Source organism: Bacillus sp. WMMC1349, from assembly GCF_013155385.1.
In the GTDB taxonomy this organism is placed as follows: domain Bacteria; phylum Bacillota; class Bacilli; order Bacillales; family Bacillaceae; genus Bacillus.
On sequence record NZ_JABJUQ010000007.1, the window covers coordinates 1,080,687 to 1,196,029 of the forward strand.

Here is a 115,343-nt window from a genome sequence, read left to right on the forward strand (position 1 = left end):
GTCTTGAACAGCAATATGTTCACTCAGAAGATTATTTGCAACTCTTAGCAGAGCAAATTCCGTATTGCGAAGAGCTCAAAGGTGCTGTTATATATGTTGATGGGTTTCATCGGTTCACACCGCAGGAGATGAACGTTCTTGAAAAGCTGATGGTTCATGCGCAAGAGATGACGTTTTCTTTAACAACGGACGAGCCTTTTACTGAACAAGTCCCCCATGAATTACACCTATTTCGGATGACGGGAAAGATGTATTTTGATCTTTATCAGAAAACGAAAGAACTTGGTCTTAACATATCAGTAAAACATTTGACAAATGTGAACCGTCATAAGCATGTTAAGGAGTTAAAACATTTGGAACGATATGTGACTGAAAGGCCGCTAAAAGTGTATAAGGATAGAGCTGAAGCCCTGTGCGTTATGCAAGCGGCAAACAGAAGAACAGAGATAGAAGGAATTGCAAGAGAAATTCAATCCCTCGTTCGGACTGGTTGCCTCCGCTTCAAAGACATTGCTGTCATTGCCCGCAATGTCGAAGACTATAAAGATACGATAAAAGAGGTATTTAAAGATTATGAGCTAGCTTTTTTTATAGATGGAAAGGAACCGATGCAGAACCATCCACTGATTGAGTTGATTCGTTCAACCCTAGATGTGATTAAAGGAAATTGGGGATATGAAGCAGTGTTTCGTTGCATAAAAACAGAACTGTTGTTTCCTCATGATGAACCGAAGAACCTCGTACGTGAACAGGTTGACCAGTTGGAGAACTACTGCATTGCACATGGAATAAAAGGAGACCGATGGACAAGAAAAGATCGCTTTATTTATAGAAGATATGCTTCTTTAGATGGAGACTTTGTACAGACAGACCGAGAAATAGAAATCGAAAATATGCTTAATGAGTTAAAAGACTGGATAGTGCCACCTGTTTACCGGTTGCAAAAACGTTTAAAAGAAGCGAGATCAGTCAAAGCAATGGCTGAAGCAGTGTATCTTTACCTTGAAGAGGCTGAAATTCCGCTGAAACTTGAAGAAGAAAGGCTGAATGCGGAAGAAAACGGCAAAATCATAGAATCGAGACAGCATGATCAAGTATGGAACGCTGTTATTCAATTGTTGGATGAGTTTGTCGAAATGATGGGAGATGAGGACATATCGTTTTCCTTGTTTAGACAAATGATGGAGACTGGTTTGGATTCGCTGAGGTTTGCCCTAATTCCACCAGCCCTTGATCAAGTATTTATCGGCAATATGGATCTTTCAAGAATGTACGATGTGAAATGTACGTTTATTATTGGGGTTAACGATGGCATTCTGCCAGCAAAGCCAGACGATGATGGAGTGTTGTCAGATGATGACAGGGAATGGTTGAAAAGAAACGGTGCGGAGCTTGCAGCAACGGGAAGGGAACAGTTATTAGATGAAAATTTTTTAATCTATATGGCTTTATCAAGTCCTTCTGAAAAGCTTTACGTTTCATACCCTATTGCAGATGCCGAGGGAAAAACATTGCTTTCTTCAACAGTTGTGAAACAGTTAGAAGAGCTTTTTCCTGGTCATGGTAAAAAGTTGTTGAGCAATGAACCTGAACAACTAAGTGATGAAGAACAACTTGAATTTCTTGTTAATAAAAGTACTGCTTTAAGTTATCTGGCAAGTCAGCTTAGTCTTTGGACAAGACAGTATATGATTAGTGATGTCTGGTGGAGTACATACAACTTTCTGATGAGAGGTCCGGACCGCTCCTTTTCTCAAAACATTCTCTCAAGTTTGTTTTTTAGAAATAAGGTTCACAACCTCAATCAGCATATGACACGTGAGTTGTATGGGGAAAATATTCAAGGAAGCGTATCACGAATGGAAACGTACAATGCCTGTCCATTTTCTCATTTTGCTTCACATGGATTAAAGCTGAAAGAGCGGCAATTTTTTAAACTTGAGGCTCCTGATATCGGTCAGTTGTTTCACTCTGCACTAAAGCTAATCGCAGACCGTCTCCATGAGTTAAAGCTTGATTGGCGTGATTTGACAAAAGAACAATGTGATAAATTATCTTTTGATGCGATTGAACGACTTGCACCCAAACTGCAAAAAGAGATCTTACTCAGTTCAAATCGGCATCATTATGTGAAACAAAAATTGCAGAAAATTATTGCTCGGGTATCAGGCATTTTAAGTGAGCATGCGAAAGCGAGCGGGTTTGCCCCAGTCGGTCTTGAGCTTGGATTCGGTGGCAATGGGCCGCTTCCACCGATGCGGTTTACCCTTCAAAACGGTTGCACCATGGAGCTTGTAGGTCGAATTGACCGGGTAGACAAAGCTGAAAGTTCAAAAGGATTGTTGCTTCGCATTGTTGATTATAAATCAAGTGATAAAGGGCTTGATTTAGCCGAAGTATATTATGGTCTTGCATTACAGATGCTGACCTACCTAGATTTATCCATCACATATTCAACTGATTGGCTCGGAATGAAAGCAACGCCTGCAGGTGTCCTATATTTTCATGTTCACGACCCGATGATTCAGGCTTCAGTTCCACTTGGACTTGATGAAATAGAAAAGGAAATTTTTAAGAAATTTAAAATGAAAGGTCTTCTTTTAGGTGATCAGGAAGTTGTCAAACTGATGGATACGACACTTGAACAAGGCAGATCTGACATCATCAGTGCTGGCTTAAAAAAAGACGGCTCACTCCGTTCAGATTCGGCTGTGATTAGTGAAGACCATTTTCACTTATTAAGGGATCACATCCGTCGAACTTTTCAAAAAGCCGGTGAGGAAATTACAAATGGTAAGGTATCTATTGAGCCATATAAACTAAAAGATCGAACACCATGTACATTTTGTTCTTACAAGTCATTCTGTCAGTTTGACGAATCACTCGAGGAGAATCAGTATCGAGTATTAAAACCGGAAAAAGACAATGTGATATTGGACTGGCTGAAAAAGGAGGATGAGACAAATGGAGATTGATAAGCCTAAAGATAGCATCTGGACTGATGATCAATGGAAAGCGATTGTCTCATCTGGTCGTGATATTTTAGTTGCTGCAGCTGCAGGCTCGGGAAAAACAGCCGTCTTGGTTGAACGAATCATTCGTAAAATTACCACAAAGGATGACCCAATTGATGTTGACAGACTCCTTGTTGTAACGTTTACAAATGCATCAGCAGCTGAGATGAAGCACCGTATTGGTGTGGCGCTTGAAAAGGAACTCGCCGACAATCCGGCTTCTCTACATTTGCGCAGACAACTTTCCTTATTGAATAAGGCCAATATATCAACATTACATTCATTTTGTCTTCAGGTTGCTCGCAAATACTATTATATGATCGACATTGATCCGGCTTTTCGCATTGCCGATCAGACAGAAGCTGAGCTTTTAAGTGATGAGGTGCTGGATGAACTATTTGAGGAACAATATAAAAAAGGAGATCCCGCATTTTTCGAGCTTGTCGACAGATATACGACAGACCGTCATGATCTGGATTTGCAATATTTAGTGAAGCGAGTCTATGAATATTCTCGTTCACATCCCAATCCAGAACAATGGCTTGAAACATTTGTCGATCTATATGATGTTGCATCAGATTCCAAGGTAGAGTCTCTTCCATTTTATACTGTTATTCAAGAAGATATTGCGCTTATTCTAGAAGGCGTGCGGAAAATGCTGATGCGTGCACTTGATGTAACAAAACAGCCGGGTGGCCCCGCTCCCCGCGCTGAAAATTTGCTCGATGATTTAGCGCAAATTGATCAGTTGATCAAAAATCAGGATGATTTTGAAGCACTGTATGAGCTTGTACCGACTGTTTCTTTTACAAGAGCCAAACCTTGTAAAGGGGACGAATTTGATCCGATTTTAATAGAAGAGGTGACAGAGCTTAGAGGTGGTGCAAAAAAACAGTTAGAAAAGTTAAAAAGTGATTATTTCATGTGGAGTCCTGACAAGCATCTCAAGAGTTTGAAGGAAATGAAGTCCGTCATTCAGACGCTTGTTCAACTTGTTATCGCTTATGGAAAGCGTTACATGGCTCAGAAAAAGGAAAAAGCAATTGTTGATTTCTCAGATCTTGAACATTATTGTCTTGCAGTTTTAACAAGGAAAAATGAAGCTGGGGAAACAGAACCGAGTGAAGCAGCTCAACACTACCAACATCAATTTCATGAAGTGCTGGTTGATGAATATCAGGATACAAACCTTGTTCAGGAAGCCATTTTAAAGCTTGTCGCCAAAAACGAACACGAAGGAAACCTATTTATGGTTGGGGATGTGAAGCAATCAATTTATCGCTTCCGTCTCGCTGAGCCCCTTTTATTTCTATCAAAATATAAACGATTCACAGAAGATGGTTCAGGTAGCGGTCAAAAAATTGATCTGAATCAAAATTTCAGAAGTCGGTCTGATATTCTGGATAGTACAAATTTTTTGTTTAAACAGTTGATGGGTGGAAAAGTTGGTGAAATTGACTATGATGAACAAGCTGAATTAAAACTCGGGGCAACATACCCTCCTCATGAAGCAACGAAAACTGAAGTCTTAATGATAGAAAATCAAGCTCAATTAAAGGATGAAGAAACTGAAGAACTTGAGACGGTCCAACTGGAAACAAGAGCAATCGCCAGTCAAATTAGACACTTAATTTCCGGTCAGTTCCAAGTTTATGACGGCAAAACAAAAACAACCCGAAATATCCAGTACAGGGATATCGTGGTTTTGCTGCGGTCAATGCCTTGGGCTCCACAGATGATGGATGAACTTAAACAACAGGGAATACCAGTTTATGCTAATCTGGCATCAGGGTATTTTGAAGCGACTGAAGTTTCAATCATTATTTCATTGCTCAAAGTCGTTGATAATACCTATCAAGATATTCCGCTTGCTTCTGTTCTTCGATCACCAATTGTTGGTCTTGAGGAAAATGAACTATCATTAATTAGAATTCAAGATCAAAAAGTGCCGTTTTATGAAGCGATGAAAGCATATCTAGCTGCTTCTGACAAGGATGACAAGCTTTATGAAAAGCTTTATCGTTTTGACCGGTTTCTTAAAAAGTGGCGGGTATTTGCGAAGAACCATTCAGTGGCAGAACTGATCTGGGATATTTATCGAGATACAAAGTATTTAGATTATGTCGGTGGAATGCCAGGTGGGAAACAACGTCAGGCCAATTTGCGCGTCCTTTATGATCGGGCCAGATCATATGAAGCGACATCGTTTCGCGGATTGTTCAGATTTTTAAGGTTTATTGAACGTATGCGAGAACGAGGCAATGATCTTGGAACGGCGAGAGCATTGAGTGAACAGGAAGACGTCGTCAGACTGATGACCATTCACTCAAGTAAAGGTCTAGAATTTCCAGTCGTGTTTACAGCAGGCCTCGGTCGGAGTTTTAATATGATGGATTTAAATAAACCTTATTTGCTTGATAAGGAACTGGGGTTCGGAACAAAATTTATCCATCCGAAGTGGCGGATTAGCTATCCAACACTGCCATTGATTGCAATGAAGAAAAAGATGCGCCGTGAACTTTTATCAGAAGAACTGCGTGTTTTGTATGTTGCACTTACTAGAGCAAAGGAAAAGCTTTATTTGATCGGTACAGTAAAAGATAAAGAAAAATCTTTAACAAAATGGCGTTCAGCCGCTTCACAGAAAGAATGGTTACTTCCTGATTTTGAACGTTTTCAGGCTAAATCCTTTATAGATTTCATTGGTCCTGCTTTAATGAGGCATAGAGATATGGAAGATGCCAGTCTTCATCCATTAAATGATGAAATTTCTCATCATCCGGCTTGTTTTGCTGTCAACTGGCTGTCTCCTTCAGAGCTTCAGGCTGAAGATCAGGTACAAACGGAAGTAGGAAAACAAGAGTTGCTTGCTCTGATCAAAAAAGGACAGCCTATCGATGGGACTTTTGCTTATCAAAACGAGGTGCAGACACGGCTGACATGGTCATATTCTCATCAGGATGCAACACAAGTTCGTACAAAACAGTCAGTATCAGAAATTAAACGACAAAAAGAATATGATGATGAATATGGAGATCGTTCATTGGTTCGCCAAGCTCCAAAGGTATCCATGTATAGCAGACCTGCCTTTATGATGACAAAAGGACTGACTCCTGCCGAACGAGGAACAGCGATGCATACAGTGATGCAACATCTTCCCTTAACACATGTATATGAAAAAGACGAACTTGGCTGTTTTCTAAACATGCTTGTCGAAAAAGAAATTTTAACAGGAGAACAGCGGGAGATCATTGACGAAGCTGACATCCTCGCATTTTTTGATACAGATGTTGGTGAAAAGCTGCAGAGTGCCGCTTGGGTCGAACGTGAAATTCCGTTCAGTATGACACTTCCGTCTGAGGAGATTTACCCCGATTTAAACACGGCTGATCCGATATTGATTCAGGGGATGATTGATTGTTTGTTTGAAACAGAAGAGGGTATTTATTTGCTCGACTATAAAACAGATCGAATCCACGATAAATTCCGAAATGGCTTTACTGAAGCTGAACCCATTTTAAGAAAGCGTTATGAAACACAGATTCAACTTTATGCACGAGCGGTTGAAACGATCATCAAGAGGCCACTTGCAGGTCGCATTCTTTATTTTTTTGATGGTGGATATGTAGTGAATATTTAACATGAAGTTGCTTTCCTTTGACCCAGTTTGGTCAAGGGGAAGCTTGATTAAAAGAGGAGTGAACAGTTTTGCGAATTTTACATACCGCTGACTGGCATTTAGGAAAAACACTTGAGGGCAGAAGCCGGTTAAAGGAACAGGAGGACTTTCTTGACGAACTCACAGAGATTGTAAAAGACGAGAAAATCGATGCCATTGTGATGGCCGGAGATGCTTTTGATACAGTGAATCCACCAGCTCATGCCGAACAGCTCTTTTATGAGAGTCTCTCCTCACTGTCTGACAAAGGAAAGCGTCCCGTCGTTGTTATTGCTGGAAATCATGACAACCCTGATCGTCTTTCCGCTGCGTCTCCGCTAACGGTGGACCAGGGTATCTACTTAATCGGGTACCCGAAAACAGAACCAATTGATATAGAAGTTACTTCTTCAGGAGAACTTCTTTCTATAGCAGCGCTAGCGTATCCTTCTGAATCAAGATTGAATGAAGTTCTTTCTGAGACATTTGCTGAAAAGTTGCTTCGCGATCAATATGACCTGAAAATTAGACAGACGTTCCAACATATGAGTCGTCAGTTCAGAAAAGATGCTGTACAAATCGCCGCTAGCCACATATATGTCGCAGGTGGTAGCCAGACTGATTCAGAACGGCCGATCGAAGTTGGGGGCGCATATACAGTGGCTGCAGAAAGTCTTCCTGAAAGTGCTGCTTATGTAGCACTCGGACATCTTCACCGACCACAAATGGTTAAACGTTCCAATACAGTTGCGAGATATTCCGGTTCTCCACTCGCTTACAGTTTTTCAGAAGCGGGCTATGCAAAATCTGTTACAGTTGTTGAGGCTTTCCCAGGTAAGCAAGCATCTTGGAAAGAGGTTTTCTTGACAAGCGGCAAACCGCTTATCAAATGGAAAGCAGAAGAAGGTGTTTCTCAAGTATACAGTTGGCTTGAAGAAGGGCGTGACAAACATGCTTGGATTGATCTGGAAATTCACTTGGAAGATCAGCTTTCAATTGAAGAGATTCATCACATTAGAAAAGCGCACCAAGGGATTGTTCATATTCGCCGGTTCTATCATGACAATCCAGCAACCCCAAAAACAGTTCAGTCGCAACACATCCCAATTGAAGAGAGGTTTAAAGTGTTCTATGAAAGGCAAACGAGCGGAGCAGTTCCTGATGATGAGACTGTTAAGCTGTTTTTAGAGCTCGCCTCTAGTACGGAGCAAGAAGAGGGGGATGAAACATGAAACCAATTTCCCTATCTATTAAAGGTTTACACAGTTTTAGGGAAGAACAAGTCATTCACTTTGAAAATCTTTGTGATGCTGGTGTATTTGGGATATTTGGTCCGACTGGAAGCGGAAAATCGACAATTCTTGATGCTATGACACTGGCTTTATATGGGAAAGTGGAGCGAGCCTCCAACAATACACAAGGTATTATTAATCATGCAGAAAATCAACTTGCTGTCTCATTCACATTTAAACTTCAAACCGGTCATGAGACAGCTTATCGCGTCGAGCGAGTTTTTAAGCGAACAGACGATGTGAAAGTGAAAACCTCTATTTGCCGCTTGCTTGAGATAAACGAAGAACGAACGGTGTTGGCGGATAAAGCAAATGAAGTTAGCCGCAAAGTTGAGGAATTGCTAGGCTTAACGATCGATGATTTTACAAGAGCGGTCGTTTTGCCACAAGGAAAATTTTCCGAATTTCTTTCATTAAAAGGAGCGGAACGAAGGCAAATGCTTCAGCGTCTTTTCAATCTTGAGCAGTATGGTGACCGATTGGTTAAAAAACTGAAAAACCAAGTGCAAAAAGCGGTTGCTAAGAAAAATGAAATGCTTGCTGAACAGTCAGGTCTTGGTGATGCTGGAAAAGATGCGCTACATCGGGCGGAACAACAGCTTGAAGCAACTGAAAAATCTTTAAAAACTAAGGAAGCTGAACGCGACAGGGTGCTGCAGCGATTTAACGAATTTCAGGAGATTTGGGAATTACAACAGGAACAACAAAGCTATCTTCATGATGCAGAAAGACTTACAAAGCAAAAAGAAACCATCAAGGAAAAAGAAGATCGGCTTCAGCTTGCTGAGACGGCAAATACATTAAAACCGTATGCAGATGGGTATCTTGAAGCTCGGAATACTGTTGCCTCTGCTGAACAAACAGAAAACAAGGTTCGGTCTGCATTGCGGAATCAACAAGCTGATTATGATAACATTCAGCAAAACTATGACAATTTTAAAAATGAAAAAAATAGAATAGAGCCACAGCTTCGTAAACAAGAGGAACAACTTACGGTGTTAAAAGAAATTGAAACAAAGCGGGCTGCTGTCGAAAAACAAGTGAAAGTCAAACAAACAGAAAAATTTAAAAAAGAAGAAGAGATCAAAAACACCGCTGACCAATTGGCTAAGGAGAAAGAATGGCTTGAACGTGGGACAAGCAAGCAAAATCAGCTAAAAGATAAGTTGAAATCTGTTCAAGTATCAAGCGAAGAACGAAAACAGTGTCACAAAGCGATCGAGCTTGCTCGTCAAATCAAGCAACGAAAACATGAACTCGAATTAGAACAAAAACAGGCTGAGAAGCATCAAATAGAGCTTTCTCAACTACTGCTACAACAAAAAAGCTTAGAAAAAGAAATGAAAACTGAAGAAGATCATATTGGTCATGTTTTTGTTACTGTTCAAAGGGTTTATGCGTTGATTTGTGAGACGGAGAGATCTCTTTCTGAAACTGTTCATCTTGCAACTGTTAAGCGTGAGAACTTGTTAGCAAAACGGGACCAAGCAAAATTTGATCAGCTGACAAAAGAGCTTTCCAAACAGCTCAAAAAAGGAGAACCTTGCCCTGTCTGTGGTTCTACACAACATGAAAAGTTGGTCCATACTGATGTAAAGAACATATCTTTCAAGGAGTCCGAACTAGATGAAGTGGAAAAATTTTTGAGTGAATCTACTGTATTAACTCAAGAATTTTTTACAGCAAAGGTGAAACTTGAACAACAGTCGGATTATTTAATGAATGAATGTCCTTTTCTCGAAAAGAGTGAATCTGCAGTAGAGGTTGCCGCATCAATTGAGGGCGACTCAATTTCTAAACGGTTCGAGCAAATTAGCTTTGAATGGAAGGGAATCAAACAAGATTTATCAGGAACAAAAAGTCGGGTCTCCAAGATTCTCACCGCTTACAAACAGGCTACTAAAAAACAAGAACAGCTTTGTGAACAGGTGAACTATAAAGCAAAAGAACAGGATCGCCTTCAAAAACGCTGTGATGAACTTACTGCTGCATTGACCGGTTTAGAGAACAATTTGAGCAACCAATTTGCTGGAATCTCTTCTGAACAGGCAGAAAAGTGGCAAGAGACAATTGAAGAAAAAGACCTTGACGCAGAAAAATGTGAAGAAGCTATAGAAAAAAGTGTTCATTTTTTAAAGGAAAAAGAACAGCTAAAAGAGAAACTGACCGAGCATCTTTATACACTTGAGAAAGAACATTTAGATCTTCACTATTCCCTTGAAAGTCTGAACAAAGAATTAAGTGAATATCAAAAAGAACTGAAAGGTTATCCTGATACAGCTGTAATTGACGAACAGCTTCAAGCCGCAAGGAGCAAATTGACAAAGTTGACTGAACAAGACCAAACACTTTATGATCAATTGAAGAAAACAGAGGCGAATGTCAATCAACTAAGCGGTCAGGCGAAAGCCTGTCAGTCAGCTTTACAGGAAGCCATATCAAGGCTTGAGAAGGTAAAAGAAACCTGGATAGAAAAATCGGGAGGTACCGTATTTGCAGATGTTGCAGATGTTCAAAACTATATCATTGGTCGTGCAGAGTTCAATCAACTAAAACAAGACATTGAAGTCTATTGGGATCAAATCAAGCAAAGTGAAGCTAATATAAGACGAATCACAGATAAACTCAATGGTCGCTCACTTACTGCAGAAGAATGGGAACAAGCTGCTCAACTCAGAAAACAAGCAGAGGAATCATTTACAGTTGCACTTGAGGAAAGGGGAGCGGCACGAAAAGCGTTGCTTGTCATTCGTGAGAATCATAGAAGATTTAAGGAGCTTGAAGTAGCTCTGAAAGATTGGCAGGCATATATTGACCGTCTTGATAAACTTCAAACTGTATTTAAAGGCAATGCTTTTGTTGAATATTTAGCAGAGGAACAGCTTGAAAGTGTAACAAGAGATGCTTCAGCCAGACTTGGTGAATTGACAAGACAACGATACGCGATTGAGGTTGATTCAGAAGGCGGGTTTGTGATGAGGGATGATGCCAATGGTGGAGTCAAACGTCCTGTTACTAGTTTATCAGGTGGTGAAACCTTTCTGACATCTTTGGCACTTGCATTAGCCCTGTCCACTCAAATCCAGCTTCGAGGGGAGTATCCGCTCCAATTTTTCTTTTTAGATGAAGGATTTGGAACATTGGATCAGGAGTTGCTTGATACAGTGATTACCGCTTTAGAAAACCTTCAATCTGACGATTTATCAGTTGGTGTTATCAGTCATGTTCAAGAGCTGCGGGCCAGACTTGCCAAAAAACTGATTGTACACCCAGCTGAGTCAAGCGGAAAAGGAACCGTCGTTTCTTTTGAAATGATATAAATGACCACCTAAAAAGCAGCTCCTCCAAGTGGAAGAGGCTGCTTCTTTTATGCATTACCAGCAATATTTTGGTCGCTTACATCAGGGTCTACATAGTTTGTTGCATTTAATCCACTGTTAACAACAAGGAAGTCTCCTGTATTACCAGCACCAGAACCGAGTGCAGATTTTGAAGAGCTTTTCGGAGAAAGGTAAAAAGAATCACCGAAATTTACCACTCCGCCTGATATTGTGTTAATTTTAATAGGTCCGACTATGGCTGGCATAATTGATCGACACCTTTTTTCGAAGTCTTAAAAATAGTATATGCCGCCGTGTTTTTATTGTGAGGCACTACGAGGAAGCTGTCTAATATGTTTAATTCTTATATCGCTATTTATCCGCTTGGTCGTGCCCACTTGAACAACCGAGGATGTAGCAATACCTCCAATTTTCACCGCTCTAACACGAATGACCGGGATTTCATGAAAAAATGAGGAATTCACTTTGGTTTCTGGTAGTAACTGGGGAATCGGCTGCTGAAAGAGCGGAAAATCATCCTGTTTAAATGATCCCTCATAACCGAAAAAGCGAGAGCGATATCTTTGAACAGCGAGAACTTTTGCTTTAAGCACAAGCTCTTGTGTATCACCAATTTGCAGGGCACTAGTTGTTCCGACAGTTTGTGCTTTTAAAAATTGTACTTTTGATGTTCTCATCATCTTGTTTCAGGTGCCAACGGTGTAAATGGTCCAATAATAAGAGATTCTGGAGGTGTATCGAAAATCGAGGATAGTGAAATGTCTTCAGTATCTCCAATTAAAAATACGGATGAACTAGAAACAGCCGTAATTCTAATGTTGCCTACATCAAAAGAGCGGTTCACAACGGTAAAGTTCATTCGGTTTCATTTCCTTTCATTTCTTTAGGTAATGATTTTAAAAAGTGTTCGATTGTCTTCGTAATATCTTGTTTTACATATTGAGCCAGCCGGTCAGCATGTTCTCTTGGAGAGGCCGATTCCTCCTGTTTTAAATGTTGGGCGTAATAGCGGATGCGGCTGTTTATTTGTTTGCGGATATCTTCAATCATATGGTGACGATTTGTATCATCCAGTTTACTGTCATATTGGTCTTCCAACTGTTCTAGAAGGAGTGGCATTTCTTCATTGAAGTAGGCATCAACCAGTTGTCTTGTTTGTTGTAGCAATTGGCTGTCAAGTTCTTGCTGGAGTTTTCCGAGTCCAGGTTGCTGCTGACTGATTTCAAAGTTTTCTAGACTATTAGGGTCTAAAGGATTGAGTCCTATGTTAAGCGTTCCCTCCAATTGTTCAATTTTTAATTGATCAAATTTATATTCAATTCGGTCGATTCGTGTCCCTGGCTGTTCCTTTATCCGGATTAACTCTTTTTGCAGAGCTGCGATTTGTCTTTCAAGCTGTTGCATTTTTGCAGTCTGCTGTTGGACATAGTCGTACCAGCTTTGTGTATATGAGGGATTATGATTCATTGATTCAATCTCCCTTTCATCAAATTGTAATCGCAGGAGCCGAGAGAGGAACAAGTGTAGGAGATGGCTCCTCTTCAAAAGTTTCTTCTATAAACTCGGTAGACACAGGTGGTGCAGCTTCTGTATAACTTCCAGTATTATAAAGGTTGGATAATGTTTTAATTGAACCGGCACTACCGATCTGTAAAACGGAGGAATTGCTGATTCCTTCTACTCGTAAATAGTTGATGTGGATTGTTTGATTGATATAGAAGTTCATTGTCACACCCACCCCTTACAAATTGCCGACAACTGGCTGATCAATTCGATCGTTATCATATGTGTTTGTAATGCTGTTTTGGTTGTATACGTTAACTCCATCACCGGTATTAAAGCTCCCGGCACCCGCAAATGTCTTGATTTCAGAATAAGGAGAAATCGTAATACAATCACCTACATGAATGACTCCACTTGTACCGACGGCATTTACTTTAAAAGCTCCGACAATGGCTGGCATAGAACAACACCCTTTTCATTGAAAATGGGCTATACACCATATCTTATGTATATGAGGCGCAGTTGTGATAAAAAATGTTGGGATAATCTCAGGCGAACGTCCAATCGTACCTGAGCGAATCTTGTTGAGGGTTTGTCATGGAATGTTGTTACTATTTGTTTGTTTTAATGGTACTTTCAAGTTTCTGCATTCTTTCATTCAGGAGGTTGTCCAATTCCTGACTACATTGAATCGCCTCTTTGGAGTTGATTCCAAATTTTTCAGCTGTTTCAATCAAATGTAATCTTTTTGCTTCAATTTTACTGTTCAACATGGCAGTCTCCAACTTTCGAAAGGGATTTTGAATATGCTACAGATAGTATACCCTAATTTGTGATAAAAGGATTTTTTTCGTCAATATGACAATAAATGTGACATTTTTTTTAACTGTTCTAGGAAAAATGGAGAGCTGTCTGGCTTACAGCCGAGAAAGCTCTAAAAGTAAAAAGCGTTTTCTTTTTTCAATGTAATCAAAAATCTGCTTTTGTTCATCTTCCAGGTGAGAAGTGGTGATATTTGTATAGGGATCATCTTCCAGGTAAGGACTGATCTCGGTATGCCAGTTCAGCAAATATGGAGATAGTTTTCTAATTGTGAAATCATGTTGCAACACGTTTCTCATCAGGAGAAAGTATTGAGCCTGGAAAGCTGGAATATCAAGAAGCCTTGCGGATAATGTATTATAGCCTGTTAACGGAATTCGATCATAATTCATCTTCTCCCCGTTAATATTCCGGCCCCAAGTAGCATCATAATCCCAAGGGATGATTTGAAATGTGTTTGTTTGTTCATTTAAATAAAGCGCATAATTATGAACAAATCCATCGAAGTTTTGTGTACAGACAACACCAATTAACCATAACAAATATTGTTTTACATTAAGATAGTTTTTAATATCTTTTTCAAAAATGTCATCTTTTGCGGTATTTACAAAATAGATGAATTCTTCTAAGTATCTGTCATGATCTGTCGAGCCAAGTTTTTTTTCATAGCCGAGCAGCAAATTTTGTTTAGCTTGTTTATCAATAGAACTCAACAGAGAAAAATTGGCATCATCATCAACTGCATAGTAAATGGCTCCGCTTTCTAAATTTCGTCTTTTTAAGAAATGATCATCAACAGATTCGATTTTTAAATATAGTCCCTGTTGTTTTTTGTTTAAATAAAGAAACACATGTGAAGTTTTTGGGGAAAGGACACCGATTTTCTCAAAAAAAAGAAAGGAAAGTCGATTGCGAATGTATGATGGGTCATTATACTCAGCGTTTAAGTGAAATTCAGTTTTTTTTCTCGTCTGTTTTCGATATTTAATTAAATAAGATTTTTTTGGTAATTTGCGAATGTGGTTCCCTCTAAAAGATACGACCACAGGAGCTGTTGCTGTATCTGACTTCAGTACACCTGGAACACCTTCATCATTCCAGACATCATGTTTAAGCTCATGCAGGTAACTGGGATGGATATGCATCCTGATCGTTGGGATCGCACTCATCATGATTTCCTCCTTTTTCAGCTAAATTATTATATGTGAAGAAATCTTGGGAGTGAATCGCCTAAGTTTCAGTAAAACAGTCATTTGCCTTAGTACACCTGTCTTTCCCCTCGCGTAAGATAAAACCAGGATATATATAAATTTAGATAGGAGGTTTACTTGTGAGTGATGTCCATGAACATGATATCAAAAAGGCTGTAAATCAGTTGAAAAGCGAGGGTAGAGATCAATATTTAGACCGCGAGCCTGACTCATCAAGCTCAAGCAAAAAGAGACAACATGACTTTTGGGATCTGTGGTGGGGGATAAAACCGCACCGGAGTGAGAAACATCACAAAAGCAAGTCCCATAGAAGTAAATCATATAAAAGCAAGTCTCACAAAAGCAAGAAACATGATGATTGCAAGAAGTCTCACAAAAGCAAGAAACATGATGATTGCAAGAAGTCTCACAAAAGCAAAAAACATGACGATTCCAAGAAGTCTCACAAAAGCAAAAAACATGACGATTGCAAGAAGTCTTACAAAAGCAAAAAACATGACGATTGCAAGAAGTCTTACAAAAGCAAAAAGAGCGGTCATAAGAAGCCAAAGCATCACCATGGCAAAAAAACACATCACCATAAAAAAGACAAAAGCGGCTTTCATAAATATACAAAGTGGTCTGATGGGAATTTAAAAGAAGTTAGATATATAAAACGCTAACATCTACGGCTTACAGATTGTGAGCCGTCATTTTTCTTTTTGGTGATAAGTGGGTCTTTAGAATTGGTTTCAGAAAGTGAAAAGGATTTTTGAAAGTTTTGCAGAAATATTTTTAGTAAGTAATAATGAAATGGAAAAAATAACTGCGGGGGATTCTCTAATGAAGTTTGTGACAGCCGAGTTGCACAGTCGGATATTTATAGGACTGGTGTTGGATGATAAAATAATGGATTTGCAGAAAGCGGAAAAAAAGCTATTTGAGTTTGAAACAATACCTGACACACTGATCAAGTGTGTTCGTGAGGGAGAAAAGTTTGTCCAACATATCAGCCAGCTTGTTGAATGGTACAAAAAGAAAGATAACATTGAAAGTGCCTCGTTTATTTATCCGCTGGCAGATGTCAAACTGCTTGCACCTATTCCTAAGCCGCAAAAAAATATTATCTGTATTGGGAAAAATTACCGAGAACATGCAATTGAAATGGGAAGTGAACAAGATATACCGGAGGAAATGATGGTCTTCACAAAAGCTCCAACAGCGGTGATTGGGCATCAGGAGGAAATAGACATCCATCAAAATGTGACAGCAGAGCTTGATTATGAAGGTGAACTTGCAGTTGTCATTGGGAAAGATGGCAGATCGATTTCAAAAGATCAAGCGTTTGATCATATATTCGGTTATACCATCATTAACGATGTGACAGCTCGGGATCTGCAGAAGGTACATAAACAGTTTTTCATCGGAAAAAGTTTAGATACATCATGTCCAATGGGACCGTTTCTTGTCCACCATTCAATGGTGAAAGATCTAGAACATTTAAAAGTGGAAACTCGTGTGAATGGAGAGCTTCGTCAATCAGGTTGTACAAAAGATATGCTGTTTTCAATTCCTGAAATCATTGAAACACTCTCAAGAGGAATGACCCTTGAGGCCGGAGATATCATTGCGACAGGAACACCATCTGGAGTCGGAAAGGGCATGAATCCACCGAGGTTTCTAAAGGAAGGCGATCAAATCGATATTACAATCGAACCAATTGGAACTCTTTCCAATCAGATGAAATTGTTGTAAGAGATTGATTTATCGTTTTCCGACAGAAGACTCCCACCTCAGTCGTGTGAAGGGCGAAGCCAAACGATAGGTAGGAGATGAATGTCGGTTCGGCGATAGCCTAAAGGCTATTTTGTTTACCAGTCTTATATAAGATAAAGGCTGATGTTACAATGAAATTAGACAGTAATAATCATTCAGTATTCTCAATGTATTATCAATATCGTAGAGAAGTCTTTGATGACAAAGTATCTGACTATGCTAAGGATATGTTTGTAAAGCTAGGTGAGAAATACAATATCTCTCTAGTTGAGTGGAATTATGATAAAGACCATGTTCACATCCTGTTCAAAGCACATCCTAACACTGAATTATCAAAGTTCATTAATGCTTATAAAAGTGCTAGTTCACAATTAATCAAAAAAGGTTTTCCGCAGGTTAGAAAAAAGCTGTGGAAAGAAATGTTTTGGTCAAAAAGTTTTGGCTTAAATATAGAACCGTAGGAATCTACGGGAATAGCTTGGTCAATAAGAGAAACCTCTGTCGGCAAAGAAATACGTCAACAAGTACGCTCTGTTCCCAAGAATCTCCCACTTCAATCAGATCGCAAGGTCGATAAGTGGGGGTAGTTCAAATAATATAAACGATAAATCTACGAAATGAGGGATGTGCGATGAAACATACTAGTGTAATTTTGGAGTGTCAATTGTTCAGAGCACAGCCCATGTAAAGTAAATGACTGGTTATCTTCAGATGATCTGGTGATATTCCATGGGCTGTCAATGCAGTTCATGGTTTTTATTTTGATGAAATCACCAGAAAATGAGGAGGAAACCTAATTGAATTTATCAGCATGGGGTGTCAACTATATCAGTAGAGGTTTAAAAGAAACAGAGCTTGTCCTAGGAAGGGTTGTCCTTGAGCATAAAAGATTGTACAGGGTGTGGACAGAACATGGAGAGTGGCTGGCTGAAGTTTCTGGCCGGTTTAAGTTTACAGCAGAACACCGCGATGATTATCCAGCTGTGGGAGATTGGGTGTATATGCGACCACGCTCCCATGAGAAAAAGGGGACGATCGTGGAGATTGTTCCCCGTTTTAGTAAGTTTTCTCGCAAGGTCGCCGGTAAACGAACAGAAGAGCAAATTATTGCTGCAAATATCAACACGATTTTTCTTGTGAATGCCCTTAATCAAGATTTTAATTTGAGAAGAATTGAGCGGTATTTATTGCTTGCGTGGGAAAGCGGGGCGAATCCCGTGATCGTCTTGACAAAGGCTGATATTGGCAGTCTGATAGAAGAAAAGGTTCGTCAGACAGAATCTGTTGCATTTGGTGTACCGATTCATATCGTCAGTGCTCACCAAGGCAGAGGGATGGCTGAATTGAAAACATATTTGAAAGAAGGGGAAACAGTCGCTCTTTTAGGCTCATCAGGTGTTGGAAAATCAACCATGATTAACTATTTTTTAAACGAAAAACGGCAAGCTGTTCAAAAGATACGGGAAGCTGATGACAAGGGCAGACATACAACAACGCATCGAGAACTGTTTTTATTACCTGAAGGCGGGCTTTTAATCGATACTCCTGGAATGAGAGCATTGGAACTTTGGGAGTCAGAAGCAGGGCTTGAGCAAAGTTTTGCTGATATTGATCAGCTTGCGCTTCATTGCAAGTTTACGGACTGTCGGCATGATCAAGATCCGGGTTGTGCTATACAATTGGCGATTTCGGAAGGGAAAATAGATCAACACCGATTCGAAAATTACCTAAAATTGAAAAAAGAGCTTGCATACCTTGCTAGAAAAACGGATAAGCTGGCCATGAAGCAGGAAAAGAACCGTTGGAAACAAATATCGAAAAGTGTGAAAAAGCATAAAAAAAGATAAGTCAAAAGGCGCTGAGTTGATGATCAGCGCCTTTATTACTAAAAACATACAATATTCACATCTTTTGTTTAATAGACCTTTTCATGCTAATATGAAAGCGATACATATGACGATATAGGGGGAAATTTGTATGACGACACATTGGCACATTACGGCATGGCTGATTACGCTTATTCTAGTAGTAGTTGTTTATGCACAGTATTCCGGAGGCGGCGGGAAAGGTGCAAAAATTACGCATATGATTCTTCGTTTACTTTATTTATTTGTGATCTTGACAGGGGTGGAACTGTTTTATAGGTTTACAATTTGGAACGGTGAATCAATTGCTAAGGTAGTTCTCGGTGTTCTTACTATTGGACTGATGGAAATGCTTTTAATCCGCAAGAAAAAAGCAAAATCAGTCACCGGGATGTGGGTCGGCTTTATTGTCGTCTTGCTTTTAACACTTGCACTTGGACTTCGTCTGCCTTTAGGTTTTAAAATTTTTTAAGTGGGAGGGCCTTCAGCTGAGATTGTTACAATCCGTTCTCCGTCTGAAGTTGTCCATTCAAATCTGTCTTTTTTCTTTTCTGCCCGTTCGTAGTGATGTTGTAAGGCACATTGCTTTACATCATTTGAAAACTGATAAAACGACACACCCTTTGTCATTTCAGGGTGAGCTGAAAAACTCAACCCGTTATATGCATAGACACAATCAAATACAGAAAATCCAAGACTGTTTAATTGATCCATTAAGGAATAAAATTGTCCATCTTCCAAATCGCTCAAAAAATCTGATAAGGCTTGTTTGACATTTTTTAAATAGCGTATGGATTCACCACCTGTTAATTGAATCTGTCCGAATCGTTCTGTGACGGCAAATGGAGCGATCAGTTCTGTTTTCAGCCATTCACCCTCTAGTTGAATATAGACACCAGGGCTTAGCAAACTTTCAATTAACAATAAGTCTCCTGCCTGATTTTCAATCAGGCAGATCCCCTCTTCAATGATAATCGTACCGTACATCCATTTTCTTTTTTCATTATAAATTCGTTGTTCTCGTTCACTGTCCATCTCATTGTGCTCCTTTCCTTCATTTTTCTTTCCAAAACAGGCTTGTCTCATACAAGTGTTGGTGGACAATTCAATTATCTGCAAATGACGCATAAAATAAAAAAAGGGAGGCTAAAAAGAGAAAGAATACAAGAATTGGAGCTGATCAACAATGTGTGGAATTACGGGGTGGGTGGACTTTCAAAAACCGCTTATCCGAGAGCAGCCGATTATGGAGAAGATGACTGAAACACTTGCAAAAAGAGGACCTGATGATACAAATACTTGGGGAAAGAACCATGTTTTATTCGGACATAAACGTTTGGCTGTTGTAGATTTAGAGGGTGGCAGACAGCCGATGACCCGTACACATCAAGAAATGGACTATACGATTTGTTATAATGGAGAATTATATAATACGGAAGATTTGCGAAAAGAATTGCAAGAACGCGGGCATCGCTTTAGAGGTCATTCTGATACAGAAGTATTGCTGCACTCATACATCGAATGGAAAGAAGAGTGTGTACACAGGCTGAATGGAATTTTTGCATTTGCCATATGGGATGAACAGCGGGATCATTTATTTGCTGCACGAGATCGGATTGGAGTAAAACCATTTTTCTATTCAGAGCAAGGGACATCATTTCTGTTCGGCTCAGAAATCAAAGCCATTCTTGCTCATCCAAGTATGAAAGCGAAACTTGACCGCAATGGTCTTGCGGAGATTTTCGGACTTGGCCCTTCAAGAACGCCGGGCAGTGGTGTTTTTAAAGGGATAAAAGAAATTCGTCCAGGGCATGCGATGATCTTTTCGAAAAATGGTTTGACCGTTTGGCGATATTGGAATGTGGAAAGTAAAAAACATACCGATCATTTTTCAGAAACGGTTTTCCAAGTCCGTTCCCTATTTGAAAATGCCGTGATTAGACAGCTTGTTTCAGATGTTCCGGTTTGTACGTTTCTCTCTGGAGGAGTCGATTCCAGTGCGATTACGGCGACAGCTGCAAAACATTTCGAAAAGGAAGGAAAAGCTCCGCTCCATACGTTTTCCATTGATTATGAGGACAATGACCGTTTCTTTTCAGCAAGCTCATTTCAACCGAATGCGGATGGTCCTTGGATCAACAAGATGGCAGATGCCTTTAAAACCAATCATCATCACTGCATTATTTCTCAAGAAGATTTGGCAAGCTATTTAGAAGAAGCTGTCATTGTTCGGGATTTGCCAGGAATGGCTGATATTGATTCTTCATTGCTTTGGTTTTGTAAAGAGATTAAAAAGGATTTTGTCGTCAGTCTTTCTGGAGAATGTGCAGACGAAATTTTTGGCGGATATCCTTGGTTTCATGCAACTGAGCAAGTCGAAGGCTTCCCATGGATGAGATCGATGGACGAACGGATTGGTCTTTTACAGGATACTTGGCAGAAAAAACTGAATCTTAAAGAATATGTGAATGCCAAGTATGAGGAAACAATTAAGGAAACACCGCTTTTAGATGGAGAAACAGGAATAGAGAAAAGAAGAAGACAATTGTTTTACTTAAATATGCTTTGGTTTATGACGACACTGCTTGATCGCAAGGACAGAATGAGTATGGGGGCAAGCCTTGAAGTCCGTGTGCCATTCGCTGATCATAGACTTGTTGAATATGTTTGGAATATTCCATGGGACATGAAAATGCATGGGAACAGAGAGAAAGGGATCTTCCGCAAAGCGTTGGAAGGGATTTTGCCAGATGATGTGTTATATCGGAAAAAAAGTCCGTATCCGAAAACACATCATCCCGACTATACAAAAGCCGTTAAACAATGGTTGGAACGTCTACTTCAGCAAAAAGATTCAGCTCTTCACAACTTTCTAGATCAGAAAAAACTGGCTGAGCTTATGGCGACAGATGGTGCGTCTTTTGAAATCCCTTGGTTTGGGCAATTGATGAAAGGACCGCAGCTTCTCGCTCACCTTGCGCAAATTCATACTTGGTTTGAGGCTTATCGGATTGATATTGAAGACTAAAAAAGTGGGTGTCCATCATGTCAATTTTTGACTATTGGACACCTGTTTAAATTAAATAAACACTGAAAAATCAGCAATCACAATTTGCTTTTTTCGGACAAGTTCTTTCTTAGTTTCTTATGATGATATACATTGTATAGGCAATGTAAGCAATTGCGAGTATCACCCCTTCTGATTTGGCAATTTTAGAATGCGATCTAGAGAAAATAAATAATACAATTGTTAAAATGATCATCAAGATTACATCAATAAACATTTTACTCTCTACGGCTAGAGGGGAAATGATAGAAGATGCACCAAGAACAAATAATATATTGAAAATATTACTTCCAACAATATTACCTAAAGCAATTTCACTTTGTTTCTTAATTGCAGCAGTAATAGATGTAATCAACTCAGGTAGTGATGTTCCCACCGCCACAATTGTTAAACCAACTAATGATTCACTCATACCAAGGGTTTTCGCAATTTTGATACTACTATCAACCACAAACTCTCCACCAACAATGATGGCAGCAAGACCAGCTAACGTAAAGAATATATATTTCCCCTGAGATCGTTTATCTGCTTTTGATTCATTTTGAAGATTGTCATCTCTACTGTTTCTCGCTACTTCAAAAATGTAATACATAAATACAGCAAAGATAAGTAAGAAGATTAATCCGTCGCTTCTTGTAATCAAGTTTTCTGAAAAATATTGAAGAGTCACATCACTCATCAAAACAAGCAATACGATACTTGCCAATAATGTAAAGGGGATTTCTTTTCTAATCGTATTACTTTCAACCTTTAAGGGATTAATTAATGCTGTTACCCCAATGACAAGGCTAATGTTAAAGATATTACTTCCTACGACATTACCGATTGCTACCCCTGGATTTCCTTCAATGGCAGCGAAGATACTAACAGTTGCCTCAGGAGAGCTTGTCCCAAATGCCACAATGGTTAGTCCAACCAATAGCGGAGGTATATGAAGTAGTGTTGCAATTTTAGAAGCACCATCAACAAAATAGTCCGCTCCCTTTATTAATAAAACAAAGCCCACTAACAGTAAAATATAGGTCATTCTATTAGTTCACCTCGCTACACTAACCTTTATTCGTTGTTTTATATTAGAATTATTTTATTTCTATAAAGGGGGTATGTCAGGAGTTAAATAAGGAATCGAGTCCATAAAGACTAAAAACCAACATTGAAAATTCTTTGTCATCTAAAACCCTCAACTCACCAGCTAAAACAGAGTAGAAACGATTACACACGTCATTTGTGTTTATTTGTCTAAATTTCAAGCTACAGACAATCCCAATGCTATCACTTTTTTATTCAATGAGGTAAAAGGGGAAGCAAAATTACAAAGTTAGACTCTATAAAAACACATGATAGCTTTAGTTTAAAGAGAACACCAGAAATTTATACATAAAAAAAGACGGATTGAGGAGGACACCGTCTTTTACACAAACATGTTAAGCAGCAAGCCCCTTTTCGATCCAAATTTTAGAGCGCCACCTTCTGTACATCAAAATACCTCTAACCCATTCATCAGCAATAAATGAAAACCAAATGCCTGCTAAACCGAGGTTTAGGTGAATACCAAAAATATAGGCGATGGGAAGTCCAATTCCCCACATTGAAATGATGGCCATATAGACTGGAAATTTAGCATCACCGGCAGCTCTGAGAGAGTTGATGATAATCACATTAAATGACCGGCCTGGTTCAAGAATAATCGTCATGAACATCAGCAGGCTAGCCGTTGCGATGATTTCCGAATTGCTACTAAAGATCCCGATTAGCGGTTTTGAAAAAACAGCTAACAGAAAAGAAGTCACTGTTGTAACTGCTAAAGCCCACCACAGGCTTTTTAAACATCTGCTGTAAGCGGCATTAAACTGTTTAGCACCTATATAATGTCCGATCAATATTTGTGTTCCTTGACTAATCGCGATTCCAAACAGCATGATCAGCATCATCAAGTTTTGGGTGTATACTTTTGTTGTTAGTGCTTGCGCACCTAATAATGTAATAAAATAAGTAATGATCATCTGTGACGCATTATATGACAGCTGTTCACCGGCTGAGGGAATTCCGATTTTTAACAGTTTTTTTAAATATTCTTTTTTAATATGAAAAAACTGTTTTGATAAAAATGTCATCCCAATTCGTTTTTTAACGAGGCAGATAATGACGCCTAGACCAAGAATCCGGGATATCGAAGTTGACAGAGCCACACCTGTAACACCTAAAACCGGTAAACCGAACGGTCCGAAAATGGCAAAGTAATTGCCGGTGATATTTAACATATTCATTCCGATCGTTACAGCCATCATATCTTTAGTAAAACCATAGCTTTTTAGAATGGCACTGAATGTCATAATAAGTGCTTGGATAAATGCCAGTCCGCCAACAATTTTTAAAAAGACTGCCGCCTCACTTAGCAACTTTTCTGAAAGTCCCATCATCAATAAAAGCGGCTCGGCAAACAAATAAATGGCGGTGCTAATGAATAGACTGATCAATAAATTGGTGCTAATCGATATATAACCAATTTTCATCGCTTTTGCTTTTTGCTTCGCACCTAAATATTGTGAGATAACGACCGTTGTACCAGTCGCGATAAAACCAAACATGACGATGATCAAATTCAGCATTTGGTTACTGACACCGACTGCTGCGACACTGTTATCTGAGTATTGACTGAGCATCAATGTATCAGCATTCCCCATCAACATATATAATGAAACCTCGATAAAAATGGGCCATGTTAAACTGAATAAAGAGAGGTTTTGCATGTTTGTTTTTTTCATAGATGGATCTCCTTTCTTTTCAAAAATCGTTTTATAGTTTACCCCACGTTTCTTATAATAGAAAGAGATAAAACCGATACTTTTTGAAGAAATCCGACCAAATCAAAAGGGAGGAAAACATGAACCATATCGTTTTTACAATACCGCCCCTCCCAGTTCTCATCACTTGTGGAGAAGGGATATTCAAACAGGGAGAGAAACATGTGAAACGCAAATATTCGGTCTTCGATCTTTTATATGTGGTCAAAGGAGCGATGTTTTTAACAGAAGACAGAGAGTCTCATCACATTCGTGAAGGGGAGTATATCATTCTTGTTCCGGGACTTGAACATTACGGACATAAAGGTTGTCAGGAAGATACGTATTACTACTGGCTTCATTTCCAAGAGAAATCATACGAACTTTCGCAAAAGGGAGGGGAGAACTGGTCCGAACTTAAACTTCAACAGGGGACATTTGAAATACCGCCTTCATATCATTTAAGACTGCCGAGGAAGGGCAAGATTGCACAAAAGGCCTTTATTGAAAAGCAGTTCAGCAATTTAATTGATTATTCAGGAGAGAATTCTGATTTACCGCTTTTTAAACAACTTCAATTTGAAGAATTGTTCATCCATTTGCAAAAAGAAGCATTTCATATTCCTTCTGCGAATGAGCGGGTTGCTTCTGAAGCGCAGCGTTATATCGAACGACATTATCAAGAAAAAATCAGCATGGAACAGCTTTCTTGCGCTCTTCACTATCATCAAGATTACATCACACGCTGTATGCAAAAAGTTTACAGTATGACACCAGGGCAATATGCCAATAAGGTGCGGATTTTGGAAGCAAAACGACTGTTGTCGGCTACAAATGACAAGATGTCAGCAATTGCAGAACAAGTCGGCATTGATGATGCACCTTATTTTTCAAAGCTTTTCAAACAAATTGAAGGACTTTCACCTATTGAATACCGAAAGATGATCAAGAGGAATATTGAGTAAGAAATGGGGGATAGCACTTGACCATTATCAATGGTAATAAGGTCACATTGAGATCGTTAACAGTTGATGATCTGCCTTTGTTATGGAGGATGATTTATGGGGTAAAACAACCAGAATGGAAACAGTGGGATGCCCCTTATTTCACGTTACAGCCTGAGCCATATCAATATTTTGCCGATTCAATTTTAGCGGCTTTAAAAGAGGATCCGCCTCGTTATGCGGCAATAGAGATCGAGGGCCAATTAAAGGGCACTGTTTCTTATTACTGGGAATGCAGACCGACTCACTGGCTTGAATGCGGTATTGTCATCTATGATCCATTCTATTGGAATGGAGGATATGGAACTGAGGCGATCATCTTATGGGTCGATTATTTGTTTGCTAAACTAAATATTCCAAGAATTGGGATGACGACTTGGTCAGGAAACAAGCGGATGATGAAATGTGCTGAAAAAGCGGGATTTACGATGGAAGGGCGTCTGCGGAAAGTTAGGTATTACAATGGGGTCTATTATGATTCAGTCAGGTACGGTGTGTTAAGAGAAGAATGGGAAAAACAAAATCCTGCCCGTTATAACTGACAGGCAGGATTTCTTATCAAGTTAGGGATCAGCCGTTTATTGAAAATTTCGTCTCTTTTTCCTGGATATAATGGGTTAAATTCGCAGTCAAATCAGATCTTAAAAACGGTGTGATCAGATAGATCCCATTAAACAGGTCACAGGCGGTATCAAGCAGAGAACGGGCAATAGCGAGCCCTTCTTCCGTCTGTTTTTGTTTATCACTGCCAGCGAGTGCCATTTTTTCACGAATGGTGTCTGATAGTTTGATACCGGGGATTTCATGGTGGATAAATTCGGCATTTCTACTGCTTGTTAACGGCATGACACCGATGTAGATCGGTGTATCAAGATGTTTTGTTTCGTTATGAATGTTGATGAGCTGTTGCTCTGAGTAGACGGGTTGAGAAATAAAATAATCAGCTCCGCAATTCACTTTTTTCTCAATCCGCTTGACTGCTTTATCAAGGTGCCTGACATTCGGATTAAAAGCAGCGGCAACAGAAAAATTTGTTTTTTTACCAAGGGGCTTTCCTGAATAAGACAAACCTTCATTAAACTGTTTAATTAGACTGATCAGATCAAATGAAGTGAGGTCATAAACAGACGTAGCTCCTGGAAAGTCACCGATTTTTGAAGGATCTCCGGTTATAGCTAATACATCACAAAGTCCGAGTGTATCAAGACCCATTAAATGGGACTGAAGACCGATTAGGTTTCTGTCTCTGCAAGTGATGTGAATCAGAGACCTTATATCAAGCTCCTGTTTTAAAAGGGTACCGCAGGCAACATTGCTAATTCGTGGTGTTGCCAGTGAATTGTCTGCCAATGTTAAAGCATCAATTCCGGCTAACTTTAATTGTTGGGCTGCATCCAGAAATTTCTGAAAGTTTAGTTGTTTAGGAGGATCCAATTCAACGATAATCGAGCGTTTTTCATTTGCAAGTTCATTTAAAGGAGGCTCTGTCCGATGATGTTCTATAGGGGCAACTGCCTGTTTTCTGATTTTTACCTGTTTCTCAGTTAGCGGCAGAAGTCCTTTGACTGCTTCAGCCATAGCCCTAATATGATTTGGTGTTGTTCCACAGCAACCGCCAATGACTCGGGCCCCTTGATTGCGGAATTCGATTGCGCTGTTTCTAAAGTATTCGTCATCTGTTTCATAAACGAGCCGTCCCTCGACAAGTGATGGGAGACTGCTGTTTGGGTAGACGGAAAGATAAGTATCTTTTAAAAGAGGCACTTCTTCAAGTGCATGAATCATATGATAAGGCCCGAGGCGGCAATTGATACCGACAACATCTGCTCCAAGATTGGCCAACAGCGTCAAGCCTTCACTGAGCGGGGTTCCGTCTTGAAGAACACCTTCTTCATGCATCGATACATTGAGAATGATTGGCAGTGCAGTCTCCTTTCTGGCGATTTTTAATACTTCACGGGCTTCTTCCAAATCATAATAGGTTTCCAAAAGAAGTCCGTCTGGTTCTTCATTTAGAAGAAGATAAAGCTGTTCGCGAAAACTTCTTTTAATGTCATGCAAAGAATAAGCGTTTTTATTAAAGGTGCGAATGCCGCCAATTGTTCCAAGAACATAGCGAGATCCAGCGGCAGCACGGGCGAGGCGAACCGCTTTTTCATTGATTTGTTTTGCCTCATCTTCAAGACCGTATCTGGACAGCTTAATAAAGTTAGCACCATATGTATTGGTTTGAATGATATCAGCACCTGCCTGCACATAGGCTTGATGGATACGCTGTACTTCATCAGGTTTTGAAATATTCAATTCCTCAAAACAGCGATCAATTCCATAAGAATACAGAAGTGTTCCCATCGCACCGTCAGCTATTAAAATTCTGTTTTTTAGATCTTCTAATATTCCCATATGAAATCCCCCTTCATGTTCATGAAAAATAAAAAAAGTCTTCTAAAGGAAGAAGACTTTTTAGTATCTGGTCTGTCTTCTCATCTTTCAAGCATCACGCTTGCTGGATTTAGCACCTTGGTCATACACCGGTTGCTGAGGCTTCACTGGGCCAGTCCCTCTGCCTCTCTTGATAAGAACTTATTTGGTTGCTTTTATTCAATTTACCGAAAAATAAAACAATAATCAACAGTAAATTTTGAATTTATCGAAAATTTATAAATTGAACATCAATGGGGAGATCGATTTCCTTCACCATAACGATGATTTGCTGAAGATCATCTTTATTTTTTCCGGTTACACGGATTTGATCATCCTGGACTTGAGATTTCACTTTAAGTCCAGATTTTTTGATCAGTGTATTGATTTTTTTGGCGTTTTCTTTATCGATTCCTTGAACAAGTTTCCCCCGTTGTCTGACTGTTCCCCCTGAAGCATTTTCCAGTTTAGAATAGTCAATGTTTTTTGTTGGAACACCTCGCTTAATCAGCTTGCTGATGAGAACGTCTTTTAATTGATTCATTTTAAATTCGTCATCAGATATGAGTACAAGTTCTTCCCCGTCAAGGGAAATGCTGCTTTTTGATCCTTTAAAATCGTAGCGGGTCCCAATTTCTTTTAGAGCAGTTTGAATTGCATTTTGCACTTCGGGTATTTCAATTTTTGATACGATATCAAATGAACTTTCTTTGGCCATCCTAAAAAAACCTCCATCCTTTTATCTTATGAGTTAATTATAGTAGAATAAGATGAAACTTCAAATCATGAGTCGTTTTGTCTAACTATCATATGGATATAATTAGAGTAATGGAAATAAGAAAGGAAGAGTAAGTATGAGACCGGGACAGCAATTAACATTAGAAATAGATCATAAAGTGGATTATGGATATTTTTTAACTGATGGAGAAAAAAACGTCCTTCTGCATCGCAGTGAAATAACTGAAGATATTGAAGACATGGAAGAAGTCACTGTCTTTTTATATGCGGATCATGAAGGGCGTCTGGCTGCAACGATGAAAGAACCCCTAATTAGTGCTGATGAATATGGATGGGTCGATGTTGTGGATGCCGTAAGTGATATGGGCGTTTTCGTAAATGTCGGACTTTCAAAAGATGCCTTAGTCGCTACAGAACATCTTCCACCATATGAATCGGTTTGGCCGCAAAGAGGTGACAGGCTATATTGTATGTTGAAGATCACAAGTCATGGAAGAATGTTTGCTAAACCGGCTCCAGAAGATAAAATCAGCGAACTGTTTAGCGAAGCGACACCTGATCTGATGAATAAAGAGCTGTCTGGAACCGTTTATCGTTTGACCGCTTCAGGCTCTTTTGTTATTTCTGATAGTGGCATTAGAGGGTTTATTCATCCATCGGAAAGAAAACAAGAACCTCGACTAGGAGAGAGGGTGACGGCAAGGGTCATTCAAGTAAAAGAAGACGGCTCTGTCAATTTATCGCTTCTCCCGAGAAAGCAAGATGCCATGTCAGTTGATGCTGAAGAAATCTTGGCATATATCAAATCGAGAAATGGTGCAATGCCATATTGGGATAAAAGTGATCCAGATGATATTAATGAGCGTTTTAGTATGAGCAAAGCGGCATTTAAAAGAGCGCTCGGCCGTCTCATGAAACAAGAGCGAATTTATCAGAAAGACGGCTGGACATACGAGAAAAAATAGACGTGACGGCGTCACATTGATGACGCCGCCATTTGTTTTATAAATGATGCGGTTTTTTTGAGTTCTGGTGTTTACCGGCTTGTCTGTTTTTTTCAGCAAGCCGGTTTTTTTGCTGATTGACAGCATTGTTGTCAACTGGTTTTTTATCATTATCTTTCATGACACATAACCTCCTCCTTTTAGATTGTCCATTCTAGCGCTTCCTATGTAAGCTATGTTTTTACCGCTAAGTTTAAGATTTCTTAAAAAAAGAGCATAAGTATAACTATGACCTGAAAAAAGGAGGCATGATATGAAACATTGTTGTTCTATTTGTATTGAGAATGTTGCGGACGGAGGAATTGTTAATTTTGGCGGGGCATATCAAATTACTCCAATCATGGTATCAAAAACGGTAGAAGGATCAGGAGGGAGTAATACTGGTTATACAGTTGAAAATCTTTTAGGTGATGGGATTTCTCCAATGATCACTGAATAAACGTGATAATGGGCCTGCTTATAACAAGCAGGCTCAGCTTTTTTTATTCCCAGGAAAGAAGATCGCCAATGTCCCTGGTCCAGAATGAGCGCCAATGGCCGAACCGATCATGTTGATGATGATTTCCTTCGGATGGAATTCAGCTTCAATCAGCATTTTAAATTCCTCAGCTGTTTCGATGTCATCTCCGTGGCTAATACCGATTGTCTGATTGCTTAAATCAAGACCTCTTTCCCTCATGAGTTCAATCATTCGTCTGCTTAGCTTCTTTTTCCCTCTAATTTTTTCCAATGGAATTAATTTACCGTCTTCAACGTGCAAAAGAGGCTTAATATTTAAAAGTCCTCCGACAAAAGCAGATGTTTTACTTATTCTGCCGCCTCTTGCCAAATAATCCAAGTCATTTACGGTAAAAATATGTTCAAGAGATTTGCAAAAATCCTTTACAGACGCTTCAATTTCTTGTATTGTATTGCCGTCAGTATTAAGTTGAAGCGCATATTTTACCGCAAGTCCGTAACCTAATGAAGCACACTTTGAATCAATGATCCGAAGATCAAAGTCTGGAAACTCTTCTTTGATTTCGTTTGCCGCCATCACAGCTGTCTGGTATGTACCGGAAAGCTCTGAAGAAAAAGCGATATATAATGCAGGAGCATCTTTTTCCGCAAGTTTGCTAAAGACATCTTTAAAAGTTTGTAAAGATGGCTGTGAGGTTTTAGGTACTTTTCCGTTGCGCATTGCTTCATAAACGTCATGAGGCTTGATTGACACAAGGTCTTCATATTCTGTTTCGTCGAGAAATACCCGCAAAGGAATGAAAGAAATATGATGCTGATCATAAAACTGTTTAGGCAAATCTGCCGCACTGTCAGCCAAAAGGTGAACAGTCATGTGAACCCCTTCTTTCGTAAAAAGATGAATTTTCCAATACATATCCATTCACCATCACAGAGTTTTGTGATGGATGGGTATCGGATTTGTGACGACTTTAGAACAACTATATCATATTATTTGATTTTGACGTTTTCAAAATAATGTTTATAGGGTAAACCAAATATATATAGATTAAGCGGAGGAACTCAAAAATGGTCATAGCGGAAGCAAAAAAATTGTTTATTGTCATCATTGGCGCCTTACTAAATGCCATCGGTTTAAATTTATTTCTCATTCCTGCTGATGTTTACGCAAGTGGCTTTACGGGTGTAGCACAGCTTTTGTCAAGCGCATTAGATCAATACAGTCCAATTTATTTTTCAACGGGAACACTTTTGTTTCTCTTAAATATTCCCGTCGGTATTTTGGGCTGGATGAAGGTCGGCCGTTCATTTACAGTTTACAGTATTTTAAGTGTTGCGCTCACAACGATCTTCCTGGGAATGGTGCCTGAAGTACGATTGTCAAACGACATTTTGCTAAATGCTGTTTTTGGCGGTGTTATTTCTGCAATTGGTGTCGGTCTGACACTAAAATACGGGGCTTCAACAGGTGGTCTCGATATCATTGCGATGATTTTAGCAAAGTGGAAAGATAAGCCGGTTGGCACCTACTTCTTTATGTTAAACGGAGCGATCATTTTAACAGCAGGATTAATGAATGGCTGGGAAAAAGCATTGTATACACTTGTGACACTTTATGTGACAACAAGGGTTATCGATGCCATTCACACCCGTCACGCTAAACTGACCGTGATGATTGTCACAAAGAAAGCGGATGAGATTAAGGAAGCGATTTACGGAAAAATGGTCAGAGGAATTACGACTGTTCCGGCAAAAGGCGCATTTACCAATGAACAAAAAGAGATGATGGTAATCGTGATCACAAGATATGAATTATATGATTTAGAAAAAATTATTCAAGAGGTTGATCCGCACGCGTTTACCAATGTTGTTCAAACAACTGCAGTCTTAGGGTTTTTCCGCAAAGACTAAAGGGGGGATTTATGAGACGAATTGCGTTGATCATGCTGCTATTTGTCGGAGGATGCAATCAAATTGGGGAGAATCATCCTGACAAGGAGGTAACAGGGGAAATGAGTAAAGGTGTCGTATTATCTGTAGAGCCTGTACAAAAACAGGGGAAAGTTGAATTTAATATGTCGGTTAAGAACAATACGGATAAAACGGTTGAATTTCACTTTAACAGCGGTCAAAAATTTGAACTGACAGTAGTTGATGAGAAAGGCAATGAAGTGTATCGCTATTCAGAAGGAAAAATGTTTACACAAGTTCTGGAAACTATGAACTTAAAACCTGGTGAATCATATGATTTTAAAGATGTATGGACGTCAGTGCCCGGCCCAGGCAAATACAGTGTAAACGTAACATTCTTGGGAAGAGCGGAACTTTCTACCCTTCAAGAAAGAAAAACCTTTACCGTGAAATAATCGGTTTAAAAACTGTCGAGAGAGACTCTCGGCAGTTTTTTATATGCGCTTGTGTACAGAAAGTCCTTAATAATCGGGGACAGTAGACGTGGTATGGCAACATACGAAAAAAGGAAATCGAGTGGTGGTTTTCCTTGTTTTAGACCGTGCTATTGTCTGTGGCACTTATATGAATTGAAAACAATATTCAGGAGGACATCATGATTCTAATAAGAAGGAGTCATTAATTCGAGAAGCCCGTGGATCAGAATCCCCCAAAAAGAACATCATTCAGTCGTTTAAAATAAACAAATAAGTAAACCTGCGATAAAATAAAAAAGCTCTTTTAGGGTTAGATTTATTTAAAGATTGAATATAAACCAAATGTAAAATAGTCTTTTAATCCTTCGGTTCGATCAATGTATGGGACTTATCTTCAAACTTGTTTTTTCTTCAGATTTTGCGACATATTAACAGTCTTTTATCTAGGAATGTTTTATATATTTATTTAAAAAAAGGTAATGAAAATGATGTATTACAACATTAAATTTAGCTAAACAAATGCTGTATTTTATTGTTTGTAAACCAAATTATAGGATATGATGATGAGGGGTTTTGGAAAGAGAAGAATTTTTCGGGAAAATATTCAAACAAATGATTAAAGTCTGTAAACAAGAATTGATATTCACTTAAAACCACATATTATCAAATAAGAATGGAGGCTTTGGAAACTTGGAAAAAGAAACTGTAATACCGTATGATCTAGTTGCTACAAAGATGAACCATTGGTATGTCGCTTTAAAAAATGATTGGCTAAAAATCGCTGAAGATATGAAAGATCAAGTGAAGCTGGAAATTCAGATGATGGAAGAAAATCAAGACGCCCTTATATACTATTCTCTACTAGAATTTCGTCATAAACTGATGCTTGATTACCTTTGCCCGGATTCTGCGAGAAATATGGAGATAGCTGAGGATTATCAAGAGATCAAGAGAAAAACAAAAGGCGGGAAAAACCTGAATGGGATGCTTGAATACTATTATCATTTTTTTTCAGGAATGTATCATTTTAGACAAAAAGAAATAGTGCATGCTATACATTATTATAAAAACGCTGAAGCACAGCTTGAATCGTTAGACTGTGAAGAGGTCGAAAAAGCTGAATTTTATTTCAAATTGTCTGAAACATACTATTATATAAAACAAACTTATCTTTCTATGTATTATGCAAATCATGCTTATCATATTTATTTAGATTATCCTACATATGGTCAACGTCGTGTGCAGTGCCAATTTATGATTGCTTGTAACTGGCTGGATAAATTTCAACCTGAAAAAGCATTGCAACACAATAACCAAGCTCTTACGAATGCTAAAGAACTGAAGGTAGATCATTTAATCGGTTCGTCACATTTAAACATTGGGCTATGTTACAATCAGCTTGAACAACTCAACAAAGCCGAAAATCACATCACAAAGGCGGTAGAACTTTATAAAACCGATCAGTCTAGTTATTTGCCAAAAGCACTTTTCAATCTCTCGTATATAAAAGCAAGACAAGGAAAGAAGGCTGATGCGGAAGACTTGTACTTTGAATGTAAAACTGTAGCTGAAAAGCTGGGAGATTGTGAGTATCTTACAAAGCTCAACTTAATTTATGGGTTGTATATATCATTTAATGTAGACTTACTTAAGGAAACTTTTAACATGCTAAATACAACAGGAATGTATGCGGATATGGAGGAATATGGGGTTGTTGTAGCTGAATATTTACAAGAAAAAGATATGCTCAGTGATTCACTAGAATTTTATCGTAAAGTAATTGAAGCAAGAAGGAAAATTCAAAAAAGAATTTAATTCAAAGGCGGGGTATTAACCCCCACCTCGATTTTTTTAGGACAGCCGCTCAAGCTGATCCTGGAGGGCATGAAGTTGTTGCCGTTCTGGGTCAGTGGAATTGGCATAGGCTGAAGAAAGTGCATTTTGTGCCCTTTCGATCGCTCTTTTCCGACTGCCTTCATCAGCTGTTACAGCTTCATGAACGGCATGTTTCGCCATTTGAAACAATTCGTTTCTCATGTTACAACCCTCCGCATTCTGTCGGACCGGTACGCTGTTCGGCCTCTTCTAATGTTGAACGGTAAGGGAACCTTTCGGCATGCTGTTTAATGGAATCTTTGCCTTGCTGAATAAACCTTTTTGACTTGCTTCGTTTACCCATCTTATTTGCCCCCTTCAACATGAGCTTGACGATCTAAAAGATCATCACATATAGTTTGGCATCTTTCATTTTGTATTATGAATGGCAAAATAAAATTATAATGAGAAATAATCCTTCAAAAAGACAGCGATGCCGTCTTGTTCATTCGATGTTGTCACATGGTCGGCAATTTGTTTTACTCCTTCAATCCCGTTACCCATTGCCACACCACAGCCAGCGAACTCAAGCATTTCGAGATCGTTATCTTCATCTCCAAAAGCGATAATTCGCTCCTTTGGCACGTTATAGTAGTTGGCTACTTTTTCTAATCCAATTGCTTTATTAATACCGCTTCTAATCAATTCAATGACATGCCATGGAGCAGCCCAGCGTCTATGATCGACCACTTCTGCATGAACATCTGATAAATAAGTGCGGATTGATGGGACATCTTCTTCTTTGGCATGGATCAAAACACTTGTGACATTAGCACCAAGGTTTTTTCTTAAATCACCAACTGTAATATTGGGGCTGCCCATTGTAAAGATGTCAATCAATTTTTCGTCATGGTAATGAAAATAGACGTCATCTGTGACTTCCGCAAGGATATTGTGGACATTGTATGATTCACTCACTTCGACAATCTGTTTGACAACGCCAAGGTCAAGTGAAGTGTGAAATCTCCCCCAGTTCTCGTTTTTCGGGTGATGAACAAATGCTCCATTAAAATTAACGATCGGTGTGTTCAGTTGCAGCTGATCATAGTACATCGAACTTGCTCTGTACGGTCTGCCTGTAGAGATACAGACATGGTGCCCGTTTTCCTTGAGCTGTCCAATTACTTTTTGAGCGTTCTTAGAAATGGTCTTGTCATCTTTTAATAATGTACCGTCTAAATCCAATGCGATTAAATATGGTTTTGTCTCCATAATGGCTCCTTTAATCCGGTAATTTTTTTAAATGTTCTCATTTATAGTGTATCTTTTTACCTTCTTTATTGTCTACATGTTAAACTGATGATAATGGATACCCTAAAAGGAGAGAATGAACGTGATAGTGATCGATAAACAAAAAATCTCAAACATCCCTTTTTTACATATTGTAAAGGAGGAAAAAAAAGATAAAGCTCTCCCTCTTGTTTTTTTTATTCACGGATTTACAAGTGCAAAAGAGCATAACCTCCATTACGCATACATGCTTGCTGAAAAAGGAATGCGGGTGATTTTGCCTGAAGTTGCTTATCATGGAGAAAGGGCTGAACAGCTGACTCAGGAGGAACTGGCTGCTAAGTTTTGGGAGATGGTTATCAATGAAATACAAGAACTGGAAATGTTGAAAGACCATTTTGAGCAAGAAAATTTGATTGAAAATGGTCGTATTGGTATGGCTGGAACCTCATTGGGTGGAATTGTGACCCTTGGTGCGTTAACACAATATGACTGGATAAAAGTTGCGGTAAGTCTGATGGGTACCCCTGCTTATCTGGAGTTCTTCGATATGCAGCTGTCAACCATTCGTGAAAAACAAATCAAGCTTCCGATCTCTGAAGCACAAATCGAACAGCAACGTGAAAAATTGAAACGATTTGATCTCACACTTCAACCGGAAAAATTGAAGCAAAGACCACTGCTTTTTTGGCACGGAAAAAAAGATCAATCTGTCCCATTCGCACCAACCTACCGCTTTTATGAATCAATCATTCACCATGATTATGAAAAACCTGAGCTTCTGCAGTTTATTGCCGATAAACATGCAGATCATAAAGTGTCAAGAGAAGGGCTTTTACGAACAGTGATGTGGTTTGCATCACACTTGTGAACAACCTAATCGTTTAGAATTGACATGATGTAAGTTATACTAATGAAAAGGAGGGATGGTATATGGATGAAGCCTTAAAAGAAAACTTGATGGGTGCGCTAGAACAGGTCATTGACCCAGAACTCGGTGTTGATATTGTCAACCTTGGACTTGTATATGAGGTTGATATGGATGAAAACGGCAAAACAGATGTTACGATGACTTTGACATCGATGGGGTGTCCGCTTGCGCCGGTTATTGTTGATGAAGTGAAAAAAGCGCTAGCAGATATTCCAGAAGTAAAAGAAACGGAAGTCCATATTGTCTGGAATCCGCCTTGGACGAAGGATAAAATGTCTAGATATGCAAAAATTGCACTTGGTATTCGGTAATGGTAAGGAGTCTGATCTCATTTGATCAGGCTCTTTTTTAATGGCTTCAATTTGAATCTTTAAGAAAAAGGACTCATATACTCTAAAACGACCCAGCTTCATTTTCGGGAAAAAATAATTAAATATACAATTGAATTAATTTTTATTCATGTTATAATGTTAAATAATTTCTCGGTACAGAAGAAGGTGAATGGATTTGAAAGTAGGTATTATCGGAGCTACTGGCTACGGTGGAGCAGAAATCATGAGAATTATGAAACGGCATCCCTATGTAGACGAATGTATACTTTATTCATCTCGGCATCAAGGAACAACCTACTGTAAACAGTATCCGCATTTTGTGAAGCTAACAAAGCAAACACTTGAACCGATTGAAACAGCACAAATAGTAGCTGACATTGACTTTTTATTTATGGCAGCACCTTCAGGGGTATGCAGCAAATTAATTGCTGAGTTTGAGCCTTATGACATACCTGTGATTGATTTATCGGGTGACTTGAGAATGAAGGATGCAGCTGTTTATGAGAGCTGGTATCATCATGCCGCACCCCCACAATCCGCTCTTGAAAAGGCTGTCTACGGTTTATCAGAATTGAATCATGAAGAAATCAAAGTTGCAAAATACATAGCCAATCCCGGATGTTTCCCGACCGCAACGCTTCTCGGTTTAGCGCCGCTCATAAAACATGGATTGATCAATGAATCTTTTCTCATTATTGATGCAAAGACAGGAGTTTCAGGAGCCGGAAGAAAAGCTTCCATCGGCACACATTTTTCTGAGGTCAATGAAAATTTAAAAATATACAAGGTCAATGAACATCAACATCTACCTGAAATCGAGCAAACCATCAGGTACTGGAACCCGATTTTCCAACCGGTCACCTTTAGTGCACATTTAGTGCCAATGACAAGAGGAATTATGGCAACCATTTATACGGAACTTAAAACAAGCATGAAAACAAACGAATTACAAGCTGTTTTTTCTGACTTTTACCAAAATTCCTATTTTATCAGGGTGAGAGAAGTCGGGCAATTTCCAGAGACAAAGGAAGTGTATGGCAGTAATTTTTGCGATATTGGAATTAGTGCGGATGAACGGACGAACAGAGTGACCGTCGTATCTGTGATTGATAACTTAATGAAAGGAGCCGCTGGGCAAGCTATTCAAAATTTTAATATCATGAACAGTTGGAGTGAAACGGCAGGCCTTGATTTTGCGCCAATTTATCCATAAGACAGGAGAGAAGTAGCATGTTTCAAGTAAGTCAAAAAAGTATGACAAAAATTGACGGAAGTGTTGCATCACCAAAAGGTTTTTCTGCTAAAGGTGTTCACTGCGGACTGCGCTATTCGAAAAAGGATTTAGGAATGATTTTTAGTTCAGTGCCGGCAGTCAGTGCGGCGGTATATACACAAAGTCATTTTCAAGCTGCACCAATTAAAGTCACCCAAAACAGCCTTAAAAAAGATAGCTATTTGCAAGCGGTGATTGTGAACAGTGCAAATGCCAATGCATGTACCGGAGAACAAGGACTTCTTGATGCTTACGAAACGCGTCAAAAACTGGCTGACATGCTTGGGGTCGAGTCTGAACTAGTCGCTGTGTCTTCAACAGGTGTGATTGGTCAATATCTTAATATGGAGAAAATTCATCAGGGAATCAGCCTTCTAGAGCAAATAGAGCCTAATCATAACGATTTTGAAAAAGCTATTTTGACAACTGATACTGTTACAAAACGTACCTGCTATCAACTGATGATCGATGATCAAACTGTGACAATTGGCGGAGCAGCGAAAGGATCAGGGATGATTCATCCGAATATGGCAACAATGCTAGGGTTTATTACGACAGATGCTTGTATAGAAGAAGGTGCACTACTAAGAGTTTTAAGAGAAATAACAGATGTTTCTTTTAATCAAATTACTGTTGATGGCGACACATCAACAAATGATATGGTGCTAGTGATGGCAAATGGTTGTGCTGGAAATGACTGTCTTGATGAAAAACACGAAAACTGGTCGGTTTTCAAAAAAGGTTTACAGTTTGTTTGTGCAGACCTTGCCAAACAAATCGCAAGAGATGGAGAAGGAGCGACAACCTTAATCGAGGCCGAAGTGAAAGGGGCAAAAAGCAATCTTGAAGCTCAAATGATAGCTAAAAAAATTGTTGGTTCTAATCTGGTGAAAACAGCAGTGAATGGATCTGATGCTAACTGGGGGCGAATCATTGCAGCAATCGGTGACAGCACAGCGTCTGTTACAGCTGATAAAGTTGAAATTCATCTTGGAGGACAATGCCTCTTTAAAAACAGTCAACCACAGCCATTTTCCGAAGCACTGGCTAAAAACTACTTAGAGAATAGTGAAGTCAAAATTTTGGTACAAATGTATGAAGGTCATGGAACAGGTGTAGCTTGGGGTTGTGATTTAACGTATGAATACGTCAAAATTAATGCGAGTTATCGCACATAAAAAGGGGAAGGGAATGAAAAAAATAATCGTTTTTAAATGCGGCGGAAGCGTGATACGTCAACTCTCTGTCAGTTTTTTTACTAGTTTAAGGGAATTGATTGAACAAAGATGGAAGATTGTGATCGTTCATGGCGGAGGTCCTGAGATTTCCAGTATGCTCAGCAGGCTAAACATTGAAACAGAATTTAGCCAAGGGCAGCGAAAAACAACAAATGCTGTTTTAGAAGTGACCGAAATGGTGCTCACAGGTTCAATTAATAAGTTTATTGTTTCAGAGCTGATAAAACACGAACTGGATGCTGTTGGCATTTCTGGGGTAGATGGTCGGTTGCTTCTTGCTGATTATTTAAATGAAAAAGAATATGGTCAAGTCGGTCGAGTGAAAAAAGTAAACAGTGAAATCATCGACATTGCGCTGGATAATGGATTTATTCCCGTTATCGCACCAATATCACTAACAGAGACTGGCGAGAAACTCAATGTGAATGCAGATTTAGTAGCATCAGCAGTTGCCGGTGCTTTACATGCTGATCAATTACTATTTGTCACAGATGTGAAAGGAGTCTTGCAAGATGGAAAGCTTCTTTCTTCCACTACTCCTGAAGATTTAGAGCTCTTAATTGCCAATGGTGTTGTTTCTGGAGGGATGATCCCAAAAGTACGTGCCGCCATAGCAGCACTTTCAAATGACATCAATGAAGTCATGATTATTAGTGGAAAAGAGCCTTTTCTTACAAAAAACATGTTTATGGGAACAAAAATCAAACGACAATTAGAAGGTGTATAGATGAGTTATTTATTTGAAACCTATAACCGAAAGAATATCCAAATTAAGCAAGCAAAAGGCACACTTGTCAAAGATGAACATGGTAAAAGCTATCTTGATTTTATTCAAGGAATCGCAGCTTGTAATTTGGGACACTGTCCTGATATTGTCACAGCACCTCTTAAAAAGCAGCTTGATCGTGTGTGGCATGTCTCAAACCTATTTCAGAATGATCTGCAGGAAAAGGTTGCAGAGCAGCTTGTCCAACATAGTGCAGGAGATCTTGTGTTTTTTTGTAATAGTGGAACAGAAGCCAATGAAGCTGCAATTAAGTTAGCGCGCAAACATACGCAAAAAACGGCAATCATTACATTTGAAAAATCCTTTCATGGCAGGACATATGCAGCAATGGCAGCAACCGGACAGGAAAAGCTTAAAGCGGGGTTCGGTCCAATGCTGCCAGGCTTTCATCACGTTTCATTTAATAGCCTAGGGGAGTTAGATCAATTCATGGATGATGATATTGCAGCTGTGATGCTTGAGACGATACAAGGAGAAGGAGGTGTCATTCCGGCAAGTCAAGCATTTTTACAAGAAGTAGCAGCTTTTTGCAAGAAAAAACGGGCATTGCTTATTGTTGATGAAGTTCAGACTGGTATCGGTCGGACAGGAAAAGCTTTTAGTTATCAACATCAAGGACTTTCGCCAGACATTATCACTGTTGCTAAAGGGCTCGGAAGCGGATTTCCTGTTGGGGCAATCATCGCAAAAAAAGACCTTGCACAATCCTTTTCACTAGGTTCACATGGAACGACATTTGGCGGAAATATGCTGGCGATGACTGCCGCAAATGCAACCTTGGAAACGATTTTTCAAAAAAGCTTTCTAGAAGCCGTAAAAGCAAACGGTGATTTTTTTCAGAAGGAACTGAAAACGCTCCTTCAATACCCGCTTACAAAAGAAATCAGGGGAGAAGGGCTGCTGATTGGAATTGAATGTACAGTACCTGTTCAACCAGTGATTGAAGAGTTGCAAAGTGAAGGGTTGCTCGTCCTTTCGGCTGGTTCAAAAGTGATCAGAATGTTGCCGCCATTAAATGTCGCTCCTGACGAACTGATGGTAGCTGTTGAAAAGCTAAACCATGTTTTTGAGAAAGAGAGCATCCATTATTTTTTTTCACTCAAATAGTATAAAAATACAATATTATAGATATTTATTCATAGAAGGTGGTCATAGAATGGAAGGGTATTTAGTTCTCGAAGATGGAACATCTTTCAATGGTGAATTGGACCAATCCTTGAATTGTACCGGTGAAGTCGTATTTTTTACAGGAATGACTGGTTATCAGGAGGTGCTGACAGATCCATCATACAAAGGACAAATTATCGTTTTTACGTATCCCTTGATTGGAAACTATGGTATTAATGAAAGCGATTTTGAAAGCAAACAACCACAAGTGCAAGGAGTAGTCGTCTATGAAGCATGTGATCGGTTTTCACATTATCAGGCGAGTAAAAGTTTACGAGATTACTTAACAAATTGGGATATTCCCTTGCTGACTCATGTTGATACTAGAGCAGTCGTCAAACATATTAGAGCAAAAGGGACACTCTTTGCCTCCATTACCAATAAGGCAATCAATTGCCCTTTAGGTGACCGTGTTGAGAATTTTCCTGCCCAAGTCACTGGGAATGCAAATGCTACATTTGGAACAGGCAGAACACATATTGTTCTCATTGACTTTGGCTATAAAAAATCAATTGTTTCAGCCTTCACAAAACGAGATTGCCGAGTAACCGTTGTTCCATATCACATGATGAGTGATATCTCAAAACTGGTCCCTGATGGAATCGTTTTGTCAAATGGGCCAGGTGATCCAAAAACACTCACACCATACTTGGATATGTTAAGGAGCATCATCAGTTCCTACCCGACACTTGGTATTTGTCTCGGACACCAATTGATAGCACTCACTTTTGGGGGAAATACTTATAAACTGCCATTTGGACATCGAGGTGCAAACCATCCGGTGAAAGATATTGAAACAGGACGTGTTTTCATGACCAGTCAAAATCATAGCTATGTCGTAGATGAGCGTACACTCGATCACAACATATATAAAACTCGCTTTCGTCATCAAAATGATGGTTCAGTTGAAGGGCTTATGCATAAAAGATTGCCAATCATATCTGTTCAGTTTCATCCGGAAGCCCACCCGGGTCCAGCTGAAAGTGAGTGGATATTCGATGAATATTTGCGTGAGTTAAATAAAGCAAGAGGAGAAATTGTCCATGTCTAAAAACGATAGCATAAAAAGCATTTTAGTGATCGGTTCAGGACCAATCATGATCGGGCAGGCTGCAGAATTTGACTATTCAGGAACTCAAGGGTGTATGGCTTTAAAAAGTGAAGGTTATCGAATCATTCTTGTCAACAATAATCCGGCAACCATTATGACAGATGAATCATTTGCAGATGAGATTTATTTTGAACCGCTGACAGTTGAAAGCCTTACCCGAATTATTAAGCGAGAAAAACCTGATGGATTACTTGCTAATTTGGGCGGGCAAACGGCACTAAACTTAGCTGTAGCACTTGAAAAAGCCGGTATCTTAAAAAAATATCAAGTGAAGTTGTTGGGGACTTCAATAGAAACAATTGAGAAAGGCGAGGATAGAGAAAAATTTAGGGCACTTATGAAAGAATTGAATGAACCAGTACCTGATTCAGTCATCGTTGATAATGCAAAAGATGCACTCGATTTTGCACATTCCATCGGTTTTCCGATTATTGTTCGCCCTGCTTATACACTAGGAGGAAAAGGGGGCGGAATTGCTAAAACAAAACAAGAATTGCTGCCATTAATTGAGAGTGCTCTTCTTGCAAGCCCGATACAACAAAGTCTTGTCGAAAAAAGCATTGCTGGTTTTAAAGAAATTGAATATGAGGTGATGCGTGACAAAAAAAATAATTGTATCACGGTTTGCAATATGGAAAACATTGATCCTGTCGGAATTCATACTGGGGATTCGATTGTTGTTGCCCCTTCTCAAACGTTAACAGATAACGAGTATCAAATGCTGAGGACTGCAAGTTTGAAGATTATTTCTGCGCTTGAGGTGATCGGCGGTTGTAATATTCAATTTGCACTTGATCCAGACAGTAAAAAATACTATGTCATTGAAGTGAATCCAAGGGTAAGCCGTTCTTCAGCTCTTGCTTCAAAGGCAACTGGTTACCCAATCGCGAAAATGGCTGCCAAACTTGCTGTCGGCTTTACACTTGACCAATTAAAAAACCCGTTAACTGATTCGACATTTGCATGTTTTGAGCCAGCACTTGACTATGTTGTTGTCAAGTTTCCGCGCTGGCCGTTTGATAAATTTAAACATGCTGACCGTAAGCTTGGTACAAAAATGAAAGCAACCGGAGAGGTTATGGCCATTGATCGGAATCTGGAAGCCGCTTTACAAAAAGCAGTTGCATCCCTTGAATTAAAAACGCACGGGATCCATTTAACAGAACTCAAAAATATTGCGTTAGATAAATTGTGCGATTTACTGGATGAGCCTGATGATCGGCGTTTTTTTGTCATCATGGAACTGTTAAACAGAGGAATTTCAATCGAATATCTCCATGCAAACACAAATGTTGATCGATATTTTTTGCATATATTTCAAAATTTGATTCAGCTTGAACATCAATTGCTTCAACAGGAGGGGGTACTCACCACAACTCTTGTGAAATCAGCAAAAGAAAAAGGCTTTACAGATTTTACAATTGCTTCGCTTACCGGTCGAACAGAAGAAGAGGTGAGGACTTTTCGTAAACAAAAAGGAATAACAGCTTCTTTTAAAATTGTTGATACATGTGCTGCAGAGTTTGCGGCAAAAACAAACTATTTTTATTCGACTTATGCTGGGGGAAGCGATGCGAATTTTCTGCATAAAACGAAGAAACGAGCTTTAATTATTGGTTCCGGACCAATTCGGATTGGTCAGGGGGTAGAATTCGACTATAGTGCTGTTCATAGTGTAATGACCCTAAAAAAACTCGGGTATGAGACGATTATGTTAAATAATAATCCAGAAACGGTTAGCACGGATTACGAGATGGCGGACCGTTTGTATTTTGAACCGATCACACTTGAACATATTCTAAATGTCGCTGAAGCAGAAGATATTGATTTTGCAATTGTCCAATTCGGCGGTCAATCTGCTATTAATGTTGCAGAAGCGCTTGAAAATGCAGGGATCGTCCTCTTAGGAACAACATCGAAAATTCTGGATATCCTTGAAGATCGTGACCAGTTTTATCAATTTCTTGATGACCTCAGCCTTTCTCACACGAAAGGAGAAACAGTGACATCCAAAACAGAAGCGTTCAAAATAGCAAAGAATATTGGCTTTCCCGTACTGATTAGACCATCTTATGTCATTGGTGGAATGGGCATGATCACCGTTCATTCAGAACAGGAGCTTTCAGCATGCTTGGCTGAAATGTCTTATCCTGTCCTAATTGACCAATATATAGATGGTAAAGAATTTGAAATCGATCTGCTTAGTGATGGCGAGCATATTTATATTCCAACATTTATCGAACATATTGAAAAAGCAGGGATTCATTCAGGTGACAGCTACGCAATTGTTCCGGGACCTACCATTACCGCTGAACTGAAACGGTCTTGCCTAAATGCGGCTGAAAAAATGGTCCGCAACCTTGATTTTAAAGGTATCATGAATATTCAATTTATTGTTTATCAACATCAACTATTCATCCTTGAAGTCAATCCAAGAGCAAGTCGTACCGTTCCGGTTGTAAGCAAAGTGATGGGGGTGCCAATGATTGAGCTAGCAACAAAACTTTTAGCTGGTTTTCCTTTAAAAGAGCTTAACCCGGTGCAGCGAAATCATCATGGAGTGGCTATTAAATTCCCGGTTTTTTCGACGCACGCTCTTCCAGATGTTGATTTAAAACTAGGACCACAAATGAAATCAACAGGTGAAGGAATGTATGTAGCGTACCATTATAAAAGTGCACTGAAAAAGGTTTTTGCTGATATTTGGAAAATGAAAGGCTCAATTTTTCTTCAACCATTAGACTGTGAATTAAAAACACTTGCCGAAAAAACTGGTTTTACTGTGGAAACAGATCATTTTACAGACTGGATCAAACGGACAGACAAAATTCTTCACATCAATTTAACCGATTCTCAAGAAGCGAAACAGCAACGGATTGAAGCGATCATGCACGGTTTGTCAGTCATCACTGAAAAAGAGACAGCCCAAGCTTTTTTTGCCAGTGAATTAGGTGTAACAGAGCCTATTTCGCTTCATGATTTATACCAAAAGGAAGTGAACATATGTCAGTTATAAAAAATGTCCATTTAAAAGGTAAAGATTTTTTAAGTTTAAAAGATTTTATGAAAGAGGAGCTTCTTTATTTGCTTCAGGAAGCAGCTGTTATGAAACAAAACAAGATCCATCCTATCTTAACAGGGAAAACATTGGCCATGATCTTTGAAAAGTCTTCAACAAGAACTCGTATTTCGTTTGAAGCAGGGATGTCCCAGCTTGGCGGTCATGCATTATTTTTAAGCAGTCAAGATATGCAGCTTGCCAGAGGGGAAACACTTGCCGATACGGCAAAAGTGCTTTCGGGTTATGTTGATGCCATTATGATTCGTACCTTTGAACATGAGAAAGTCGAAACGCTGGCAAAATATGCGGATATTCCGGTTATCAATGGTTTAACTGACCTTTTCCACCCATGTCAGGCACTTAGTGATCTTTTCACCATTCAAGAAATAAAGGGCAGTTTAAAAGGAATAAAAGTTGTTTATGTAGGTGATGGGAACAATGTAGCACACTCGCTGTTAATCGCTTGTGCGAAGGTAGGTTGTAAGATGATTGTAGCTGCACCTGAAGGATATGAACCTGACCAAGAAGTTGTTAAAATGGCAAATGCCTATGCTGATCAATCGGGCGCAGTGATTGAGGTCACAAATGACCCTGTTTCTGCCGTGAGAAACGCTGATGTCATCTATTCTGACGTTTTTACAAGTATGGGGCAGGAAGCGGAGGCAAGCGAGCGGTTGAATATCTTTTCACCATATCAAGTAAATGAAACGCTCGTTTCTTATGCCAAACCAGACTACTTATTTTTGCATTGTCTTCCAGCTCACAGGAATGAAGAGGTAACAACAGAGATTATCGACGGTCCGAATTCTGCTGTATTTCAGCAGGCTGAAAATCGTCTTCATGTCCAAAAAGCATTGTTAAAAGCGTTATTGATATAAAAAAACCTGCTGAAAGCAGGTTTTTTTAAGCAAATATGAAGACAGCACCACCAACAATGAAGCAGTAAACAGAAAAATAGATTAAATTGCCTTTCGCCATAATATTCATAAACCAGCGTAATGAAAAATATGTTGCGGTAATTGAGGCGATGAAGGCAAATAAATAAGGTACGAATAGTTCAGATAAGTGTGGATCATGAAATATGTCATTGATACTTAAAATGGTTCCACCGAGACTGACTGGTATGTACAGTAAAAAAGAAAAACGTAATGCTGTTTCAGATTTAAGGCCGAGTGCCATAGCCGGTACGATCGTCGCTCCTGAACGACTGATCCCGGGAATGAGTGCAATCATTTGTGAAAGCCCAATGATCATTGCATCTTTTAACCGCATTTCACCATCGTGTTTTCGTCCGCGCAAATTACGAATCAAAAACAAAGCTAACCCGGTAATCAGCAGTGTGACAGCTGTTACACGGACACCATCTTTAAAAAAAGCCGATATCTCATCTTTTAATAAAACACCGATGACCCCAGCAGGAATCGTTGCAATTATTAAATAAATGATAAATCTGAAATCTGCTTTTCCTTTTGGATCTTTTGTCACCGCATAAGACAAGCCGTTTTTTGTTAAGCGAATGATGTCTTTTTGATAAACAAGTAAAACAGCAATGAGAGAACCGGCATTTACCAGCAGTTCAAAGCTAAAGCCTTCTATTTCCAAGCCTAAAAAATGCTGAGCCAGCACTAAATGTCCGCTTGATGAGACAGGGATTGGTTCGGTTAATCCTTGAAGCAATCCCAGCAGGATGTACTTGATCAACATAAAAAAATCCATTTATTTTCCTCCACTTCATACGACTTCTAACACCTACTGAAAAGACGGAACAAACAACGGATTTGTTTCAGTTCTCATGAAACTTTAATAAGCGGGGAATTCTAGAACAAAAGGGGTGAAATTACATGGGACAACAGCATCAATTCCGTCCAGGTCAAAAAGCGCCTAATAAAGGGGTGTATGTAGAGATTGGTGAAACAGGGAGTATGGTAAAAAACCCACAGCAAATAAGATTGACTGCAGGTGAGTTTTTTCCAGAAACATCCAATCATAACAGACTTTGGACATATAAAAGAAAACCATAGAAAAAACCCTGTCTCTTCAAGAGCAGGGTTTTAGTGTTGACTTTTTTCCTTGTTCATAGGCATAATTTCTCCAAGAACAACAACCATCACAAAGATGACAACACTCATGATTGAGCTTTTGGTTAGATCCAACCCGGCATGACCGCCCATGGCTCCTACAATATAAGTTGCCATACATGTTAAAAGGAAAGTCCAAAATAACCCTACGACAAATCGCATGTTTCCACCTCGTTCTTTTCATTCAATTCTAAAATTAATCATAACACACATAAATTAAACGATAAAGGGCGTTTTCGTGAACAAAAAGAAGGAATAACCGGAATAGACGGTTGATATTGTCTTTTCATCATAAGACTGGGACTTTTCCTTATTCGTTTACTCTGTTTTCAACATAAAATAATGTACAGATTACGGCAGGAAGGAGGCAGGCAAGTGATGAAGATAACCGAACGTTTTTTTAAAATCGATTCAGAATGGAATGTCATTCACCTTCCATATCAGCCAAATGGTTTTGTAGTCTTTATTTTCGGTGATCGAAATCATTTTGTTGGTGAAGATTCAAGCTTTTGGCTCCAGCATTATGACAGAAAACGACTTTTAGCCTGTTTAAAACACGAAGGCTATACTGTCGTGAACAGCAACTTGTTTGGGAGGCATTGGGGTTCTGAACAAGCGGTTGAATACGCTAAACAGCTGATCCAATATGTCTTCAGACAAGAAATTTTAAATGAAAAAATTCATCTATTGGCAGAAGGGATAGGTGCACTTGTAGCCGACGAACTCCTTCGTTTGATTCCGGATCAGATCCGTTCAGCTGCCTTGCTCAATCCTTGCCTAGATCTTCAAGCGCATCACCTTAACGAAAAAGAAAGTAAATTTTTTTATAAACAATTTATGAAAGAGATTTCGGAAAGCTATGGTATTTCTGAACGAGAAGCTGCTCATTATCCATTTAAAACTATTTTACCATATCATAATCTTGTACCTGTTTATATTTGGCAAAAAATGAGTGGTTCACCATATCCCTACACGAGACATGCGAAACCATTTCAAGAACATCAGCTTAGAGGGAAGTATCAAGTAGAAATAACGCTGCATTTGTTTGATCAGTCAGATCGCATTTCTTCAGCAATCATTGATTTTTTCAAAACGCATGAAAAAGTATTATAGAGAATAGAATAATAGCAGCCCATTTTTCATGCGGGCTGCTTTATACTGAAAAGCTAAGATGGAAAGGTGGTCTCGGAATGGAATCCGTACTTGTCTATGGAGCAGATGAATTTTTCGGCCTTTCATTTTGTGAACATCTAATGGAAGAAGATGTGAACGTTGATGTCGTTCTGGCACAAACAAACGATGAAACAAAACAGCTTTTTCTAGATGAACGTTTAATGTGGCTAGCGAGAAATGAAAAATTTCGTTTAGTCGAACAACATGATATAACGGATTATGATCAGGTGTTTATTCAATATACAGGTGCTGTTCCGGCAAAATTCCAACAGCCAATCGTGCTATTCATATATGAAAATCAACTGATAAACGAAGAGATAAAGGAATGCGCTGAACAAATTCAATCGATTGTGCTGCCGAAGATGTACGGTCCATGGGATGTGACAGAAATTGATAAAAAAACCTTGGCAGACCATTTTTTTGTAGATGATGTAGCAGAACAACTCGCCAACTTTAGGCGTCGAAAAAATTTATCTTCAATTGAATTTGAAAAAATAACGACAGAACAAGAAGCTTTTGCTAAAATTGAGGAATGGAAAAAACAAATTTCTACAATTTTCGACAAAATGAACTGAAGAACCTTTTCATTCATGCCCTTGTGGGGCTACAATAAAGGTATAGGTGTTTTTGTGTTAAAAGGGAGTTGACAACATATGGTGTACAGGCTCATCATGATCTTTTTGCTTGTTTTTGTCTTAGGTGCATGTGAACATGCGCCACTCAAAGGTAAAATCGAAAAGGTCGGGATGCTTGTCCCTGATACAATAAGTGATCAAGTATGGGGAACGATAGGGTATAAAGGGTTATTGCGAATTCAGTCTAGCTTTAATACTGATGTTTATTATAAAGAGAGGATCGATAATGAAGCAGCCATTAAAATGGCTGTAAAAGACTTTGATAAAAAAAAGGTCAACTTAATTTTTGGACATGGTAGCGAATATGAAAAAGTTTTCAATGAAATTAGTAAGCAATATCCTGACATTCATTTTGTTTTAGTGAATGGCAGGGCTGACCATGACAATGTGACAAGCATAGACTTTAATGGAAGAGCCATGGGGTTTTTTGGCGGTATGACGGCAGCTCAAAAATCTCATTCAAAAAAAATTGGTGTCCTTGCCACACATAGATGGCAATCTGAAATCAAAGGGTTTATTGAAGGTGCAAAATATGTAGATCCGAACATTGAAGTTGTGACATTATATGTCGGTCAATGGGATAATTCAGAAAAAGCGATGAAACTGTATGAAAAAATGAAAAAAGCCGGTGTAGATGTTGTATATCCGGCTGGAGATCGGTATAATGTCCCTGTTATTGAACAAATCAAAAAAGACGGACTTTTTGCGATCGGTTACATAAGCGACCAATCTGATTTGGGAAATAACATCGTTTTAACAAGTACCGTTCAGCATGTTGATGAAGCTTATGAGCTCATCGCCAGCAAATTTGCTCAAGGAACTTTAACAGGAGGACGGCAAAAGTTTGATTTTCGGGATGGCGTCATTGAAATTGGAAGATTTAGCCCGCTAATCAATCAGTCGTTTCGCGAAAAAGTGAGCGGGCTTATTGAGGATTACAAAAAGACGGGAAAACTACCAAACAAAACATGAGGTGATCGATATGCAGCACGAAAAATCGATGGAATTTTTACAAATTGCAATGAAATATGTTCCAGAAGCAAAGGAAGAAATGGAAAAAGCGGGGGTTGATCTTTCCCCTGAAATGCTTCAGCCGTTTATGACATTGTTTACAAAAGTGATGGCAGAAGCGTATGAATTAGGTAAAGCAGACGCACAGCAAGCTTAGGAGAATGCCGAAAGCCACTTCCATGTAAAAGTGGCTTTTTACTTGAAAAACTTATCTTTCAAACTACCTACCATTGAGCCGATTTCTTTAAAAGTAGGTGTAAGTTTATCAATTGAGTCCATAATTTCCCCAAGCTGGTTCATAATATGGGTATAATCGGCTTCTGTTTCGGATTCCGATTCCGATTCTTTTTCAAAGTCTTTATCAGATTGATCTTCTTGACTTGCTGAATGGGCGCCAAACATCATTTTCGAAAAAAAGTCTTCTTCTGCCACCCGTTATAACCCCCCTTTCTTGTTTTTATAGTTTTACTATATGAACAGTTCGATCTACTAGATTAGACGAATATATTGCCAACCAAAAAAAAATAAGGTAGGATTAGTACCAGATACTAATAATTACTCACAACATAAGTTGGGGAAAATCATAAATAAAGGAGTCTTTCCGATGAAAGCTGGAATTATTGGAATTGGTCGGTATATTCCTGAAAAAGTACTGACAAATTTTGATTTAGAAAAAATGGTTGAAACTTCTGATGAATGGATTCGTACAAGAACAGGAATAGAAGAAAGAAGAATTGCCGCTGAAGAAGAGATGACATCTGATATGGCAGTTACTGCTGCAAAAAAAGCGCTTGAAGATGCAAATATTGAGGCCAGTGATCTTGATATGATCCTTGTCGCAACGGTAACACCTGATCAAGCCTTTCCGACTGTATCTTGTATGATTCAAGAAAAGCTAGGCGCATTTAATGCCTGTGCAATGGATCTTAGCGCAGCTTGCGCGGGTTTCATGTACGGACTAGTGACGGGAAAACAATTTGTTGAAGCAGGTACATATCAACATGTACTTGTCATTGGAGTCGAAAAACTTTCAAGCATAACAGATTGGGATGACCGCAACACAGCTGTTCTCTTCGGAGATGGTGCCGGTGCGGCTGTTGTCGGTCCTGTCAGTGATGACAAAGGGATTTTGTCCTTTGAACTTGGTGCTGATGGCAGAGGTGGAAAACACTTGTACTTGAATGAAAAAGATCATACAATCATGAATGGCAGAGAGGTGTTCAAATTTGCCGTCCGCCAAATGGGAGAATCCTCTGTCAATGTGATTGAAAAAGCTGGCTTAACAAAAGAAGATGTTGACTTTTTAGTGCCGCACCAAGCAAATATTCGGATTATGGAAGCGGCTCGTGAACGTTTGGAACTGCCAGTTGAAAAAATGTCTAAAACGGTGCACAAATATGGAAATACATCATCCGCATCCATTCCGATTTCTCTTGTTGAAGAAATTGAAGCAGGCAAAATAAAAGATGGTGATGTCATTGTAATGGTCGGTTTCGGCGGTGGGCTAACATGGGGAGCCATTGCTATTCGCTGGGGTCGCTAGAAAGAAAGGTGAGGTGCAACTTATGAAGAATAGTAAAAGAGTAGTCATTACCGGATTAGGTGCTTTATCACCACTCGGTAATGATGTCAAAACAAGCTGGAATAATGTAATTAACGGAGTTTCCGGTATTGGTCCAATTACAAGGGTTGATGCGGAAGAATATCCTGCAAAAGTAGCTGCAGAACTGCAAAACTTTAATATAGAAGATTACATTGACAAAAAAGACGCAAGAAAAATGGACCGATTTACCCAATATGCTGTTGTCGCCTCAAAAATGGCTGTAGATAATGCAAAATTGGAAATTAACGATCAAAACGCAAACAGAATCGGTGTTTGGGTCGGTTCTGGTATAGGCGGCCTTGAAACACTTGAACAACAGTTTGAAATCTTTTTAACAAAAGGACCGCGCCGGGTTAGTCCATTTTTTGTGCCGATGATGATTCCCGATATGGCGACAGGGCAAATCTCAATTGCACTTGGTGCAAAAGGTGTCAATTCATGTACGGTTACTGCCTGTGCAACAGGGACAAACTCAATTGGTGATGCCTTTAAAGTCATTCAGCGTGGAGACGCAGATGTGATGATCACTGGGGGAACAGAAGCACCATTGACAAGAATGTCATTTGCCGGCTTCTCCGCTAACAAAGCGCTCTCTACAAATCCTGATCCGAAAACGGCAAGCCGTCCATTTGATAAAAACCGTGATGGATTTGTGATGGGTGAAGGCGCAGGAATCGTCGTCCTTGAAGAGCTTGAACATGCATTAAACCGCGGTGCCACTATTTATGCGGAAGTTGTCGGTTATGGTTCAACCGGTGATGCTTATCATATCACGGCACCAGCACCAAATGGTGAAGGTGGTGTCAGAGCGATGAAAGAAGCGCTGAAAGATGCCGGGCTCAATCCTGAGGCGATTGATTATATTAATGCGCATGGAACGAGTACACCGTACAATGATAAATTTGAAACGATGGCCATTAAAGAAGTGTTTGGAGAGTATGCATACAAACTTGCCGTCAGTTCAACAAAATCAATGACAGGTCATTTGCTCGGTGCTGCCGGGGGAATTGAAGCGATCTTCTCAGTTCTTGCCATTAAGGAAGGAATCATTCCTCCGACCATCAATCTTGAAACACCTGATGAAGACTGTGACTTGGATTATGTTCCAGATAAAGCTCGCCATCAAGATGTAAATGTTGTACTTAGCAACTCACTTGGATTTGGCGGACATAATGCAACACTCATTTTTAAAAAATATTCATAATAATCTCGGCGAAACGGTTACCAATTAGATGGTAGCCGTTTTTTTTATGTTTGCATAACATACGGGTGAAAGGAGTGATCTTTGATGAGTGTTGAAAAAACATATGAATGGTTTGAAAAGTCTTCTTCCATGTATGAATTATCTAGTTATCTTCTCCCGTTTTTTAAAGAGACCTCTATAAAAGATAGTATGGCAATTGTTAAACACCTCCAAACACATGGAATGTTCCGATTTTGGAAGGAAGGGCAGAAAACGCAACAAGAGCTAAAGAAAAACAATATTTTTCGATTTGTCAAGCAGGAAGAACAGCTGTTACGAAATAAATGGAATGGTCCTGATGTTCCAATTATCATCCTTCCTGTCGATGAAAAGAACCGGAAAATCCGCGTTAAATTCGGCTCCAAATCTGGCCTGGCGTTCCATGACAAATTGTTTTTGTTTCTTTCCACTCATTCAACAAAAGATTCGATTTCAGCGATTATGACACACGAATATAATCATATTTGTCGGTTAGAAAAAATGCCAAAAGAGGAAAAAGATATGACACTTCTTGATACAATGATTCTTGAGGGCTTAGCAGAAAACGCTGTACATGAAAGATTGGGTGAATCCGAAACTGCCAAATGGGTGACATTATACTCACAAAAACAGCTGGAGCATTTCCAAACCGGGATTTTAAAACCCTATTTTGGACTTCATCGTCAGGATGAACGACTGTTCTCCAGTCTGATGTATGGAAAAGGGTACTTTCCTGAAATGCTTGGATATGCCGTTGGGTACAATATTGTCAATCAATATTTATTAAAAAAAAGGGGAAAAGTTGGTAATGTTTTATCATTACCTGCCGAAAGTTTCCTATTGACTTAAATAAATGTAAAGTATACAAAAATTACTTGATTTTGTAATGGTTATGTAATAATATACAACTATAAAAATATTAAGACAATTCAGTCTTGTTGAAAATGAACATCAGCCTTCACAGATATTTAACTTGTTGTTTATGGAAGGGGAATCTTGATGAGCGCACTGCTTGAAGTCAACAATTTAAAAACTTATTTTTTTAGAAAAAAACAACCGATACCTGCAGTTGATGGAGTAGATTTCTTAATAAAAAAAGGAGAAACGGTGGCATTGGTTGGAGAATCAGGTTCAGGAAAAAGCATCACATCACTATCGATCATGAGGCTTGTTGAAAGCTCCGGCGGCAAGATCATGGACGGCTCTATCAAACTTGAAGGGCGTGATCTTGTTACATACAAAGAACGAGAATTATGCAAGATTCGCGGAAATGAAGTCTCCATGATTTTTCAGGAACCGATGACATCGCTCAATCCCGTATTAACGATTGGTGAACAACTGATAGAGGTACTCATCTACCATAAAAAACTGTCAAAAAAAGAAGCTACAAAAAAAGCGGTTGACTTATTAAAGCTGGTCGGCTTTTCAAGAGCCGAGCAGCTGATGAAAGATTACCCGCACCGTTTATCAGGCGGTATGAGACAAAGAGTGATGATCGCCATTGCTCTCAGCTGCAACCCGAAGCTGCTGATTGCCGATGAACCGACAACAGCGCTCGATGTCACGATCCAATCGCAAGTATTGGAACTGATGAAAGACTTGTGTGATCAATTCAATACATCGATTCTTCTCATTACCCATGATCTTGGTGTCGTCTCTGAAATTGCCAACCGAGTGATTGTCATGTATTGCGGACAAGTTGTTGAGAGTGCTCCGGTTGATCAATTGTTTGATAACCCCTTGCATCCCTACACAGAAGGACTGTTAAACTCCATCCCAGTGATCGACGGCTCCATTGAAAAATTAACAGCGATTAAAGGAAATGTACCTACACCAGATAACTTACCTCACGGCTGTCGTTTCGCCCCGAGGTGTCCGAAGGCATTTGAGAGATGCTGGAACTCTGAGCCTAGCCTAAAAACTCAGCACGACGGGCGAAAAGTTAGATGTTTCTTACATGAGGAGGAGGAGTAGGGCTTATGACAGCTGGACAACAGCAACAAAAAATAGAGAATCATGATGAAGTCCTTTTAGAGTTAAACAACGTTAAAAAATATTTTCCGATCCGTTCCGGAGTATTTCAGAAAAAAATTGGTCAAGTCAAAGCGGTCGATGGTCTTAGTTTTTCATTAAAGCGTGGTGAAACACTTGGCATTGTTGGCGAATCTGGTTGTGGGAAATCGACTGCTGGTAGAACGATGATGAGGCTGTACAAACCGACAGCTGGACAAATTCTATTCAAAGGTTGTGATATTTCAGAACTATCTGAAGATAAGCTAAGAAAAAATATTCGTAAAAATATTCAAATGGTTTTTCAGGATCCGTTTGCCTCATTAAACCCGCGAAAAACATTGCGTTCCATTATTCAAGAACCATTTAGAACTCATCATTTATACAATTCTAAGGAACGCAGTGAAAAAGTGGAGGCATTGTTACAAAGAGTCGGGTTGCACCCGTCTTTTGCAAACCGTTATCCTCATGAATTTTCAGGAGGACAGCGCCAGCGGATCGGAATTGCACGTGCACTGGCTTTAAATCCTGAGCTGATCATCGCCGATGAACCAGTTTCAGCTTTAGATGTATCCATTCAAGCCCAAGTCATCAATTTGATGGAAGAGCTTCAGGAAGAGTTTCACTTGACATATCTGTTCATTTCCCATGATCTAAGTGTCGTTCGCCACATCAGTGACAGAGTGGGTGTGATGTATCTCGGCAAAATGATGGAGTTGACAGATAAACATGAGCTTTATGACAACCCGCTTCATCCTTATACAGAAGCGCTGCTTTCCGCTGTTCCAGTCACAAGAAAAAAAGGGAGTGTAAAACGGGAACGAATCATTTTAAAAGGGGAACTGCCAAGTCCGGCAAATCCTCCAAAAGGCTGTGTCTTCCATACAAGGTGTCCAGCCGCCAAAGCGGTATGCCGGGAAAGAGAGCCTGACTTCAAGGAAGTAAACAGAGGCCATTATGTGGCATGTCATCTTTACGAATAAAGGGAAAGGTTGTCACATATTTAATCCTTGAAGGGGGGAATGTCTTCTTTTGGAATTCAAGTTGAATTGTAAAGACAAGAAATGTTAGAGGGGGACGATCTAAATGAAAAAGAATAAAATTGTGTTCAGTATGCTGCTCATCTTCATGTTGTTGTTAACAGCTTGTAATAGCGGTGAAGTTAGCGGCGACAAAAATGATGGCAAATCTGATGGGAAACCAAAGCAAGGCGGAGATTTAATTGCTGGATCATATGGGGAGCCAACATTGTTCAATCCGCTTTATTCAACAGATGCTTCTAGCGGTGATATCGAAACTCTGATTTATAACAAACTTTTAAATGTCAATGAAAAGCTTGAACTGGAAAACGATCTTGCTGAAGAAGTCAAACAGTCTAAAGATGGTTTAACAATTGATGCCAAGCTTAAAAAAGGCGTTAAGTTTCACGATGGCAAAGAAATGACAGCTGATGATGTTGTCTTCTCATTCAGCATTCCGCTGAGTGATGATTATGACGGGGAACGCGGTGCGGCTTTTAAGCCTCTAAAATCAGTCAAAAAAACAGGCAAGTATTCCGTTCAGTTTAAACTGAAATATTCAGACCCAGAATTTTATAATGATGCACTAACGAGCTTTGCGGTCTTACCGAAACATATTTTGAAGGATGTTCCAATCAGTAAACTTGGTGAACATGAATTTAATCGGAAAAACCCAATTGGAACGGGACCGTTTAAATTTAAAGAGTGGAAACAAGGGCAGTATATTAAAGTTGAAGCATTTGACGATTATTTTAATGGACGACCACATTTAGATTCGATTACGTACAAAATTATTCCGGATTCAAATGCAGCGTTGTCACAATTGAAAGGCGGGGATATCGACTACTTTGTTATTCAAGCAGGACCGGACTATAAGACAGCTGAATCTTTTCCGAATGTGAAAATTGAAACGGATTTAGGTTTGAACTATTCATATATTGGCTGGAACCAAAAAAACAAGCTTTTTAAAGATAAAAAGGTTCGCCAAGCATTAACACATGCAATCAACCGTCAAGCGATCGTTGATCAAATTCTTGACGGAGACGGCAAGATCGCTAACATACCTGAAAGCCCGCTTTCATGGAACTACCCGAAAGACCATGATAAATTTAAAACATTTGACTATGATCCTGAAAAAGCTAAAAAGATGCTGAAGGAAGCCGGCTGGTCAGACACAAATGGTGACGGCATTTTAGATAAAGACGGCAAAAAATTCTCTTTCGAACTTAAAACAAACCAAGGCAATAAAATTCGCGAAGATTTAGCGGTTGTTGTTCAAGAGCAATTGAAAGAAATCGGTATTGAAGTGAAACCGCGGATTGTTGAGTGGAGCGCATTAATTGATCAAATACACCCACCGAAATGGGACTTTGACGCTATCATTCTCTCGTGGAGCATGTCGACGTTCCCGGATCAGAGCAGTATTTTTCATTCAAAAGAATCGGAAAAAGGTCTGAACAATATTTGGTATCAGAATAAAGAGGTTGATAAGCTGTTTGAAAAAGCAAAATCGCTGAGTGATCGTGAAGAGTATAAAAAGATTTATGAAGAAATATACAAACGTTTAGCGGAAGATCAACCATATACATTTTTGTTTTATCCAAATTATCATCGAGCAATGCCTGCGAACATGAAAGGATATACATTCCATCCGAAACTTGACTTTTATAAAGCGGAAGAATGGTGGTTAGACCGTAAATAAGTGGAAAATCCCTTAAGGGGAAGGAAGTTTACTATTAGAGCTTCCTTCTCCTTCATTTTAAGAATTTTATAAAAAAGGGGATAAAAAATGATCTCATATATTATTCGTCGAACACTCATGTCAATTCCAATCTTATTAGGTATTACAATTTTGTCTTTTGCAATTATGAAAGCAGCTCCAGGAGATCCGGCAGCATTAATGATGGACCCGAATATCAGTACAGCTGACCGTGCGAAATTCATTGAAAAATATGGATTAAATGAGCCTGAACACGTTCAATATTTAAAATGGCTCGGCAATATGGTCCAAGGTGATTTTGGCACTTCAATTATTAGAAAAGGAACCCCTGTCTCCGATTTGATTCTTGCGAGATTGCCAAACACGTTATTATTGATGTTTGTGTCAACGATCTTTGCGTTGCTCATTTCAATACCACTTGGCGTCCTTTCGGCAAGGCGCCCTTATTCAAAACTAGACTACGGAATAACATTTACATCATTTATTGGGCTTGCGATACCTAATTTTTGGTTCGGGTTAATTTTGATTATGTTTCTTTCAGTTAATTTGGGATGGTTTCCGACAGGCGGTGTGATGACACTTAATGCCGATTTTAGTTTATGGGACCGGATTCATCATTTAATCTTGCCTGCGTTTGTGCTTGCAACTGCTGATATGGCGGGACTGACACGTTATACGAGATCAAGTATGCTTGATGTCCTCAAACAGGACTATATGCGGACAGCAAGAGCGAAAGGTTTTAAAGAAAACCGGGTCATCTTTAAACACGGGCTCCGCAATGGGCTTCTGCCAGTGATCACAATTTTTGGCTTAATGATCCCATCTTTTATTGGTGGAGCTGTTGTAACTGAACAGATTTTCAGTTGGCCTGGTCTGGGAAAATTGTTTGTCGACTCCGCTTTTCAGAGAGATTATCCGGTGATTATGGCGATGACTGTTATTTCTGCTGTCCTTGTTGTCTTGGGAAATTTAATTGCGGATATTCTTTATGCGATTGTTGATCCGCGAATTGAGTATTAAGAGGGGGGACTAACCATGACACAGCCGAATCCAACGACACCTTCACAAGAGATCAGATGGCAGGAAAACATAGCACCAAAACCGGAAACGATGACAAAAATCTTTTTTGAGAAGTTTTTTAAAAATAAACTAGCCGTTCTCGGCGGAATCTTGTTATCTATTATTATCCTGGCAGCCCTTTTTGCGCCGGTGATTGCTCCATATGCGCCTGAACATCAAAACCTCTTAAATAAACTAAAAGCACCAAGTGCTGAACATTTAATGGGAACAGATAAATTCGGACGCGATATTTTCAGTCGCCTGCTGTATGGGGCACAGGTTTCATTGTTAGTCGGTTTTGCCTCAGTCCTTGGCTCAATCACAATCGGCACGATTATCGGAGCTGTTGCTGGATATTTCGGCGGGATCATTGATGCGATTTTAATGCGTTTTGTTGATATTATTCTATCCATTCCAGATATTTTCCTGTTGATTACCTTGGTGACAATTTTTCAACCGGGTGTTGATAAATTGATTTTAATTTTCGCCTTAACGAGATGGACGACAACGGCTCGGTTGGTACGAGGTGAGTTTTTATCATTGCGCTCAAGGGAATTTGTTTTAGCCGCAAAAACGATAGGGACAAGAAGTCATAAAATTATTTTTTCTCATATTTTGCCAAATGCAATGGGGCCGATCATTGTCGCAGCAACACTGTCTGTCGGTACCGTTATTCTGTCAGAATCAGCATTAAGCTATCTCGGCTTTGGTGTTCAACCGCCGGTGGCTAGCTGGGGTAACATGCTTCAAGATGCACAAAACTTTACAATTATGATTAAGGCATGGTGGTATCCACTTTTTCCAGGTTTGATGATTTTAATAACGGTGTTATGCTTTAACTTTGTCGGGGATGGACTTCGTGATGCACTTGATCCGAAGAATATTAAATAATTCGTTCGATGAGGCTGTCTAAAAAGTCCTTTATCAACATGAACCAGGGGGAATTGCGAGACTCCTGCGGGAACAGCTTGCCGATCGTCCTTTTAGGATCGTCCCATTTATTTAACAGTAAAACGAAGAGGACAACCTTAGGTCAGATCACGACTAATGTGGAGCAGGCAGCGATAAAATGGGATCACTGGGATTTTGACGGTGTTCCCATTTATTTCTTAACAAAGATTAATATTATTTTACATAGGCTTCACTATCAGCTGTTGCTGCCACAAACCCTCTGCTCAATGAGCAAGGTAAATGACAAAAGATCATACTCTACGATTAAATCTTCGAGCAAGACATTTTCAAGACAGCCGACATACTCCAGAGAATCCATATTATGCTTCACTACCTCTCAATCAATAGTTAGCTAACACGATTACGGCTCAGATCATAAAATACTGAAACATATCCGCCCTAGATTTGTAAAGCGGTTTTTATAATACCTAGACACGAGTGATTTCTTCTGAGGTTATAATGCCGTCTTTCTAGCAGAGTTTCACGATATTGGTTTGAAAAATTCCATAATCTCTGTCAGATGGAATAATTTCCATTCCCCTTGCCTATACTGTGGACAACAGTTTTTATAAAGTGAGGGGTTAGAAATGTTATTTCTTCATGATGTGTGGGTGAATTGGTTTGAGGGAGAAGAAAATGGTTATAATGTCTGCCACTTTCATGAATGGCGAAAGGAAGATAGTGTTGAATTGCTTGATCAAGTTCCGTTATTAAAAGTACAGCCTGTCTTGTTTCACTACATAGAAAATGATTTATCAGAACTTCCGTCAGAATTACTAAGTGAAGTTCATCAAAAAGCATATATTCGTAAAAACCATGAACGCACACAACTTGATCACTGCTTTATTGTGACAGATGGTCTCGGAATACTTGCAGTCGATACAGCCGGATATATGATTCCTGTCAGAAAAAGCCGTCTTATTCCAAGGCAGGAGCAGCTTGTTTATGAAATGGTAAAGGATGTTGAGACGAAAAGCTATGAATTTGTACCGGAAAAACTGCAATCTTCAAAAGAATACCATATACTATCACTATCACCAGAGCATGTTATGGGATTAACAAGAAAAGAACGCCAGCTGAAACAGCTATTATTTATGGCACTTGATCAGTTAAAAGGTTTGAAAAACCGTGCCGAGATTGCATATTGGTACACGGAATGGAATCCTCACATGTACAATCAAATCAAACGGATGTCATTCGAGGAGATCTGGAATATGCTTTTCAATGAAACAATTGAAGGCTGGTCTGACAAACACCAGGAATTTTGTGAAAATTTAATTAAGGGCCAACCATTTTTTGAAAAACTTTGGGAAATTGAAAATGAGTCTAAAGTAAACTAAAAATTTTTAAAAACCCGTTGCCACACGGGTTTTTTATTTTGTTGAAAAAATTTCAATAATAATACCAGTTTCATCTTTACAACTTTGATAAACGGGAGTATGATCTTCTCTATATCATGTAATATCAGTCGCTAAGTCCTAAAAGAGCGGGGGAACCAATACCGGTAATTGTAGCCGGTTGGGGTGAATCCTTAAAAATAGGTAGGGCAAAACTCATCTGAGCCCGAATCCGTCAGCTAACCTCGTCAGCGTTAAGTGAGAGAAATAAACCCATTCCACAGGGGCTATTCGTCTCTGTGCTTTTTTGTGCTGAAAAATTTAGGAGTAGAGGCGAAGAAGGAGAAGACACACAGCATGTACAGTACACTAAAGCGTTTATTAATCGGTAAACCTTTAAAATCACAACAGTTAGGGGAGCAAAAGATATCAAAAACAAAGGCTCTTGCCTTATTATCTTCAGACGCCTTATCCTCTGTCGCTTACGGTACCGAGCAAATTTTAATTGTTTTGGTTGCCATTAGTTCGGCAGCATTGTGGTATTCATTGCCAATTGCAATCGGCGTTCTTATTTTGTTAACAGCATTAATTCTTTCTTATCGACAAATTATTTTTGCTTATCCGCACGGTGGAGGAGCTTATGTTGTATCACGGGAAAACTTAGGGGTGAACCCGGGACTGATTGCCGGAGGGTCTTTACTTGTCGATTATATTTTGACAGTAGCGGTCAGTGTCTCTGCAGGCACTGATGCCATTACGTCAGCAGTTCCTTTTTTACATACCCACCATATTTTAATTGCAGTCCTTTTAGTTGTCGTCATTATGATTTTAAATTTGCGTGGTTTAACAGAATCAGCTTCAATTTTGGCATACCCGGTTTATTTATTTGTAGTAGCACTTTTCATTCTTATCGCTGTTGGCGGTTATAAATTGATCACCGGACAAGTTGTCCAGGTCAATCATTCAACAATTGGCACACCGATTGCCGGGCTATCCTTGTTTCTGTTACTTAAAGCCTTTTCCTCAGGTTGTGCTGCATTAACCGGAGTAGAAGCCATTTCCAATGCAATACCAGCTTTTAAAGAACCATCATCAAAAAATGCTGCCAATACTTTAGTGTTGATGGGCATATTGCTTGGCATTCTTTTTACTGGAATAACTGTGCTTGCTTTCGGCTTCGGTCTCGTACCAAAACCTGAAGAAACAGTCGTTTCCCAGATCGCTTCAGAAACATTCGGCCGGTCATACCTGTATTATTTCATTCAGGGAACGACGGCACTCATTCTCGTTTTGGCGGCGAATACAGGATTTTCAGCATTTCCGCAGCTTGCATTTAATTTGGCTAAGGATAAATATATGCCAAGAATGTTTACGGTTAGAGGTGACCGATTAGGTTATTCAAATGGGATCATCTTTCTCGGAATCGCTTCAATCATACTGATTATTTTATTTGGTGGTGAAACAGATCATTTAATCCCTTTATATGCGGTCGGGGTTTTTATACCGTTTACTCTTTCACAAACCGGCATGTGCTTGAAATGGTTCAGACAGAAACCGAAGAACTGGGGTTTAAAAATGTTCATCAATGCCACAGGTGCGGTGATTTCTGCTGTTGTCCTGATGATCCTTTTTATTACAAAATTTAAGCTTGTCTGGTCAGTGCTCGTGTTCATGCCGATCGTCATTTGGATCTTTTATATGATAAAAAGGCACTATAATGCTGTTGGTGAACAGTTGCGAATGACCGAAGAAAATCTGCAACCGATTGAAGGCAACATCGTTATCGTACCTATTGCTGGCGTGACTAATGTTGTCGAAAAATCAATCCAATATGCTAAAACTCTTTCAGATCAAGTGATCGCCGTCCATGTATCGTTTGACAAGGAAACAGAAAAAAAGATTGAGAAAAAATGGGCTGAGTTAGATAACGGAGTCAGGCTTGTCATGTTACGCTCATCATATCGAAGTTTGACTTCACCTTTAGAAAAGTTTTTAGAAACGGTTGAGGCAAAAGCAACGAAATATCATTATTCTGTTATGGTTCTCGTTCCACAGTTCATTCCGAAAAAAAGCTGGCACAATATTCTCCACAATCAATCAGCCTTCTTACTTCGACTTCGACTGCTGTGGAAAAAAGATATTGTTGTGGCAACACTTCCATATCATTTTAAAAAATAGATTTGAAAAACCACCTTCTTTTTCCAGAAGGTGGTTTTGTTTACCGGCGTTTGCGGCCGAGTCCCATCGCATTTTCCATTTTTTTTAGCATTTTGGACGCGGTTTTGTCGGCACGTTCAGCGCCTTCATCAAGAATTCGGTCCAATTCTTCAGATTCGACCAATTCGTAATAACGATCTTGAATCGGCTTCAATGTGCTGACGACGACTTCAGCAAGATCGCTCTTGAATTCCCCATAACCTTTTCCATCATATCTCGCTTCAAGCTCAGCAATTGAGACTTGTCCGAGAATGGAATAGATCGTCAGCAGGTTAGAGACACCAGGCTTGTGTTGTTTATCATACTTGACGATTCCATCAGAATCAGTGACAGCACTTTTGATTTTTTTCTCAAGTTGTTTAGGATCATCAAGCAAGGTGATAAACGCTTTTTGATTTGGATCTGACTTGCTCATTTTTTTCAGCGGATCGTTCAGTGACATAATCCGAGCGCCAACTGTCGGAATTTTCACGTCAGGAACTGTAAAGATATCATTGTATTTTTTGTTAAAGCGTTCTGCCAGATTACGGGTTAATTCAAGATGCTGTTTTTGATCTTCGCCAACAGGGACAACATCTGTACCGTACAGCAAAATATCAGCTGCCATTAAAGGTGGATATGTTAATAGTCCAGAAACAACAGCTTCTTTTCCTGCTGATTTATCTTTAAACTGAGTCATTCGCTCAAGTTCTCCGATATAGGCGACACATTGAAGCATCCAGCCGGCTTGTGCATGAGCAGGAACTTCTGATTGGATAAATAGCGTTGCTTTTTGCGGATCAAGACCGACAGCCAAATAAAGGGCGGCTAAATTGCGAATGTTTTTTCTTAGTGTAAGCCTGTCCTGTGGCACTGTAATTGCATGCTGATCAACGATGCAAAAATAACAATTGTAATCATCCTGCAAATTAACAAATTGTTGCATCGCACCAATATAGTTGCCAAGCGTCACTGAGCCGCTCGGCTGAATTCCAGAAAAAATTGTTTTCTTCATCAATAATCCCTCTTTTCAATTCAAAATAAAAAGGTTCACCCTGCCCTTAAAAAAAGGGACGAATGAACCGCGGTACCACCCTAATTATTTCACTATAGGAAAATGAAATCACTTGGCCGTTGTTAACGAAGTCTTCTCCGGCTGTGACTACTGAAAAGGTTCGCCACAGCTGCTCCAAAGCCCATTCCACATTCGCCATTATCCGCTTTCAGCACCGCGGACTCTCTTAAAATGGTGAGAATGTGTACTTTTCTTTTTCACAGCATTTTTTATGATTTTATTATATATAAAATTGATATGCAAGTCACTAAAGAAACGCTCCAACCATAAATACTCTGTTCTTGGTTCTTGATAAGAGATAAAAATTATTATTTTATAAAATGATTTTACTGTAAAAAGTAAACAACTAGTTTAGCGTAGTTATACTTTAAAACGACGAAGAATATTTAAAATATTGGTAGGAAATCGAACAAGTATAAATTATTAGAATAAAAAAATAATTTAAAATTAATATTGCAATAAATTATTCAATTATTTATAATGAATTTGTTCACTCAAGTCTAAAGGTTCTTTACATAAGAAATATTCAGAAAAGAGAAAAGAGAGGAAAAAGTGTGTTAAGTCTATTACTTTTTTATGATAAATCTGAATGTTGAAAAAGTAAGGAACTAAAAATGAAATAGGGGGGTTTCTTTTTGAAAAAACGTTGTTCATTAATTAGTTTATTGCTCCTGTTTACTCTAGTATTAAGTGCTTGTGGTTTTGGTGGCGGGTCAGACAGCGGTAAAAAAGGTAGCGAAGGGAAAGACACACTGAATATCAATATTAAAACTGAGCCGTTCTCATTGAATCCGGGGCTTGCAAATGACTCGGTTTCCTCAAATGTTCTTCGTCAAACATTCGAAGGATTAACAACGATTGACAAGGATGGAAAGCCAGTCGAAGCAACAGCCGAAAAAATTGAAGTCAGCAAAGATAAAAAGACATACACATTTACCATTCGTGATGGTGCGAAATGGTCGAATGGAGATCCTGTCACAGCACAGGACTTTGAATATGCTTGGAAATGGGCGCTTGACCCGAAAAACCAATCACAATATGCTTACCAGCTGTATTATTTAAAAGGCGGAGAAGCAGCCAATAAAGGTAAAGGGAAAATAGCTGATGTCGGTGTTAAAGCACTTGATGACAAGACTTTAAAAGTTGAACTTGAAAAACCGACACCATACTTTACTGAGCTTACAGCATTCTATACTTATTTACCTGTTAATAAAAAGGTAGCTGAAAAGAATCCGAAGTGGTACACAGACGCAGGTGAAAACTATGTATCAAACGGACCGTTCAAAATGACGAAATGGAAGCACAGCGGTAACATTGTTCTTGAGAAAAATGATCAGTACTGGGATAAAGGTGCTGTAAAATTGAAGAAAATTAACATAGCAATGGTTAATGATGCAAACACAGGATTGAACATGTATAAAAAAGGTGAGACCGATTATGTTGGCGAACCTCTCGATTCAATTCCGACAGATGCCGTGCCAAGCCTGAAAAATGAAGGATTGAAAGTTGATCCATTTGCATCGGTCTATATGTACAAATTTAATACCGAAAAAGCACCATTTAACAATGTTAATATTCGCAAAGCATTGACATATGCGATCAACCGTGAGGCACTTGTTAAAAATGTTACTCAAGCAGATGAGATTCCTGCTACAAAATTTATCCCACCGGTTATCCATGGCTTTGAATCAAAAGAAGGCTATTTCAAAGATCATGATGTGGACAAGGCAAAAGAGTATTTACAAAAAGGCTTAAAAGAACTAGGTCTGAATAAAGCATCAGAATTGCCAAAAATCACACTTTCCTATAATACAGATAATCGCCATCAACAAGTGGCTCAAGCTATACAAGAAATGTGGAATAAAGATTTAGGCGTTAAGGCTGAATTAAGTAATGAAGAATGGAATGTCTACATTGATAAAGTTCATAGCGGAAACTATCAAATTGCCCGGATGGGCTGGATCGCTGACTTTAACGATGCGATGACTTTCCTTGAAACATATCGTGATAAAGATGGCGGAAATAATGATACGAACTGGGAGAATGCTAAATATAAAGAACTGCTTACAAAAGCGTCTGTAGAACCTGATGCAGATAAACGTATGAAGCTGATGAAAGAAGCAGAAGGTATTCTGATGGATGAACTGCCAATCGCACCGATTTTCTTCTATACTATGCCACATCTACATGATGAACATTTAAAAGGCTACGTTTTACTAGGAACTGGAGAAATCTATTTTAAAACGGCATATTTTGAATAAAAAACTGCATTAAAAGTATATGGGGTCATATGTTTCCCCCCATATACTTTTCTTTTATCATATGAAGTTCACAAGCTGAATATTCGGAGGTGTATAAGTTTGGTTAAATTTTTAGGCCGTCGTTTTGTTTCTATATTGCTTTCTCTCTGGGTGATTGTAACAGCTACTTTCTTCCTGATGAGAGGAATACCTGGCGGGCCTTTTTCAGGTGAGAAAAAACTCCCAGCTGAAATTGAAGCTAGCCTTAATTCTTATTATGGATTAGACCAGCCTTTACCTAAACAATATCTTGATTACTTACTATCTGTTGTCAAGTGGGATCTCGGTCCTTCCTTTAAATATAAAGGACAAACTGTAAATGATTTAATTGGTTCAGGTTTTCCGATTTCTTTTACCCTTGGCTTAGAAGCGATTTGTCTTGCGCTAGCCTTTGGTGTTTTATTTGGTGTCATTGCTGCACTCAATCGAAATAAATGGCAGGATTATTCAGCCATGATGCTGGCTGTTGTTGGCATCTCTGTACCGAACTTCATTATGGCAGCACTGCTGCAATATGTAATGGCAATGAAACTGGGCGCGTTTCCAGTTGCACAATGGCAGTCATGGGGACATACCGTCTTACCGGCTATTGCCGTTTCCTTCATGCCTATGGCATTTATCGCCCGCTTGACACGCTCAAGCATGCTTGAAGTACTGAGCAGTGACTATATTCGAACGGCAAAAGCAAAGGGTTTAAGCACAACTGCTGTTACAGTCAAACATGCAATTCGCAATGCGATTATGCCGGTGATTACATATATGGGACCGATGGCGGCATCAATTTTAACAGGTACATTTGTTGTCGAAAAAATCTTCGGTATTCCAGGGCTTGGGATGCATTTTGTCACAAGTATTACAAACCGCGATTATACAGTTATCATGGGTGTTACCGTGTTTTTTGGGGCCATTTTGTTGCTCTGCGTCCTGATTGTCGATATTTTATACGGTTTAGTCGATCCGCGTATTAAACTGTTTGGCGCTAAGAAAGGGGAGTAAATAAAATGCAACAAATACCTAAAGACATGTTTGAACCTGTCGTTGTTGACCATCATGAAGCGGAAAAGATCACAAAGAAAAACCTTTCATTTTGGCAGGACGTGTTTCTTAGATTTAAAGAAAACAAGCTGGCTTTGACCGGACTTATTCTTCTCATTCTTATTGCGTTAATGGCTATCTTTGCACCTATGTTCTCTAGCCATCATTATGAAGAGACAAACTTAATGAATGCCAATAAACCACCAAGTGCTGATTATTGGTTTGGAACAGATGATTTAGGCAGGGATGTATTTGTTAGAACATGGGTTGGAGCACGGATTTCACTGACAATCGGGCTTTCAGCGGCATTGATCGATGTTTTGATCGGTGTGATCTGGGGTGCTGTTTCCGGTATTAGAGGCGGACGCACAGATGAAATCATGATGAGAATCGCTGACATCTTATGGGCCATTCCTTCATTATTGATGACAATCTTGCTTCTTGTTGTGATGGGGAAAGGATTAATCACGATGATTGCCGCGATGGTTATTACGGGATGGATCAATATGGCACGGATTGTTCGTGGACAAGTCCTCCAATTGAAAAATCAAGAATTTGTATTGGCTTCCAGAACACTCGGAGCGAAAAACTCACGCATTATTAGAAAACATCTATTGCCAAACATTATGAGTCCAATTTTAGTGACCATGACATTAACCGTACCTACAGCTATTTTCTATGAAGCATTTTTAAGTTACCTCGGACTTGGTGTTCCCGCTCCTTTAGCAAGCTGGGGAACGATGGCAACAGAGGGAGTACAAGGCTTGGAATATTATCCTTGGCGCTTGTTTTTCCCGGCTGCTTTTATCTGTATCACGATGTTTTCATTTAACGTAATTGGTGACGGATTGCGAGATGCTCTAGATCCGAAGCTGCGTAAATAAAGGAGTGAAAAAAGATGACACACTTACTTGAGGTGAAAGATTTAGCCATTTCTTTTAAAACATATGCAGGAGAAGTCCAGGCAATCCGCGGTGTGAACTTTCACATTGATAAAGGGGAAACACTGGCAATTGTCGGTGAATCGGGATCAGGAAAAAGTGTCACTTCACAAGCAATTATGAAGCTGATTCCAATGCCGCCCGGATATTTTAAAAGCGGGCAAATCTTATTTGAAGGACAAGACTTAGTACCGAAAAAAGAAAAAGAGATGCAAGCGATTCGCGGTAAAGATATCGGGATGATTTTCCAAGATCCGATGACATCTCTGAACCCGACGATGAAAGTGGGTAAACAAATTACTGAAGTATTGTTTAAACATGAAAAGATCTCAAGAGATGATGCACATAAGCGTGCGGTGGAATTACTTCATTTAGTGGGAATTCCGATGCCTGAACGACGTGTCAATCAATATCCCCATGAATTTAGCGGTGGGATGAGACAACGGGTTGTCATTGCCATGGCATTAGCTGCCAATCCAAAACTATTAATCGCTGATGAGCCGACAACAGCTCTTGATGTGACAATCCAAGCGCAAATTTTAGAACTAATGAAAGACTTACAGAAAAAGATTGACACATCGATTATTTTTATTACGCATGACCTCGGTGTTGTTGCTAATGTCGCAGATCGAGTTGCTGTAATGTATGCCGGACAAATCGTTGAGATTGGAACAGTCGATGAAATTTTTTACAATCCGAAACATCCTTATACATGGGGACTATTAGCATCAATGCCAAGTCTTGATGCTGATGGAGATGAGGAATTGATGGCGATTCCTGGTTCACCGCCCGATTTGACAAATCCGCCAAAAGGTGATGCATTTGCGTTAAGAAGCCCTTACGCGATGAAAATCGATTTTGAACAAGAACCGCCAATGTTTAAACTATCTGATACCCATTATGTAAAATCATGGCTCTTACATCCTGATGCACCAAAAGTTGAACCACCGGCTGCTGTCAAGCACCGGATGCGCGAGTTCAAGGATCACTATGAAAAACCGCTGGAAGTGAAAGAGGGTGAATGATATGGCAGAAAAACTGCTTGAAATTAAGAATTTAAAACAGCATTTTTCAACGCCAAAAGGAATCGTCAAAGCTGTTGATGGAATTTCCTTTGACATTTATAAAGGCGAAACATTAGGTCTTGTTGGAGAATCTGGTTGTGGAAAATCGACAACAGGGCGATCGATCATCCGACTCTATCAAGCAACATCAGGAGAGGTGTTATTTAAAGGAGAGAATGTTCACGGCAAGAAGTCTGCCAAACATTTACTAGAGTTTAATCGGAAAATGCAGATGATCTTTCAAGATCCCTATGCATCGTTAAACCCGCGCATGACCGTAACAGACATTATCGCTGAGGGAATTGACATTCATGGCCTCGCAAACTCGAACAGAGAAAGACTTGAGCGAGTCCATGAACTATTAACATTAGTCGGCTTAAATAAAGAGCATGCGAATCGTTACCCACACGAATTTTCCGGCGGACAGCGTCAACGGATCGGAATTGCCAGAGCGCTTGCAGTGAAACCTGAATTCATTATTGCTGATGAACCGATTTCAGCACTTGATGTCTCAATCCAAGCTCAAGTTGTTAATTTAATGAAGGATTTGCAAAAGGAAAGAGGACTGACCTATTTATTCATTGCACACGATCTATCAATGGTAAAATATATTAGTGATCGGATCGGTGTGATGTATTTTGGCAAGCTTGTCGAATTAGCACCAGCTGATGAATTATACGAAAATCCGCTTCATCCATATACACAATCATTGCTTTCTGCCATTCCTCTTCCTGATCCAGATCATGAACGGACCCGGGTGCGAAAAACGTATGACCCATCCGTTCATCAACTGACAGATGGAGAAAGCATGGAACTTCGCGAAATAAAGCCAGGACACTATGTTATGTGTTCTGAAAAAGAGTATAAAGAGTATCAGTCAAAATAAGTGTCTCTATGGGCTGTCCAGTAAGTCGTTTTGGGCTTTTGGACGCCTTTTTTACGTTTAACAAATTTCTAAGATTCCGTACCGTAAAATGGGCCTTCGTTGTGGTCTCCGTACTTCCCTAAGTCTGAAGAAGTTGACAATAGAGCTCTACCAAAATTATACGAGGGCACTCGGTTCAGACGGACACAATATTTCAAAAGTAAAAAAAGAAGCGATTTAGGAGGACAGGGGTGATGTTCAATGAAAGAGAGCTTACGGTTAAGACTTGAGTAGCTTAATGTTGCTGAAATCAAAATGATACGTGAACATCAAATAGAGCAATCAAATTTATTTAAAAATGCCGTTGTTCATCTCTTTGTATAAAGATCTAATTCAAGGTTATCTTTAGGAAAAAAGTGATTGAATTAGCGGAGTAGATTACCATCGATATAGAATTGAATCAAGAAGCAGGGGCTTACCCGCATATCCTTTCGGGTTGTCTTAAAATGTTGTCGGAACTAGCCACTTATGATTGTCCTACTCATCCCGCTTTTATCATACACAGATGTTATTGAACTCCTTTACTAAGTAAACAAAAAGAGAAAGGAGGTGTCCTGAAATTAGTGTGGATGAATAAAAATTGGGGCATTTGCTCGTTTTCCGCGAGCCTCCTCGGAGCTCGTTCCTTGCTCCTGTGGGGTCTCACCTGTCTCGCGTTTCCGCAGGAGTCACGCAATTTCCCCCCGATCATGTTGATAAAGGACTTTTTAGACGCCCCTTCTTTCTTAGATGTGCACCCTTTATTCTCTCTTCGTTGGAAAAATAACTTTAATTTGAGTACCATGATCAGGTTCACTGTAAATTTCAATATCACCTTCGTGTGCATAAATGATCTGTTTGGCAATCGTCATGCCCAATCCGGTTCCTGAAGTGTTTGAAGAGGTATTCGTTCCTCTGTAATAGCGATCAAATAAATGGTCCAATGTTTCTTTTTCCATGCCGATTCCGTTGTCTTCTATTAAAATAGTGAAAGAAAGAGATTCATTTTGCTGAATACTGACCTTTACCTCTGTCCCTGAAGGATTATGCTTAATACTGTTGGCGATCAGGTTTTCCAAGGCACGCTTCATGTATTTTTCATCCATATAAAAAGCAATTGTGTCTCGGTCCGTCTGAAATTTAAAATGTTTATCTTTTGATTCAGGCAAGTTTTGCAATGTGGATAAAGTTTCTCTTAACAAACCAACTAAGTTTTTTTCTTTTTTTCGAATCGGAAGGGCATCATTTTTTAAGCGAAAAGTTAGATTGAAATCTTCTATCAATTCTTCCATATATTCTACCCGCCCGGTCATAATGTTTGCGAAGTTTCGTACTTTTTCCTGGTTCCAGTCATGTTTTTCAGATGATAACAAAATGGTGTATCCTTTAATCACTGATAATGGCGTCTTTAAGTCATGAGATACACCTGTCATCCACTCTTCCCGCGTTCTTTCTAGTTTTTTGCTTTTTGTTTTTCTGAAGAATCAATGTAAGTATGCTCATTGCATTCATTAGCTCCTGATACAGCTTATATCCAGGTTTTTTCTTTTTCTTTGGAATGAAAGAAGAAAATACTGGCTCTTCGTATTTTCCCTTCGAAAGATTTTCGATCCATGAAACGATATAAAGCAAAGGTGCACCAAGCTGTTTGCCGAAGTAAAGAGCAACAATTATCCCTATTACAATCATTAAAATGATCCACAATTGGTTCGTCCAATAGAAAAACGGATTGTTGGTTTTAAATGGTTCACCTAAGATCCATGTCAATGTGCGCCTATCTTTCTTAGCGAACCATGTTGAAAGATGGAAGCCTTTTTTAGCAGGATAAACATAATCAGAAACAAGCTCCCCAGGAATATAATGGCTAGGAATATAGTCTGGCTTGTTGGATGAATAAAGTTCGTTCCCCTCTTCATCAAGAATCTGTAGCCACATATTATATTTCTTCAAATGATTGATCGTATTATCTTCAACTAAAATTTTCCCGTCTTTTATAGATGTTTGATGAACTACGTTTGATAAAGAAAGCGGTGAGTGATGTGTCTGTTGATCATTTAGAAAAAAAGCAAATAAAAGCATGCTGATGACAAATAAAGCAATACATATGACGGTCAGGAGAATGATTCGAGAGATGAAGTGAAAAGCAATCCTTTGTTTTAACTTCACTGCTTTTCACCAGTTGGGTGATCTTCAAAAATATAACCTAGTCCCCTGACCGTCTTAATCCAATGTGGACGACTCGGGTCTTTTTCAATTTTTTCTCTAAGTCTGCGCACATGCACCATGACTGTACTGTCGCCGTTATAAAACTCTCCCCAAACATCTCTGTAAATCTTTTGTTTGCTTAAGATTTGATTAGGGTGGTTGCAAAAATATAATAGAAGCTTAAACTCCTGAGCTGGACACTCGATTCTTATTCCATCAACAACCAGCTTCCCCGATGTTTTGTCAATTTGAAAATTCCCAAAATCATGAGACGGTTTGGATGATGAAGGTGTAACATCTTTATATCGTTTTAACTGAGCTTTAACACGGGCTACGACTTCAAGAGGGTTAAAAGGTTTGGTAATGTAATCATCTCCTCCAAAATTAAAGCCTTGCAGTTTTGCCAAATCAGAGGTTTTAGCTGTAAGAAAGAGGACGGGGATATTTGTAAATTGACGAAATTGATTGCAAAGAGTGAATCCATCTGTGTCCGGTAGCATCACATCAAGCAGCACAATATCAGGATCCTGTTGTTTTAACAGGTAGAGTGCTTCTTCTCCATTGTTGGCATTTAAGATATTAGAGAGCCCTTCATTTTCAAATACCACGTTTAATAAATCTAAAATATGCTGGTCATCATCAACGATTAACACTTTGTATTGTCCAAAAGAATGATCCATTTTATAACCTCCGTTAATAGACGCTTTCATTTTCACATGAAATTGCAGGCAAAGAAAGTTATACCAGGTAAATTTAAGTGAAAGTTCAGTTTTCTTAAAATTATGACTTTTTTATAGATGCGCTTGTCCGCGAAAACCATTTACAGAGCTAGAAGAAACTAAGTGGATATTGGCTGATAGAGGCGATTCATCTACAATGGCTTCTTAAGTGTATTTGCTAATTTCATCCTTTGATTGGCTTGTGATCCAGCAGAGCAGCTGTTTCGCTTGTTTAGGTAATCTTCAGGAAGAGTTTAAGGCGCATTAATACAAATGAGTCTATGATGAAGGTGAGGTGAGGAACAATGGAACAAAATATCGTGTTAACAAAAAATTTAACAAAAAAATTCGGAAAACAAACATCGGTCAGCGGGTTGGAGTTGAAAATAGAAAAAGGACAAATATACGGGTTCTTAGGGCCGAACGGTGCCGGAAAAACCACAACGATCAGAATGCTGTTAGACTTGATTAAGCCTACAAATGGAAATATTCAGCTATTTGGCCAGGATATCCGCAAAAACCGTCTGCAAATCTTGCAGAGAATCGGTTCTCTAGTTGAATCGCCATCTTATTACGGAAATTTAACCGGAAGAGAAAATCTCGAGGTGATTCGCAGGGTTCGTGATTTGCCAGAGGGACGGATTGGGGAAGTGCTTGAGATCGTTCGTCTGACAAAAGTGGCGGATCGATTAGCAAAAGAGTACTCGCTGGGAATGAAGCAAAGATTAGGGATTGCGACTGCTTTAATGAGCAAGCCTGATCTCCTGGTGCTGGATGAACCGACGAATGGACTGGACCCTGCAGGTATTCACGAAATCAGAGAGTTGATAAAGGAGTTGCCTGATCAATACGGCATGACCGTGCTGGTATCCAGTCATTTATTAAGCGAGATTGACCAGATGGCGACACAAGTGGGTATTATTATGAACGGGAAGCTCATTTTTCAAGATAATATCGAAGCATTAAGGAAAAAACAAAAACCGCTCCTGAAGATTGGAACGAATAATATTCATGAAGCCCAATCCATTATACAAAACAGGGGGCTGCATGCAAAACTCCACGAAGGAAACTTGTGGATCAGCGAAACATCGCCAGAATTTGTTTCCGAAATAAACGGAATTCTGGTACAGTCGGGAGTCTCTGTTTACAGACTGGAAGAAGTAAAACGGTCTTTGGAGGATATATTTCTGGAACTGACAGGTACGGAGGGAAGTTTATGAGACAAGTGCTGCGCGGTGATCTCCTGAAACTGAAGCGATCCTCTTTGTTTATCGTCGTCTTCTTGGTTCCCCTTGTTGTTCTGGCTTATGAGCTGTTGAATTTAACTTACCGGGGAGAGTATGTCCAAAAGCAAGCTGAAATGTTTAAGGCGTCCTCTATGTGGCAGTATATGCTTTTTGACAACAGCATGCTGTTTGGACTTGGTTTTCCTTTAGCCGTAACGATTATTGCCTCCATTATTGCAAATATAGAGCATCAGACAAACTCGTGGAAGCAAACGCAGTCTCTGCCGGTATCAAGAGTGGGAATTTACTTAAGCAAATATATTTGGCTTTTTAACAGCCTGCTCTTAACTGCAACGATATTTGCGATAGGGATGGTTGTACTGGGCAAGGCTTTGGGATTTGAAGGACCGATACCGTGGGGGCTTTTATTTGGGGATAGTTATGTTATACTGCTGACGGCTTTGCCGATCATGTCTTTTCAATTATGGTTGTCCATCACACTTAAAAACCAGGCATTTGCGATTCTCATCGGTACGGTCAGTTCAATTGTCGGTCTCTTTTTAGCTGCCGGAATGACGACACGGTGGTTTCCGCTCGCTTATCCGAGCCAGTCTTCAACCATCATCCTGCAATATGAGGGTCTTGGGATCAATCCGGATCTATCGGCTTTTGTCATCATTAATGTTTTTGTCGGAATGATGCTTTTGATCATTGGGGCCTTTCATTTTAAAAAGCGAGATGAGCTGTAGGAGGGTGTATCATGTTAAAAAATATATTAGCAGCTGAAAGGTTGAAATTAAAGCGTTCGAGAATAGGGGTGTTGTATGTATTGGCCTCTTTTATCAGCGTCCTATTGCCTTACACTAACTTTCGCAATAACTATAAACTATTTGTGCAGCCTGGTGACAACGAGTGGGTTGAAGCCTGGACACAGGTTGCCGTTTTTATGGGATCCTTTGTGCTGCCGATTCTTGTCGGTATATATGCTGCATTTGTGTGCAGAGGAGAACATGTAGACGGAGGGTGGAAGCAAATGTTGGCTCTGCCGGTTTTAAGGTCCCGGGTTTTCTTTGCGAAAAGTATTATGGTTGTGATGATGGTTGCTGCGACGATGGGCATCTTATTCATACTTTTTATTCTATTCGGGTTCCTTTATGGTTTAAAAGGTGGTCTGCCGTTTCTCGCAATTTTAGGATATGTCATCCAAGGGTCCATTGCCTGCCTTCCGCTTATCGTGCTGCAGCTGATCATCTCCATCAGGTATAAGACATTCGGTATACCGCTCGCGACCAGCATAGGATTCACACTGCCGGCCATACTAGCTGCCAATACGCCATTAGGGCAAGTTTATCCTTGGACCCTGCCTATGCTGGGGATGTCTCCTCCTGATGAGTCGCCAATTGATTCATATCCGTTGTTTTATAGTATATTAATTGTTTTGTTTATCCTGTTTACGGTACTTGGAGTAAGACATTTTTCACGGAGGGATATGGTTTAAAGTCATTAAAAAGGATGATTTTTCCCAACAACTTAAGGGTATCAATTCACTTAACTTCTTTTAGGATAAATTCTTGTTTTGTTGCAAAAATGCATATGGAGGTGGTGTAATTCTCAAGGAGCTGATTTCAATGTAGGACCAAATAGCTTGCAATGAACCGGGCATCTATAGGTGTTATAGGGTTGATATCGTCTGCTGTAAACAGTCTGAATAGAAGCTGTTTTCCGAGCTGCTTTTTTTAGAAAACAGCTTTTTAGTTTCAAAATATTAACACAATTGTATTCACTATGAGGCCTGAGAAATAGGCTGTGCTATAGAAATCTGTCGCACACCTCCCTTTTGCTTTTTTTAAAATTCGCTCGCAATAATCCAGGCGGAAAGAATGAGGCGTCACTATTCGCACTAAAGCGGGTGCATGTTATGATGCCTTCTGTGCGGCAGTTATTTCACATTATGCTGAATAGGAGAATTGGAAGAAAAAATACTTGTTTTTTCTAAAAACAGCTATTTCTTAGCTTATACAAAGCATGTTTTCAAGCCTGATAAGTTGAAATGAAACAGAACAGCATATTCGGCTTGAGAATGTGTCCTTTTCTTATGGAAGTCATCCAGTCATAAAATTTAACTGTTAAAACAGGCTCAAAATCGCTTTGCTTGGAAAGTCAGGCAGCGGTAAGACGCTGTCAATGCGTGTTTTAAGGGTTGTACAGACCGAATGCAACATTAACGGGTTTACATCTATTGAACTGCGGGGAAAGATGGGGGCTGTATTGCAAGAAAGCTATCTCTTTAATGATACGATTGCCAATAAGATTTCGGAATTCACCGACTTACTAGACAGCTCCATTTCCTACCAATACTAACTTGATCTTGTAATCAATGAATTGCTTTTTTAGCGATTTGATTTTTATGGGGATAACGGTTTCTGCCAATCGCGGTTTAAGAATATCAGTTGTATTTATGCATGTCAGACATAAGTTTGACAGCAATTGATCAAAAACAAAGTTTAGCAGAGTGAAAAAAAATGAAACCTTCGCAACATACATACGTCTTAGTATATAGATACCGGCTTTAGGAACATGCTCTTTCCTCACTTCCGGTCGTTTAAATTGAAATGGAAGTGGGTATATGTAAAGTGTGAATCATCATAATAACAGAGAAGGAGCAAACGAATGGCCTGGTATGACAAACTAAGTGGATATTTCCCAGTTGAAGAGATGAAATCAAAAGAACATATGGAGGCGTTACTAAAAGAACGAGATGATATTTATCAAAAAGAAGAAGGTAGACACCATGTTTTGATGTACGCCGAGTTTGATTCTTTTATTTTTATCGACTATTTATTTGTTTCAAGAGATGCGAGAGGCCAAGGGCTCGGGACGAAACTAATTGAGAAACTGAAAAAGAAAAACAAACCGATTCTACTTGAAGTTGAACCCATTGATGAAGATGATATCGACACAGCGAAGCGTCTGAAATTTTATCAAAAGGAACACTTTAAACATGCTGAATCTATTGGTTATCGGCGCAGATCATTGGCTACCGGTAAGGTTAGTAAAATGGAGATCTTGTATTGGACTCCCAAATCAAATACAGAAGAAGAAGTGTATGAAGCTATGAAAGAGACGTACAAAAAAATCCATACTTACAAAGATGAAAAGTGGTATGGCGAACCTTTTGAAGATGTCGAAGATGTATTAGAAATTGTTGAGGATAAAGAGACGAAAAATATTTTTGATCAATTAAGCTAAATCACTCAAAAAATGACGATATCCTCTGTTAATACTTACTTTTTTATAGTATAATACACTATAAAGATTACTTTTTTATACTTATTTCAATTTAAAAACAGTTATTTCATTCTATTTTTCAAGGAGTGAAGAATTATGGTTACATTATATACATCACCAAGTTGCACGTCATGTAGAAAGGCGCGCGCGTGGTTAGAAGAGCACGATATTCCATTTACAGAAAGAAATATTTTTTCAGAGCCTTTATCAATTGAGGAGATAAAAGAAATCTTAAGGATGACAGAAGATGGAACAGATGAAATTATTTCGACACGCTCTAAAGTGTTTCAAAAGCTGAACGTCAACCTTGAAACGATGCCTCTTCAAGAGCTTTACCAGCTCATTAATGAACATCCGGGTCTTTTGCGACGACCGATTCTCATCGATGAGAAACGATTACAGGTGGGGTACAATGAAGACGAAATTCGTCGATTCCTTCCTCGTAAAGTGCGTACATTCCAATTAAGGGAAGCGCAACGTCTTGCAAATTAAGCATCTTAAAGAAACTGCAGAAGGCTGAAAATTCGGCCTTCTTTTTTGCTTCTAAACAACCCTTATCAAAAAATGACTTATGATTTATTACTCAATTGTTCATAATAAATACTGGATATAATCACAAAAATAACGGTAAGAACAGGGAGTGCCATCTCAAAGCTACTATGTTTCGTCATAAAGTAAGACAGCTCTTGTTCTTTGACGATCATTTCGCCACCCGTATAGGCAAGCAGACCGCTGCCGATATATATAAGTAATGGAAACTTTCTCATGGCGACTTGGATGAGCCTGCTTCCCCAAATAATAATGGGGACCGAAATCATTAATCCGAACACAACAAGCCACATACGGCCATGTGATGCTCCGGCAACTGCAACGACATTGTCCAGTGACATAAATAAATCGGCAATGACAATAATTTTAATCGCCTTCCACAAAGATGTCCCACTTTTGACATGCTGACTATCCCTTTTTTCAATCAGAAGTTGGTATCCTAAATAAAGAAGGAAAATTCCGCCGAATAATTGCAGATAAGGAACTGTTAATAGATAAACTGCCGTTGTGGTTAAAATGATTCTCATTAAAATAGCTATGCATGTACCTGTGATAATCGCTGTTTGTCTTTGCTCAGGAGGTAAATTACGGCTTGCCATTGCAATTACGATGGCATTATCACCACCGAGAATCATATCGATCCCTATGATCATCAATAGAGGCATTAGTAAATCTTGTTCCACCCCATGGCACCTCACTTTTTGTTGCTTGTACTCATGATATATATGAAAGATGACGAAGATTATGTTAAGGTAGTCTATTTCTTAAATGTTTTATGACTTTCCGCTCATAAAACATTTTTAAAGGAGTTTCAGGAAAGATTAAGAAGTAGACGTATTGGGTAAAGTGTAGTAAAGTACAATTAACTGGGAGCTTAGTTATCCCTTCAACATCTCGACAAGAAGGGAAGGTTGGCAAATGGAAATTGAGAGAATAAATGAACATACGGTTAAGTTCTATATTTCTTATGGTGATATAGAGGATCGCGGATTTGACAGAGAAGAAATTTGGTACAATCGCGAACGCAGTGAAGAGCTCTTTTGGGAAGTGATGGATGAAGTGCACGAAGAAGAAGAGTTTGCCGTTGAAGGCCCCCTTTGGATTCAAGTGCAGGCTCTTGATAAAGGCTTGGAAATTATTGTGACAAGGGCCCAGCTTTCAAAAGACGGGCAAAAGCTTGAACTGCCGATCCCTGAAGATAAAAAGCAAGACACAGAGGAAACGCTTGATGCTCTTTTAGAGGACTTCAGAAATGAAGAACAAGAGGAAGAACAAAAGCTGCAGTTCGTTTTAAAATTTGCTGATTTTGAAGACTTGATCTTACTATCTAAAATGTCTGTCAGCGGTTGCCAAACTACATTATATTCTCATGAAAACCGTTATTATTTATTCGTTGATTTTGATGAACAGCATGATGAAGATGTTGAGAATCAACTGAGCATCTTGCTTGAATATGCCTCAGAATCTAAAATGACTATTCACATGCTTAATGAGTATGGAACACTAATTGCGGCAGATGATGCCCTTCATACAATAAAAAAACACTTTGCATAATATATCAACCTTTCTCATGACCGGGAAAGGTTTTTTATGTGGATGAATTTTGCTTGGAAAGAGAAACAAAAACAGGGAAAATTAAAGATGTGTTACCGATTATAGCGGGACAGCGCATAAATCATAACGAAAAAAATCCTGGCATGTTTAATCCCCAGTAGCAAGTTTTTAAGGGGTTGGAGATCTCCGCCGCTTTTCTACTTTCAAAACTCTTTTTTCTTATTAAGAAAGGAGAGCTTTTTTCTTATGCAGAATACATAAAGAATAGAAAGGAGAGATGAATGTGTTGTGCGCAATAATGAAACAAGGGCAGCTGGTTTGTTTGGGAGATGGATACACAGCTAATGAACTGAAGCGATTACGAAACAGCCACTCTTTCTACTGCCCGGTCTGCCACCATGAAGTAAAATTAAAACTCGGTGAAAAAAGAATCTATCATTTTGCACATAAACCTGATGCAGCTTGTCCTGTGTCCCATGATCGGGAAAGTGTTTATCATTTACAGGGAAAACAGCTTCTTTATCAATGGCTTAAAAAGCAAAGGTTAAGACCGGTCCTTGAACCATATATAAAGAAGATTAAGCAAAGACCAGATTTATTAGTGAAATGTGGAATGAAGATCATCGCAATTGAATTTCAGTGTGCAACTCTCAAATTGACAGATTATCAAAAACGGACAACCGGATTTGTTGAACTTGGGATTGATCCCATTTGGATCATCGGTGGAAATCGACTCAAACGATTGGCTAACAGTTTTTTTCAGCTTTCAGAGTTTCATTGGCAGTTCGTAAAGAGAAAGGAAAAACATTCGAAACTTTTGTTTTTTTGTCCAGAACAAAAAGCTTTTCTCATACTTGAACAGTTGACCCCATTTTTGAAAAATAAATCCTCGGCATCGGTCACCTATCTTCCGCTTCAACAGACGAGAGCAGCTTCTTTCATGACTTCAGCTAAAAAATGTTCATCTCTTCAGCTTAGTGGCTGGAAAAGAAACCTCCATCATTTCCGGACGACATCCCACCGTTTTTTGACAAAGGATACAAAGCAAATGATGGAGTTGTTTTATCAAAAGCTTCACATTTCGCTTCCTTTTTTCCCTTCAGAAGTGTTTATTCCCGTTCCTTCAGGTTCTATTTTTGCACACCCTGTGTTTGTCTGGCAAGGCTATCTTTATCTTTATATGATAGATTATTCACCTTTTCGCCTAGATTCTGCTGTTCGCTATATGAATAAACTGATTGGAACAAGGCGGCTTAAACTAAGGTGGAATCACCGGGAGAAAGTGATAGATGCTGTCAATGAATATGCTTTTTACCTGTGCAGAAAAGGTTTTTTAAGCAAAAAGCAAGATGTTTATGATCTTAACCGACCGTACTTCAAGGATTCGTGTTTAGCAGCTCTTTTAAAAAGGGATGCTTATTATTTTTCTGAATGATCATGAAGCCTTTCGTTTACTCTAAATGAAAGGAAGGTGGTGGCGGTATTTTGTATCAGGCGAAAAGCTATCTATTTTGTTTTCTGTTTGCGGCATCAAGTGTCATTTTTTCGGCATATGATTTGACAAAAGGAGGTCAAAAAACAGAAGATAAACACAATACAAGTTTGTTGAACATCAATGGACTTGGAGTAAAGAAAGCGAGGGGATTGAAATTGACAGAAGAAAATCAAACAAAAAAATTGCCGGCAAGAAGTGAGGTGAACGAAGCAGACACTTGGAGACTTGAGGATATTTTTCCATCAGATGACGCTTGGAACAAGGAATTCCAAGCAGTCAAAGATCTGCTGCCAAAACTATCCGAATATAAAGGAAAGCTCAGTCATTCAGCCGATGATTTATATGAGGCTTTGACACAGCAAGATAAGATTATGGAAAGGCTGGACAAATTATATGCTTATTCACATATGCGCTATGACCAAGATACAGGAAATTCAGTTTATCAAGGTCTGAATGACAAAGCGGCAAACCTTTATAGCCAGGCAGCGAGTATAACAGCTTATATGGTACCTGAAATTTTAACAATTCAGGAAGAAAAACTGCAGCAGTTTCTTTTAGAAAAAGAGGAATTAAAACTTTACTCCCATGCTCTTGAAGAGATCACTAAAGAACGCCCGCATATATTAAGTGAAAAAGAAGAAGGTCTATTAGCTGAAGCTTCAGATGTTCTAGGCAACTCATCAACGACATTTAGCTTATTTAATAACGCTGATCTTGAATTTCCGGAGATTACCGATGAAAGTGGAAAAAAACAACAAATTACCCATAGTAACTTTATCCCCCTTTTAGAAAGTGCTGATCGCGATATTCGCCGCAATGCATTTAAAGCGGTGTACGGTACATATGACCGCTACAAAAACACTTTGGCTTCAACATTAAGCGGTGCTATCAAAAAACATAACTTTTATGCAAAAGTGAGACATTATCAGTCTGCAAGAGAAGCAGCATTGTCACGCAACAGTATACCTGAAGAAGTTTACGATCATCTTGTCAAAACGATCAATCAATATTTACCACTTCTTCACCGTTATGTAGCACTTAGGAAAAAAGTACTTGAACTTGACGAGGTCCATATGTATGACTTGTATACTCCGCTTGTTAAAGATTCGGGGATGAAAGTGTCATACGATCAAGCGAAAGATTATATGTTAAAAGGTCTTGCTCCTTTAGGAGAAGATTATGCATCCATCTTAAAAGAAGGATTAAATAACCGTTGGGTTGATGTTTATGAGAACAAAGGAAAACGAAGTGGTGCATACTCATCTGGAGCATATGGAACAAATCCATATATTATGATGAACTGGCAAAATAACGTAAATGAGCTGTTTACACTTGTTCATGAATTTGGTCATTCTGTGCACAGTTATTATACAAGAAAAAATCAGCCATACACATATGGAGATTACAGCATCTTTGTCGCTGAAGTTGCTTCAACAACAAATGAAGCTTTGTTAGGTCATTATTTGCTGAATACGCTCAGTGATGAGAAACAGCGTCTTTATATTTTGAACCATATGCTTGAAGGGTTTAAAGGAACAGTTTTCAGACAGACCATGTTTGCTGAATTTGAGCATGCTATCCATGTTAAGGCACAAGAAGGAGAGCCGCTAACTCCTGACTTGTTGTGTAAGATTTATTATGATCTAAATAAGAAATATTTTGGTGAACAAATGAAAGTTGATCAGGAGATTGCCCTTGAGTGGGCAAGAATCCCTCATTTTTATTACAATTATTATGTCTATCAATATGCAACAGGCTATAGTGCCGCCCAGGCTCTCAGTCAACAAATTTTGAATGAAGGAAAACCAGCAGTCGAACGATATCTTAAATTTTTGAAAGCCGGAAGTTCGGATTATCCGATTGAAGTGCTGAAAAAAGCGGGAGTCGACATGACCTCATCAGAGCCGATTGAAGCAGCATGCAAAACATTTGAAAAACGCCTGAATGAAATGGAAGAGCTTATTCAAAAATTAAATAAGCAGTGATTAAAACCCTTTAAATGACTTTCGCTGATTAAAACGGTTAATTGTAAAAAGAAGTGAGACAAACAAAAGGGGAGATGTGATATAAAGCGGGAGCATATTCATCAACCCTAAAATATTTAAACAGAAGAAAACCAATGTTGTGATCAGCCCTAACATAATATGCAGCATCATGAACCTCCTATAGTCTGATAAAAAATAACAAGCTTGACTTGATATTTCATTATATGATGACTTGCAATTGGTTATGTTTTATGACAAAACTGTGAAAACTAATAAAACTAGTTGTCAAAAGTCGACATGATTTGATATTATAAAGATGTGAAATTGATCACAAACAAACATTTACCCCTTTGTTTGACCGTGAAAAATTTCTCCCATCCCCTTTGTTGTCGTTAAGACATATTAGAAACCGCGCTTATCCCGGCGCGGTTTCTTTATACCTAAAAAAGAACATATGTTCTTTCGGGAGTAAACATAAACACGGGTAAAAAACCCGTGTTTTATGTTTACATGGATTGTTCTGTTTCTGCACCACTGTTTATGTAGCGCCAAAATAACCCATGTTTAGCATTAATTTTTTTGACCTTTTGAGCAAAAGCAAGCTTTTTCATTTCGCGTTCGACTTGTTCAAGAGTCCAATCAAAAACGACGGCGATTTCTTGATCAGCGACGAATTGAAAGTATTCAACAAATAATTCAAGCGGAGGGGTTTGGGATGGTTTAGGTTCGTCACCAAGCATCTCAAAAAGTACCTCTTCATATATATCATAAGAATAATGTCCGGTTACTTTCAATCCTTCTTTTTCGTGCAGACTATTGAAAAAGGTCAATGTTGGAACAGATGTGACCTCCATTTCGGCAGCGATTTTCAGATCGCATTGAAGAGCTTTAACGGCACTTTGTGAATAAAGGTCTTTTTTAAATTCAGTTAAATCAAGCTGTGTTCTTTCTGCAATATGAAATAGCACTTGCTCATCGGTAATATCTTGTTTGTTAAGAAACAAACTCTCCTGCAAATTTCTTAAAAATTGGACCCCGGCTGTTCTCCCCTGCAATTCTGCGGCTTTAAGCGCTAGAGAGGTTAGGTATGGGGCGGGATTAGTTTGATCACAAGAGATGTTCGACCAACGATTTGCCTTGCCCCAATGATATTTTAGACGGTGTTTTTTGCGCTTTTGAAAATTCAATGCAGAGAGACTGCAGGCAGTTATCATCCGCAATGTGAAAAATCGCCCATAACGAATTTTTAATTTTTTTATTGCGGGCTCAAGAGCCCAGCATTCCGCAGATAAAGGATCGACAAACATATAAATTTCCATCGGTTTCTGCGGATGTCCGTGGCAATGGGAGAAAAATTGGTCACGCTGTTTAAGAGTCAATGTGAACCATCCTCCATTTTTGGCTGGTTTACCATATGCCTAGCTGTTAAGGTCAATCTTTCGAACAGAAAACTCCTGATTTCACCGTCTAAACCGACTCGATTCATAGCCTCATTCATACACGAAAGCCATGCATCCGCACGTTCAGGTGTAATCGGAAATGGAAGATGCCGCGCTCTTAGCATTGGGTGTCCGTGTTCTTCTGTGTAAAGTGGTGGACCGCCTAAATATTGGGTTAGGAACTGTTTTTGTTTACGCGCTGTATCTGTCAGGTCATCCGGAAAAATTGGAGAAAGAAGCGGATGCCGTTCTACAAGTTCATAAAAAGTATCAACAAGTTGCGATAGAAGTTCTTCTCCAATCGCTTCATAAGGTGCGTTAAACGATTGTCCCATGTTGACTACTCCTTTTAATATACTAATAGGAAAAAGTGCCGATTCCTATTGCAAAAAAATATTTATGTTCTTCATCATTTATGGTTTCACAATTGTATATACTTATTTTAGCAACACCGTTTGATTTCTACAAATAAACCGACTTTTATGCAGATCGTTTTGTATCAAATATCATATCATAAACGCTTGAAAAATGTCTGGTTTTTGAATTGGGGGATGTTTAGAGGAAAAAGAAAAAACCAGAAAGCGAGGTACTTTCTGGTTATGCAAAATAATTTGCTGTGACTTTTCTTACATAATTTTGTGTTTCTCTAAATGGAGGGATGCCTCCATGCTTCTTGACATTTCCTGGTCCGGCATTATAAGCCGCTAATGCAAGCGAAACATTTCCACCGAACTTATCGAGCATTTGTTTTAAATATTTTGTTCCCCCTTCAATATTCTGAACAGGGTCAAAAGCATTGTTAACACCAAGCGATCTTGCTGTTGAAGGCATGAGCTGCATGAGTCCCATTGCTCCGGCTGGGCTTGTCGCTTTCTGGCGATAACCGGATTCCTGTTTAATCACAGCATGGATCAGTTTTTCATCAACATCATATTTCGCAGCAGCCTTTTTAATAATTTCATTAATATCTCCGTTACCCTCTCCTGCAAATGAGACCGGATGGTTCTGAAATGAAGGAGAAACAGATGTGAGAGATGGTGTAGCAGTATTGAGAGTTTGCGTACCCGTCATCATCTCAGGGTAAACGGATCCAGATGTCTGCTGCAAACCGCCGACATTGCTTAAATATTGATTTAAAACGGCGCTGAAATCAAAGCCTGTCTCTTTTGTATCACTACCTGGTGTCTGATAAAACGACCGTAATGCTTGAAGTTCCATAAGGGCGGCCATATATTTAACGTTCATTATTTTCCCACCTTATTGATTTTGAGAGTTTTGCTCATAAAAACGAACGATTTTATTTTTTGTAGGACGTGCAGGGATTCCAAAAGATTTAAGAAGCTTTTGGAAATCAGCTTTTCCCTGATGATAGTCTGTGACTTCAAATTCAATTTCATAGTCCTCTACCATTAAGTATCGGCTATGATCTAAAACAATTAAGCCCTCAGGCAAATTTTTTTCTGCGCGTTCTGTCATGAGCATACCGAAATATTGTAAATGCTCCGGCTCAATACCTAGACAAACGAGCCGATCATATACAGGCCCTTTTGGAATATTAAACTTCTCATAATGAATTGAGGATGGCAATTGTTGGTGTGTTTCCATTAGCCCGACTGAAGCTGGTTCTTTTAGTGTCAGCACATGTCCATCTTGTTTTTGGCGAATTCTTAATGCCGCAGCTTTTTCTTTGAGAGAAAAGTGAGGCGTATCATAATAATAGTTCCTCTGTGAAAAAAACTGTGAGGAAGTGAATTGATAAAAAGTTTTTATTTGTTCAAACTCTTCTTTTGTCAGCATATTTTTAAATTCTATCTCAAGTTCTTGGCTCATTTTTTAATTTTGTCATCCTTTCATTAACTAAAAAATACATTTTTCTTATTATCTCTTGAGATGGAACGTTTATCAATATGGAACATGATATGCTAAAATAAACTTGTATCTTTTATGTAAAGGGGATCACTATGCAAAACAGAATTGAAATTTTAGAGGCAAATCTGCAACATGACCGACTCGTTTTGATCAGTCAAATCCAAGATGGTCAAGATCGGAAACCAACCAGTCGGATGCTGGTAGATTCTGATCATTTTGCATTTGTATACATACTTGAGCAAGAAGAATCATTCCAATATGTGATGTTGAATGAAATACTTTGGCCTAAGATAAAACAGGCATTTGTTGCAGGGGTTCCTGTGTTTCTTAAGATGGGAAAACAGGAAGTGGAGCTTAGCGGGTTCCATGAAGAGCTTGAGTATTTGCTAGAAAACATTAAAGATAATGCAAATTATGGCGAAGAAATGGAAGAGAGAGTTAAACAGATATTCCTCTAGAAAAAAACGTGATCACATTGGGGGAAAGTTTATGGATGAAAAACAATGGGAGTATTTTTTAGCACCCTATCGGCAAGCTGTAGAAGAATTGAAAGTTAAATTAAAAGGGATCAGAGCCCTTTATGAATATGAAGAAGAGCATTCACCGATTGAATTTGTAACGGGTCGGGTTAAGCCTGTGCCGAGTATTCTAGAGAAAGCAAAACGAAAAAATATTCCATTACATAATATTGAAAGTATGCAGGATATCGCCGGTCTTAGAATGATGTGCCAGTTTTTTGAGGACATCCACGGTGTCGTGGAGATGCTGTTAGCACGAAAAGACTTTGCAGTCGTCGATAAGCGTGATTACATCAATGAACATAAAGAGAGCGGTTATCGTTCCTACCACCTTGTCATATTATATCCACTCCAGACCATCCATGGAGAAAAACAGATTTTGGTGGAAATCCAAATTCGAACACTGGCGATGAATTTTTGGGCAACGATTGAGCATTCTTTAAATTATAAGTACAGCGGCAATATTCCAGAAAAAGTGAAACTGCGGCTTCAGAGAGCTTCGGAAGCTGCTTCAAATCTCGATAAAGAAATGTCTGAGATCAGAGGTGAAATTCAAGAAGCGCAAGTGGCTTTCTCAAGAAAGAAAAAGAATGAGGATGATGGCTAGGGGTGAGATGGGAAAATGAAATTTGCGGTATCGTCGAAAGGGAATACGGTGTCAGATGCGTTGAAAAACCGAATTGAAACATATTTGCTTGATTTTGGTCTTGAGAACGATGAACAAGAACCGGATATCATCATCTCTGTCGGAGGTGATGGAACACTTTTACACGCGTTTCATAAATATAGTGACCGCCTTGATAAAACAGCGTTTGTCGGTGTTCATACAGGTCACCTTGGTTTTTATGCTGACTGGGTTCCAGATGAGATTGAAAAGCTGGTCATTGCAATCGCCAAAACGCCATTTCAAGTCGTCGAATACCCCGTATTAGAAGTGATTGTCCGCTACAATGACGGGGGAAAAGAAGCAAGGTATTTGGCACTAAATGAGTGCACAATTAAAAGCATTGAAGGCACACTTGTGACAAATGTTGAAATAAAAGGGGAACTATTTGAAACATTCCGGGGAGACGGTCTTTGCCTATCGACACCTTCAGGAAGCACCGCTTACAATAAAGCGCTGGGCGGTGCCATTATCCATCCGTCAATTAGGGCGATTCAATTGGCTGAAATGGCATCCATCAATAACCGCGTCTTTCGGACTGTCGGCTCTCCTTTAATTTTGCCTGAACATCATACATGTGTCATCAAACCCATTAATGATGTGAATTTTCAAGTTTCAATTGATCACTTAACATTACTTTATAAAGATGTTAAATCAATACAATGCCGTGTAGCAAGCGAGAATGTCAGATTTGCACGCTTTCGTCCATTTCCTTTTTGGAAGAGGGTGCAAGATTCTTTTATTGGCAAGGGAGAATAATTTGTTGTGTGTGACTTTTTTGTGAAACAAACGATAATGGGTAAAGAGCATGGCGTTTTGCTGAAGGACTATCTCCGGCATTTAGGAATTTCCAAGCGACTACTTGTGGACATCAAGTTTGGAGGCGGCGACCTTTTCATCAACGGAAAACATGTGACGGTCAGATATGTTCTTCAAAAAGGGGACGAGCTTGTGATTCGCTTTCCGCTTGAAAAGGTAAGCAAATCATTGCGTCCAGAAATGATCCCACTCGACATTTTATTTGAAGATGATCATGTTCTCGTCTTGAATAAGCAACCATACCTCTCATCCATTCCATCAAGAGAACATCCATCGGGAAGTCTTGCAAATGGGCTTATTCATTATTACAGACAAAATGGCTATCAGGCGACAGTTCATTTAGTAAGCCGGCTTGATCGTGATACTTCAGGGGTGATGTTAGTTGCTAAACATCGTTTTTCCCATTCACTTTTGTCAAATTTTCAAAAAGATGGACAAGTCAAACGGGAATACCGTGCGATTGTTCAAGGACTGATCAGAGTAGAACAGGGAACGATCGATGCTCCGATCGGTAGAAAAACGGATAGTATTATTGAACGTGCAGTCATTTCAGAAGGTCAAAAAGCAGTGACTCATTTTAAGGTGAACAATCGGATTGGAGATTTGACTGATGTTTCACTTCATTTGGAAACAGGAAGAACTCATCAGATTCGTGTTCACATGAGTCATATCGGACACCCGCTTTGTGGCGATACATTATACGGAGGCAGTCGTACTTTGATTAACAGACAGGCACTTCATAGTGAAAAACTAACCTTTATACATCCATTCACCAGAGAAGAACTGACATTTGAAGCCCCACCCCCGCAAGATATTCAGCAATTATTAGAAGGATAGTTAGTTGATGGATGTAGGTGGAGTGTGAAGGCTAAAGCCAAATTTCTTACTAAAGGGAATTTGGCTTTTTAAATTTTTTCAATCAAATATTTCTTTTTCAGTATCATTCATCGAATTGAATACAAGTTGAATAAAAGCCCTAGGGTGGTGGTTAACGTTACTTTTATGGTTCGATCTTCAAAGAATGATTTACTAAATATGACGTTTACTCTTGTTACGATATTTCTTTAAACGGCGGGCGCAATAGCTGAAAAGGGGTAACAGGGCAAAGATGTGTATATACAGAAATAATTGGGATTGTGGGAAATTGTTGTTAAATGATGTGTGGTGGATTAAACTAGTCTATATTAGATCGTGATAAAGGAACTTTTGGCTGGGGAATTGTCATCACATCAAGTATAGTGATAACTAAAGATGTAACAGATCGTGTTGTTGCTTGTTAATACATGGGCAAGCGGCTTAGAGGTTCTGTCCACGAATGGTTTGAGGAGGGAACAATATGGAAGTTTTTACAGCATATTTAGAGAGTATTGATAACCCGCAACATCGGTCACGAACAAATGAAGTGTTAGCTTGGGTTACAAAGGAATTCCCCACTTTAATGCCGGTCATGAAGTGGAATCAGCCTATGTTTACCGATCATGGCACATATATTATCGGCTTTAGCACAGCTAAACATCATTTAGCTGTTGCCCCTGAAAAGGAAGGGATTATCCATTTTTCTGTTGAAATTGTCCAGGCTGGCTATGAACATAGCCAGCAGTTGCTACGTTTCCCATGGGATCGTCCGGTTGATTTCTCACTACTTAAGAAAATGATCGAGTATAATATTTCGGATAAGGCGGACTGTTCAACATTTTGGCGGAAATAGCAGGAGAGGGAACTGCAGGAAAAGAGTAAAATAGTTAAAACTTATGGCAAGATTGCTGACATATCAGTGTTTGTTAAATGTGAAAAGGGCGTCCAATAGTCAAAAATCGACTTATTGGACAGCCCCCTTTTCATTTATTCCTCATAAGAGCGAAATCTTGATTCATCAAATGGTAATGATGAAGGAACAGATTCAGTAATTAACTCGGGGAATCTGAAGGCTGTTAAGCGGTTGCCAAACACACAGCCTGTATCAATATTAATCGTATGATGAATCATTCGCGGTGTTTTGACTGGGGTATGGCCATAAACGACCCATGGGTTGCCACCGTAATCGATAGCCCAATCCCGTCTAACAGGTCGTCCGTCAGGCAGCGTTTCCCCTGTTATATCACCGTATAGTACAAATTGTTTTACCTTTCCGCTCGGTTTTTTGCCAATGTCTTCAGCTTTAATACCGGCATGAGCAACAACGAGCTGACCGTCGTGCAAAATATCATAAAGTGGTGCACGTTCATAGAGACGAATGAAAAGCTCTCTAATATACGCTTGTTCTTTAAGTGGGAGTTGCTTGTATTCAGCTGCTGTCGTTTCAATACCATGCATCAGTTTGACTGGATTACCTTTAAAAAAGCGATATAGCTTATTGCAGTGGTTGCCCGGGACATAGCGCACCACACCTTTTTCAACTGCATGTGCGACAAATTGAACAACATCGAGTGATTTCGGTCCTCTGTCAGTTAAATCTCCAAGAAAGACAAGTGTTCTGTTTTCGGGATGAACAGGTAAACTAGATTGGAGAGAGTATCCGAGTTTGTTAATTAATGTGATCATTTCATCGTAACAGCCGTGAACATCGCCAATCACATCATAATTCATATTTACCTCCAACTATTCCATTGAATGTTCTATGTTTATCATGGTCTAAGCATGATGAATTGATGAACGCTGTTTTTTTCCAGATAGAAAATCAAGCATATCACTTTTTTTTCTTGCTCAGCATTGTTAAAATCGTTCTTTATAAGTTGTGAAAAATACGAACCTTTTGCTTTGATTTAGGGAACGATAAGGTTTTAGGAGGTACCAATAAATGGAGCATGCATCTGTTTCATCATTAGTCGTTGTACTTATTATTGCATTTTTAACCCCAATCTTGCTACATCGGTTAAAACTTGGCATTCCTGTGGTTGTAGCAGAGATCATCATGGGTCTTTTTATCGGTAAAAGCGGTTTAAACCTTGTCACTGTCCATGATACATGGTTGGAGACATTATCGATGCTTGGCTTTATCTTTTTAATGTTTTTAAGTGGTTTAGAAATTGATTTTTCTGCATTTGAAAAAGGGAAGAAAAAGCAGACTCTTCAAAATGGAAAGACAGCGCCTCATACATTCAAAACAGCGCTGATTGTATTTACAGGCATTTTTATTTTATCACTTGCTCTTTCATACGGTTTCGTTTGGGCCGGATTTATTGATAATGCTTTTTTAATGACACTGATTATTTCGACCATTTCACTTGGTGTTGTCGTTCCGACGCTGAAGGAAGAACGGCTGATGAAAACAAATATTGGTCAAATTATTTTGCTTGTGGCTGTGATCGCTGATTTAGTAACGATGATCTTATTAGCTGTGTTCGCATCAATTTATAGTGATGAAAGTAACAATATGTGGCTTTTGATCATTTTGTTTGCAGCCGGTGTGGTCCTGTATTTGTTTGGCAGAGTATTTAAACATCGTTCATTTGTTGAGGTGTTGTCAAAGGGAACGATTCAAATCGGCACAAGAGCCATTTTTACCTTAATTATCGTTTTGGTGGCCTTGTCAGAATCATTAGGAGCTGAAAATATTTTAGGCGCCTTTTTAGCTGGAGTACTTGTGTCTCTGCTTTCTCCCAATAAAGAACTCGTACAACAGCTCGATTCATTTGGTTATGGTTTTTTAATTCCGATCTTTTTTGTGATGACAGGCGTCAAATTGGATATTTGGTCATTGTTTGAAAATCCGAAAATTTTAGTGATGATCCCGCTTCTCTTTATTGCACTGTTGTTGAGTAAAACGGTTCCAGCGCTGGTTTTATACAAATGGTATGATTTCAAAAAAGTGCTGGCTTCAGGTTTTCTGCTGACTTCAACGCTGTCTCTCGTTATCGCTGCAACAACGATCGGCGAACGGATAGGCATAATCGATGCCCAAATGTCAGGAGCGCTTATTTTAGTTGCTGTCATCACATGTATTATTACACCTGTTGTTTTTAAAAAATGGATGCCAAAAACAGAACATGAAATTGAACAGAAAACAGTCACCTTTATCGGTGCTAATCAAATGACACTGCCTGTTACACTTGAGCTTTCACCGCAAGAATACAATGTTAGGGTTCTGCATATGTATCAAGAAAACAAAGAAGAAATGATGAACGATTCTGTTTTTGATGTCGAAATTTTACCTGACTATGAATATGACACCCTTCAATCTTTTGCCGTCTTTGATACAGATATCCTAGTTGTAGCGACAGGAAATGAAGAACGGAACATCGGCATTGCGCTTTTCGGACAAAATCAGAAGGTAAAAAGAATCATCGCCCGCGCTGATACACCAAAAGCTGAGGCGGAATTAAAAGAGAACGGAATCGAAGTATTTTCGATTATGTTGTCAACGAAAACATTGCTGCGTGCTTTGATTGAAGCACCTGGTGTGATGAAATTGCTAACACATCAGGATACGTCATTGTTTGAAATCAACATTAACAATGAACGATTTGATCGTGTGTTGTTAAGAGAATTCCCTTTTACAGGAGATGTGATCTTTGTCCGGATTTTTCGGGGCATTGACAGCATTGTTCCTCACGGTGATACGATGTTGCAAGTGGGCGACCGTTTGATCGCCACCGGTTCCCGTGAATATATTGCAGAATTGAAAAAAATCCTTGAAGACTGATAGCTTGACCATTTTGTCATTCGTGTTAAGATAAAAGTATAGCTAAATAAAAAGAAATGTTTTCCACTAGGGGAGTCCTTCATAAGGGCTGAGATAAAAGTGTGACTTTTAGACCCTCATAACCTGAACAGGTTCAAACCTGCGTAGGGAAGTGGCAAGGTATTTGCCGATTCATTTTGCGAATTCCAAACCACTTTCCTATGGGGAGTGGTTTTTTCATTTTTAATCAACTGAAGGGAGAGTCTTGACATGAAATTTTCAGAAGAGTGTCGAAAAAGTGCTGCAAAATGGTGGGAAGGCAGTTTTGATCATCCATTTATTAAGGGAATAGGAGATGGTACGTTAGCGCTTGATCGCTTTCAATACTATGTTCTACAAGATTCCTATTATTTAACCCACTTTGCCAAGATTCAAACGTTTGCTGCGGCAAATGCGGATGATTTATATGTTACAAGCCGAATGGCAGAACATGCAAAAGGGACTTATGAATCTGAGCTGTCACTACATAGAAAATTTGTCAAGTTATTGGGTATAACAGAAGATCAAAAGAACATGTTTCAGCCATCACCAACAGCCTATGCTTACACATCCCATATGTACCGTTCTGTTTTAAGCGGCAGTTTTCCAGAAATTCTTGCCGCTTTGCTTCCTTGTTACTGGCTTTACTATGAAGTCGGTGAAACATTGAAACCATGTAAGCCGAAAAACGAAATCTATCAAGAATGGATTGCTACATATGGAGGAGATTGGTTTAAAAAACTCGTGACTGAACAGGTTGATCGCTTTGATCAACTAGCTGAAAAAAATAGCGCTGAAACTCGGCTGAAGATGAAAGAAAACTTTGTGATTTCAAGTTATTACGAATATAAGTTTTGGAACATGGCATATGAAAAAGAAGGCTGGTCAAAAAACGGGGTGAAACCATTTGCAACTACATGCAATCACAGATAACCGTCATTCATGGGCAGAACTTGCAACCAAAATCATGACTATTAAAGATGCAGTAGATTTCATTCATATTCGTGAAAGATCAAAAAACGTAAACGATATTTCACGATTAATCGAACATTTGCTTGATTATGGGGTTGATAAACGAAAACTGATCATCAATGACAGGGTAGATATTGCCTTATTTCATCATATCCATCAAGTGCAGCTTCCCGCTCATAGTTTTTCTGTCAAAACCGTGAGAAATCATTTTCCTCATTTGAAAATTGGAAAGTCTGTACATTCCATTTCAGAAGCTGTTCAGGCAGAAAAAGAAGGTGCCGATTATGTGATGTTTGGACATATTTTTGCAACTGACAGCAAAAAGGGGCAGGCAGGAAGGGGAACAGATTGTTTGGCTCAAGTGAAGCAAGCTGTTGATATTCCTGTGGTGGCAATTGGTGGAATTACAGACAAACGAATCCCCGAAGTGCAAGTGGTCAACCCAGAGGGGATTGCAGTGATGTCAGCCATTTTTTCTAAAGATGATCCTCTAGAAGCAGTTGAATGTCTTGCTTGTCATCTGAACGGAGTTCCTTATGAAGAAACACTATGAAGTGATTGTTGTCGGAGGAGGAATTATTGGTACGTCAATTGCTTATCATCTTGCAAAAACGGGAAAGAAAACGGCTGTTTTTGAAAGTGGGGAAGTTGGAAAAAAAGCAACACATGCTGCTGCAGGAATGCTTGGTGCCCATGCTGAATGTGATAAGCCCGGAACGTTTTTTCAATTTGCTAGAGCAAGTCAACAAGTTTATCAACAACTGACAATTGAATTAAAAAACAATAGCGGGATTGATATTAGACGACATGATGGAGGAATTCTGAAGATCGCCTTTACAGAAAGCGATCGAGAACGTCTGATGCGAATGGCCGCTTTGGATTCTGCTGAATGGCTAACAGCTGAGCAAGTTGTTGATATGGAGCCTGATGTAACAAAAGATATCATCGGCGCAAATTTTATTGCAGATGATGTTCATGTGGAGCCCATTGCTGTCTGCAAAGCGTTCGCTAAAGGAGCCAGACTGTTTGGTGCTGACATCTTCGAATACACTCCTGTCATCGCAATTGATACAGATTCAGGTGTTCAAATTCAAACTGCTCTAGGCACAGTGGAAGCAGAACATATTGTGATTGCATGTGGTGTATGGAGTGGTCCTTTTTTAAAACAACTAGGGATCAATAAGAGTTTTTATCCTGTAAAAGGTGAGTGTCTATCCGTTTGGAATGATCGGATTCCTTTAAAAAGAACGCTCTATCATGATCATTGTTACATAGTCCCGCGTCATAACGGCAAGCTGATTGTCGGTGCAACAATGAAACCAAGGAATTGGGATGAGCGGCCAGAGCTGGGGGGGATTAAAGCAATGATCGAAAAAGCGAAAACAATGCTTCCTGATATTGATAAGCTGAAAATCGATCGGTGTTGGGCAGGACTAAGGCCGGCAACAGTGGATGGAAATCCTTATATTGGCTGCCATCCTCAAAACAACCGAATTTTATTTGCCGCAGGGCATTTCAGAAACGGGATTTTGTTAGCGCCAGCTACTGGCGAAATGATTAGGGATCTGATCATTGGAGAACCGGTTAAACCGGCATGGCTAGAAGCGTTTAAACTAGAGCGAACGGAGGTTGTGATTGAGTGAACATTCAACTAAATGGTCGGAAAATCGAATGGCAAAATGACGGGAGAACAATATCTGATTTACTCGTCTTTTATCAGTTGGACAACCGGGTGGTTGTTGTTGAAAGGAACAAACAAATTGTTGCGAAAGAACAGTATCATAAGGTTGAATTTGAAGATGATGATGTCATTGAAATTGTACATTTTGTTGGAGGGGGATAATGATGTTAAAGATTGCTAATCAACAGTTTTCATCAAGGTTATTGCTTGGAACAGGAAAATATCCGTCATTTGATATTCAAAAAGAAGCAGTGCGCGTCTCAGAGTCAGAAATTCTTACTTTTGCCGTCAGACGGATGAATATTTTTAAAGAATCACAACCGAATTTTTTAGAACAGCTTGATTTAAGTCATTTTACATTATTACCTAATACAGCAGGGGCAAAAACGGCAGAAGAAGCAGTGCGGATTGCCAGACTTGCAAAAGCATCCGGTCTTTGTGATATGGTGAAAGTGGAAGTGATCGGCTGTGACCGTTCACTACTGCCTGACCCTGTTGAAACATTAAAAGCATCTGAAGCTCTGCTTGAAGAAGGCTTTATTGTGTTGCCATATACATCAGATGATGTTGTTCTGGCCAGAAAACTAGAACAACTTGGTGTACATGCGATTATGCCAGGGGCTTCTCCAATCGGATCAGGGCAGGGTATTATTAATCCGCTCAACCTTTCATTCATCATTGATCAGGCTAAAATTCCGGTTATCGTTGATGCTGGGATCGGTTCACCGAAAGATGCAGCATATGCAATGGAATTGGGAGCAGATGGTGTTTTACTGAATACGGCTGTCAGCGGTGCAAAAGATCCAGTGAAAATGGCACTGGCTATGAAGCTTGCGGTTGAAGCAGGCAGGCTTGGATATCTTGCCGGAAGAATACCTGAAAAGAACTACGGTATCGCCTCTAGCCCAGAAGAAGGGATGTTACCATCTTGAATGATCGGTATTCTCGTCAAGAGCGATTTCGCCCGATTGGGCCGGAGGGTCAGATCAAGTTGAAGCGCGCCCATGTACTTGTGGTCGGAGCAGGGGCTCTTGGATCAGCAAGTGCTGAAATGCTAGTCAGAGCTGGAGTTGGTTCACTAACAATTGTTGACCGTGATTATGTGGAAGCAAGTAATCTCCAACGACAGCAGCTCTATACAGAAGATGATGTCAATCACCACTTACCGAAAGCGGCAGCAGCTGAGAAACGGCTCCGCCTTATCAATCATTCAGTTGAAGTGAAAGGGATTGTCACTGATGTGACAGCTGAAAAAATACTTGATCTAGCTGAGGGCTCATCACTGATCATTGATGCCGTTGATAACTTTGAAACTCGACTTATCGTCAATGATGCTGCCGTTAAATTGGGAATACCTTTTTTATATGGGGCATGTGTTGCAAGCTATGGGATTACCTATACTGTTATTCCTAAGAAAACACCGTGTCTTCATTGCCTTTTGGGGCATTTTTCGACTAATGATCTCACCTGTGATACATCAGGAATTATTAGTCCAGTTGTTCAACAAGTATCTGCTTTGCAAGTGACTGATGCTCTTAAACTATTAACCGGTCATGAGATGACTGGAATGATCCGTTCATTTGATTTGTGGACAAATGAACGAGCAGAAATTCACGCGGATCTTCTCAAAGATCAGGCATGTCCAACATGTGTTGCTCAAATGTTCCCGTTCCTTTCTACTCAAAATGCAACAAAAGCTGCTGTTCTCTGTGGGCGGGAAACTGTTCAAATCAGAGCAGCTGGCGAGAAGCCGCCAGCACTCAAAGAATTAGCCACCCGTTTTAGAAAAGCAGGTTTACATGTAGTAGGAAACCCATATTTAGTATCATGTAAACTCGAGGACTGTAAACTCGTGATCTTTCGTGATGGTCGCGCGTTTATTCATGGACTAAACGATGTGAACAAGGCAAAAACAATCTATCACAAGTGGATTGGAAGGAGTGCAAAACATGAAAATATATAAAGCGTTAACGATTGCCGGGTCTGATTCTGGGGGAGGCGCAGGTATTCAAGCTGATCTCAAGACATTTCAAGAGCTTGAAGTATTCGGAATGTCAGCTTTAACAGCCATTACTGCTCAAAATACAGTAGGTGTGCATGGTGTATATCCGCTCACACCTGATGCACTCGGAAAACAAATTGAAGCAGTCGTTTCAGACTTGCGTCCTGATGCTATTAAAACAGGAATGCTTTGGAATGCAGACATGATAGAGGAAATTGTCTTTCAGTTGACGAAATATAAGCTTGAGCATGTGATTGTTGATCCAGTTATGATAGCTAAAGGTGGAGCTTCATTATTGAACGAAGCAGCGATTGAGACATTGAAACAACAGCTGTTGCCACTGGCTTATGCTGTGACGCCGAACATTCCGGAAGCGGAAATTCTGACGGGAAGAACGATTGAAACGATGGAAGATCGTAAAAAAGCCGCACGTGACTTGCATAAAATGGGTGTTCGCTACCCGATTATTAAAGGGGGGCATCAGCCAGAAGAGCAAACAGTAACAGATCTACTGTTTGATGGAGAAAGTATGATCGAAATTTCAAATTCATACATTCATACAAAAAATACGCATGGAACAGGTTGCACATTTTCTGCCGCTTTAGCAGCGCAAACAGCAAAAGGAAGCGCAATTCATGAGGCATTTCAAATCGCTGATTCCTTTGTCCACAAAGCGGTGGCCAATAGTTTTGATATTGGCAGTGGACATGGGCCGACAAACCATTTTGCTTTTAAAAAAGCAAAAATTTAGGCTTTAGCAAATGGTGAGTTTCTGAAATTGTCAGACGGCTGTCAGATGTGATACTATATATTATGATCAGGTACTAATAAAATGTTAATCATTAGGAGGATTTATACATATGAATGTATCACTTGAAGGCCGGAATATTGTCGTGATGGGTGTTGCCAATAAACGAAGCATTGCCTGGGGAATTGCTCGATCTCTTCATCAAGCAGGTGCAAGATTGATTTTTACGTATGTTGGGGAGCGCCTTGAAAAGTCAGTAAAACAATTAGCTGATTCTTTGGATCGCAAAGATTCTATTATATTACCTTGTGATGTGACAAGCGATCAGGAAATTGAAGCTTGCTTTGCAAAAATAAAAGAGGAAGTTCAGGTCATTCACGGTGTTGCGCATGCCATCGCATTTGCAAATAAAGAAGAGCTTGTAGGAGAATATTTGAATACGAATCGTGAAGGCTTTCTACTTGCCCAGAATGTCAGCTCTTACTCACTGACAGCTATTGCTAAAGCTGCACGCGGCATCATGACTGAAGGGGGAAGTATTGTTACACTTACTTATCTTGGCGGTGAGCGTGTCGTTGCCAACTATAATGTCATGGGTGTTGCCAAAGCTTCCCTTGAAGCAAGTGTCAAATATTTGGCAAACGATCTTGGCAAAGACGGCATTCGTGTCAACAGCATTTCTGCAGGACCGATCCGGACATTGTCTGCAAAAGGCATTAGCGATTTTAACACGATTTTAAAAGAAATTGAAGAACGCGCTCCGCTTCGTCGCACGACTACTCCAGAGGAGGTCGGTGATACAGCCACTTTCCTATTCAGTGATCTTTCCCGAGGCATAACAGGTGAAAATCTCCATGTTGACTCAGGTTTTCATATCCTTGCTCGATAAACATCCTAAAAAAGCAATCTGGTTTAGTCCAGAATTGCTTTTTCTTTTCTTCTGATTTTTCTAGGTCTGTCATATAGATATACCATGAACAGATCGGAGGGATGAAAATGTCTAATAAGAAAAACAATACAGAGCAAAAACCGCTCATGTATATTGTACAACCGGATTATGAAACAATAGAGGCGGATATGCAGGATATTCTCATTAAAAAAAGAAATATAACAAAACCCAACACTGCAGAAAAGAAGTCAAAAAAGCTAAAGGAAGAACAGCCAACAACACAGAATTCCAAAGAGGATGCAAAACAAGAACCCGTTCCTAACAAAGAGCCGGAAAGACACGGAAAAGGGTTAAAGCCAGTGAAAAAACCGCTTAATAAAATGACAATATCTGAAAAAATTGATTTTTTAACTAGCTTCCCTGGGAATATGCCAAAAACGCTTTGTTTAATTGAAGCAGGTGGAAAAACATATAGAGGTACATTGGTCGAAAAAAAAGGCGATGCTGTCTTTGTGCGGACATCCAGTAAAGGTGCTCCAGCAGAATTGCAAATTGACAGTATTACTGCATTGCACCCACTTGGATTTTAAAATGGTACGCAAAAAAGTCCCAGGTTCGGGACTTTTTAATTTGAGCGGTTGATCAATTGTGGATTTAAACATTCAATCGCACAGAAGCATTTTAAGTCACACTCAACACAAAAACTAGTTTTTTCTAATCGGAAAACATCGCAAATTTTATCTTTTTCATCTGTGAAATCAAGAATATGACGATTTTCATCAAAAGCAATTAACAATCTAAGTGTAGCGCAGCAATCTTTAATCTTTTCTACTCTGAAGAAAACAGTGTTAAAACAAGGACCTGCTCCCAGCTCACCTACATTTCCAAATGCGACAAACGGTTTTGATTCGGCTGGATATAGAATAAATGGAATCGTATCACCGAAATGTCGTGTTGGAGAAAGCAGATTATTAAAACAGCTTGTCGGACAGCCCTCATCATGAATTGCGTTTTGCAGTTCAAAAATATTTTCAACAGCTTCACAAACGCAATTGTCAACGGAAAAGTTCGCCATGTTGTAATCCCTCCTAAACTTGGGAATGTTGTTCTTTTTTACCGGCAGGGCTTTTTTATTGTAAAAGGAGCTGCCGAGAGCCGGCAGCCGTCATCAAGTGAACTTAATTCTGCCCTGCAGATTATCTAACCGTGATGGTGTTTATTGTCTGCTGCGCGATCAACAAGTTCAGGTGACAGACATTGAATTGCACAGAAACAATTCAAGTCAACTTCAACGCAAAATTCCGTTTTTTCAAGCCCGAAAAAGTCAGGATCACAAGGGTGGCAGACGCTTAGTGTATTGCCGTTTATGTCCACAGGTTTCAGGATTGAAAGGGTCGCACAGCAATCTTTTAAACTTTCAGCCCGGAAGAAAATAGATTCAAAACATTGCATATCATCTACAAATCCTCCGATATTTCCAAATGTTGAAAACAAACCGCCACTTTCATCAAATAAAAGGAACGGAATGGTGTCTTTACCGGAAACAGTCGGGTTCAGCAGATTGCTGAAACAGCTAGTCGGACATGTTTCTTCTACTGCTTCCTGTTCTTCTATAATCTGCTCAACTGCTTCGCATACACAATTTTCATGCCGGCCATGGTGTTTTCCGCAGCTCATGGATTTCAGCTCCTTTATACTAGGATATTTGACTTTAGTCTTTAACAACATATGTACCCTTGCCCTTGTTGGTGTGGGTAATCGTCTATAAAATGAAGAAAAGCAGAGCGTTTTTGGCTCTGCTTTTCGTATTAAAGAACCCCAACAATCAGTGCTGCGATCACGACTGTAAGTGTTTGGACAGCTGTTGAAACCAATGCTGCAACATCTGTATCTTCTGTTGTCACTGTGACATCGCGGGAATTGTCGATCACTAGTTTTTGGCGGTTTGTTTGTTTATTTGCTGATACTTGCAATAAGTCTTGTGATACAAGCTCCGCCAAATCAGCGTCATCAATAATGGCGAGCACAACTGTGACAATTGCTGTTTGGATTGAAGTCAAAACAGATGCAACAATTTGTGTGTCCTCTGTAGAGACTCTAATATCGCAAGAGTCTTTAATAATAATGGTTTCATCTGACAACTGTTTGTTGAGATTGAGCTGATCCAATTCCTGATTGATAAAGGCATCATCTTTTCCGCATTTGCAGTTGTAGTCATCACAAAGTTGTTTTTTAGGAAATCTTGGATAATACTCAGTTCCTGGATGATCGCACTCAGGATCAAGCGCAACCCAAGAGTATGGTCTTGTTTCCATTTGTTTTCCTCCTTCCATTTACTATTATTAAATGTTGAAACTCTTGAACTTGTATATGGCAGATACCCTACTCCAAATCCCCATTTTTTTCTTCGTCCTCTGGATGATGTTCTTGTTGCCTTTTTTGTCTTAATTTTTCTCTTAATTTATTTGAACGATTTCTTCTTCGTTTTGTTCTATCTTTAGATTGTTTGACCGTGTCCTGCTTTTCTTCTTGCTTTTTTTCGTTTTGTTTTTGAATGATCGCTTCAGATTGTGCTTTTAAATCTTCGAGCATCTTTAAAATATTTTGTTTTTCTTCTTCAGATAATGTGCGGACATTGTCTTTTGAGACGCCATGTTTCCGAAGAACATTTGACACAAGCGTATTCATTAATGGATTTACCTCTGATTTGAGTTTTTCTAAATCTGACAATGATTCTCACCTCAATTTCTAAAATATTAGACAGAAAGAAGCTTTAGATGATGTCAAAGGTGGACAATAGAACCGTTAGTAATTCTGTCAAAATTAGCACAGAAATTACGATTTCAGTTGAGGAAAGTGTAATGGAGACATTGCGACTACTCAGCACTAGGATCGCAATCCTTTTTTTATTTTGTAGTTTTTGTACAGCAAGCAGGTCTTCTGCAATCGGGGCAGCAGCCTCTTGATCTTCAATGACAAGTTGCACTGCAAGAATAACTAATGTCATCACCAATGCCTGCAAGGAGAGTGCTTCTGTTACGTTTGACGTATGAATTGTGACATGTTCTGAATCAATAATTTCAATTAGCTGATCAAATTCCTCGGACAGTTCATTGAATATTTTTTCATATAATGCTTCGGCACGTTGTTCAAATAACATAACTTTCACTCCTTTCTTATCTACAATTTATTAAATGCAGACTGGTTCCTTAGCGGAATAAGGAAAACATACATTTCCACACCCAAATTCATCTTACATACAGCCGTGCATATATTGGAGAGCGGGAGGGAGAGTGAAATGATTCAAAGCCCGTTTTTATTCATCATCTTTTCAATTGCAGTGTTTCGGTTAACACGCCTGATTGTTTTTGATACGATCATGGCTCCATTGCGGAGATTTTTTCACGAGGAGATTGAAGAAAAAGATGAATCAGGCCAGGTGAACACCTATATTGTTATTAAAGGAAGCGGACTCAGAGCTTGGATTGGGGAGCTGTTGAGTTGTTATTGGTGTACGGGGGTTTGGTGTACAGGATTTTTACTTATTTTTTACATGCTTATTCCACAAGTGGCGGATTGGTTGCTTCTTTTGTTGGCAATCTCAGGTCTTGCAGGGATTGTGGAAACGGTCGTCTCAAAACAGCTCGATTGAATGGGGGTTTATCACTAGCAACTTATCAAAAAGAGGGTCATATAATGACATATAAGCAAGCATGAGAAAGGAATGATTATCGCAATGAGACAAGTGAAAAGACGGTCTGGCCATTTATCGAATACTTCTCATACTCCTACTTTCTCAAAAAAATTGAAGAAAAAAGGCTGTGGTTGCACGAAAAAGAAAAGAATTCAATAGTTTTTAGAAAGAAAAGCCGGAAATCATCCGGTTTTTTTGTTCCTTTTTTGACCTTTACGCATACATCATCAATAAGGAGGATCATCTATATGAATCTACTTGAACAACTAATTGAAGCGCATGGCGAAAAGCATCATCAACACCAGTCCAATCATGAGCGAATCATACTTGAGCAAGACCGGCGATTAAATCAATTTGATCAAACGGCTGACCAATTTGGTAAACAGATTGAACAATTTGCTGAACAAGCAGAAAAATGGCTGGGGGAACATGAGCGGATACCTGGCATATATAAATAATCCACACAAACCCTATGTATTGATCCAAGCGAAACTTAACAATTTTCATATGGTGTAAGAAAAGGAGGTGCTTTAAATGGGCTTTTGTTATGGCGGCTATGGCGGCGGCTATGGCGGTGGCTACGGCGGTGGCTCAACATTTGTCCTCATTGTTGTTCTGTTTATTCTTTTGATCATTGTCGGCGCTTCTTTTAGATACTAGTCTATAAAAAGAAGAGAGCTTACAGGCGTATACCCTGTTTCAATGCTCTCTTCTACTAAGCACATAAATGTATTTTTCACATATAAATAGTGTAGCACCCTAAAAGAACGAGGAGGACCAAGATGGATAATAAATTTTTTAAAAGTATTGAGAAGAAAACAGGGGTCAATATGGATGATGTCATGCAGTTAGCAAACTCTTTACAAAATGCTAACTTCAAAGATGAAAAAACCGTCCGAAGCGTGATAAGCCGCGTTGCTAAATTAGCAAACAAACGGGTTCCGAAAGAATTAGAAGATAAGATTGTAAAATCAATTACCAGCGGAAAAGAAAAATTGGACTTTGATACGATTTCTAAAATGATGAACAATAAAAAATAACCATCGGGCTCTCCAACAAGGAGGGCGCGGTGGTTTTTCTATTGTTGCAAGAGGGGCAGTAAAAATCTTGAACGGTATGCTGTTCTGCCTCTTCTCATGGAAGGAACACTGATATACAAGTTTTGTTTGGCTCGAGTCATTGCGACATAAAGAAGTCTTCTTTCTTCTTCTAGAGCGGTTTCATCCCCTTTTCTTGCCATATCCAATGCAAAATCATGGGGAACAGAGCCGTCGATTACTCCCAATATATATACAGTGTGGAATTCAAGCCCTTTTGCTCGATGTATCGTCAACAGTTGTACACCATTCCTGATAGGTTTAAGTTTTTCTGCTGCTCTTATATGGTCAACGTGCGCTAAAAATTCTGGAATAGTAGTGAATCGTTTTGCCGCTGTTTTCAAATCACGGAGATCATCAGATCCTTTTTCAAGAATATTGCCTTCATTTCCGCGTTTTTTTAAATAGTTAGAAAAACCCATTTGTTCTTCTGCAAAGGTGATGGCTTCGACCGGTTTCATCGTTTTAAGTCCTGCAAAAAAAGGAACAATTTTTTTAATTTTTTCAAGCTGAAAAGATTTTATATCCGTTAACTTTTTGAGTGCCTGAACGAGAGTGCAATCCTCTGTAATGGAAAGAGCTTTAAGTGTATTCAAAGCAGATTGTTTTAAAAACAGAACAGGCAGCAATTGTTTGACAGCTTCTGGGTCATCCTCATTTTGGCTTAAATAAAGATAAGCGAGCATCTGCCTGACGATTCGTCTGCTATAGAATGTTTGAACACCTTGTTCTGCAGTATAAGGAATTGCTGACTGATGAAGCCGTTCAAAAACAGCGCGACCGCTGCTGTTGGTCCGATAGAGTATAGCAAAATCTTCCGGTTTGGCACCATTTTTAATTTTTTCTTGAATATCAGAGACGACCATGATCGCTTCTTCTTCTTCATCATAAGGATAAAACAAAAGCGGTTTTTTTGGATCATCGCGGACAGCATCCAATGTTTTGACAAAGCGTTGTTTGTTGCGCTTTACAACTGCATCAGCGCTTTTGACAATCGAGTGGCTCGACCGATAGTTTGTTGTCAGGCGAATCGTTTTCGCATCTGGAAAATCCTTTTGAAAATCAAGAATAAAAGAAGGGCTACTCCCTCTAAAAGCATAAATAGATTGATCATCATCTCCAACACACATCAGATTATTTTCTGGCTCGGCAATCAGTCGAATCACTGCGTACTGGACTGGATTAATGTCCTGGAACTCATCGATTAAAATGGCGTAAAACCGTGTTCGATATTGCTGTAAAAGATCAGGGCGTTCCTGAAGCAACTCATAGCAGGCAGATGCCATATCATCAAAATCGAATTGCTGCCGCGACTTTTTTTGCTGTTCATAAGAAAGATATAAGCGGTACACTTGTTTCTCCCAGTCATCTTGAAGTGGGATATTTTGTCCCGGTAAAAAAGCGTTTTTCCAGTAGCCGATCTGCTGGAGCGCTTGATCAATCGGATAATCTTTTTCATCAAGTCCTTGTTCTTTGAGTGCTATTTTCAAGTACTGCTCTTTTTGCCAATCCCATTTTAATAATCGTTCGCCATTCCATTTTACTGAATCATAGTGATATAAAATTTTATAAAAAAAGCTATGGAAAGTCCCTGTCACAAGCCGGTTGACCACCTGTTTAGCTAAACCGTATGTTGTTGCCATCCGCTCTTTCATTTCTTTTACCGCTTTTGTAGTGAATGTCACGAGTAAAATGGCTGACGGCGGTATATCAAGATGGGAGATGAGATAGGCTGCTCTGGCTGTTAGTACCCGTGTTTTTCCACTTCCTGCACCAGCTAAGACGAGAAGTGGACCTTCGTTAGCTGAAACAGCTTCCAGCTGTTTTTCATTCAATGGGACGTTTTGAAAAAGTGATTCAGCAGTTATTTCGGGTTTTCGTTCAAAAGCGGTTTTAATAACCGCTGCGCGTGGTGCTTTCCAATGTTCTGCTGTTGTTGTTTTGTCTTTTGAAATCGATTTTCCTTTTGGGAGACGAAATATGCCATTTTCTGTGTGGCTTTCGTCTTTGTCTACTTTTTCCTTTAGAGAGGTGGTTTCACATTCAGAAAAATCACCGCTGTCCCTATGAAAGAAATGCGGTTCTTCATGAATCGATAGTTTTAACCGTAAAGGCAAACCGCAACATTTGCATGTGATACGATCTTTTTTTGCTTCTTCAAAGAGGAATTGCAAATGTTCTCTAGAATAAGTATGTATATGAATGTCTCGGTTGTTTAATCGGGCGCACTTCACTTTAAATACCTCCAATAATTGGTCATCATCATATCATGAGACAACGTTTATCATATCAAATAAGTCAGTAGATTAATAGATTGAATTGTTTAAGGAGGAGTCATCATGGGATATTTGCCGCCAGTTCACAATGATCAGCATATTCAATATGTGAATCGTACGATTCGTCAAAAGTCAAATTATGCAAATATACAAAAAACGACTAGTATTCCTAGTGAACGAACCTACCGAGAAATTGAGAAAAGAGAGGAAAATCGGACTGTAAATGGAAGGAAGATTCAAGAAAAAAAGCGAAAAAAAAGTTTGAATCGCCGTATTGATGAAAAAAGAAAAAACGGTTTGCATATAAATGAATCGATTTAAAATGAAGGTTGGCACAAAGTTGAATTTTAGGGATAACTTTTGAAATACCGTTATGGTCGATGATCATACACTATATTTTCACTGAATTGCATGGTGATGCTTGTGTTACAGAAGTTATCGATTGACCGAAGCGCGTATAGATGACCTTTCACAAGATTTTGTGCTTATTTATGCAACGTTTGGCGAGGATGTGCTGGAGAAATTAGTGAACGATTACCAAAAAGCTTCAGCATATCTCATTAGCATTGTCAAATTCGCAATGAAATCAGGTTTAAAAGAGTATGGTTAGTGTATAAAAGACACTCAGGCTGTTGGGAAATCTCGACAGTCTTTATTTTCCTTGTCCATGTTGCATTTGAAAATTCTACTACCTGAGTGGTTTTGGGTTTTCCTTTTAAGTGTTTGGTTTATTTAATCTTTTTCAAACTTGTAAATAAAGCATAAATCCATCTTTCTAAAATTACGAAAGAGCCAATTTAGTCTTTGCGGAGTAAAATTCGGCTCTTTTCTTATTTTTTGAAATGCTGGCGGGTACCCCTAGTCTTATTTTTTACGGAATTTTTTAAGTCCGAAGTATAAAATGATCAAGACAACGGCCGCAATCATAATTGGGATCGTGTATTTTTTCGCTACACTTTCAACATGATCCCAGCGACTCCCAAGCTCGATTCCGAGGTACACAAAAAAAATTGACCACGGGATGATGGCCAGTACGGTTAAACCGACGAATTTCGAAAGTGGCATTTTGGCAATCCCGGCTGGAATTGAAATGGCGTGGCGGACAACTGGAATAAAGCGTGCCGAGAAGATAACACCGCCTCCGTATTTCTCAAACCATTTTTCAGATGTTTCGATATGATGCTTTTTGATGAATAAGTATTTTCCGTATTTATATAAAAATGGTCTTCCGCCATAGCAGCCGATCCAGTAAAGAAAACATTGTGCGATCGTTCCGCCAATGACGCCCGCAATCACGGCTCCGGTAAATGTAATGGTTCCATTTGAGACCATATATCCTCCGTAAGCGAGGACAATTTCACTTGGAATGATTTCGATCATTAAGCCAAGTGCAATTCCGAAATAACCAAGATCGGTTAGCCACATTAATATGTCAGTTACTATGCTTCCCATATGTATTTTTCACCCTGCCTTTATTTGTATCAGCCGAACATTTTTAAATTGTCCGCCCATGTTTTTCATTATAAACATTTTGTGTCGGTCTGTCTTCTCTAAGCAGGAACAGGTTCAATCATAAAGGAAGAAAAACCCGTTCATATGCTTTTGAACGGGTTAATGGTTATCAATTGAGAAGATCTTTATTTCTTTTCAGCTCATACGCCTAAAATAAATGTTTCATATACGGTCCAAGACCCGTTGTCCAATTGATAGAGCAAATGGAAGCGGTCGATCATTTCTTCGTGTGATGCATCTCTCATATTAAGAGATCCGAGGACATCTGAATGTTCATCATAAGAAAGGTTTTGGGCAATTGTGAAATGGGGAACAAACGCATATTCAGGTTGATCCTCCAAAATGCCACTGTGCATTTTTTCATGCAATTCCGTCAATTCTGCTGTTGGTTCGACCTTCATATATATCACATTGTTGACGGGAGCAAAAGAACTAAACTTTGTGATCTTTATTGAGATCGGCCGCAATTGTTTGGAAATTTCTCTAAGCTGTGAGACGACTTTAGCGATTTTCTCATTAGAAGCTTCAAATGATGTTCTTAGTGTAAGATGTGGCGGGATTAAAGCATAGTTCGGATCATACCGTTTTCGATAGGAATTGGCGATATCTTGAAGTTTTTTTGATGGAAATAGGACAATCCCGTATTTCATTTTGTTCCCTCCTTAGGCAAATCATTTATAGTTTTAGTATAACAAACATAGAAAACTAGAGCATTTTTTTTAAAGCGCTCGTCATTAACGGTTGCCAGTACGTCCATTTATGATCTCCGTCAAACATTTCAAAGTGATAATTTGTCTGTTTTGCAAGGAGCTCTTGCAACTTTTGATTGGACTCCGTAAAATCAACGATTTGATTGTCCGTTGTTTTCACTTCTGTTTCTTTTGAGCCGATTTGGTGGTAGATTGAGATAAGCTGAAGTGAATGAGTCTTTTTTACTTTTTCGAGCACATGTTTGTCGACATATGGAGATTGCAAGATGACATTGCCAAACATATTCGGATAGTCAAGTGCTGTCATCAGAGAAACCGTTGCGCCAAGAGAATCACCTATCAATGTTCTACTTGACCCGACCTGATATGTTGGATACTCTTGATCGATAAATGGAACAAGTTCATGTGCTAAAAAACGTTTATAGGCCTCGAATTTGGCTCCTTCCGGATGATATGTATGTCTTCTTTCTTGGACATTTTTATAGGGAATGCCGATGACAATTGTGCGTTCTATTTCACCGTTTTTCCATAACTCTTCAATCTGTCTGCTGATCCGTCCCAATCGAAAATAATCATGCCCATCCTGTGCGATCAAGACATGATATTTATAAAGCGGGGAATAGGCGGCTGGTAAATAGATTAAAAGCTCCATTTCCTCACCGAGAGCTTCAGAGTATTGTTGTTTTTCTTGAATGATTCCTGTTTTGATAGTCAAGATGAATTCCTCCAAAATGTGAACGTTTCCATTCATTGTAACATGAAATGCTTGTGAGAAGTGAAAATAAGCTGCCGGTTTGCTCAGCAGCTTAGTGTTTTTTCTCATACCAAAGTTTAATCGGTCTATCTTGGGGATAGCCATATTGTACCCGAAATTTTTTTCTTTCAGATGTAAAGTGCCACCAGTTTTTGTTACTGTCGGGATGGTTTGCGTGATGGACGATACAGCGTAATGCATCTTCTGCACAGGGATCATGCCAATAGCCTTTTTGCTTTTCTAGGCGATTGATTAACTCAGCTCCTGTTTGATCTTTCATGTCAGCGAGAGAGTAGTAACCGAGATCAATCACAGATTGTGCGATCTTAGGACCTATGGAAGGAATCATCTGAAATTCGGCGAGCGCTTTGATATATTTTGCTCGTTTTAATGAAGAATCGAGGAATTGAGCAAGTCTATCAATTTCAATTTCTGGAATTTTAATTTGTTTGACTTTGGCTAATCTTAAGTTTTTTCGTTCGTTATTTTCTAAAGGAAGTTTCATATCAACACCTTTATTTAAATATACAAATCAAACATGCTGACCTCGTAATCAAGCTGCTTTAAGTAATTAAAAAGTTGGGCACGGTGATGGAAAAGATGTGTTAAGGTTTCAGTCAGCCACTGGCTCTGGGTCAACCCTTTATCAAGATAAAACGGTGTTGTTTTTTTCGTTAAAAACTCTTCATCAGATAAGGAAGTCATATAAGCTGTGAAGTGCTCAAACCCTTTTTGCATCGCTTGTCTCATTTGCTCAGCTGGCATTAAGCTGTATTTTTTTTCGATCTCCATGATCATCTCTTCTTTGTTTTCTTGCATGATGGCAAGGTCTGTTTCTGGGATTGCGATAAGGTGACTTGTCAGCTCTTTGAGGTTGCGCATCCGTTCAGCAGGGCGGTAAGACCAATCCGTTTCCTTTACCTTTTCTAAAAGGCGGCATGTTGACTCAACGCCTTTCTCCATTTCGTTTAACAGAACATTTCTTAACGTATGAACTTCATTCATTTTCTTCATCCTTTCATATGCTTTTGATATGAAGATACCATGCAATACTGACAGCCTTTGTCATGATTGTTGATAATGCTCCAAAAGTTCTGTTGCTTTTTGTTGAAGATAACGTTTGATTTCTTCCGGTTCTGTTACGATCACTTCAGCGCCTAAGTTCCATAAACATTTGGCGAAAAACGCTAACTCAGCTTTTGGAATATCCTTATCGATAGAGCCTGTTCCATCAAGATGTGTGTCAACAATTTTTAGTAAATCGAGGTCTGACAAGGCCTGTCTAGTCCCGATTTGCGTCAGTTTTGCCTTTAAACGAATGGGGTCTGGACAACTGTTCTCAGAAGTTTGAATCCAGCTGAGAACCGACTCATATGGAAGCAGATGAGCTTTTTCACAGTCTGTTTTTTCTGCTTTTACAATCCGATCAGCGCGAAACAGCCGAAACTCCTGTCGTTTAAAGCAATATGCCGGACAATACCAAAAACCATTCCAACTGTATAAACCGATCGGTTGAATCATCCTTTTGGAAACTGTGTTTGTCCCATCATAATCAATTAGAAGAACAGATTGTGTGATGGCAGCATCCAAGAGGATATTCATTTGGTTTGCTGGCAGTGGGCGAAATGGATGCCAGAATACGATCCGGTCTTTCATCGTGTCAATCCGCTGTTGCATTTGTTTAGGCAGCTGCTGATAAAATTTTTTCAAGGCTGCTCTTGTTTCAGCCTCAAAGGGAAGGGCTCCGAAAAACTGTAAAGACTGATAAGCAAAAAACATGGCAGCAGCCTCTGATTCTGTAAATATGAGTGGCGGTAGTATCGGATCATTTAGCAAATAATAACCGCCATGAGCACCGACTTCTGAATAAATCGGGACACCGAGAGCGCTCAGTTCGTCCAAATCACGGAGAATGGTACGATATGATACGCCAAATTCAGCTGCAAGTTCCCGGGCTGTAAATTTGCGTTTTGTATGAATAGTCATCATCAATTCAATTAAACGGTATGTTTTGGACACCTTTTCATCCTCCGATCATGATCAATTGCTCTTATCATACCAGAAATACTTGAAAAACCTTTGAAATTGGGTTAGAGTAGAGAATAATCAGAAAATTGAACAATTCTTATCAAGAGAGGTGGAGGGACTGGCCCTTTGAAACCTCAGCAACCGGTATACATTTACTTTATCAATGTACCAAGGTGCTAAATCCAGCAGGCGAAATGCTTGAAAGATAAGAGGAAGCGTTGATCAAACCCCTTCTTCTTATGAAGAAGGGGTTTTTACTTTTAAAGGGTGGTGTCATATGACTGAACATGTACAAACAACACTGGCGCAAATTGGGAATCGTAGTGATGAAGTGACTGGAACCGTTAATCCTCCTGTTTATTTTTCTTCTGCATATCGGCATAGGGGGATTGGTGAATCAACGGGATTTGACTATATTCGCACAAAAAATCCGACAAGACAGCTGCTTGAAGATGCAATTGCAAACTTGGAAGGAGGAACACGCGGTTTTGCATTCAGTTCTGGTATGGCAGCCATTCAAACGATTATGGCACTATTTAAAAGCGGAGATGAACTATTGGTCTCGGCAGATTTATATGGAGGTACATACCGTCTGTTTGAAAACGAGTGGAAAAAGTATGGTTTACGGTTTATTTACGATCATTTTACAGATGAAGACTGTATAAAATCAAAGATTACAGAACATACAAAAGCTTTTTTTATTGAAACACCAACAAATCCCTTAATGAAGGAAACCGATTTGCAAAAGGTAGCTCAGATTGCAAAAGAAAACGACATCTTATTGATTGTTGACAACACTTTTTATACACCCGTTTTGCAAAAGCCGCTTGAATTAGGTGCTAATCTCGTCATTCATAGTGCGACAAAGTATTTAGGGGGGCATAATGATCTTCTGGCAGGTCTTGTCGTTGCCAAAGGTGATCAGCTTTCAGAAGAAATATTTCAGCATCAAAATGCAATTGGTGCCGTCTTAGCTCCGTTTGACTCTTGGCTGTTGATGAGAGGCATGAAAACACTAGCTCTCAGAATGAAGCAACACCAAGCAAACGCTCAAGAGCTTGCTGTTTTTTTGGCGGAACAGGCAGAGATTACAGATGTCCTTTATCCTGGACGAGGCGGTATGCTGTCATTTCGAATTCAACAGGAAGAATGGGTCAATCCATTTTTAAAAAACTTAAAAACAATCTGTTTTGCTGAAAGCCTTGGTGGAGTTGAAAGTTTTATCACATACCCGGCGACACAAACCCATATGGATATTCCTGAGGAAATTCGGATTGCTGGCGGTGTCTGTAATAGACTTTTACGTTTCTCAGTCGGAATTGAACATGTCGATGATTTAAAGAAGGATTTCCGACAGGCATTGCAAAAAATCACAGGGGAGAGGAATACGCTTGAATAATCAAAAATGGACACTAGAAACAAGACTCATTCACAATCAATGGAAAACAGATGGACCAACCGGAGCTGTCAGTGTACCGATCCAGCATGCTTCAACCTTTCATCAAGCCTCTTTTGACCAGTTTGGTGAATATGATTACAGCCGTTCTGGAACCCCCACAAGAAAGGCACTTGAAGAGACGATTGCTGAGCTTGAAGGAGGGTCACGCGGTTTTGCTTTTTCATCGGGAATGGCAGCTATTTCTACCGCTTTTTTACTTTTATCACAAGGAGATCACCTCCTTATCACAAAAGATGTCTATGGTGGAACCTATCGGATGGTCACAGATGTGCTAAGCCGCTATGGGATCGAACATACCTTTGTTGATATGACCGATCTAAATCAAATCGCCTTAAGTATTAAGGAAAACACGAAAGTCATTTATCTTGAGACACCGTCAAACCCGACACTAGGTATTACAGATATTAGAGGTGTTGTTAAACTAGCCAAAGCACATGGCTGTCTAACTTTTCTTGATAACACATTCATGACTCCGGCACTTCAGCGCCCCCTTGATCTCGGCGTAGATGTCGTACTTCACAGCGCAACAAAATTTTTAAGCGGACACAGTGATGTTCTCTCAGGGCTTGCTGTTGTCAAGGATGAAAAGCTTGCAGAAGCCTTTGGTAAACTGCAAAATTCCTTTGGTGCTGTTCTTGGAGTTCATGACTGCTGGCTTGTTTTAAGAGGATTAAAGACACTTCAAGTTCGGCTTGAAAAAGCGGGCAAAACAGCCTGGCAACTTGCTGAATTTTTTACTAAACATCCTGCTGTCAAACAAGTTTATTATCCGGGTCTCTCCTCACATCCAGGAGCTCAGGTGCATAAACATCAGTCGAATGGCGCAGGTGCGGTACTTTCCTTTGAACTAGCTGATGCACAAGCGGTTAAAAAAGTCGTTGAAAACTTGACCATCCCAGTCTTTGCCGTCAGTTTAGGTGGAGTTGAGTCAATCGTTTCTTATCCAACGAAAATGTCGCACGCTGCCATGCCAAAAGAAGAGCGACTAAAACGTGGTATTTCTGATGGGCTTTTACGTCTTAGTGTTGGTATGGAACATGTCGGCGATTTACAGAAAGATTTTAGCGAAGCTTTGCAGACGATATCAGAAGGTGTTGTCCATTTATAGTTTGTACCGATGGAGAAGCTGCATTGGAATAAATGACGGACCATTTTAATGATGAAACATTGAAAAACAGAACGGGAAATATATGCTGTCGCGCGGTGGAAAAGTCCTTTTTATAAGAGGGCTTTTTTCTTCGTATATAAAGATGATCATCATATGAAACCCGCGTTGAAACACAAAATCAACATTGGATGTTATTGCTCTTTAAACCATAAATAGGATATTATGATAAATAAAGTGTTTTAAACGAGGGGGACTTTTGAAAAATGAATGATAAAAGTATTTGGGGAAAAAATTTTACCATGCTTTTTTGTTCAAAGCTGGTGAAAGTTATTGCAGACAGTTTCGCCTTTAATGCGATTCTATGGTTTCTCATCTTAAGTGGAAAAGGTGCTGTCGGTACAGCTTTATTAATAGCCGTGACTTTTCTTCCGCAAGCATTAATTGCACCGCTCATTTCTCCTTTCATGAAATCGAACACATTAAAATTTTGGATGCTTAGTGCCGACCTAACGAGAGCCTTGCTTATGCTGGTAATTCCAGTGTGTTATCTTCATGGTTTTTCACCCTTATGGTTTATTATTTCTTTAATGTTAATCCACTCGGCAACTGGAGCTTCTTATGATCCGGCATCTATTTCTTTAATTCCGAAAATTGTGAAAGAAGATGTCATTCAAAAAGCAAATGCTACAATCACCTCAGCCGTTCAAGTTGTGAAATTATCAGCCGTCATGGTTTGCGGTATATTAATTGTCATCATTGGG

General features: G+C 39.3%; 121 protein-coding genes, 3 pseudogenes, 4 riboswitches and 1 other annotated feature (2 of these 129 cut by a window edge). Of the genes and pseudogenes, 80 read left to right on the forward strand and 44 right to left on the reverse strand.

All coding sequences use genetic code 11. The features are described 5' to 3' along the window. The 4 genes from addB to sbcC form a co-directional block, all read left to right on the forward strand. Positions 1–2,975: the 3' portion of a helicase-exonuclease AddAB subunit AddB gene (addB, locus tag HOO54_RS07810; RefSeq protein WP_172293985.1), read on the forward strand. It extends 523 nt beyond the left edge of the window; the window shows 2,975 of its 3,498 coding nt (coding positions 524–3,498); the start codon falls outside the window, past its left edge; the stop codon is at positions 2,973–2,975. Beyond that, a complete protein-coding gene (addA, locus tag HOO54_RS07815; RefSeq protein ID WP_172293987.1) occupies positions 2,965–6,654 on the forward strand; it encodes a helicase-exonuclease AddAB subunit AddA in 3,690 nt (1,229 codons plus the stop codon). The genes addB and addA overlap by 11 nt, the downstream gene beginning before the upstream one ends. Positions 6,655–6,722: 68 nt before the next feature. Further along, on the forward strand, positions 6,723–7,904 hold the full coding sequence (gene sbcD, locus HOO54_RS07820) for an exonuclease subunit SbcD (protein ID WP_172293989.1): 1,182 nt from the start codon (positions 6,723–6,725) through the stop codon (positions 7,902–7,904). Continuing rightward, the gene (gene sbcC, locus HOO54_RS07825) at positions 7,901–11,284 is read left to right on the forward strand and encodes an exonuclease subunit SbcC (protein ID WP_172293991.1); all 3,384 of its coding nucleotides are present in this window, start codon (positions 7,901–7,903) and stop codon (positions 11,282–11,284) included. Before sbcD ends, sbcC begins: the two co-directional genes overlap by 4 nt. Positions 11,285–11,331: 47 nt before the next feature. Here sbcC and HOO54_RS07830 read toward each other — a convergent pair whose 3' ends face one another. The 8 genes from HOO54_RS07830 to HOO54_RS07865 form a co-directional block, all read right to left on the reverse strand. After that, positions 11,332–11,550, reverse strand: coding sequence for a spore germination protein (locus tag HOO54_RS07830; RefSeq protein WP_172293993.1), 219 nt, complete (start codon positions 11,548–11,550; stop codon positions 11,332–11,334). Positions 11,551–11,604: 54 nt separating this feature from the next. Continuing rightward, positions 11,605–11,982 (reverse strand): spore germination protein GerPE, encoded by a 378-nt coding sequence (locus HOO54_RS07835; RefSeq protein WP_253907638.1) that lies wholly within the window; start codon positions 11,980–11,982, stop codon positions 11,605–11,607. Continuing rightward, the gene (locus HOO54_RS07840) at positions 11,982–12,164 is read right to left on the reverse strand and encodes a spore gernimation protein GerPD (RefSeq protein WP_172294018.1); all 183 of its coding nucleotides are present in this window, start codon (positions 12,162–12,164) and stop codon (positions 11,982–11,984) included. Before HOO54_RS07840 ends, HOO54_RS07835 begins: the two co-directional genes overlap by 1 nt. Further along, the gene (gene gerPC / locus HOO54_RS07845) at positions 12,161–12,772 is read right to left on the reverse strand and encodes a spore germination protein GerPC (protein ID WP_172294020.1); all 612 of its coding nucleotides are present in this window, start codon (positions 12,770–12,772) and stop codon (positions 12,161–12,163) included. Before gerPC ends, HOO54_RS07840 begins: the two co-directional genes overlap by 4 nt. A 19-nt stretch (positions 12,773–12,791) precedes the next feature. Then, positions 12,792–13,031 carry a spore germination protein GerPB gene (locus HOO54_RS07850; protein ID WP_172294022.1) on the reverse strand — a complete coding sequence of 80 codons (240 nt, stop codon included), beginning with the start codon at positions 13,029–13,031 and terminating at the stop codon, positions 12,792–12,794. Between the two features lie 15 nt (positions 13,032–13,046). After that, positions 13,047–13,268 (reverse strand): spore germination protein, encoded by a 222-nt coding sequence (locus HOO54_RS07855; RefSeq protein ID WP_172294024.1) that lies wholly within the window; start codon positions 13,266–13,268, stop codon positions 13,047–13,049. 151 nt (positions 13,269–13,419) lie between these two features. Beyond that, positions 13,420–13,581, reverse strand: coding sequence for an aspartyl-phosphate phosphatase Spo0E family protein (locus HOO54_RS07860; protein ID WP_172294026.1), 162 nt, complete (start codon positions 13,579–13,581; stop codon positions 13,420–13,422). Between the two features lie 144 nt (positions 13,582–13,725). Next, on the reverse strand, positions 13,726–14,802 hold the full coding sequence (locus tag HOO54_RS07865; protein WP_172294028.1) for a CotH kinase family protein: 1,077 nt from the start codon (positions 14,800–14,802) through the stop codon (positions 13,726–13,728). Between the two features lie 158 nt (positions 14,803–14,960). Here HOO54_RS07865 and HOO54_RS25355 point away from each other — a divergent pair. The 6 genes and pseudogenes from HOO54_RS25355 to HOO54_RS07890 all read left to right on the forward strand — a co-directional run. Beyond that, positions 14,961–15,038, forward strand: a pseudogene (locus HOO54_RS25355) (CotG/ExsB N-terminal domain-containing protein); the annotation flags it as partial. An 82-nt stretch (positions 15,039–15,120) separates the two neighbouring features. After that, positions 15,121–15,477 carry a hypothetical protein gene (locus HOO54_RS07870; protein WP_172294030.1) on the forward strand — a complete coding sequence of 119 codons (357 nt, stop codon included), beginning with the start codon at positions 15,121–15,123 and terminating at the stop codon, positions 15,475–15,477. 186 nt (positions 15,478–15,663) lie between these two features. Then, positions 15,664–16,575, forward strand: a complete 912-nt coding sequence (locus HOO54_RS07875; protein ID WP_172294032.1) for a fumarylacetoacetate hydrolase family protein — start codon at positions 15,664–15,666, stop codon at positions 16,573–16,575. A gap of 152 nt (positions 16,576–16,727) precedes the next feature. After that, positions 16,728–17,042: pseudogene (tnpA, locus tag HOO54_RS07880) on the forward strand (IS200/IS605 family transposase); the annotation flags it as partial. A 351-nt stretch (positions 17,043–17,393) separates the two neighbouring features. Further along, a complete protein-coding gene (gene rsgA / locus HOO54_RS07885) occupies positions 17,394–18,443 on the forward strand; it encodes a ribosome small subunit-dependent GTPase A (RefSeq protein ID WP_172294036.1) in 1,050 nt (349 codons plus the stop codon). 130 nt (positions 18,444–18,573) lie between these two features. Continuing rightward, positions 18,574–18,933, forward strand: a complete 360-nt coding sequence (locus HOO54_RS07890; protein ID WP_172294038.1) for a YisL family protein — start codon at positions 18,574–18,576, stop codon at positions 18,931–18,933. Here the strand turns inward: HOO54_RS07890 and HOO54_RS07895 are convergent. Next, entirely contained in the window at positions 18,930–19,496 is a 567-nt protein-coding gene (locus HOO54_RS07895; protein ID WP_172294040.1) for a DUF2777 domain-containing protein, read from the reverse strand. The two genes, HOO54_RS07890 and HOO54_RS07895, sit on opposite strands and share 4 nt — an antisense overlap. 151 nt (positions 19,497–19,647) lie before the next feature. Here HOO54_RS07895 and asnB point away from each other — a divergent pair, with 151 nt between their 5' ends. Next, complete coding sequence (asnB, locus tag HOO54_RS07900; protein ID WP_172294042.1) at positions 19,648–21,489, forward strand: asparagine synthase (glutamine-hydrolyzing); 1,842 nt, start codon at positions 19,648–19,650, stop codon at positions 21,487–21,489. Positions 21,490–21,598: 109 nt separating this feature from the next. On the opposite strand, the gene HOO54_RS07905 is transcribed toward asnB, so the two are convergent. Together HOO54_RS07905 and HOO54_RS07910 are read right to left on the reverse strand one after the other, a co-directional pair. Continuing rightward, a complete protein-coding gene (locus HOO54_RS07905; RefSeq protein ID WP_172294044.1) occupies positions 21,599–22,555 on the reverse strand; it encodes a calcium/sodium antiporter in 957 nt (318 codons plus the stop codon). 397 nt (positions 22,556–22,952) lie between these two features. Further along, positions 22,953–24,293, reverse strand: coding sequence for an MATE family efflux transporter (locus HOO54_RS07910; protein WP_172294047.1), 1,341 nt, complete (start codon positions 24,291–24,293; stop codon positions 22,953–22,955). A gap of 119 nt (positions 24,294–24,412) precedes the next feature. On the opposite strand from HOO54_RS07910, the gene HOO54_RS07915 reads away from it, so the two are divergent. After that, positions 24,413–25,276: a helix-turn-helix transcriptional regulator gene (locus HOO54_RS07915; RefSeq protein ID WP_172294049.1), complete on the forward strand. Its 864-nt coding sequence runs from the start codon at positions 24,413–24,415 to the stop codon at positions 25,274–25,276. 17 nt (positions 25,277–25,293) lie between these two features. Beyond that, positions 25,294–25,857, forward strand: a complete 564-nt coding sequence (locus HOO54_RS07920; protein ID WP_172294051.1) for a GNAT family N-acetyltransferase — start codon at positions 25,294–25,296, stop codon at positions 25,855–25,857. A gap of 28 nt (positions 25,858–25,885) precedes the next feature. Here the strand turns inward: HOO54_RS07920 and HOO54_RS07925 are convergent, their stop codons facing one another. Beyond that, on the reverse strand, positions 25,886–27,718 hold the full coding sequence (locus tag HOO54_RS07925) for a bifunctional homocysteine S-methyltransferase/methylenetetrahydrofolate reductase (RefSeq protein WP_172294053.1): 1,833 nt from the start codon (positions 27,716–27,718) through the stop codon (positions 25,886–25,888). 77 nt (positions 27,719–27,795) lie between these two features. Then, a riboswitch (SAM riboswitch) is annotated at positions 27,796–27,897 on the reverse strand. 65 nt (positions 27,898–27,962) lie between these two features. Then, complete coding sequence (locus tag HOO54_RS07930) at positions 27,963–28,454, reverse strand: YajQ family cyclic di-GMP-binding protein (RefSeq protein WP_172294055.1); 492 nt, start codon at positions 28,452–28,454, stop codon at positions 27,963–27,965. A gap of 136 nt (positions 28,455–28,590) precedes the next feature. Between HOO54_RS07930 and HOO54_RS07935 the strand changes: the two genes are divergently transcribed. Then, positions 28,591–29,439: a CvfB family protein gene (locus HOO54_RS07935; protein WP_172294057.1), complete on the forward strand. Its 849-nt coding sequence runs from the start codon at positions 28,591–28,593 to the stop codon at positions 29,437–29,439. Between the two features lie 37 nt (positions 29,440–29,476). Here the strand turns inward: HOO54_RS07935 and HOO54_RS07940 are convergent, their stop codons facing one another. Then, positions 29,477–29,599: a DUF3941 domain-containing protein gene (locus tag HOO54_RS07940; protein ID WP_172294059.1), complete on the reverse strand. Its 123-nt coding sequence runs from the start codon at positions 29,597–29,599 to the stop codon at positions 29,477–29,479. A gap of 132 nt (positions 29,600–29,731) precedes the next feature. Here HOO54_RS07940 and HOO54_RS07945 point away from each other — a divergent pair, with 132 nt between their 5' ends. Next, positions 29,732–29,917 (forward strand): spore germination protein, encoded by a 186-nt coding sequence (locus HOO54_RS07945; protein ID WP_172294061.1) that lies wholly within the window; start codon positions 29,732–29,734, stop codon positions 29,915–29,917. Between the two features lie 33 nt (positions 29,918–29,950). On the opposite strand, the gene HOO54_RS07950 is transcribed toward HOO54_RS07945, so the two are convergent. After that, positions 29,951–30,811 (reverse strand): DegV family protein, encoded by an 861-nt coding sequence (locus HOO54_RS07950; protein WP_172299427.1) that lies wholly within the window; start codon positions 30,809–30,811, stop codon positions 29,951–29,953. A gap of 194 nt (positions 30,812–31,005) precedes the next feature. Between HOO54_RS07950 and HOO54_RS07955 the strand changes: the two genes are divergently transcribed. From HOO54_RS07955 to HOO54_RS07965, 3 genes are all read left to right on the forward strand, one after another. After that, positions 31,006–31,848: a YitT family protein gene (locus HOO54_RS07955; protein WP_172294063.1), complete on the forward strand. Its 843-nt coding sequence runs from the start codon at positions 31,006–31,008 to the stop codon at positions 31,846–31,848. Positions 31,849–31,859: 11 nt separating this feature from the next. Beyond that, on the forward strand, positions 31,860–32,303 hold the full coding sequence (locus HOO54_RS07960; RefSeq protein ID WP_172294065.1) for a BsuPI-related putative proteinase inhibitor: 444 nt from the start codon (positions 31,860–31,862) through the stop codon (positions 32,301–32,303). A gap of 711 nt (positions 32,304–33,014) precedes the next feature. Beyond that, positions 33,015–34,139: a Rap family tetratricopeptide repeat protein gene (locus HOO54_RS07965; RefSeq protein WP_172294066.1), complete on the forward strand. Its 1,125-nt coding sequence runs from the start codon at positions 33,015–33,017 to the stop codon at positions 34,137–34,139. 36 nt (positions 34,140–34,175) lie between these two features. Here the strand turns inward: HOO54_RS07965 and HOO54_RS07970 are convergent, their stop codons facing one another. From HOO54_RS07970 to HOO54_RS07980, 3 genes are all read right to left on the reverse strand, one after another. Further along, a complete protein-coding gene (locus HOO54_RS07970) occupies positions 34,176–34,361 on the reverse strand; it encodes a DUF3813 domain-containing protein (protein ID WP_172294068.1) in 186 nt (61 codons plus the stop codon). 1 nt (position 34,362) lies between these two features. Continuing rightward, positions 34,363–34,503: a hypothetical protein gene (locus HOO54_RS07975; RefSeq protein WP_172294070.1), complete on the reverse strand. Its 141-nt coding sequence runs from the start codon at positions 34,501–34,503 to the stop codon at positions 34,363–34,365. 95 nt (positions 34,504–34,598) lie between these two features. Then, complete coding sequence (locus tag HOO54_RS07980; protein WP_172294072.1) at positions 34,599–35,411, reverse strand: Cof-type HAD-IIB family hydrolase; 813 nt, start codon at positions 35,409–35,411, stop codon at positions 34,599–34,601. Between the two features lie 121 nt (positions 35,412–35,532). On the opposite strand from HOO54_RS07980, the gene HOO54_RS07985 reads away from it, so the two are divergent. From HOO54_RS07985 to argF, 9 genes are all read left to right on the forward strand, one after another. After that, positions 35,533–36,300 carry a prolyl oligopeptidase family serine peptidase gene (locus HOO54_RS07985; RefSeq protein WP_172294074.1) on the forward strand — a complete coding sequence of 256 codons (768 nt, stop codon included), beginning with the start codon at positions 35,533–35,535 and terminating at the stop codon, positions 36,298–36,300. A gap of 62 nt (positions 36,301–36,362) precedes the next feature. Beyond that, the gene (locus tag HOO54_RS07990; protein WP_172294076.1) at positions 36,363–36,671 is read left to right on the forward strand and encodes a metal-sulfur cluster assembly factor; all 309 of its coding nucleotides are present in this window, start codon (positions 36,363–36,365) and stop codon (positions 36,669–36,671) included. A gap of 196 nt (positions 36,672–36,867) precedes the next feature. Further along, positions 36,868–37,905 (forward strand): N-acetyl-gamma-glutamyl-phosphate reductase, encoded by a 1,038-nt coding sequence (gene argC / locus HOO54_RS07995; RefSeq protein ID WP_172299429.1) that lies wholly within the window; start codon positions 36,868–36,870, stop codon positions 37,903–37,905. Positions 37,906–37,922: 17 nt separating this feature from the next. Then, positions 37,923–39,143, forward strand: coding sequence for a bifunctional ornithine acetyltransferase/N-acetylglutamate synthase (gene argJ / locus HOO54_RS08000; RefSeq protein ID WP_172294078.1), 1,221 nt, complete (start codon positions 37,923–37,925; stop codon positions 39,141–39,143). A 13-nt stretch (positions 39,144–39,156) separates the two neighbouring features. Beyond that, entirely contained in the window at positions 39,157–39,930 is a 774-nt protein-coding gene (argB, locus tag HOO54_RS08005) for an acetylglutamate kinase (protein ID WP_172294080.1), read from the forward strand. After that, positions 39,931–41,097, forward strand: coding sequence for an acetylornithine transaminase (locus tag HOO54_RS08010; protein WP_172294082.1), 1,167 nt, complete (start codon positions 39,931–39,933; stop codon positions 41,095–41,097). It begins immediately after the preceding gene. 49 nt (positions 41,098–41,146) lie between these two features. Further along, positions 41,147–42,208, forward strand: coding sequence for a carbamoyl phosphate synthase small subunit (locus HOO54_RS08015; protein WP_172294084.1), 1,062 nt, complete (start codon positions 41,147–41,149; stop codon positions 42,206–42,208). Then, positions 42,201–45,284: a carbamoyl-phosphate synthase (glutamine-hydrolyzing) large subunit gene (locus HOO54_RS08020; RefSeq protein WP_172294086.1), complete on the forward strand. Its 3,084-nt coding sequence runs from the start codon at positions 42,201–42,203 to the stop codon at positions 45,282–45,284. Before HOO54_RS08015 ends, HOO54_RS08020 begins: the two co-directional genes overlap by 8 nt. After that, positions 45,272–46,207, forward strand: a complete 936-nt coding sequence (gene argF, locus HOO54_RS08025) for an ornithine carbamoyltransferase (protein ID WP_172294088.1) — start codon at positions 45,272–45,274, stop codon at positions 46,205–46,207. Before HOO54_RS08020 ends, argF begins: the two co-directional genes overlap by 13 nt. 25 nt (positions 46,208–46,232) lie before the next feature. Here argF and HOO54_RS08030 read toward each other — a convergent pair whose 3' ends face one another. Beyond that, the gene (locus HOO54_RS08030) at positions 46,233–47,045 is read right to left on the reverse strand and encodes an undecaprenyl-diphosphate phosphatase (protein ID WP_172294090.1); all 813 of its coding nucleotides are present in this window, start codon (positions 47,043–47,045) and stop codon (positions 46,233–46,235) included. A 125-nt stretch (positions 47,046–47,170) separates the two neighbouring features. Between HOO54_RS08030 and HOO54_RS08035 the strand changes: the two genes are divergently transcribed. Next, a complete protein-coding gene (locus HOO54_RS08035; RefSeq protein ID WP_172294092.1) occupies positions 47,171–47,350 on the forward strand; it encodes a YjzC family protein in 180 nt (59 codons plus the stop codon). 30 nt (positions 47,351–47,380) lie between these two features. Here HOO54_RS08035 and HOO54_RS08040 read toward each other — a convergent pair whose 3' ends face one another. Further along, entirely contained in the window at positions 47,381–47,569 is a 189-nt protein-coding gene (locus tag HOO54_RS08040) for a YjzD family protein (RefSeq protein ID WP_172294094.1), read from the reverse strand. A gap of 216 nt (positions 47,570–47,785) precedes the next feature. On the opposite strand from HOO54_RS08040, the gene HOO54_RS08045 reads away from it, so the two are divergent. From HOO54_RS08045 to HOO54_RS08060, 4 genes are all read left to right on the forward strand, one after another. Further along, on the forward strand, positions 47,786–48,520 hold the full coding sequence (locus tag HOO54_RS08045; RefSeq protein ID WP_172299431.1) for an alpha/beta hydrolase: 735 nt from the start codon (positions 47,786–47,788) through the stop codon (positions 48,518–48,520). Between the two features lie 77 nt (positions 48,521–48,597). Beyond that, complete coding sequence (locus tag HOO54_RS08050; RefSeq protein WP_172294096.1) at positions 48,598–49,155, forward strand: hypothetical protein; 558 nt, start codon at positions 48,598–48,600, stop codon at positions 49,153–49,155. A 78-nt stretch (positions 49,156–49,233) separates the two neighbouring features. After that, positions 49,234–50,187: a BMP family ABC transporter substrate-binding protein gene (locus HOO54_RS08055; protein WP_172294098.1), complete on the forward strand. Its 954-nt coding sequence runs from the start codon at positions 49,234–49,236 to the stop codon at positions 50,185–50,187. Between the two features lie 10 nt (positions 50,188–50,197). Then, positions 50,198–50,383 carry a ComZ family protein gene (locus HOO54_RS08060; RefSeq protein ID WP_172294100.1) on the forward strand — a complete coding sequence of 62 codons (186 nt, stop codon included), beginning with the start codon at positions 50,198–50,200 and terminating at the stop codon, positions 50,381–50,383. Between the two features lie 38 nt (positions 50,384–50,421). On the opposite strand, the gene HOO54_RS08065 is transcribed toward HOO54_RS08060, so the two are convergent. After that, positions 50,422–50,658 carry a hypothetical protein gene (locus HOO54_RS08065; protein ID WP_172294102.1) on the reverse strand — a complete coding sequence of 79 codons (237 nt, stop codon included), beginning with the start codon at positions 50,656–50,658 and terminating at the stop codon, positions 50,422–50,424. A gap of 172 nt (positions 50,659–50,830) precedes the next feature. Here HOO54_RS08065 and HOO54_RS08070 point away from each other — a divergent pair, with 172 nt between their 5' ends. The 10 genes from HOO54_RS08070 to HOO54_RS08115 all read left to right on the forward strand — a co-directional run bounded on the left by HOO54_RS08070 (position 50,831) and on the right by HOO54_RS08115 (position 63,325). Then, entirely contained in the window at positions 50,831–51,769 is a 939-nt protein-coding gene (locus HOO54_RS08070) for a beta-ketoacyl-ACP synthase III (RefSeq protein WP_172294104.1), read from the forward strand. 22 nt (positions 51,770–51,791) lie between these two features. After that, the gene (gene fabF / locus HOO54_RS08075; protein ID WP_172294106.1) at positions 51,792–53,033 is read left to right on the forward strand and encodes a beta-ketoacyl-ACP synthase II; all 1,242 of its coding nucleotides are present in this window, start codon (positions 51,792–51,794) and stop codon (positions 53,031–53,033) included. An 84-nt stretch (positions 53,034–53,117) separates the two neighbouring features. Then, the gene (locus HOO54_RS08080; protein ID WP_172294108.1) at positions 53,118–53,900 is read left to right on the forward strand and encodes a DUF2268 domain-containing putative Zn-dependent protease; all 783 of its coding nucleotides are present in this window, start codon (positions 53,118–53,120) and stop codon (positions 53,898–53,900) included. Positions 53,901–54,050: 150 nt separating this feature from the next. Beyond that, positions 54,051–55,025 carry an ABC transporter ATP-binding protein gene (locus tag HOO54_RS08085; protein ID WP_172294110.1) on the forward strand — a complete coding sequence of 325 codons (975 nt, stop codon included), beginning with the start codon at positions 54,051–54,053 and terminating at the stop codon, positions 55,023–55,025. 5 nt (positions 55,026–55,030) lie between these two features. Continuing rightward, on the forward strand, positions 55,031–56,044 hold the full coding sequence (locus tag HOO54_RS08090) for an ABC transporter ATP-binding protein (protein ID WP_172294112.1): 1,014 nt from the start codon (positions 55,031–55,033) through the stop codon (positions 56,042–56,044). A gap of 103 nt (positions 56,045–56,147) precedes the next feature. Further along, positions 56,148–57,782 carry a peptide-binding protein gene (locus HOO54_RS08095; RefSeq protein ID WP_172294114.1) on the forward strand — a complete coding sequence of 545 codons (1,635 nt, stop codon included), beginning with the start codon at positions 56,148–56,150 and terminating at the stop codon, positions 57,780–57,782. Between the two features lie 87 nt (positions 57,783–57,869). After that, complete coding sequence (locus tag HOO54_RS08100; RefSeq protein WP_172294116.1) at positions 57,870–58,820, forward strand: ABC transporter permease; 951 nt, start codon at positions 57,870–57,872, stop codon at positions 58,818–58,820. Between the two features lie 15 nt (positions 58,821–58,835). Then, positions 58,836–59,750: an oligopeptide ABC transporter permease gene (gene opp4C / locus HOO54_RS08105; protein WP_172294118.1), complete on the forward strand. Its 915-nt coding sequence runs from the start codon at positions 58,836–58,838 to the stop codon at positions 59,748–59,750. Positions 59,751–60,397: 647 nt separating this feature from the next. Beyond that, entirely contained in the window at positions 60,398–61,150 is a 753-nt protein-coding gene (locus HOO54_RS08110; protein ID WP_172294120.1) for a YjbA family protein, read from the forward strand. 119 nt (positions 61,151–61,269) lie between these two features. Beyond that, positions 61,270–61,417: riboswitch (cyclic di-AMP (ydaO/yuaA leader) on the forward strand. 87 nt (positions 61,418–61,504) lie between these two features. Then, positions 61,505–63,325 (forward strand): APC family permease, encoded by a 1,821-nt coding sequence (locus HOO54_RS08115; RefSeq protein ID WP_172294122.1) that lies wholly within the window; start codon positions 61,505–61,507, stop codon positions 63,323–63,325. A 40-nt stretch (positions 63,326–63,365) separates the two neighbouring features. Here the strand turns inward: HOO54_RS08115 and trpS are convergent, their stop codons facing one another. Next, on the reverse strand, positions 63,366–64,358 hold the full coding sequence (gene trpS / locus HOO54_RS08120; RefSeq protein WP_172294124.1) for a tryptophan--tRNA ligase: 993 nt from the start codon (positions 64,356–64,358) through the stop codon (positions 63,366–63,368). Positions 64,359–64,409: 51 nt separating this feature from the next. Then, positions 64,410–64,628: a binding site (T-box leader), on the reverse strand. Positions 64,629–65,053: 425 nt separating this feature from the next. Between trpS and HOO54_RS08125 the strand changes: the two genes are divergently transcribed. The 5 genes from HOO54_RS08125 to HOO54_RS08145 all read left to right on the forward strand — a co-directional run bounded on the left by HOO54_RS08125 (position 65,054) and on the right by HOO54_RS08145 (position 70,644). Then, positions 65,054–66,679, forward strand: coding sequence for a peptide ABC transporter substrate-binding protein (locus HOO54_RS08125; protein WP_172294126.1), 1,626 nt, complete (start codon positions 65,054–65,056; stop codon positions 66,677–66,679). 99 nt (positions 66,680–66,778) lie between these two features. After that, positions 66,779–67,714: an ABC transporter permease gene (locus HOO54_RS08130; protein ID WP_172294128.1), complete on the forward strand. Its 936-nt coding sequence runs from the start codon at positions 66,779–66,781 to the stop codon at positions 67,712–67,714. A 5-nt stretch (positions 67,715–67,719) separates the two neighbouring features. After that, positions 67,720–68,637, forward strand: a complete 918-nt coding sequence (locus HOO54_RS08135; RefSeq protein ID WP_172294130.1) for an ABC transporter permease — start codon at positions 67,720–67,722, stop codon at positions 68,635–68,637. A gap of 14 nt (positions 68,638–68,651) precedes the next feature. Further along, positions 68,652–69,719, forward strand: coding sequence for an ABC transporter ATP-binding protein (locus HOO54_RS08140; RefSeq protein WP_172294132.1), 1,068 nt, complete (start codon positions 68,652–68,654; stop codon positions 69,717–69,719). Position 69,720: 1 nt separating this feature from the next. Beyond that, entirely contained in the window at positions 69,721–70,644 is a 924-nt protein-coding gene (locus tag HOO54_RS08145) for an ABC transporter ATP-binding protein (protein WP_172294134.1), read from the forward strand. 779 nt (positions 70,645–71,423) lie between these two features. Here HOO54_RS08145 and HOO54_RS24205 read toward each other — a convergent pair. Genes HOO54_RS24205 through HOO54_RS08155 form a run of 3 tightly spaced genes read right to left on the reverse strand, consistent with a single transcriptional unit; the run spans position 71,424 to position 73,547 of the window. Then, positions 71,424–72,095, reverse strand: a complete 672-nt coding sequence (locus HOO54_RS24205; protein ID WP_253907640.1) for a sensor histidine kinase — start codon at positions 72,093–72,095, stop codon at positions 71,424–71,426. Continuing rightward, positions 72,076–72,828 (reverse strand): hypothetical protein, encoded by a 753-nt coding sequence (locus HOO54_RS24210; RefSeq protein WP_253907641.1) that lies wholly within the window; start codon positions 72,826–72,828, stop codon positions 72,076–72,078. The genes HOO54_RS24205 and HOO54_RS24210 overlap by 20 nt, the downstream gene beginning before the upstream one ends. Next, positions 72,825–73,547: a response regulator transcription factor gene (locus HOO54_RS08155; protein WP_172294136.1), complete on the reverse strand. Its 723-nt coding sequence runs from the start codon at positions 73,545–73,547 to the stop codon at positions 72,825–72,827. The genes HOO54_RS24210 and HOO54_RS08155 overlap by 4 nt, the downstream gene beginning before the upstream one ends. A 344-nt stretch (positions 73,548–73,891) precedes the next feature. Here HOO54_RS08155 and HOO54_RS08160 point away from each other — a divergent pair, with 344 nt between their 5' ends. The 5 genes from HOO54_RS08160 to spxA all read left to right on the forward strand — a co-directional run bounded on the left by HOO54_RS08160 (position 73,892) and on the right by spxA (position 78,592). Further along, positions 73,892–74,806, forward strand: coding sequence for an ABC transporter ATP-binding protein (locus tag HOO54_RS08160; protein WP_172294138.1), 915 nt, complete (start codon positions 73,892–73,894; stop codon positions 74,804–74,806). Then, positions 74,803–75,561: an ABC transporter permease gene (locus HOO54_RS08165; RefSeq protein ID WP_172294140.1), complete on the forward strand. Its 759-nt coding sequence runs from the start codon at positions 74,803–74,805 to the stop codon at positions 75,559–75,561. Before HOO54_RS08160 ends, HOO54_RS08165 begins: the two co-directional genes overlap by 4 nt. An 11-nt stretch (positions 75,562–75,572) precedes the next feature. Next, on the forward strand, positions 75,573–76,310 hold the full coding sequence (locus HOO54_RS08170; RefSeq protein ID WP_172294142.1) for an ABC transporter permease: 738 nt from the start codon (positions 75,573–75,575) through the stop codon (positions 76,308–76,310). A gap of 1,172 nt (positions 76,311–77,482) precedes the next feature. Further along, positions 77,483–78,061, forward strand: a complete 579-nt coding sequence (locus HOO54_RS08175; RefSeq protein ID WP_172294144.1) for a GNAT family N-acetyltransferase — start codon at positions 77,483–77,485, stop codon at positions 78,059–78,061. Positions 78,062–78,196: 135 nt separating this feature from the next. Continuing rightward, positions 78,197–78,592, forward strand: coding sequence for a transcriptional regulator SpxA (gene spxA, locus HOO54_RS08180; protein WP_172294146.1), 396 nt, complete (start codon positions 78,197–78,199; stop codon positions 78,590–78,592). 77 nt (positions 78,593–78,669) lie between these two features. On the opposite strand, the gene HOO54_RS08185 is transcribed toward spxA, so the two are convergent. Next, positions 78,670–79,332, reverse strand: coding sequence for a TerC family protein (locus HOO54_RS08185; RefSeq protein WP_172294148.1), 663 nt, complete (start codon positions 79,330–79,332; stop codon positions 78,670–78,672). A 149-nt stretch (positions 79,333–79,481) separates the two neighbouring features. Here HOO54_RS08185 and HOO54_RS25140 point away from each other — a divergent pair. The 4 genes and pseudogenes from HOO54_RS25140 to pepF all read left to right on the forward strand — a co-directional run. After that, positions 79,482–79,586, forward strand: a pseudogene (locus HOO54_RS25140) (adaptor protein MecA); the annotation flags it as partial. Further along, entirely contained in the window at positions 79,568–80,203 is a 636-nt protein-coding gene (gene mecA / locus HOO54_RS08190; RefSeq protein ID WP_172294150.1) for an adaptor protein MecA, read from the forward strand. The pseudogene HOO54_RS25140 and the gene mecA, both read left to right, overlap by 19 nt. A 277-nt stretch (positions 80,204–80,480) precedes the next feature. Continuing rightward, on the forward strand, positions 80,481–81,638 hold the full coding sequence (locus HOO54_RS08195; RefSeq protein WP_216664734.1) for a competence protein CoiA family protein: 1,158 nt from the start codon (positions 80,481–80,483) through the stop codon (positions 81,636–81,638). A 215-nt stretch (positions 81,639–81,853) separates the two neighbouring features. Beyond that, the gene (pepF, locus tag HOO54_RS08200; RefSeq protein ID WP_301539300.1) at positions 81,854–83,683 is read left to right on the forward strand and encodes an oligoendopeptidase F; all 1,830 of its coding nucleotides are present in this window, start codon (positions 81,854–81,856) and stop codon (positions 83,681–83,683) included. On the opposite strand, the gene HOO54_RS08205 is transcribed toward pepF, so the two are convergent. From HOO54_RS08205 to HOO54_RS08225, 5 genes are all read right to left on the reverse strand, one after another. Beyond that, the gene (locus HOO54_RS08205) at positions 83,684–83,851 is read right to left on the reverse strand and encodes a hypothetical protein (RefSeq protein WP_172294154.1); all 168 of its coding nucleotides are present in this window, start codon (positions 83,849–83,851) and stop codon (positions 83,684–83,686) included. 338 nt (positions 83,852–84,189) lie between these two features. Next, positions 84,190–85,062, reverse strand: coding sequence for a ClpXP adapter SpxH family protein (locus HOO54_RS08210; RefSeq protein WP_172294156.1), 873 nt, complete (start codon positions 85,060–85,062; stop codon positions 84,190–84,192). Further along, the gene (locus tag HOO54_RS08215) at positions 85,059–85,457 is read right to left on the reverse strand and encodes a globin domain-containing protein (protein ID WP_172294158.1); all 399 of its coding nucleotides are present in this window, start codon (positions 85,455–85,457) and stop codon (positions 85,059–85,061) included. The genes HOO54_RS08210 and HOO54_RS08215 overlap by 4 nt, the downstream gene beginning before the upstream one ends. Positions 85,458–85,719: 262 nt before the next feature. Beyond that, positions 85,720–86,367: a lytic transglycosylase domain-containing protein gene (locus tag HOO54_RS08220; protein WP_172294160.1), complete on the reverse strand. Its 648-nt coding sequence runs from the start codon at positions 86,365–86,367 to the stop codon at positions 85,720–85,722. Between the two features lie 12 nt (positions 86,368–86,379). Beyond that, positions 86,380–86,952, reverse strand: a complete 573-nt coding sequence (locus HOO54_RS08225; RefSeq protein ID WP_172294162.1) for a CYTH domain-containing protein — start codon at positions 86,950–86,952, stop codon at positions 86,380–86,382. Positions 86,953–87,083: 131 nt separating this feature from the next. Between HOO54_RS08225 and HOO54_RS08230 the strand changes: the two genes are divergently transcribed. The 5 genes from HOO54_RS08230 to HOO54_RS08250 all read left to right on the forward strand — a co-directional run bounded on the left by HOO54_RS08230 (position 87,084) and on the right by HOO54_RS08250 (position 90,700). Beyond that, positions 87,084–87,449, forward strand: coding sequence for a UPF0738 family protein (locus HOO54_RS08230; protein WP_172294164.1), 366 nt, complete (start codon positions 87,084–87,086; stop codon positions 87,447–87,449). A gap of 31 nt (positions 87,450–87,480) precedes the next feature. Further along, entirely contained in the window at positions 87,481–88,116 is a 636-nt protein-coding gene (gene yjbM / locus HOO54_RS08235; protein ID WP_172294166.1) for a GTP diphosphokinase, read from the forward strand. Between the two features lie 15 nt (positions 88,117–88,131). Beyond that, positions 88,132–88,932 (forward strand): NAD kinase, encoded by an 801-nt coding sequence (locus tag HOO54_RS08240; protein ID WP_172294168.1) that lies wholly within the window; start codon positions 88,132–88,134, stop codon positions 88,930–88,932. 36 nt (positions 88,933–88,968) lie between these two features. Further along, the gene (locus HOO54_RS08245; RefSeq protein ID WP_216664857.1) at positions 88,969–89,829 is read left to right on the forward strand and encodes an RluA family pseudouridine synthase; all 861 of its coding nucleotides are present in this window, start codon (positions 88,969–88,971) and stop codon (positions 89,827–89,829) included. 499 nt (positions 89,830–90,328) lie between these two features. Next, positions 90,329–90,700 (forward strand): iron chaperone, encoded by a 372-nt coding sequence (locus HOO54_RS08250; RefSeq protein ID WP_172294172.1) that lies wholly within the window; start codon positions 90,329–90,331, stop codon positions 90,698–90,700. Positions 90,701–90,834: 134 nt separating this feature from the next. On the opposite strand, the gene prpE is transcribed toward HOO54_RS08250, so the two are convergent. Then, positions 90,835–91,578, reverse strand: coding sequence for a bis(5'-nucleosyl)-tetraphosphatase PrpE (prpE, locus tag HOO54_RS08255; protein WP_172294174.1), 744 nt, complete (start codon positions 91,576–91,578; stop codon positions 90,835–90,837). Between the two features lie 211 nt (positions 91,579–91,789). Between prpE and HOO54_RS08260 the strand changes: the two genes are divergently transcribed. The 10 genes from HOO54_RS08260 to HOO54_RS08305 all read left to right on the forward strand — a co-directional run bounded on the left by HOO54_RS08260 (position 91,790) and on the right by HOO54_RS08305 (position 100,534). Next, a complete protein-coding gene (locus HOO54_RS08260) occupies positions 91,790–93,634 on the forward strand; it encodes a monovalent cation:proton antiporter family protein (protein WP_172294176.1) in 1,845 nt (614 codons plus the stop codon). Positions 93,635–93,692: 58 nt separating this feature from the next. After that, positions 93,693–93,801, forward strand: a riboswitch (TPP riboswitch). 82 nt (positions 93,802–93,883) lie between these two features. Beyond that, a complete protein-coding gene (gene tenA, locus HOO54_RS08265; RefSeq protein ID WP_172294178.1) occupies positions 93,884–94,585 on the forward strand; it encodes a thiaminase II in 702 nt (233 codons plus the stop codon). Continuing rightward, complete coding sequence (tenI, locus tag HOO54_RS08270; RefSeq protein WP_172294180.1) at positions 94,560–95,177, forward strand: thiazole tautomerase TenI; 618 nt, start codon at positions 94,560–94,562, stop codon at positions 95,175–95,177. The genes tenA and tenI overlap by 26 nt, the downstream gene beginning before the upstream one ends. Next, positions 95,161–96,267 (forward strand): glycine oxidase ThiO, encoded by a 1,107-nt coding sequence (gene thiO / locus HOO54_RS08275; protein ID WP_172294182.1) that lies wholly within the window; start codon positions 95,161–95,163, stop codon positions 96,265–96,267. Before tenI ends, thiO begins: the two co-directional genes overlap by 17 nt. Further along, complete coding sequence (gene thiS, locus HOO54_RS08280; RefSeq protein WP_172294184.1) at positions 96,264–96,467, forward strand: sulfur carrier protein ThiS; 204 nt, start codon at positions 96,264–96,266, stop codon at positions 96,465–96,467. The genes thiO and thiS overlap by 4 nt, the downstream gene beginning before the upstream one ends. Before the next feature lie 2 nt (positions 96,468–96,469). Beyond that, a complete protein-coding gene (locus HOO54_RS08285) occupies positions 96,470–97,237 on the forward strand; it encodes a thiazole synthase (protein WP_216664858.1) in 768 nt (255 codons plus the stop codon). Further along, positions 97,234–98,268: a ThiF family adenylyltransferase gene (locus HOO54_RS08290; protein WP_172294186.1), complete on the forward strand. Its 1,035-nt coding sequence runs from the start codon at positions 97,234–97,236 to the stop codon at positions 98,266–98,268. The genes HOO54_RS08285 and HOO54_RS08290 overlap by 4 nt, the downstream gene beginning before the upstream one ends. After that, a complete protein-coding gene (thiD, locus tag HOO54_RS08295) occupies positions 98,255–99,058 on the forward strand; it encodes a bifunctional hydroxymethylpyrimidine kinase/phosphomethylpyrimidine kinase (protein ID WP_172294188.1) in 804 nt (267 codons plus the stop codon). Before HOO54_RS08290 ends, thiD begins: the two co-directional genes overlap by 14 nt. A gap of 109 nt (positions 99,059–99,167) precedes the next feature. After that, positions 99,168–99,944 (forward strand): enoyl-ACP reductase FabI, encoded by a 777-nt coding sequence (fabI, locus tag HOO54_RS08300; protein ID WP_172294190.1) that lies wholly within the window; start codon positions 99,168–99,170, stop codon positions 99,942–99,944. Positions 99,945–100,051: 107 nt separating this feature from the next. Continuing rightward, the gene (locus HOO54_RS08305) at positions 100,052–100,534 is read left to right on the forward strand and encodes a CotO family spore coat protein (RefSeq protein ID WP_301539276.1); all 483 of its coding nucleotides are present in this window, start codon (positions 100,052–100,054) and stop codon (positions 100,532–100,534) included. Positions 100,535–100,569: 35 nt separating this feature from the next. On the opposite strand, the gene HOO54_RS08310 is transcribed toward HOO54_RS08305, so the two are convergent. From HOO54_RS08310 to HOO54_RS08330, 5 genes are all read right to left on the reverse strand, one after another. Further along, on the reverse strand, positions 100,570–101,019 hold the full coding sequence (locus HOO54_RS08310) for a CotY/CotZ family spore coat protein (RefSeq protein ID WP_172294194.1): 450 nt from the start codon (positions 101,017–101,019) through the stop codon (positions 100,570–100,572). A gap of 125 nt (positions 101,020–101,144) precedes the next feature. Next, positions 101,145–101,621 (reverse strand): CotY/CotZ family spore coat protein, encoded by a 477-nt coding sequence (locus tag HOO54_RS08315; RefSeq protein ID WP_172294196.1) that lies wholly within the window; start codon positions 101,619–101,621, stop codon positions 101,145–101,147. A 131-nt stretch (positions 101,622–101,752) separates the two neighbouring features. After that, the gene (locus HOO54_RS08320) at positions 101,753–102,259 is read right to left on the reverse strand and encodes a spore coat protein (protein WP_172294198.1); all 507 of its coding nucleotides are present in this window, start codon (positions 102,257–102,259) and stop codon (positions 101,753–101,755) included. Between the two features lie 67 nt (positions 102,260–102,326). Continuing rightward, a complete protein-coding gene (locus HOO54_RS08325; protein ID WP_172294200.1) occupies positions 102,327–102,674 on the reverse strand; it encodes a spore coat protein in 348 nt (115 codons plus the stop codon). A gap of 43 nt (positions 102,675–102,717) precedes the next feature. Further along, positions 102,718–103,104: a spore coat protein gene (locus HOO54_RS08330; RefSeq protein ID WP_172294202.1), complete on the reverse strand. Its 387-nt coding sequence runs from the start codon at positions 103,102–103,104 to the stop codon at positions 102,718–102,720. Between the two features lie 138 nt (positions 103,105–103,242). On the opposite strand from HOO54_RS08330, the gene HOO54_RS08335 reads away from it, so the two are divergent. From HOO54_RS08335 to spoVIF, 4 genes are all read left to right on the forward strand, one after another. Further along, positions 103,243–103,596, forward strand: a complete 354-nt coding sequence (locus HOO54_RS08335; protein WP_172294204.1) for a DUF1360 domain-containing protein — start codon at positions 103,243–103,245, stop codon at positions 103,594–103,596. A 290-nt stretch (positions 103,597–103,886) separates the two neighbouring features. Next, positions 103,887–104,096 carry a hypothetical protein gene (locus tag HOO54_RS08340; RefSeq protein WP_172294206.1) on the forward strand — a complete coding sequence of 70 codons (210 nt, stop codon included), beginning with the start codon at positions 103,887–103,889 and terminating at the stop codon, positions 104,094–104,096. 76 nt (positions 104,097–104,172) lie between these two features. Continuing rightward, positions 104,173–104,298 carry a YjcZ family sporulation protein gene (locus tag HOO54_RS08345; RefSeq protein ID WP_172294208.1) on the forward strand — a complete coding sequence of 42 codons (126 nt, stop codon included), beginning with the start codon at positions 104,173–104,175 and terminating at the stop codon, positions 104,296–104,298. Between the two features lie 122 nt (positions 104,299–104,420). After that, on the forward strand, positions 104,421–104,678 hold the full coding sequence (gene spoVIF / locus HOO54_RS08350) for a sporulation-specific transcription regulator SpoVIF (RefSeq protein WP_172294210.1): 258 nt from the start codon (positions 104,421–104,423) through the stop codon (positions 104,676–104,678). Between the two features lie 38 nt (positions 104,679–104,716). On the opposite strand, the gene HOO54_RS08355 is transcribed toward spoVIF, so the two are convergent. Then, positions 104,717–106,969 carry a UvrD-helicase domain-containing protein gene (locus HOO54_RS08355; protein ID WP_172294212.1) on the reverse strand — a complete coding sequence of 751 codons (2,253 nt, stop codon included), beginning with the start codon at positions 106,967–106,969 and terminating at the stop codon, positions 104,717–104,719. 105 nt (positions 106,970–107,074) lie between these two features. On the opposite strand from HOO54_RS08355, the gene HOO54_RS08360 reads away from it, so the two are divergent. Both HOO54_RS08360 and HOO54_RS08365 read left to right on the forward strand, forming a co-directional pair. Next, positions 107,075–107,332, forward strand: coding sequence for a hypothetical protein (locus HOO54_RS08360; RefSeq protein ID WP_172294214.1), 258 nt, complete (start codon positions 107,075–107,077; stop codon positions 107,330–107,332). 121 nt (positions 107,333–107,453) lie between these two features. Continuing rightward, complete coding sequence (locus HOO54_RS08365; RefSeq protein ID WP_172294216.1) at positions 107,454–107,621, forward strand: hypothetical protein; 168 nt, start codon at positions 107,454–107,456, stop codon at positions 107,619–107,621. Positions 107,622–107,875: 254 nt separating this feature from the next. On the opposite strand, the gene uptA is transcribed toward HOO54_RS08365, so the two are convergent. The 6 genes from uptA to HOO54_RS08395 all read right to left on the reverse strand — a co-directional run bounded on the left by uptA (position 107,876) and on the right by HOO54_RS08395 (position 112,006). Further along, positions 107,876–108,463 (reverse strand): undecaprenyl phosphate transporter UptA, encoded by a 588-nt coding sequence (uptA, locus tag HOO54_RS08370; RefSeq protein WP_172294218.1) that lies wholly within the window; start codon positions 108,461–108,463, stop codon positions 107,876–107,878. Between the two features lie 200 nt (positions 108,464–108,663). Beyond that, entirely contained in the window at positions 108,664–109,173 is a 510-nt protein-coding gene (locus tag HOO54_RS08375; RefSeq protein ID WP_172294220.1) for a YjcG family protein, read from the reverse strand. Between the two features lie 55 nt (positions 109,174–109,228). Then, complete coding sequence (locus tag HOO54_RS08380; RefSeq protein ID WP_375335828.1) at positions 109,229–109,984, reverse strand: esterase family protein; 756 nt, start codon at positions 109,982–109,984, stop codon at positions 109,229–109,231. Positions 109,985–110,039: 55 nt separating this feature from the next. Then, positions 110,040–110,492 (reverse strand): helix-hairpin-helix domain-containing protein, encoded by a 453-nt coding sequence (locus HOO54_RS08385; protein ID WP_172294224.1) that lies wholly within the window; start codon positions 110,490–110,492, stop codon positions 110,040–110,042. 14 nt (positions 110,493–110,506) lie between these two features. Continuing rightward, positions 110,507–110,992: a DinB family protein gene (locus tag HOO54_RS08390; protein ID WP_172294226.1), complete on the reverse strand. Its 486-nt coding sequence runs from the start codon at positions 110,990–110,992 to the stop codon at positions 110,507–110,509. Between the two features lie 60 nt (positions 110,993–111,052). Next, the gene (locus tag HOO54_RS08395; RefSeq protein ID WP_172294228.1) at positions 111,053–112,006 is read right to left on the reverse strand and encodes a helix-turn-helix transcriptional regulator; all 954 of its coding nucleotides are present in this window, start codon (positions 112,004–112,006) and stop codon (positions 111,053–111,055) included. Positions 112,007–112,109: 103 nt separating this feature from the next. Beyond that, positions 112,110–112,227: riboswitch (SAM riboswitch) on the forward strand. 65 nt (positions 112,228–112,292) lie between these two features. On the opposite strand from HOO54_RS08395, the gene HOO54_RS08400 reads away from it, so the two are divergent. From HOO54_RS08400 to HOO54_RS08410, 3 genes are all read left to right on the forward strand, one after another. Beyond that, positions 112,293–113,414: a methionine biosynthesis PLP-dependent protein gene (locus HOO54_RS08400; RefSeq protein ID WP_172294230.1), complete on the forward strand. Its 1,122-nt coding sequence runs from the start codon at positions 112,293–112,295 to the stop codon at positions 113,412–113,414. After that, entirely contained in the window at positions 113,407–114,582 is a 1,176-nt protein-coding gene (gene metC / locus HOO54_RS08405) for a cystathionine beta-lyase (protein WP_172294232.1), read from the forward strand. The genes HOO54_RS08400 and metC overlap by 8 nt, the downstream gene beginning before the upstream one ends. A 263-nt stretch (positions 114,583–114,845) precedes the next feature. Then, positions 114,846–115,343 carry the 5' end (the start) of an MFS transporter gene (locus HOO54_RS08410; protein WP_172294234.1) on the forward strand. Its footprint extends 756 nt past the window's final position, so 498 of the gene's 1,254 nt are visible here — the first part of the coding sequence; it begins with the start codon at positions 114,846–114,848; its stop codon lies beyond the right edge, outside the window.

What these genes read in the sequence shown, in the direction of transcription:
- addA (WP_172293987.1), top strand. Translation starts at nt 2,965, where the DNA reads ATGGAGATTGATAAGCCTAAAGATAGCATCTGGACTGATGATCAATGG.
- sbcC (WP_172293991.1), top strand. Translation starts at nt 7,901, where the DNA reads ATGAAACCAATTTCCCTATCTATTAAAGGTTTACACAGTTTTAGGGAA.
- HOO54_RS07830 (WP_172293993.1), bottom strand. Translation starts at nt 11,550, where the DNA reads ATGCCAGCCATAGTCGGACCTATTAAAATTAACACAATATCAGGCGGA.
- HOO54_RS07835 (WP_253907638.1), bottom strand. Translation starts at nt 11,982, where the DNA reads ATGAGAACATCAAAAGTACAATTTTTAAAAGCACAAACTGTCGGAACA.
- HOO54_RS07840 (WP_172294018.1), bottom strand. Translation starts at nt 12,164, where the DNA reads ATGAACTTTACCGTTGTGAACCGCTCTTTTGATGTAGGCAACATTAGA.
- gerPC (WP_172294020.1), bottom strand. Translation starts at nt 12,772, where the DNA reads ATGAATCATAATCCCTCATATACACAAAGCTGGTACGACTATGTCCAA.
- HOO54_RS07850 (WP_172294022.1), bottom strand. Translation starts at nt 13,031, where the DNA reads ATGAACTTCTATATCAATCAAACAATCCACATCAACTATTTACGAGTA.
- HOO54_RS07855 (WP_172294024.1), bottom strand. Translation starts at nt 13,268, where the DNA reads ATGCCAGCCATTGTCGGAGCTTTTAAAGTAAATGCCGTCGGTACAAGT.
- HOO54_RS07860 (WP_172294026.1), bottom strand. Translation starts at nt 13,581, where the DNA reads ATGTTGAACAGTAAAATTGAAGCAAAAAGATTACATTTGATTGAAACA.
- HOO54_RS07865 (WP_172294028.1), bottom strand. Translation starts at nt 14,802, where the DNA reads ATGATGAGTGCGATCCCAACGATCAGGATGCATATCCATCCCAGTTAC.
- HOO54_RS07875 (WP_172294032.1), top strand. Translation starts at nt 15,664, where the DNA reads ATGAAGTTTGTGACAGCCGAGTTGCACAGTCGGATATTTATAGGACTG.
- HOO54_RS07890 (WP_172294038.1), top strand. Translation starts at nt 18,574, where the DNA reads ATGACGACACATTGGCACATTACGGCATGGCTGATTACGCTTATTCTA.
- HOO54_RS07895 (WP_172294040.1), bottom strand. Translation starts at nt 19,496, where the DNA reads ATGGACAGTGAACGAGAACAACGAATTTATAATGAAAAAAGAAAATGG.
- asnB (WP_172294042.1), top strand. Translation starts at nt 19,648, where the DNA reads ATGTGTGGAATTACGGGGTGGGTGGACTTTCAAAAACCGCTTATCCGA.
- HOO54_RS07905 (WP_172294044.1), bottom strand. Translation starts at nt 22,555, where the DNA reads ATGACCTATATTTTACTGTTAGTGGGCTTTGTTTTATTAATAAAGGGA.
- HOO54_RS07910 (WP_172294047.1), bottom strand. Translation starts at nt 24,293, where the DNA reads ATGAAAAAAACAAACATGCAAAACCTCTCTTTATTCAGTTTAACATGG.
- HOO54_RS07915 (WP_172294049.1), top strand. Translation starts at nt 24,413, where the DNA reads ATGAACCATATCGTTTTTACAATACCGCCCCTCCCAGTTCTCATCACT.
- HOO54_RS07925 (WP_172294053.1), bottom strand. Translation starts at nt 27,718, where the DNA reads ATGGGAATATTAGAAGATCTAAAAAACAGAATTTTAATAGCTGACGGT.
- HOO54_RS07930 (WP_172294055.1), bottom strand. Translation starts at nt 28,454, where the DNA reads ATGGCCAAAGAAAGTTCATTTGATATCGTATCAAAAATTGAAATACCC.
- HOO54_RS07935 (WP_172294057.1), top strand. Translation starts at nt 28,591, where the DNA reads ATGAGACCGGGACAGCAATTAACATTAGAAATAGATCATAAAGTGGAT.
- HOO54_RS07940 (WP_172294059.1), bottom strand. Translation starts at nt 29,599, where the DNA reads ATGAAAGATAATGATAAAAAACCAGTTGACAACAATGCTGTCAATCAG.
- HOO54_RS07945 (WP_172294061.1), top strand. Translation starts at nt 29,732, where the DNA reads ATGAAACATTGTTGTTCTATTTGTATTGAGAATGTTGCGGACGGAGGA.
- HOO54_RS07950 (WP_172299427.1), bottom strand. Translation starts at nt 30,811, where the DNA reads ATGACTGTTCACCTTTTGGCTGACAGTGCGGCAGATTTGCCTAAACAG.
- HOO54_RS07955 (WP_172294063.1), top strand. Translation starts at nt 31,006, where the DNA reads ATGGTCATAGCGGAAGCAAAAAAATTGTTTATTGTCATCATTGGCGCC.
- HOO54_RS07960 (WP_172294065.1), top strand. Translation starts at nt 31,860, where the DNA reads ATGAGACGAATTGCGTTGATCATGCTGCTATTTGTCGGAGGATGCAAT.
- HOO54_RS07970 (WP_172294068.1), bottom strand. Translation starts at nt 34,361, where the DNA reads ATGAGAAACGAATTGTTTCAAATGGCGAAACATGCCGTTCATGAAGCT.
- HOO54_RS07975 (WP_172294070.1), bottom strand. Translation starts at nt 34,503, where the DNA reads ATGGGTAAACGAAGCAAGTCAAAAAGGTTTATTCAGCAAGGCAAAGAT.
- HOO54_RS07980 (WP_172294072.1), bottom strand. Translation starts at nt 35,411, where the DNA reads ATGGAGACAAAACCATATTTAATCGCATTGGATTTAGACGGTACATTA.
- HOO54_RS07990 (WP_172294076.1), top strand. Translation starts at nt 36,363, where the DNA reads ATGGATGAAGCCTTAAAAGAAAACTTGATGGGTGCGCTAGAACAGGTC.
- argJ (WP_172294078.1), top strand. Translation starts at nt 37,923, where the DNA reads ATGTTTCAAGTAAGTCAAAAAAGTATGACAAAAATTGACGGAAGTGTT.
- argB (WP_172294080.1), top strand. Translation starts at nt 39,157, where the DNA reads ATGAAAAAAATAATCGTTTTTAAATGCGGCGGAAGCGTGATACGTCAA.
- HOO54_RS08010 (WP_172294082.1), top strand. Translation starts at nt 39,931, where the DNA reads ATGAGTTATTTATTTGAAACCTATAACCGAAAGAATATCCAAATTAAG.
- HOO54_RS08015 (WP_172294084.1), top strand. Translation starts at nt 41,147, where the DNA reads ATGGAAGGGTATTTAGTTCTCGAAGATGGAACATCTTTCAATGGTGAA.
- HOO54_RS08020 (WP_172294086.1), top strand. Translation starts at nt 42,201, where the DNA reads ATGTCTAAAAACGATAGCATAAAAAGCATTTTAGTGATCGGTTCAGGA.
- argF (WP_172294088.1), top strand. Translation starts at nt 45,272, where the DNA reads ATGTCAGTTATAAAAAATGTCCATTTAAAAGGTAAAGATTTTTTAAGT.
- HOO54_RS08030 (WP_172294090.1), bottom strand. Translation starts at nt 47,045, where the DNA reads ATGGATTTTTTTATGTTGATCAAGTACATCCTGCTGGGATTGCTTCAA.
- HOO54_RS08035 (WP_172294092.1), top strand. Translation starts at nt 47,171, where the DNA reads ATGGGACAACAGCATCAATTCCGTCCAGGTCAAAAAGCGCCTAATAAA.
- HOO54_RS08040 (WP_172294094.1), bottom strand. Translation starts at nt 47,569, where the DNA reads ATGCGATTTGTCGTAGGGTTATTTTGGACTTTCCTTTTAACATGTATG.
- HOO54_RS08045 (WP_172299431.1), top strand. Translation starts at nt 47,786, where the DNA reads ATGAAGATAACCGAACGTTTTTTTAAAATCGATTCAGAATGGAATGTC.
- HOO54_RS08050 (WP_172294096.1), top strand. Translation starts at nt 48,598, where the DNA reads ATGGAATCCGTACTTGTCTATGGAGCAGATGAATTTTTCGGCCTTTCA.
- HOO54_RS08055 (WP_172294098.1), top strand. Translation starts at nt 49,234, where the DNA reads ATGGTGTACAGGCTCATCATGATCTTTTTGCTTGTTTTTGTCTTAGGT.
- HOO54_RS08060 (WP_172294100.1), top strand. Translation starts at nt 50,198, where the DNA reads ATGCAGCACGAAAAATCGATGGAATTTTTACAAATTGCAATGAAATAT.
- HOO54_RS08070 (WP_172294104.1), top strand. Translation starts at nt 50,831, where the DNA reads ATGAAAGCTGGAATTATTGGAATTGGTCGGTATATTCCTGAAAAAGTA.
- fabF (WP_172294106.1), top strand. Translation starts at nt 51,792, where the DNA reads ATGAAGAATAGTAAAAGAGTAGTCATTACCGGATTAGGTGCTTTATCA.
- HOO54_RS08080 (WP_172294108.1), top strand. Translation starts at nt 53,118, where the DNA reads ATGAGTGTTGAAAAAACATATGAATGGTTTGAAAAGTCTTCTTCCATG.
- HOO54_RS08085 (WP_172294110.1), top strand. Translation starts at nt 54,051, where the DNA reads ATGAGCGCACTGCTTGAAGTCAACAATTTAAAAACTTATTTTTTTAGA.
- HOO54_RS08090 (WP_172294112.1), top strand. Translation starts at nt 55,031, where the DNA reads ATGACAGCTGGACAACAGCAACAAAAAATAGAGAATCATGATGAAGTC.
- HOO54_RS08095 (WP_172294114.1), top strand. Translation starts at nt 56,148, where the DNA reads ATGAAAAAGAATAAAATTGTGTTCAGTATGCTGCTCATCTTCATGTTG.
- HOO54_RS08100 (WP_172294116.1), top strand. Translation starts at nt 57,870, where the DNA reads ATGATCTCATATATTATTCGTCGAACACTCATGTCAATTCCAATCTTA.
- opp4C (WP_172294118.1), top strand. Translation starts at nt 58,836, where the DNA reads ATGACACAGCCGAATCCAACGACACCTTCACAAGAGATCAGATGGCAG.
- HOO54_RS08110 (WP_172294120.1), top strand. Translation starts at nt 60,398, where the DNA reads ATGTTATTTCTTCATGATGTGTGGGTGAATTGGTTTGAGGGAGAAGAA.
- HOO54_RS08115 (WP_172294122.1), top strand. Translation starts at nt 61,505, where the DNA reads ATGTACAGTACACTAAAGCGTTTATTAATCGGTAAACCTTTAAAATCA.
- trpS (WP_172294124.1), bottom strand. Translation starts at nt 64,358, where the DNA reads ATGAAGAAAACAATTTTTTCTGGAATTCAGCCGAGCGGCTCAGTGACG.
- HOO54_RS08135 (WP_172294130.1), top strand. Translation starts at nt 67,720, where the DNA reads ATGCAACAAATACCTAAAGACATGTTTGAACCTGTCGTTGTTGACCAT.
- HOO54_RS08140 (WP_172294132.1), top strand. Translation starts at nt 68,652, where the DNA reads ATGACACACTTACTTGAGGTGAAAGATTTAGCCATTTCTTTTAAAACA.
- HOO54_RS08145 (WP_172294134.1), top strand. Translation starts at nt 69,721, where the DNA reads ATGGCAGAAAAACTGCTTGAAATTAAGAATTTAAAACAGCATTTTTCA.
- HOO54_RS24205 (WP_253907640.1), bottom strand. Translation starts at nt 72,095, where the DNA reads ATGACAGGTGTATCTCATGACTTAAAGACGCCATTATCAGTGATTAAA.
- HOO54_RS08155 (WP_172294136.1), bottom strand. Translation starts at nt 73,547, where the DNA reads ATGGATCATTCTTTTGGACAATACAAAGTGTTAATCGTTGATGATGAC.
- HOO54_RS08160 (WP_172294138.1), top strand. Translation starts at nt 73,892, where the DNA reads ATGGAACAAAATATCGTGTTAACAAAAAATTTAACAAAAAAATTCGGA.
- HOO54_RS08165 (WP_172294140.1), top strand. Translation starts at nt 74,803, where the DNA reads ATGAGACAAGTGCTGCGCGGTGATCTCCTGAAACTGAAGCGATCCTCT.
- HOO54_RS08170 (WP_172294142.1), top strand. Translation starts at nt 75,573, where the DNA reads ATGTTAAAAAATATATTAGCAGCTGAAAGGTTGAAATTAAAGCGTTCG.
- HOO54_RS08175 (WP_172294144.1), top strand. Translation starts at nt 77,483, where the DNA reads ATGGCCTGGTATGACAAACTAAGTGGATATTTCCCAGTTGAAGAGATG.
- spxA (WP_172294146.1), top strand. Translation starts at nt 78,197, where the DNA reads ATGGTTACATTATATACATCACCAAGTTGCACGTCATGTAGAAAGGCG.
- mecA (WP_172294150.1), top strand. Translation starts at nt 79,568, where the DNA reads ATGGAAATTGAGAGAATAAATGAACATACGGTTAAGTTCTATATTTCT.
- HOO54_RS08195 (WP_216664734.1), top strand. Translation starts at nt 80,481, where the DNA reads ATGAATGTGTTGTGCGCAATAATGAAACAAGGGCAGCTGGTTTGTTTG.
- HOO54_RS08205 (WP_172294154.1), bottom strand. Translation starts at nt 83,851, where the DNA reads ATGCTGCATATTATGTTAGGGCTGATCACAACATTGGTTTTCTTCTGT.
- HOO54_RS08215 (WP_172294158.1), bottom strand. Translation starts at nt 85,457, where the DNA reads ATGGGACAATCGTTTAACGCACCTTATGAAGCGATTGGAGAAGAACTT.
- HOO54_RS08220 (WP_172294160.1), bottom strand. Translation starts at nt 86,367, where the DNA reads ATGAACGTTAAATATATGGCCGCCCTTATGGAACTTCAAGCATTACGG.
- HOO54_RS08225 (WP_172294162.1), bottom strand. Translation starts at nt 86,952, where the DNA reads ATGAGCCAAGAACTTGAGATAGAATTTAAAAATATGCTGACAAAAGAA.
- HOO54_RS08230 (WP_172294164.1), top strand. Translation starts at nt 87,084, where the DNA reads ATGCAAAACAGAATTGAAATTTTAGAGGCAAATCTGCAACATGACCGA.
- yjbM (WP_172294166.1), top strand. Translation starts at nt 87,481, where the DNA reads ATGGATGAAAAACAATGGGAGTATTTTTTAGCACCCTATCGGCAAGCT.
- HOO54_RS08240 (WP_172294168.1), top strand. Translation starts at nt 88,132, where the DNA reads ATGAAATTTGCGGTATCGTCGAAAGGGAATACGGTGTCAGATGCGTTG.
- HOO54_RS08245 (WP_216664857.1), top strand. Translation starts at nt 88,969, where the DNA reads ATGGGTAAAGAGCATGGCGTTTTGCTGAAGGACTATCTCCGGCATTTA.
- HOO54_RS08250 (WP_172294172.1), top strand. Translation starts at nt 90,329, where the DNA reads ATGGAAGTTTTTACAGCATATTTAGAGAGTATTGATAACCCGCAACAT.
- prpE (WP_172294174.1), bottom strand. Translation starts at nt 91,578, where the DNA reads ATGAATTATGATGTGATTGGCGATGTTCACGGCTGTTACGATGAAATG.
- HOO54_RS08260 (WP_172294176.1), top strand. Translation starts at nt 91,790, where the DNA reads ATGGAGCATGCATCTGTTTCATCATTAGTCGTTGTACTTATTATTGCA.
- tenA (WP_172294178.1), top strand. Translation starts at nt 93,884, where the DNA reads ATGAAATTTTCAGAAGAGTGTCGAAAAAGTGCTGCAAAATGGTGGGAA.
- thiO (WP_172294182.1), top strand. Translation starts at nt 95,161, where the DNA reads ATGAAGAAACACTATGAAGTGATTGTTGTCGGAGGAGGAATTATTGGT.
- HOO54_RS08285 (WP_216664858.1), top strand. Translation starts at nt 96,470, where the DNA reads ATGTTAAAGATTGCTAATCAACAGTTTTCATCAAGGTTATTGCTTGGA.
- thiD (WP_172294188.1), top strand. Translation starts at nt 98,255, where the DNA reads ATGAAAATATATAAAGCGTTAACGATTGCCGGGTCTGATTCTGGGGGA.
- fabI (WP_172294190.1), top strand. Translation starts at nt 99,168, where the DNA reads ATGAATGTATCACTTGAAGGCCGGAATATTGTCGTGATGGGTGTTGCC.
- HOO54_RS08305 (WP_301539276.1), top strand. Translation starts at nt 100,052, where the DNA reads ATGTCTAATAAGAAAAACAATACAGAGCAAAAACCGCTCATGTATATT.
- HOO54_RS08310 (WP_172294194.1), bottom strand. Translation starts at nt 101,019, where the DNA reads ATGGCGAACTTTTCCGTTGACAATTGCGTTTGTGAAGCTGTTGAAAAT.
- HOO54_RS08315 (WP_172294196.1), bottom strand. Translation starts at nt 101,621, where the DNA reads ATGAGCTGCGGAAAACACCATGGCCGGCATGAAAATTGTGTATGCGAA.
- HOO54_RS08320 (WP_172294198.1), bottom strand. Translation starts at nt 102,259, where the DNA reads ATGGAAACAAGACCATACTCTTGGGTTGCGCTTGATCCTGAGTGCGAT.
- HOO54_RS08330 (WP_172294202.1), bottom strand. Translation starts at nt 103,104, where the DNA reads ATGTTATTTGAACAACGTGCCGAAGCATTATATGAAAAAATATTCAAT.
- HOO54_RS08335 (WP_172294204.1), top strand. Translation starts at nt 103,243, where the DNA reads ATGATTCAAAGCCCGTTTTTATTCATCATCTTTTCAATTGCAGTGTTT.
- HOO54_RS08340 (WP_172294206.1), top strand. Translation starts at nt 103,887, where the DNA reads ATGAATCTACTTGAACAACTAATTGAAGCGCATGGCGAAAAGCATCAT.
- HOO54_RS08345 (WP_172294208.1), top strand. Translation starts at nt 104,173, where the DNA reads ATGGGCTTTTGTTATGGCGGCTATGGCGGCGGCTATGGCGGTGGCTAC.
- spoVIF (WP_172294210.1), top strand. Translation starts at nt 104,421, where the DNA reads ATGGATAATAAATTTTTTAAAAGTATTGAGAAGAAAACAGGGGTCAAT.
- HOO54_RS08360 (WP_172294214.1), top strand. Translation starts at nt 107,075, where the DNA reads ATGGGATATTTGCCGCCAGTTCACAATGATCAGCATATTCAATATGTG.
- uptA (WP_172294218.1), bottom strand. Translation starts at nt 108,463, where the DNA reads ATGGGAAGCATAGTAACTGACATATTAATGTGGCTAACCGATCTTGGT.
- HOO54_RS08375 (WP_172294220.1), bottom strand. Translation starts at nt 109,173, where the DNA reads ATGAAATACGGGATTGTCCTATTTCCATCAAAAAAACTTCAAGATATC.
- HOO54_RS08380 (WP_375335828.1), bottom strand. Translation starts at nt 109,984, where the DNA reads ATGAATGGAAACGTTCACATTTTGGAGGAATTCATCTTGACTATCAAA.
- HOO54_RS08385 (WP_172294224.1), bottom strand. Translation starts at nt 110,492, where the DNA reads ATGAAACTTCCTTTAGAAAATAACGAACGAAAAAACTTAAGATTAGCC.
- HOO54_RS08390 (WP_172294226.1), bottom strand. Translation starts at nt 110,992, where the DNA reads ATGAATGAAGTTCATACGTTAAGAAATGTTCTGTTAAACGAAATGGAG.
- HOO54_RS08400 (WP_172294230.1), top strand. Translation starts at nt 112,293, where the DNA reads ATGACTGAACATGTACAAACAACACTGGCGCAAATTGGGAATCGTAGT.